This is a genomic window from Actinacidiphila sp. bgisy144 (assembly GCF_057708105.1).
In genome coordinates this window covers 56613-171955 of the sequence record NZ_JBYIRM010000017.1, presented here as the reverse complement: position 1 = coordinate 171955, position 115343 = coordinate 56613, and the positions used below count along the sequence as shown (strand labels likewise).

General features: G+C 72.2%; 92 protein-coding genes and 2 pseudogenes (2 of these 94 cut by a window edge). 44 read left to right on the top strand and 50 right to left on the bottom strand.

All coding sequences use genetic code 11. The annotated features are described in order from the left end of the window. Positions 1 to 48 carry the start of a helix-turn-helix transcriptional regulator gene (locus AC3EVP_RS20850; RefSeq protein ID WP_435131706.1) on the bottom strand. The gene continues 843 nt to the left of window position 1, outside the view, so only the first 48 of its 891 coding nucleotides appear in the window; the start codon lies at positions 46 to 48; its stop codon lies off the left edge, out of view. Positions 49 to 366: 318 nt separating this feature from the next. Between AC3EVP_RS20850 and AC3EVP_RS20845 the strand changes: the two genes are divergently transcribed. The 8 genes from AC3EVP_RS20845 to AC3EVP_RS20810 all read left to right on the top strand — a co-directional run bounded on the left by AC3EVP_RS20845 (position 367) and on the right by AC3EVP_RS20810 (position 12986). Continuing rightward, a complete protein-coding gene (locus tag AC3EVP_RS20845) occupies positions 367 to 1254 on the top strand; it encodes an aldo/keto reductase (protein WP_435131704.1) in 888 nt (295 codons plus the stop codon). A 140-nt stretch (positions 1255 to 1394) separates the two neighbouring features. Continuing rightward, positions 1395 to 2063 carry a pyridoxamine 5'-phosphate oxidase family protein gene (locus AC3EVP_RS20840; RefSeq protein WP_435131703.1) on the top strand — a complete coding sequence of 223 codons (669 nt, stop codon included), beginning with the start codon at positions 1395 to 1397 and terminating at the stop codon, positions 2061 to 2063. Continuing rightward, entirely contained in the window at positions 2060 to 4471 is a 2412-nt protein-coding gene (locus AC3EVP_RS20835; protein WP_435131701.1) for a glycoside hydrolase family 65 protein, read from the top strand. The genes AC3EVP_RS20840 and AC3EVP_RS20835 overlap by 4 nt, the downstream gene beginning before the upstream one ends. 379 nt (positions 4472 to 4850) lie before the next feature. Further along, on the top strand, positions 4851 to 7436 hold the full coding sequence (locus tag AC3EVP_RS20830; RefSeq protein ID WP_435131700.1) for a beta-glucosidase family protein: 2586 nt from the start codon (positions 4851 to 4853) through the stop codon (positions 7434 to 7436). A gap of 228 nt (positions 7437 to 7664) precedes the next feature. Beyond that, entirely contained in the window at positions 7665 to 8873 is a 1209-nt protein-coding gene (locus AC3EVP_RS20825) for an ROK family transcriptional regulator (RefSeq protein ID WP_435131698.1), read from the top strand. Positions 8874 to 9212: 339 nt separating this feature from the next. Next, complete coding sequence (locus AC3EVP_RS20820) at positions 9213 to 11864, top strand: PA14 domain-containing protein (RefSeq protein ID WP_435131696.1); 2652 nt, start codon at positions 9213 to 9215, stop codon at positions 11862 to 11864. 166 nt (positions 11865 to 12030) lie between these two features. After that, a complete protein-coding gene (locus tag AC3EVP_RS20815; protein ID WP_435131695.1) occupies positions 12031 to 12321 on the top strand; it encodes a hypothetical protein in 291 nt (96 codons plus the stop codon). A 71-nt stretch (positions 12322 to 12392) separates the two neighbouring features. Further along, complete coding sequence (locus tag AC3EVP_RS20810; RefSeq protein ID WP_435131693.1) at positions 12393 to 12986, top strand: isochorismatase family protein; 594 nt, start codon at positions 12393 to 12395, stop codon at positions 12984 to 12986. A gap of 56 nt (positions 12987 to 13042) precedes the next feature. On the opposite strand, the gene AC3EVP_RS20805 is transcribed toward AC3EVP_RS20810, so the two are convergent. Further along, positions 13043 to 16081, bottom strand: coding sequence for a tetratricopeptide repeat protein (locus tag AC3EVP_RS20805; protein ID WP_435131691.1), 3039 nt, complete (start codon positions 16079 to 16081; stop codon positions 13043 to 13045). Further along, on the bottom strand, positions 16078 to 16497 hold the full coding sequence (locus AC3EVP_RS20800; protein WP_435131690.1) for a hypothetical protein: 420 nt from the start codon (positions 16495 to 16497) through the stop codon (positions 16078 to 16080). The genes AC3EVP_RS20805 and AC3EVP_RS20800 overlap by 4 nt, the downstream gene beginning before the upstream one ends. Positions 16498 to 16674: 177 nt before the next feature. Between AC3EVP_RS20800 and AC3EVP_RS20795 the strand changes: the two genes are divergently transcribed. Next, a complete protein-coding gene (locus AC3EVP_RS20795) occupies positions 16675 to 17232 on the top strand; it encodes a GNAT family N-acetyltransferase (protein WP_435131688.1) in 558 nt (185 codons plus the stop codon). A 115-nt stretch (positions 17233 to 17347) separates the two neighbouring features. Here AC3EVP_RS20795 and AC3EVP_RS20790 read toward each other — a convergent pair whose 3' ends face one another. Continuing rightward, entirely contained in the window at positions 17348 to 19732 is a 2385-nt protein-coding gene (locus AC3EVP_RS20790; protein WP_435131687.1) for a ricin-type beta-trefoil lectin domain protein, read from the bottom strand. A gap of 386 nt (positions 19733 to 20118) precedes the next feature. Here AC3EVP_RS20790 and AC3EVP_RS20785 point away from each other — a divergent pair, with 386 nt between their 5' ends. After that, the gene (locus AC3EVP_RS20785) at positions 20119 to 21894 is read left to right on the top strand and encodes a glycoside hydrolase family 27 protein (RefSeq protein WP_435131686.1); all 1776 of its coding nucleotides are present in this window, start codon (positions 20119 to 20121) and stop codon (positions 21892 to 21894) included. A 64-nt stretch (positions 21895 to 21958) separates the two neighbouring features. Here AC3EVP_RS20785 and AC3EVP_RS20780 read toward each other — a convergent pair whose 3' ends face one another. The 5 genes from AC3EVP_RS20780 to AC3EVP_RS20760 all read right to left on the bottom strand — a co-directional run bounded on the left by AC3EVP_RS20780 (position 21959) and on the right by AC3EVP_RS20760 (position 29554). After that, on the bottom strand, positions 21959 to 25096 hold the full coding sequence (locus AC3EVP_RS20780; RefSeq protein ID WP_435131685.1) for a glycoside hydrolase family 38 N-terminal domain-containing protein: 3138 nt from the start codon (positions 25094 to 25096) through the stop codon (positions 21959 to 21961). Between the two features lie 121 nt (positions 25097 to 25217). Continuing rightward, on the bottom strand, positions 25218 to 26441 hold the full coding sequence (locus tag AC3EVP_RS20775; RefSeq protein WP_435131683.1) for a glycoside hydrolase family 76 protein: 1224 nt from the start codon (positions 26439 to 26441) through the stop codon (positions 25218 to 25220). 14 nt (positions 26442 to 26455) lie between these two features. Beyond that, entirely contained in the window at positions 26456 to 27265 is an 810-nt protein-coding gene (locus AC3EVP_RS20770) for a carbohydrate ABC transporter permease (RefSeq protein WP_435131682.1), read from the bottom strand. A gap of 1 nt (position 27266) precedes the next feature. After that, positions 27267 to 28220 (bottom strand): carbohydrate ABC transporter permease, encoded by a 954-nt coding sequence (locus tag AC3EVP_RS20765; RefSeq protein WP_335983731.1) that lies wholly within the window; start codon positions 28218 to 28220, stop codon positions 27267 to 27269. After that, positions 28217 to 29554, bottom strand: coding sequence for an ABC transporter substrate-binding protein (locus AC3EVP_RS20760; RefSeq protein WP_435131681.1), 1338 nt, complete (start codon positions 29552 to 29554; stop codon positions 28217 to 28219). Before AC3EVP_RS20760 ends, AC3EVP_RS20765 begins: the two co-directional genes overlap by 4 nt. Before the next feature lie 248 nt (positions 29555 to 29802). Between AC3EVP_RS20760 and AC3EVP_RS20755 the strand changes: the two genes are divergently transcribed. The 3 genes from AC3EVP_RS20755 (at position 29803) to AC3EVP_RS20745 (ending at position 33754) form a co-directional block, all read left to right on the top strand. Then, entirely contained in the window at positions 29803 to 31599 is a 1797-nt protein-coding gene (locus AC3EVP_RS20755; RefSeq protein WP_488179814.1) for a class I mannose-6-phosphate isomerase, read from the top strand. After that, on the top strand, positions 31596 to 32678 hold the full coding sequence (locus AC3EVP_RS20750) for an ROK family protein (protein ID WP_435131678.1): 1083 nt from the start codon (positions 31596 to 31598) through the stop codon (positions 32676 to 32678). Before AC3EVP_RS20755 ends, AC3EVP_RS20750 begins: the two co-directional genes overlap by 4 nt. Before the next feature lie 74 nt (positions 32679 to 32752). After that, a complete protein-coding gene (locus AC3EVP_RS20745) occupies positions 32753 to 33754 on the top strand; it encodes a LacI family DNA-binding transcriptional regulator (protein ID WP_435131758.1) in 1002 nt (333 codons plus the stop codon). A gap of 61 nt (positions 33755 to 33815) precedes the next feature. Here the strand turns inward: AC3EVP_RS20745 and AC3EVP_RS20740 are convergent, their stop codons facing one another. The 3 genes from AC3EVP_RS20740 to ligD form a co-directional block, all read right to left on the bottom strand. Then, the gene (locus AC3EVP_RS20740) at positions 33816 to 34289 is read right to left on the bottom strand and encodes a DUF5709 domain-containing protein (protein WP_435131677.1); all 474 of its coding nucleotides are present in this window, start codon (positions 34287 to 34289) and stop codon (positions 33816 to 33818) included. Positions 34290 to 34320: 31 nt separating this feature from the next. Then, positions 34321 to 35313 (bottom strand): TIGR03557 family F420-dependent LLM class oxidoreductase, encoded by a 993-nt coding sequence (locus AC3EVP_RS20735; RefSeq protein WP_435131676.1) that lies wholly within the window; start codon positions 35311 to 35313, stop codon positions 34321 to 34323. Positions 35314 to 35395: 82 nt separating this feature from the next. Further along, positions 35396 to 36310 (bottom strand): non-homologous end-joining DNA ligase, encoded by a 915-nt coding sequence (ligD, locus tag AC3EVP_RS20730; RefSeq protein ID WP_435131675.1) that lies wholly within the window; start codon positions 36308 to 36310, stop codon positions 35396 to 35398. 269 nt (positions 36311 to 36579) lie between these two features. Between ligD and AC3EVP_RS20725 the strand changes: the two genes are divergently transcribed. Further along, entirely contained in the window at positions 36580 to 37017 is a 438-nt protein-coding gene (locus AC3EVP_RS20725) for a VOC family protein (protein WP_435131673.1), read from the top strand. Beyond that, positions 37014 to 38117, top strand: coding sequence for a hypothetical protein (locus AC3EVP_RS20720; protein ID WP_435131672.1), 1104 nt, complete (start codon positions 37014 to 37016; stop codon positions 38115 to 38117). The genes AC3EVP_RS20725 and AC3EVP_RS20720 overlap by 4 nt, the downstream gene beginning before the upstream one ends. Before the next feature lie 75 nt (positions 38118 to 38192). Here the strand turns inward: AC3EVP_RS20720 and AC3EVP_RS20715 are convergent, their stop codons facing one another. After that, on the bottom strand, positions 38193 to 38789 hold the full coding sequence (locus tag AC3EVP_RS20715) for a TetR/AcrR family transcriptional regulator (RefSeq protein ID WP_435131671.1): 597 nt from the start codon (positions 38787 to 38789) through the stop codon (positions 38193 to 38195). A 148-nt stretch (positions 38790 to 38937) separates the two neighbouring features. On the opposite strand from AC3EVP_RS20715, the gene AC3EVP_RS20710 reads away from it, so the two are divergent. Next, positions 38938 to 39723: an SDR family NAD(P)-dependent oxidoreductase gene (locus AC3EVP_RS20710; protein ID WP_435131669.1), complete on the top strand. Its 786-nt coding sequence runs from the start codon at positions 38938 to 38940 to the stop codon at positions 39721 to 39723. A 235-nt stretch (positions 39724 to 39958) separates the two neighbouring features. Then, positions 39959 to 40486 carry a GNAT family N-acetyltransferase gene (locus AC3EVP_RS20705; RefSeq protein WP_435131667.1) on the top strand — a complete coding sequence of 176 codons (528 nt, stop codon included), beginning with the start codon at positions 39959 to 39961 and terminating at the stop codon, positions 40484 to 40486. A gap of 254 nt (positions 40487 to 40740) precedes the next feature. Here AC3EVP_RS20705 and AC3EVP_RS20700 read toward each other — a convergent pair whose 3' ends face one another. From AC3EVP_RS20700 to AC3EVP_RS20690, 3 genes are all read right to left on the bottom strand, one after another. Continuing rightward, positions 40741 to 41631, bottom strand: coding sequence for a phosphotransferase (locus tag AC3EVP_RS20700; RefSeq protein ID WP_435131666.1), 891 nt, complete (start codon positions 41629 to 41631; stop codon positions 40741 to 40743). Between the two features lie 151 nt (positions 41632 to 41782). Continuing rightward, complete coding sequence (locus AC3EVP_RS20695) at positions 41783 to 42460, bottom strand: YdcF family protein (RefSeq protein ID WP_435131664.1); 678 nt, start codon at positions 42458 to 42460, stop codon at positions 41783 to 41785. A gap of 26 nt (positions 42461 to 42486) precedes the next feature. After that, the gene (locus tag AC3EVP_RS20690) at positions 42487 to 43848 is read right to left on the bottom strand and encodes an NsdA family TPR-like regulatory protein (protein ID WP_435131663.1); all 1362 of its coding nucleotides are present in this window, start codon (positions 43846 to 43848) and stop codon (positions 42487 to 42489) included. A 679-nt stretch (positions 43849 to 44527) separates the two neighbouring features. On the opposite strand from AC3EVP_RS20690, the gene AC3EVP_RS20685 reads away from it, so the two are divergent. The 3 genes from AC3EVP_RS20685 to AC3EVP_RS20675 are packed head-to-tail and all read left to right on the top strand — an operon-like array spanning position 44528 to position 46259. Next, complete coding sequence (locus AC3EVP_RS20685; protein WP_435131662.1) at positions 44528 to 44920, top strand: DUF6907 domain-containing protein; 393 nt, start codon at positions 44528 to 44530, stop codon at positions 44918 to 44920. Further along, positions 44917 to 45762, top strand: coding sequence for a helix-turn-helix domain-containing protein (locus AC3EVP_RS20680; RefSeq protein WP_435131661.1), 846 nt, complete (start codon positions 44917 to 44919; stop codon positions 45760 to 45762). Before AC3EVP_RS20685 ends, AC3EVP_RS20680 begins: the two co-directional genes overlap by 4 nt. Next, on the top strand, positions 45759 to 46259 hold the full coding sequence (locus AC3EVP_RS20675) for a DUF6907 domain-containing protein (RefSeq protein ID WP_435131659.1): 501 nt from the start codon (positions 45759 to 45761) through the stop codon (positions 46257 to 46259). The genes AC3EVP_RS20680 and AC3EVP_RS20675 overlap by 4 nt, the downstream gene beginning before the upstream one ends. 123 nt (positions 46260 to 46382) lie before the next feature. Here AC3EVP_RS20675 and AC3EVP_RS20670 read toward each other — a convergent pair. Then, positions 46383 to 46547, bottom strand: a pseudogene (locus tag AC3EVP_RS20670) (pirin family protein); the annotation flags it as partial. Positions 46548 to 46641: 94 nt separating this feature from the next. Between AC3EVP_RS20670 and AC3EVP_RS20665 the strand changes: the two are divergent. Continuing rightward, positions 46642 to 47682 (top strand): tyrosine-type recombinase/integrase, encoded by a 1041-nt coding sequence (locus AC3EVP_RS20665; RefSeq protein WP_435131658.1) that lies wholly within the window; start codon positions 46642 to 46644, stop codon positions 47680 to 47682. A 57-nt stretch (positions 47683 to 47739) separates the two neighbouring features. On the opposite strand, the gene AC3EVP_RS20660 is transcribed toward AC3EVP_RS20665, so the two are convergent. Next, on the bottom strand, positions 47740 to 47928 hold the full coding sequence (locus tag AC3EVP_RS20660) for a helix-turn-helix domain-containing protein (protein ID WP_435131656.1): 189 nt from the start codon (positions 47926 to 47928) through the stop codon (positions 47740 to 47742). 136 nt (positions 47929 to 48064) lie between these two features. Here AC3EVP_RS20660 and AC3EVP_RS20655 point away from each other — a divergent pair, with 136 nt between their 5' ends. Then, complete coding sequence (locus tag AC3EVP_RS20655) at positions 48065 to 48469, top strand: hypothetical protein (protein WP_435131654.1); 405 nt, start codon at positions 48065 to 48067, stop codon at positions 48467 to 48469. 454 nt (positions 48470 to 48923) lie between these two features. On the opposite strand, the gene AC3EVP_RS20650 is transcribed toward AC3EVP_RS20655, so the two are convergent. Next, a complete protein-coding gene (locus tag AC3EVP_RS20650; protein WP_435131652.1) occupies positions 48924 to 49379 on the bottom strand; it encodes a VOC family protein in 456 nt (151 codons plus the stop codon). A gap of 61 nt (positions 49380 to 49440) precedes the next feature. Between AC3EVP_RS20650 and AC3EVP_RS20645 the strand changes: the two genes are divergently transcribed. Beyond that, the gene (locus AC3EVP_RS20645; protein ID WP_435131650.1) at positions 49441 to 50454 is read left to right on the top strand and encodes a helix-turn-helix transcriptional regulator; all 1014 of its coding nucleotides are present in this window, start codon (positions 49441 to 49443) and stop codon (positions 50452 to 50454) included. Positions 50455 to 50786: 332 nt separating this feature from the next. On the opposite strand, the gene AC3EVP_RS20640 is transcribed toward AC3EVP_RS20645, so the two are convergent. From AC3EVP_RS20640 to AC3EVP_RS20620, 5 genes are all read right to left on the bottom strand, one after another. Further along, positions 50787 to 51467, bottom strand: coding sequence for a response regulator (locus AC3EVP_RS20640; RefSeq protein WP_335983701.1), 681 nt, complete (start codon positions 51465 to 51467; stop codon positions 50787 to 50789). Then, positions 51464 to 52789 (bottom strand): sensor histidine kinase, encoded by a 1326-nt coding sequence (locus tag AC3EVP_RS20635; RefSeq protein ID WP_435131648.1) that lies wholly within the window; start codon positions 52787 to 52789, stop codon positions 51464 to 51466. Before AC3EVP_RS20635 ends, AC3EVP_RS20640 begins: the two co-directional genes overlap by 4 nt. Continuing rightward, on the bottom strand, positions 52786 to 53628 hold the full coding sequence (locus AC3EVP_RS20630; protein WP_435131647.1) for a CPBP family intramembrane glutamic endopeptidase: 843 nt from the start codon (positions 53626 to 53628) through the stop codon (positions 52786 to 52788). Before AC3EVP_RS20630 ends, AC3EVP_RS20635 begins: the two co-directional genes overlap by 4 nt. A gap of 889 nt (positions 53629 to 54517) precedes the next feature. Continuing rightward, the gene (locus tag AC3EVP_RS20625) at positions 54518 to 55192 is read right to left on the bottom strand and encodes a response regulator (protein WP_435131645.1); all 675 of its coding nucleotides are present in this window, start codon (positions 55190 to 55192) and stop codon (positions 54518 to 54520) included. After that, positions 55189 to 56439, bottom strand: a complete 1251-nt coding sequence (locus AC3EVP_RS20620) for a sensor histidine kinase (RefSeq protein WP_435131643.1) — start codon at positions 56437 to 56439, stop codon at positions 55189 to 55191. The genes AC3EVP_RS20625 and AC3EVP_RS20620 overlap by 4 nt, the downstream gene beginning before the upstream one ends. 468 nt (positions 56440 to 56907) lie before the next feature. Here AC3EVP_RS20620 and AC3EVP_RS20615 point away from each other — a divergent pair, with 468 nt between their 5' ends. Next, complete coding sequence (locus AC3EVP_RS20615) at positions 56908 to 57549, top strand: TetR/AcrR family transcriptional regulator (protein ID WP_435131641.1); 642 nt, start codon at positions 56908 to 56910, stop codon at positions 57547 to 57549. A gap of 693 nt (positions 57550 to 58242) precedes the next feature. Here AC3EVP_RS20615 and AC3EVP_RS20610 read toward each other — a convergent pair. Next, entirely contained in the window at positions 58243 to 58440 is a 198-nt protein-coding gene (locus AC3EVP_RS20610; protein ID WP_335983685.1) for a hypothetical protein, read from the bottom strand. Between the two features lie 358 nt (positions 58441 to 58798). Here AC3EVP_RS20610 and AC3EVP_RS20605 point away from each other — a divergent pair, with 358 nt between their 5' ends. The 6 genes from AC3EVP_RS20605 (at position 58799) to AC3EVP_RS20580 (ending at position 67396) form a co-directional block, all read left to right on the top strand. Then, entirely contained in the window at positions 58799 to 59617 is an 819-nt protein-coding gene (locus AC3EVP_RS20605; protein WP_435131640.1) for an ABC transporter ATP-binding protein, read from the top strand. Then, positions 59614 to 62133 carry an FtsX-like permease family protein gene (locus AC3EVP_RS20600; protein ID WP_435131639.1) on the top strand — a complete coding sequence of 840 codons (2520 nt, stop codon included), beginning with the start codon at positions 59614 to 59616 and terminating at the stop codon, positions 62131 to 62133. The genes AC3EVP_RS20605 and AC3EVP_RS20600 overlap by 4 nt, the downstream gene beginning before the upstream one ends. A 253-nt stretch (positions 62134 to 62386) precedes the next feature. Further along, entirely contained in the window at positions 62387 to 63784 is a 1398-nt protein-coding gene (locus AC3EVP_RS20595) for an MFS transporter (protein ID WP_435131756.1), read from the top strand. Then, entirely contained in the window at positions 63781 to 64998 is a 1218-nt protein-coding gene (locus AC3EVP_RS20590) for an FAD-dependent monooxygenase (protein ID WP_435131637.1), read from the top strand. Before AC3EVP_RS20595 ends, AC3EVP_RS20590 begins: the two co-directional genes overlap by 4 nt. Positions 64999 to 65133: 135 nt before the next feature. Then, the gene (locus AC3EVP_RS20585; protein ID WP_435131635.1) at positions 65134 to 66096 is read left to right on the top strand and encodes an RNA polymerase sigma factor; all 963 of its coding nucleotides are present in this window, start codon (positions 65134 to 65136) and stop codon (positions 66094 to 66096) included. A 139-nt stretch (positions 66097 to 66235) separates the two neighbouring features. Beyond that, positions 66236 to 67396 (top strand): acyl-CoA dehydrogenase family protein, encoded by a 1161-nt coding sequence (locus AC3EVP_RS20580; RefSeq protein WP_435131633.1) that lies wholly within the window; start codon positions 66236 to 66238, stop codon positions 67394 to 67396. 296 nt (positions 67397 to 67692) lie between these two features. Here the strand turns inward: AC3EVP_RS20580 and AC3EVP_RS20575 are convergent, their stop codons facing one another. Then, a complete protein-coding gene (locus AC3EVP_RS20575) occupies positions 67693 to 68868 on the bottom strand; it encodes an FAD-dependent oxidoreductase (RefSeq protein ID WP_435131632.1) in 1176 nt (391 codons plus the stop codon). A gap of 92 nt (positions 68869 to 68960) precedes the next feature. On the opposite strand from AC3EVP_RS20575, the gene AC3EVP_RS20570 reads away from it, so the two are divergent. Beyond that, complete coding sequence (locus tag AC3EVP_RS20570; RefSeq protein WP_335983668.1) at positions 68961 to 69599, top strand: TetR/AcrR family transcriptional regulator; 639 nt, start codon at positions 68961 to 68963, stop codon at positions 69597 to 69599. Positions 69600 to 70102: 503 nt separating this feature from the next. On the opposite strand, the gene AC3EVP_RS20565 is transcribed toward AC3EVP_RS20570, so the two are convergent. From AC3EVP_RS20565 to AC3EVP_RS20550, 4 genes and pseudogenes are all read right to left on the bottom strand, one after another. Beyond that, complete coding sequence (locus tag AC3EVP_RS20565) at positions 70103 to 70993, bottom strand: NmrA family NAD(P)-binding protein (RefSeq protein ID WP_435131630.1); 891 nt, start codon at positions 70991 to 70993, stop codon at positions 70103 to 70105. Between the two features lie 476 nt (positions 70994 to 71469). Continuing rightward, positions 71470 to 71590, bottom strand: a pseudogene (locus AC3EVP_RS20560) (IS5/IS1182 family transposase); the annotation flags it as partial. 317 nt (positions 71591 to 71907) lie between these two features. Then, positions 71908 to 72873, bottom strand: coding sequence for a pirin family protein (locus AC3EVP_RS20555; protein WP_335982315.1), 966 nt, complete (start codon positions 72871 to 72873; stop codon positions 71908 to 71910). A gap of 18 nt (positions 72874 to 72891) precedes the next feature. Then, positions 72892 to 74772 (bottom strand): acyclic terpene utilization AtuA family protein, encoded by a 1881-nt coding sequence (locus AC3EVP_RS20550; RefSeq protein WP_435131754.1) that lies wholly within the window; start codon positions 74770 to 74772, stop codon positions 72892 to 72894. Positions 74773 to 74928: 156 nt separating this feature from the next. On the opposite strand from AC3EVP_RS20550, the gene AC3EVP_RS20545 reads away from it, so the two are divergent. Further along, positions 74929 to 75516, top strand: coding sequence for an NUDIX hydrolase (locus AC3EVP_RS20545; protein ID WP_435131628.1), 588 nt, complete (start codon positions 74929 to 74931; stop codon positions 75514 to 75516). Positions 75517 to 75575: 59 nt separating this feature from the next. On the opposite strand, the gene AC3EVP_RS20540 is transcribed toward AC3EVP_RS20545, so the two are convergent. The 4 genes from AC3EVP_RS20540 to AC3EVP_RS20525 form a co-directional block, all read right to left on the bottom strand. Further along, the gene (locus tag AC3EVP_RS20540; protein ID WP_435131626.1) at positions 75576 to 76604 is read right to left on the bottom strand and encodes an alpha/beta hydrolase; all 1029 of its coding nucleotides are present in this window, start codon (positions 76602 to 76604) and stop codon (positions 75576 to 75578) included. 8 nt (positions 76605 to 76612) lie between these two features. After that, a complete protein-coding gene (locus AC3EVP_RS20535) occupies positions 76613 to 81283 on the bottom strand; it encodes a beta-ketoacyl synthase N-terminal-like domain-containing protein (RefSeq protein WP_435131624.1) in 4671 nt (1556 codons plus the stop codon). After that, positions 81276 to 83105: a fatty acyl-AMP ligase gene (locus AC3EVP_RS20530; protein WP_435131623.1), complete on the bottom strand. Its 1830-nt coding sequence runs from the start codon at positions 83103 to 83105 to the stop codon at positions 81276 to 81278. The genes AC3EVP_RS20535 and AC3EVP_RS20530 overlap by 8 nt, the downstream gene beginning before the upstream one ends. 114 nt (positions 83106 to 83219) lie before the next feature. Next, positions 83220 to 84797, bottom strand: coding sequence for an acyl-CoA carboxylase subunit beta (locus AC3EVP_RS20525; RefSeq protein ID WP_435131753.1), 1578 nt, complete (start codon positions 84795 to 84797; stop codon positions 83220 to 83222). Positions 84798 to 85108: 311 nt separating this feature from the next. Between AC3EVP_RS20525 and AC3EVP_RS20520 the strand changes: the two genes are divergently transcribed. Next, on the top strand, positions 85109 to 86317 hold the full coding sequence (locus tag AC3EVP_RS20520; RefSeq protein WP_435131622.1) for a PucR family transcriptional regulator: 1209 nt from the start codon (positions 85109 to 85111) through the stop codon (positions 86315 to 86317). A gap of 174 nt (positions 86318 to 86491) precedes the next feature. Further along, positions 86492 to 87448 (top strand): acyl-CoA desaturase, encoded by a 957-nt coding sequence (locus tag AC3EVP_RS20515; RefSeq protein WP_435131620.1) that lies wholly within the window; start codon positions 86492 to 86494, stop codon positions 87446 to 87448. 81 nt (positions 87449 to 87529) lie between these two features. Here AC3EVP_RS20515 and AC3EVP_RS20510 read toward each other — a convergent pair whose 3' ends face one another. Next, on the bottom strand, positions 87530 to 88849 hold the full coding sequence (locus AC3EVP_RS20510) for a glucarate dehydratase family protein (protein WP_435131751.1): 1320 nt from the start codon (positions 88847 to 88849) through the stop codon (positions 87530 to 87532). A gap of 152 nt (positions 88850 to 89001) precedes the next feature. Here AC3EVP_RS20510 and AC3EVP_RS20505 point away from each other — a divergent pair, with 152 nt between their 5' ends. Continuing rightward, a complete protein-coding gene (locus AC3EVP_RS20505; protein WP_435131619.1) occupies positions 89002 to 90099 on the top strand; it encodes a phosphotransferase family protein in 1098 nt (365 codons plus the stop codon). Positions 90100 to 90105: 6 nt separating this feature from the next. Continuing rightward, a complete protein-coding gene (locus AC3EVP_RS20500) occupies positions 90106 to 91320 on the top strand; it encodes an acyl-CoA dehydrogenase family protein (RefSeq protein ID WP_435131618.1) in 1215 nt (404 codons plus the stop codon). 139 nt (positions 91321 to 91459) lie between these two features. On the opposite strand, the gene AC3EVP_RS20495 is transcribed toward AC3EVP_RS20500, so the two are convergent. From AC3EVP_RS20495 to AC3EVP_RS20465, 7 genes are all read right to left on the bottom strand, one after another. Next, the gene (locus tag AC3EVP_RS20495) at positions 91460 to 92443 is read right to left on the bottom strand and encodes an NADPH:quinone oxidoreductase family protein (RefSeq protein WP_435131616.1); all 984 of its coding nucleotides are present in this window, start codon (positions 92441 to 92443) and stop codon (positions 91460 to 91462) included. Further along, positions 92440 to 93090, bottom strand: a complete 651-nt coding sequence (locus tag AC3EVP_RS20490) for a TetR/AcrR family transcriptional regulator (RefSeq protein WP_335982294.1) — start codon at positions 93088 to 93090, stop codon at positions 92440 to 92442. Before AC3EVP_RS20490 ends, AC3EVP_RS20495 begins: the two co-directional genes overlap by 4 nt. A 64-nt stretch (positions 93091 to 93154) precedes the next feature. After that, positions 93155 to 94870 carry an AMP-binding protein gene (locus tag AC3EVP_RS20485; protein WP_435131614.1) on the bottom strand — a complete coding sequence of 572 codons (1716 nt, stop codon included), beginning with the start codon at positions 94868 to 94870 and terminating at the stop codon, positions 93155 to 93157. Next, positions 94867 to 95745 carry an SDR family oxidoreductase gene (locus AC3EVP_RS20480; RefSeq protein ID WP_435131750.1) on the bottom strand — a complete coding sequence of 293 codons (879 nt, stop codon included), beginning with the start codon at positions 95743 to 95745 and terminating at the stop codon, positions 94867 to 94869. Before AC3EVP_RS20480 ends, AC3EVP_RS20485 begins: the two co-directional genes overlap by 4 nt. 193 nt (positions 95746 to 95938) lie before the next feature. Further along, positions 95939 to 98713: a penicillin acylase family protein gene (locus tag AC3EVP_RS20475; RefSeq protein WP_435131613.1), complete on the bottom strand. Its 2775-nt coding sequence runs from the start codon at positions 98711 to 98713 to the stop codon at positions 95939 to 95941. A gap of 214 nt (positions 98714 to 98927) precedes the next feature. Further along, positions 98928 to 99671, bottom strand: a complete 744-nt coding sequence (locus AC3EVP_RS20470) for a methyltransferase domain-containing protein (protein WP_335982288.1) — start codon at positions 99669 to 99671, stop codon at positions 98928 to 98930. A gap of 244 nt (positions 99672 to 99915) precedes the next feature. Further along, on the bottom strand, positions 99916 to 100920 hold the full coding sequence (locus AC3EVP_RS20465) for an NAD-dependent epimerase/dehydratase family protein (RefSeq protein ID WP_435131611.1): 1005 nt from the start codon (positions 100918 to 100920) through the stop codon (positions 99916 to 99918). Between the two features lie 151 nt (positions 100921 to 101071). Here AC3EVP_RS20465 and AC3EVP_RS20460 point away from each other — a divergent pair, with 151 nt between their 5' ends. Further along, positions 101072 to 101890 (top strand): helix-turn-helix domain-containing protein, encoded by an 819-nt coding sequence (locus AC3EVP_RS20460; protein WP_435131609.1) that lies wholly within the window; start codon positions 101072 to 101074, stop codon positions 101888 to 101890. 110 nt (positions 101891 to 102000) lie between these two features. Next, entirely contained in the window at positions 102001 to 102462 is a 462-nt protein-coding gene (locus tag AC3EVP_RS20455) for a MaoC family dehydratase (RefSeq protein WP_435131608.1), read from the top strand. Between the two features lie 64 nt (positions 102463 to 102526). Here AC3EVP_RS20455 and AC3EVP_RS20450 read toward each other — a convergent pair whose 3' ends face one another. Together AC3EVP_RS20450 and AC3EVP_RS20445 are read right to left on the bottom strand one after the other, a co-directional pair. Then, a complete protein-coding gene (locus tag AC3EVP_RS20450; protein ID WP_335982280.1) occupies positions 102527 to 103144 on the bottom strand; it encodes a TetR/AcrR family transcriptional regulator in 618 nt (205 codons plus the stop codon). 119 nt (positions 103145 to 103263) lie between these two features. After that, complete coding sequence (locus tag AC3EVP_RS20445; RefSeq protein WP_335982338.1) at positions 103264 to 104412, bottom strand: acyl-CoA dehydrogenase family protein; 1149 nt, start codon at positions 104410 to 104412, stop codon at positions 103264 to 103266. Between the two features lie 76 nt (positions 104413 to 104488). Here AC3EVP_RS20445 and AC3EVP_RS20440 point away from each other — a divergent pair, with 76 nt between their 5' ends. Together AC3EVP_RS20440 and AC3EVP_RS20435 are read left to right on the top strand one after the other, a co-directional pair. After that, a complete protein-coding gene (locus AC3EVP_RS20440) occupies positions 104489 to 105124 on the top strand; it encodes a TetR/AcrR family transcriptional regulator (RefSeq protein ID WP_335982278.1) in 636 nt (211 codons plus the stop codon). Positions 105125 to 105157: 33 nt separating this feature from the next. Continuing rightward, complete coding sequence (locus AC3EVP_RS20435; RefSeq protein WP_335982276.1) at positions 105158 to 105697, top strand: DUF402 domain-containing protein; 540 nt, start codon at positions 105158 to 105160, stop codon at positions 105695 to 105697. Positions 105698 to 105721: 24 nt separating this feature from the next. Here AC3EVP_RS20435 and AC3EVP_RS20430 read toward each other — a convergent pair whose 3' ends face one another. From AC3EVP_RS20430 to AC3EVP_RS20420, 3 genes are all read right to left on the bottom strand, one after another. Then, on the bottom strand, positions 105722 to 106804 hold the full coding sequence (locus tag AC3EVP_RS20430; RefSeq protein ID WP_435131605.1) for a zinc-binding dehydrogenase: 1083 nt from the start codon (positions 106802 to 106804) through the stop codon (positions 105722 to 105724). A 104-nt stretch (positions 106805 to 106908) separates the two neighbouring features. Next, complete coding sequence (locus AC3EVP_RS20425; RefSeq protein ID WP_435131749.1) at positions 106909 to 108261, bottom strand: aldehyde dehydrogenase family protein; 1353 nt, start codon at positions 108259 to 108261, stop codon at positions 106909 to 106911. Between the two features lie 308 nt (positions 108262 to 108569). Beyond that, the gene (locus tag AC3EVP_RS20420) at positions 108570 to 109175 is read right to left on the bottom strand and encodes a TetR/AcrR family transcriptional regulator (RefSeq protein ID WP_435131604.1); all 606 of its coding nucleotides are present in this window, start codon (positions 109173 to 109175) and stop codon (positions 108570 to 108572) included. Positions 109176 to 109568: 393 nt separating this feature from the next. Here AC3EVP_RS20420 and hmgA point away from each other — a divergent pair, with 393 nt between their 5' ends. From hmgA to AC3EVP_RS20405, 3 genes are read left to right on the top strand one after another with little or no spacing between them, the layout of a single operon-like run. Then, a complete protein-coding gene (gene hmgA / locus AC3EVP_RS20415) occupies positions 109569 to 110891 on the top strand; it encodes a homogentisate 1,2-dioxygenase (RefSeq protein WP_435131602.1) in 1323 nt (440 codons plus the stop codon). Then, positions 110888 to 111643: a GntR family transcriptional regulator gene (locus AC3EVP_RS20410; RefSeq protein ID WP_435131600.1), complete on the top strand. Its 756-nt coding sequence runs from the start codon at positions 110888 to 110890 to the stop codon at positions 111641 to 111643. The genes hmgA and AC3EVP_RS20410 overlap by 4 nt, the downstream gene beginning before the upstream one ends. A gap of 14 nt (positions 111644 to 111657) precedes the next feature. Then, a complete protein-coding gene (locus AC3EVP_RS20405; RefSeq protein WP_435131598.1) occupies positions 111658 to 112914 on the top strand; it encodes a type ISP restriction/modification enzyme in 1257 nt (418 codons plus the stop codon). A gap of 93 nt (positions 112915 to 113007) precedes the next feature. On the opposite strand, the gene AC3EVP_RS20400 is transcribed toward AC3EVP_RS20405, so the two are convergent. Beyond that, complete coding sequence (locus AC3EVP_RS20400; RefSeq protein WP_335982264.1) at positions 113008 to 113271, bottom strand: hypothetical protein; 264 nt, start codon at positions 113269 to 113271, stop codon at positions 113008 to 113010. Between the two features lie 302 nt (positions 113272 to 113573). On the opposite strand from AC3EVP_RS20400, the gene AC3EVP_RS20395 reads away from it, so the two are divergent. Continuing rightward, on the top strand, positions 113574 to 114731 hold the full coding sequence (locus AC3EVP_RS20395) for a DUF5925 domain-containing protein (RefSeq protein ID WP_435131596.1): 1158 nt from the start codon (positions 113574 to 113576) through the stop codon (positions 114729 to 114731). A 52-nt stretch (positions 114732 to 114783) separates the two neighbouring features. Here AC3EVP_RS20395 and AC3EVP_RS20390 read toward each other — a convergent pair whose 3' ends face one another. After that, positions 114784 to 115155: a GntR family transcriptional regulator gene (locus tag AC3EVP_RS20390; RefSeq protein WP_335982261.1), complete on the bottom strand. Its 372-nt coding sequence runs from the start codon at positions 115153 to 115155 to the stop codon at positions 114784 to 114786. After that, positions 115152 to 115343, bottom strand: the final stretch of a protein-coding gene (locus AC3EVP_RS20385) for a methyltransferase domain-containing protein (RefSeq protein ID WP_435131594.1). 945 nt of this gene lie beyond the right edge of the window; 192 of the gene's 1137 nt are visible here — the last part of the coding sequence; its start codon lies off the right edge, out of view; the stop codon is at positions 115152 to 115154. Before AC3EVP_RS20385 ends, AC3EVP_RS20390 begins: the two co-directional genes overlap by 4 nt.

Below are 115343 nucleotides of genomic sequence, written 5' to 3'. Positions count from 1 at the left end.
GGTGCTGAGGAACTCGCGGACCTCGGCGGCCAGGTTCTCCTTGGGCACGGGGCTCCTCGTGGTGGGCGGGTTCGGCGGTACCTGGCGGCCTCGACGGTACGGTCGGTTTCTGCGGGTATCAGCCGGTTCGACGGGTTCGGCCGGCTCCTCCACCGTAGATCCGGCGCCCGGGCCCTGCGAGGTACTGCCGTTACCTGGAAGAGCAGTGACTCCCACCCCGGGGCCGGTGCGCGGTTGGCTGGAGGAGTCCGGGGCACCCGCACGGCGCGAGCACCACGCAGGCACCACCGAGCCCGCCCCGAGACCGCCCCGCCGTGCCCTGCCTCCCACCCGGACCCTGGGCGCCCGCGACGAAAGGACCGCGTGATGGAGTACCTCACCCTCAACAACGGCGTCCGGATGCCCGCCCTCGGGCTCGGCGTCTTCCAGACCCCGCCCGAGGAGACCCGGGCCGCGGTCGCCGCCGCGCTCGACCTCGGCTACCGCCACATCGACACCGCCGCCGCCTACGGCAACGAGCACGAGGTCGGGCAGGCCCTCCGCAACTCCGGTGTGCCGCGCGAGGAGCTGTTCGTCGAGACGAAGATCTGGATCAGCGACTACGGCTACGACGAGACGCTGCACGGCTTCGACAAGAGCGCCGCCAAGCTCGGGCTGGACCGGATCGACCTGCTGATCCTGCACCAGGCCCTGCCGTCGGACTTCGAGCGGACCACGGCCGCCTACCGCGCCCTGGAGACGCTGCTGGCCGACGGCCGGGTCCGGGCGATCGGCGTCAGCAACTTCATGGTCGAGCACCTGACCGCGCTGCTCGAGGCGACCTCGGTGGTCCCCGCGGTGAACCAGTTGGAGATCCACCCGTACTTCCAGCAGCGCGCCGTGCTGGACTTCGACGACGCGCACGGCATCGTCAACCAGGCATGGTCGCCCATCGGCGGGATCACGTTCTACCCCGGCTACGGCGAGGACCGCCGCAGTGTCCTCCAGGACCCGGTGGTGACGCGCATCGCCGCGGAGCACGGCCGGAGCCCGGCCCAGGTGCTGCTGCGCTGGGGGCTCCAGCAGGGCCGCTCGGTCATCCCGAAGTCCACCCGGCGGGAGCGGATCGCGGAGAACATCGACGTCTTCGGCTTCTCCCTCGACGCCGGGCAGCTCGCCGCCCTCGACGGGCTCGAGACCGGCCGGCGCGGCGGCCCCGAGCCGGCGGACGTCACGCTCGCCACGTACGGGCGCGCCATCCCCGAGGCGGCCTGAGCCGCCGCCCCCGCCCCGGAGGGCCGACCGGCCCTGCGGAGGGGGCCGACCGGCCCCCCGGGGCGGCACCACCGGGCCGCTGCGCCGGTGGCGGCAGGCGAGTTCGATGGGCCGCAGGGGCGGTGAGAGGAGGAAGGCTCGTGGCAGCACACAGCGCTTCCGGCGCGCACGGCCCTGCTCCGGACCGGCTCCGGCGCCGCATCGCCGAACGCCAGCGCCAACTGGGCGTCAGCGACGAGGTACTGGCGAAGCGGGCCCGGATGTCGCCGCACTACCTGCGCCAACTGGCCGCGGTCGGCTTGGACTTCGACCCGGACGGGCTGCGCCGGGTCGCCGCCGCGCTGGGCATGACCTTCCAGGACCTGATCGACGACCGCACCGACATCCCGCCCGGGCAGCCAGGCCCCGGGGAGCGCCCTGTGCTCATCCGCCTGACCGGCACCGAGTGCTGGGACCGGGTGGGCCCGCACGGCGTGGGCCGTGTGGTGCTGCCCGCCGAACCGGCGCCCGTCGCCTATCCGGTGAACTACGCCGTCGACGCGGAGACCGTCGTCTACCGGACCGCGCGGGAGGGCGAGGCCGCGCCCGGGGAGGGCACAGTCGTCTCGTTCGAGGTGGACCGGATCGACGAGGAGACCAGCCAGGGCTGGAGCGTCCTGCTCACCGGCCGGGCCGAACGCGTCGGCGCCGCCGAGTCCCGCCATCTCGCCGAGGAGGAGCTGATCCGGCCCTGGGCCGGCGGCGACCGCCCGCAGTGGGTGCGTATCCACCCCGACCGCGTCACGGGGCGCCGCATCGGGGCGCTGTGAGCCGGTCGCGCCGCGGCGGCCCGCCCTCCCGCCCGCCGGCCGGGTGGACCTGGGCCTACGAAGGCTACGATCCGGCGCGGGAGCGGCTGCGTGAGGCGCTGTGCACGCTCGGCAACGGCTACTTCGCGACCCGTGGCGCGGCCGCGGAGTCGGCCGCGGACGACGTCCACTACCCAGGCACGTATGCGGCGGGCTGTTACAACCGCCTCTCGTCGCAGGTGGCGGGCCGCGAGGTCGACAACGAGGACATGGTCAACCTGCCGAACTGGCTGCCGCTGCGGGTCCGTGTGCCGGGTGGGCCGTGGTTCGGCCCCGACACGTGCGCGGTGGCGGCGTACACGCAGGTGGTGGACATGCGCCGGGCCACCATGACCCGCCGGATGCGGCTGCGCGGCCCGGACGGCCGGGAGGTCGCGGTGACCGAGACGCGCATCGTCCACATGCACGACCCGCATCTGGCCGCCCAGCGCGTGCAGGTCACCGCGGACTGGGCGGGCGAGGTCGAGATCGAGGCGGGCCTGGACGGACACGTCGCCAATGACGGCGTCGAGCGGTACCGCGCGCTGGCGGGCCGGCATCTTGTCGACCTGCGGGCGGGCGTTCCCGGGCCGGACACGGTGACGCTGAGCTGCCGGACGTCCTCCTCGGGCATCGGCGTCGCCATGGCCTGCCGCGTCCGTGTGGAGGGCGCACCGGCGGGTGCGGCGGACCGGGCCGCCGGCGAGGGGCGTGCGATGCTGCGGCTGACCGTGCCGGTCCGCGCCGGGCGGCCGGTCACCGTGGAGAAGACGGTGGCCCTGCACACCACGCGGGACCCGGCGATCGGCAACCCGGCGGACGCGGCGCTCGCCCGCGCCGGGCAGGCCCCGGACTTCGCGGCACTCCTCGACTCCCACACCACCGCGTGGAAGCGGCTGTGGGAGCGGGCAGCGCTGGAGGCGCCGGGCCGGGCCGGTCACGTGCTGCGGCTGCACCTCTTCCACATCCTCCAGACGCTGTCCCCGCACACCGCGGTCCTGGACGTCGGTGTGCCCGCCCGCGGGCTGCACGGGGAGGCGTACCGGGGGCACATCTTCTGGGACGAGCTGTTCGTCCTGCCCTTCCTGAGCCTGCACCTGCCGGAGGTCGCCCGCGCGCTCCTGCTCTACCGGTACCGCCGGCTGGGAGCGGCCTGCCGCAGCGCGGCGGACGCCGGGCGGAAAGGCGCCATGTATCCGTGGCAGAGCGGGAGCGACGGACGCGAGGAGACCCAGCGCCTGCACCTCAACCCCCGGTCCGGACGCTGGCTGCCGGACAACTCCCGGCTCCAGCACCATGTCGACTCCGCGGTGGCGTACAACATATGGCAGTACTACCGGGCCACCGGCGACGCGGCGTTCCTGCACGGGCAGGGCGCCGAGATGCTCTTCGAGATCGCCCGGTTCTGGGCGGACACCGCGCGCTTCGACCCGTCGTACGGCCGCTACCGCATCGAGCGGATCGTCGGCCCGGACGAGTACCACGACGCCTATCCGGGCGCGGTCGAGCCCGGGGTGGACGACAACGCGTACACGAACGTCACGGCCGCGTGGGTGCTGTGCCGGGCCCTGGAGACGGCCGACCTGCTGCCCACGCCGCGCCGCGACGAGTTGTTCGAGCGCATCGGGCTGGACCGGGCGGAGCTGGAGCGCTGGGAGGACGTCTCCCGGCGGTTGCGGGTGCCCTTCCACCAGGGCGTGGTCAGTCAGTTCGACGGCTACGGCGAGCTGGCCGAGCTGGACTGGGCCGACTACCGGGACCGCTACGGGGACATCCGCCGCCTCGACCGCATCTTGGAGGCCGAGGGGGACAGCGTCAACCGCTACCAGGCGTCCAAACAGGCCGACGTGCTGATGCTCGGCTACCTGTTCCCGATGGACGAACTGTCCGAGCTGTTCCGGCGGTTGGGCCACCGGCTCGATCAGGAGACGTGGACCGCGACCGTGGACCACTACCTGGCCAGGACGAGCCACGGCTCGACGCTGAGCGAACTGGTCCACGGGTGGGTGCTGGCGCGATCCGGCCGGCGCGAGGCATGGAGCCATGTGCAGCAGTCGCTGCTGGGCGATGTCGCCGACCTCCAGGGCGGCACCACCGGCGAGGGCATCCACCTCGGTGCGATGGGCGGCACCCTCGATCTCGTCCAGCGTTGCCTGACCGGGCTCGAACCACGCGGCGGGGCGCTGCACGTCGACCCGGTGCCGCTGCCGGGGCTGTCCCGGTTCCGTGTCTGCGTGCACTACCACGGCCACTGGGGCGTGGGGCTGACCCTCCACTCCGGCCGGCTGCACGTGACCGTCCCGGACTCCGACCGGGCACCGGTGCGGATCGTGGTGGGCGGGCAACTGCACATGGTGGCCCCCGGGACCGGTCTGACCGTCGAAATATAAATCGGATCAAAGGAGTCCGCGCCCCGAGGCGGCACGCCGGACCCCGGCGCTGCACGTCGTCGGCCCGGCCGGCTCCGGGCTCCGAATCCGCCCACGCCCCGCGCGGGCGCAGCGAATTGAAGCTCTGACGGGACAGCCGAAAGCCGCCCGGGATTTTCGTCCTGTCAGGACGAAAAGAATGACCTGTGAATGCGTATTGACCGGCCATTTCCCGGCTCTGTAGCTTGCAGATGCCCAAGTGGGGCCGGTCGGGCAGGAGTCCGCCGGCCCGCTCGACTTCATTTGTCGAACACACGTGGAAGGGCGCCGCGCGAGGGCGCCCATTCCTTTCGGAGGAGACTCGATGACGAGTTCCGCTTTTTCCCGCAGAAGGCTGACGATGAGTGCCGCGGCCGTCGCGGCGGCCGTCGTGGCCGCCACCGCGGGAACCGGCACGGTGGCCGCCGCCTCTCAGCCGCCCCGGGTGACCGGCGACGCGCGGGTGGACCGGCTGCTGTCGCAGATGACGCTCGACGAGAAGCTCACCATGATCGAGGGCAGCGCCGAGGCCGCCTCGACCAACCAGTACGAGGCCGGCTACCTCACCGGCGTACCGCGCCTGGGCATCCCCTCGCTGCGCCTGAGCGACGGCCCGCCCGGTGTCATCACCCGGCAGGACTCCACCGGCATGACCTCCACCATGGGCGTGGCCGCGACGTTCAGCAGCGCCGACGCCCGGGCCAACGGCAAGGTGATCGGCTCCGACGCGAAGGCGCTGGGCCAGGACGCGGTGCTGGAGCCGTTCGTCAACATGGACCGCGACACCAGTTCCAGCCGCGGCTACAACACCTTCGGCGAGGACCCCCTGCTGACGGCGAACACCGGCGCGTCGGAGATCACCGGCATCCAGAGCCAGGGCGAGATGGCCCAGGTCAAGCACTACATCGCCTACGACGGCGGCAACAACGTCGAGGTCGACTCGCAAACCCTCCACGAGATCTACCTCGCGCCCTTCGACGCCGCCGTCAAAGCGGGCGTGTCGTCGGTGATGTGCTCCTACAACACCCTCAACGGCCCCCAGTCCTGCGACAACGCCGACACCCTCACCACGGTCCTGCGCGACGAGCTGGGCTTCAAGGGCTTCGTCACCTCCGACTGGGGCGCCAACCACTCCACCGACTCCCTCAACTCCGGCCTGGACATGGAGATGCCCGGCAACGGCGGCCCGGCCGGCGCCCAGATAGCCGCCTACTTCACCCCCGCCAAGATCAAGGCCGCCATCGCCGCCGGCCAGATCAAGGAGTCCCGGGTCACCCAGGCCGCGGGCCGCGTCCTGTACGAGATGGACCGCTTCGGCCTCCTGACCGGCGCCTCCAAGCACAACGTCACCCCCGAGCACACCGAGGCCGACGAGCAGACCGTGCTGCGGACCGCCCAGGACTCGGCGACGCTGCTCAAGAACACCGGCTCCGCGCTGCCCCTGGACGGCAAGGACCTCTCCTCGCTCGCCCTCATCGGCCCCGGCGCCGGGCAGACCATCGCCACCAACAGCGGCGGCGAGGCGGCGGGCGGCCTGGTCGACCAGCAGACCAGCGCCCTGTCCGAGCTGAAGAGCGAGACCGCCGGGCGCGCGAACATCTCCTACCAGGCGGCCGACGACCTCACCGGCACACCCGTGCCCGCCTCCGCGCTGTCCAGCGGCGGAAAGCCCGGCCTGACCCGCACGCAGAACGGCGCCACCAGCACCGACGCCACCGTCGACTTCACCACCAAGGGCGGGAACGCGCTCCCGGCCGGCACCACCGCCACCTGGTCCGGCACCCTCACCGCCCCCACCGCGGGCGGCTACTGGCTGAACATCCAGTCCCTCGGCGGCACCGGCACCCTCGTGGTCGACGGCAAGACCCTCACCACCGTCGGCGGCGGCTTCAGCACCGCACCGCGCTACGGCGTCGTGCACGCCACCGACGGCAACGCCCCCACCGCCACCACCGACGGCCTCGCCAACGGCCGCACCCTGGTCCAACTGACCGCCGGCGCCCACACCCTCAGCATCGCCGCCGCCCCCGACGTCTCCGGCAAACCCGTCCAGCTGCGGCTGAACTGGGTCACCCCCCAGCAGCAGCAGGCGAACCACGACGCCGCCGTGGCAGCGGCGAAGAAGGCCGGGACCGCGGTCGTCTTCGTCTGGGACACCAGCTCCGGCGACCTGTCGACCGCCCTGCCCGACGGCCAGGACCAGCTCGTCGAGGACATCGCCGCCGTCAACCCGAACACCGTCGTCGTCCTCCAGGCCAACCAGCCCGTCGCCATGCCCTGGGAGAACAAGGTCAAGGCCGTCCTGGACACCTACTACGGCGGCGACCAGGCCGGCGTCGCGGCGGCACAACTGCTCACCGGCGAAGTGAATCCCAGCGGCAAGCTCCCCTTCACCTGGCCGAAGTCCCTCGACCAGGAAGTCGCCCACGACGCGTCCCACCCGGAGCGCTCCAGCGCCGGGGTGAACGGCACGACCACCTACTCCGAAGGCGTCGACATCGGCTACCGCCACTTCGACGCCACCGGCGAGACGCCGCTGTACCCCTTCGGCTACGGCCTGAGCTACACCGACTTCCGCTACTCCGCGCTGCGCACCACAGGCGCCGCCGACGGCGGGGTGAACGCCGCCTTCACCGTCACCAACACCGGCCGGACCGCCGGCACCGAAGCCGCGCAGGTCTACCTCGGCGCACCCGACCACGGCCCCCAGGGCGTCCAGTTCGCCCCCAAGGCGCTGGCCGGCTACGACCGGGTCACCCTCAAGGCCGGGCAGTCCAGGACCGTGACCGTCCACATCCCGCTGCGGCAGTTGCAGTACTGGAGCGACACCACCGGCTGGACCCTGGCCACCGGCACCCGCCAGGTCACCGTCGGCGGCGACGAGCGCACCACCGCACTGGCCCGCACGATCCGCGTCACGGCCGCCCCCGGCCACGCGGCGCACTGACCGCGGCAGGGTCCGGGGGCTCGGCCCCCGGACCCATCGGCGGTCGGGGTGTCCCGGACCCGGCCAGGGGGTTCGGGACGCCTCGCCCCCGGGGCGGGCCGGGCCACGCGCTCGGCCGTACGGTGGGGGTCCGCCCGGCGCACCGGGCCGGCCACACCGCGGGGGCGCGAGCACACCACGACCCCCGCGGCGCACCCGGAGCACACCGCACCAGCACAGGGACATGCCATGACAGCGGCCCGCGGCCCCCGAAGCACCGCCCCCGTCCTGGGACGCGCCCTCCTCGCCGCCTTCGAAGGGCACGACCGCCTCCGCCGTGTCGACCTCATGGCGGCCACCGGCCTGTCCCGTCCCGTCGTCACCGCACTGCTCGGCAAGCTCGTCGCCGACGGACTGCTGACCCCCGTACCCCCCGAGGACGGCCCCGCCCCGGTGCGCGGCCGCCCCTCCCCCGCCTACCGCCTCGCCCGCGCCGCCACCTGCGTCGCGCTGCTGCGCCTGTTCCGCGGACCCACCGCCTTCACCCTCGTCACCGCTGACGGACCCACCGCCCACCGCACCCTCGACGTCCCCTGGACCGGTCCCTGGCCGGATTGGTGCGCGGCGGTCCGCGACGTCCTCGGTGCAGCCGAGGCCGCCACGGGCCTGCACGCCCGGCACGTGGTCCTGGCGCTGCCGCTGCCCGTCGACGCCGCGGGAGACGGCCCGGCCCGGATCGGCCGGCCCTTCGGTCGGCAACTTCCGCCCGGGGCACCGGCCCCGCTCGCCGCCCTGCTGCGCCGCTGGCGGCAGGAGGACCCCCGCGACCAGCTCAGCCGCACCCTCGGCCGGACCGTCCACCTGGTCAACGACGCCAACCTCGCCGCCCTCGGCGAAGCACACCACGGCGCCGCGGTGTGCGCCTCCTCCAGCCTCCACCTGTCCGTACGCGACGGCCTCGGCGCGGGCATCGTCATCGGCGGCCGCATCCACCACGGGGCCCTGGGCACCGCCGGGGAGATCGCCCACATCCCCGTCGTCGAGGACGGGCCCTACTGCCTGTGCGGCAAACGCGGCTGCCTGGCCACGCAGACCCTCGGCGCCGACCTCACCACCGCCTTCAGCGCCCTCTACCGCCGCGCCCTCACCCGGACCGACGTCGACGCCATGCTCCGCGCCCCGGACGCCACCGCGAACCGCTACCTCGACGACCTCGGGCGCCTCCTCGCCCGCCCCCTGGCCAGCACGATCACCATGCTCAACCCGGACGTCCTGGTCATCGACCCGGAACTGCGCGCCGGCCACGAGGCGTTCACCCGCGGACTGGCCACCCGCATCGCCCCCTTCACCGACCCCGACCCCGCCGGCACCCTCCGCATCGTCCCCGGCGCCCTCCCCGAAGCCCACGCCTACGGCGCCCTGTCCCTCCCCCGCACCACCCCCGCCTCCCCACTCTGACCACAGCCCCCTCCGCCGCCGGGTCCGGGCGGCGGCCGCCGTGCGCAAAACCCCGCCTTCGCCGACCTTCCCCCCGCCGACGGACAAAACACCGCCACGTTCGGCAAGGCCGACAACTGCCCCGAATTCGTGCCGCGTTCTCCCGCGACGAGCGGTGGAGCACCGCAGCAAAACGGCACCAATACGACTTTGCACAGCCATTGCACAGGGGTAGACGCCGTTCCCACCGCCCTGCTTTCATTCTTCTCGGCCTTCTTTCCAACGTTGGAAAGAAGGCGAGCGCAAATCCCTCCGGCGTTCTCCGAGCGCCGACTTCTCCCACGGAGAGGTGTATCCGCAGTGAGATCAGGCAGATTCCGCTCACCGAACCGACGCCGACTTGCCGCCCTGGTGCCGCTCCTGCTCGGCGCGGCACTGCTCGTCCCGACCGCCGCCGGCGCCACCGCCGCCGGCGCCGCCACCGGCAGCGCGAGCCCGTCGTCCGCCGCAGACACCCCCCAGGGCCTGCGCGCGGACTACTACCTCAGCTCCGACGCCACGTCGCTGGACTTCGCGCAGTACAGCAGCACCGGCGTCGAGAACTCCCTCAACGTCCCCGACCTGCTGCCCACCCTGCGCGACTACGCGGGCTCCACCCTGAACGTCGCCGCGCACTGGACGGGCCAGCTCGACGTCCCGGCCGGCGGCTCGTACACCTTCTACATCAAGGGCGACAACGGCTTCCGGATGTCGCTCGACGGCGCGAGCGTCATCGACCACTGGACCACCGACTGGGACGTCCAGACCCAGTCCGAGCCGATCACGCTCACCGCCGGCCTGCACACCCTGGCCTTCGACTACAACCAGGGCAACGGCGGCGCCTACATCACCACCGAGTGGTCCGGCCCCGGCATCAGCCGCCAGGCGATCCCGGACTCCGCGCTGCGCCTGCCGGAGGGCTTCACCGCGCCCACCGTCGACGCCGCGGTCACCTCCTCGGGGAAGTCCGCGACCGTGCAGCTGCCGGGCGCGGTCACCTCGCTGCCGACGGACATCGGCAAGCACCTGGCGGTCATCGCCGGCAGCAGTCGGTGGACGCCCGACATCGTTGTCAACCCCGCTGACCGGACGCAGCTGCTGCTCACCGCGGGCACGTCCGACATCCCCGCCTCGCTGAAGTCGGACGTGCGGATCAGCTATGACGGGCAGGGCGGCCTGACCACCGCCGCCGGCCCCGTCCCGCTCTTCTCGGGCCTGGCGACCAACAACTCCACCTGGTACTTCGCCACCAAGTGGGCCAAGGACGTCAGCCCGAAGAACGCGCTGCCGGACTACCCCCGGCCGCAGCTGACCCGGGACAAGTGGCAGAACCTCAACGGGACCTGGCAGTTCCAGGGCACCGCCGAGGACGCCGCGCTGCCCCACGGCAAGCTGAGCGGGTCGATCCTGGTGCCGTATCCGATGGAGGCGCCGCTGTCCGGCGTCGCCGAGCACCACGACTGGTCGCTGTACCAGCGCACGTTCACCGTTCCGCAGAACTGGCGGGTCGGCTCGGGCAACCGGCTGAACCTCAACTTCGGCGCGGTGGACTACGAGGCGTGGGTCTACGTCAACGGCAAGCAGGTCGCCCACCACGTCGGCGGCTACGAGGCGTTCACCGCCGACGTCACCGACGCGCTGGCCGGCCGCGGGACGCAGACCCTGACGTTGAAGGTCAAGGACACCATCGACCCGAACACGCCGACCGGCAAGCAGTCGAGCGACCCCAGCGGCATCTGGTACACCCCGTCGTCCGGCATCTGGCAGACCGTCTGGATGGAGCCGGTGGCCCAGGCGAGCATCGACTCGCTGGTGCTGACGCCGAACCTGTCGGACGACACGCTGTCCGTCACCGTGCGCCCGTCGGCGACCACGCCGGCCTGGTCCCTGGTGAACGCCACCGCGTTCGCGGGCAGCAAGCCGGTGGGCACGGTCACCGGCGTGGTGGGCCGGAAACTGACGCTGCACGTGCCGCACCCGGAGCTGTGGAGCCCGGACCACCCGTACCTGTACAACCTCAAGGTCTCGCTGACCGACGGCCGCTCGTCGGACTCGGTGGGCTCGTACTTCGGGATGCGGTCGGTGTCCGTGGCGAAGGTCGGCGGGGTGAACAAGGTCGAGCTGAACGGCAAGCCGACCTACCTGCTGGCCAACCTGGACCAGGGCTTCTGGCCCGACGGCATCTACACCGCGCCGACCGACGAGGCCCTGAAGTCCGACCTGCTGCTGGACAAGCAGCTCGGCTTCAACACAGTGCGCAAGCACATCAAGGTCGAGCCGGCGCGCTGGTACTACTGGGCGGACAAGCTCGGCCTGATGGTCTGGCAGGACATGCCCAGCCGCAACGTGGGGCCCGGCGCGAGCCAGGCCAGTGACCAGGCGTTCAACGACCAGGCCCACGAGATCGTGGACCAGCACCTCAACGACCCGTCGATCGTGGTCTGGACGATGATCAACGAGGGGTGGGGCGAGCAGTCCAGCCAGGCCACCGGCGATCTGGCCGACTCGATCAAGCAGCAGGACCCGAGTCGGCTGGTCGACGCCGCGTCCGGCGTCAACTGCTGCGCCTCGCAGGGCGACTCGGGCAAGGGCGACCTGATCGACTACCACGTCTACCACGGTCCGGCGTTCCCGTCCCCGGACGCGACCCGGGCCGCCGTCGACGGCGAGCACGGCGGGTACTCGCTCAACATCCCCGGCCACATCCTGGGCGTCGCCGGCGGCCAGAACTACGGAGGCGACGCCTCCACCATCGCGGAGCTGACGCAGGACTACGTCGACAACACCAGCCAGCTGCTGTCGGCCGCCGCCGGCAACCTCTCCGGTTCGGTGTTCACGCAACTCAGCGATGTCGAGGGCGAGTTGAACGGGCTGATCACCTACGACCGCGCGGTCGTCAAGGTCGAGCCAGGACCGGTGCGGGACATCAACCGCAAGCTCATCGCGGCCGGCGCCGCGGCGGGCACCTCCTGAGCGGTCCGATGATCTGACTCCCCACCCGGGCCCGGCGCGTATGGCGGTCAACGCGGTACAACGTCAGCCCCATCACGGTGAATTGGTGCGCGTTGCGCCGTGGGTGGGCGAAGTGCGCGGCGATGATGCATATGACCTCGGTACGTGATCTGTGACAGGAGGAGTCATGCGTCGTTCCCTCGCGCTGCTGGGTGCCGCCCTCGGCACCGGGCTGGCGGTTCTGGCCGGTGCCGGGACCGCGGCGGCCGCCGCCGTACCCGGCTCGGTCCCCGCGGTCCAGCAGGCCCAGTCCGGCTGCGTCAACGCCAAGACCTGGCCCTTCATCGTCAAGAACGACACGGCCGCGCCCGCGTTCGTGTTCGCCGAGCGCGACTGCAGCGGGCCCGTGGTGTCCCTGGTGGCGCCGGGCCAGACGGAGGTCTCCGAGTTCGGCCAGAGCGCCTTGTTCCCGTCCTGACCCCGGGCCGGCGCCCACGACAGGCCGCCGGCCGCCACACTCCGCCCGCCCCCGAGAGATGAGGAGAGCCCGTGTCCAGGGCGCTGGTCGTCGTCGATGTACAGAAGGACTTCTGCGAGGGAGGGTCCGTGCCGGTCGCGGGCGGGGCCGACCGGGCCCGCGCGATCGGGGAGCTGGTGAGCGGCCCGGCCCGCGAGGAGTACGCGCACGTGGTGGCCACGCGGGACCACCACGTCGATCCCGGCGGCCACTTCTCCGACCACCCCGACTTCCGGGACTCCTTTCCGGTCCACTGCGTGGTCGGGAGCGAGGGCGGGGAGTTCCACCCGGACTTCGCTCCGGCCGCGGCCTCGCCGGCCGTCAGCGAGGTCTTCTACAAGGGCGCCCACTCCGCCTCGAAGAGCGGTTTCGAGGGCGCGACCGCGGACGGGGAGGCGCTGGCGGACTGGCTGCGCCGGCGCGGGGTCTCGGACCTGGACGTCGTGGGCATCGCCACCGACCACTGCGTGCGCGCGACAGCGCTCGACGGCGCCCGGGAGGGCTTCGCCGTACGGGTCCTGCTCGACTACACCGCGGGTGTGGCCGCCGACACCACCCGCCAGGCGCTGGCCGAACTGCGCGCGGCGGGCGTGGAGTTGTCCGGGACGCCCGTCGTCCGTCCCTGATCCCCGCCGGCGCGCCCCGCGGCCGCGGGGCGCGCAATCGTGTCGCCCGGGGGGCGTCAGGGGCGGAAGGGCAGGCGCCACCTGCGGCGACCGGGCCCTGCGGCGTCCTTGCGGGCGGCCGCGAGGTTGCGGCGGCTGTGCTCGGTGTCGGGGTGCCCGCGCCCGAGGACGCGTTCGAGATGGGCGAGGTTGGCCTCGTGGAGCGCGACCGACAGGTCGTGGTGGCCGGCCGCACCGCTGGCGACCGCGAAGTTGTTGCGGCAGGTCATGGTCGCCTCGTGGTCCGCCCCGAACGCCGACTGGTAGCCGGACAGGGTGGCCTCGTACAGGTCGAGGGCCTCCTGGTGGCGGCCGGCCGCGGAGTACGCGCCGGCGAGGTGGCTTTGGCACTTGAGGGTCTCGGGGTGCTCCGCCCCCAGGACCTTGACGTGCTGGACCGCGGCGACCTGGTACAGCGGGACCGCGCGGTCGAGATCGCCCATCTCGGCGTAGGCGTAGGCGAGGAGATGGCGTCCCAGCACGGTGTCGGGATGCTCGTCCCCGAGCATGGTCCGTCGCTGGTCGACACAGACCTCGAGGAGCCCGGCCGCGGCCTCGACGTCGCCCGCGGCCACCAGGGCGGAGGCCAGGTTGCCGCGGATGCTGAGCGTGCCGCGGTGCTCCGCGCCCAGGGTCCGTTCGGCGCTGACGAGAGCGTCCCGGTGCAGTGCGACGGCCCGCTCGACGTCACCCGCGTCGTCGACCGCGAGGGCGAGGTTGCTGCGACAGGTGAGCGTGTCGGGGTGGTCCTTTCCGCGGACCCGTTCCAGCCGGTCGACGACTTCCTCCCAGAGCTGGACCGACCGGCCCAGGTCACCGGTCTTCCGCGCCACGTCGGCCAGTTGGGCACGGCATCTGATCGTCTCCGGGTGCTCGGCGCCCAGCAGCCGCCGGTACTGCTCGAGGGCGGTCTCGAGCATGGGGACCGCCCGGTCGGCGTCGCCCGCCTCGGCATACGCGCCGGCCAGGTTGCTGCGGGACTTGACGGTCTCCGGGTGCTCGGCGCCGAGCACCCGCAGGTTCTGCTCGAGGGCGGTCTCGAAGAGCGCGACCGCCTGACCGATCCGCCCGGCCTGGAGGTAGGAAGCCGCGAGGTTGTTGCGGCTCGCGTTGGTGTCGGGGTGCTCGGCGCCGAGTACGCGTCTGCGTCGGCCCAGCGTGGCCCGGTGGATCGGGAGCGCGCGATCGGGCGCGTCCATCGCGTCGAGAGCGCAGGCGAGGTTGCTGCGGGAGGTGAGGGTGAACGGATGGTCCGCTCCGAGGGCGGCCTTGCAGAGCGCGAGGTTGGCCTCGTGCAGGGCGACCGCCCGGCTCGGCTCTCCGGCCGCGGAGTAGGCGTCCGCGAGGTTGTTCCGGCACATCAGGGTGAGTTCGTCGTCCCTGCCGAGTGCCCGTTCCATGGCGGCCAGGGCCTCCTCGTAGGCGGGGACCGCCTGCCGGAGGTCTCCCGCCTCCGCCCGGGCGAGCGCCAGGTTCATGTGGCTCGCCATGGTGTCCGCGTGGTCGGGGCCGAGGACCCGCAGGCGCAGCGCCAGCGTCTCCTCCAGCAGCGGAAGCGCGCGCCGGAGGTCCCCGGCGTCCATGAAGGACAGCGCGAGCAGGTTGCGCAGGGTCAGGGTGTCCGGCTCCTCGGGGCCGTCCTCCCGTTCGCTCTGGTCGGCCATCGCCTCGAGCAGCGGGAGTGCCCGGGCCCGTTGGCCCTCGTCCAGGAGGTGGGCCGAGGTGGCGAGGGCCGCTCCCCAGAAGTCGTCCGAGACCGGGCCGAGCCGGGCGGTGGCGGTGAGGGCCAGGACCTGCGGTACGAGGGCTGCCAACCTGTCCTTGTCGACGGTCTCCTGGTGCCGCCCTTCGGGGAAGACCGCGTGCGCGACGGCCTGCTCGGCGTCCGCTCGTCCTGGCAGCGGGCGATCGGCGGGGTGGCCCGGTGGGGGCGTACGCAGGACGGCTTGGACCAGGCGGTGGACGCCGACCGCCTCCGCGCTCAGCGTGACCATGCTGTAGGCGTGGAGCCGTCCCAGGGCCCGGTCCACCTCGGTGACGCGCGGTGCGAGGTGGTGGAAGAGGGCGCGGGGGCATCCGTCGGGGTCCAGCCAGGCCAGGGCTGCCAGGATTCTGACGGCGAGGGGGTCCCGCTCGGTGAGGGTGTCGAGCGTGACGGCCCAGATCCGGCCGACCGTCCGCTGCGGAGCGATGTCCTCGGCCGGTTCGGCCAGCAGGTCACCGAGGTACTGGCGGTAGGTCGCGATGTCGGCCCGGGTCTCGGCCAGATACGCACCCGCCTGTTCCAGGGCCAGCGGCAGGAACCCGAGGGTGCCGGCGAGCGCCACCGCCTGCTCGCGGTCCGACGGCGTGGGCGCCGGCCCGTCCCACGCACGCCGGCACAGGAGGTCGACGGCCGCCTGCTCGGACAGCACCTCCACCGGGACGGTGCGCGCGAGGTGGCGCCAGCCCGTGGCACGGCGGCTGGTGGCCAGATGGTGGCCGTCGGGCAGAGCGCCGAGGTGGCGGCGCAGGTCTGCCGGGTTCTCGACGTTGTCGTGGACCAGCAGCCACCCCGGATGGCGCTGGAGCCAGGAGGTCGCCCAGGCGGTGCGCTGCGCGGCGGACGCGGTCCCGGCCCAGTACGGCACCAGGAACCCGGCGAGGTCGGCGAGCGCGGCGTCGATGCGTTCGGGTGAGGACGCGTCGATCCACCAGACGAGGCGGTAGGAGGTCCGGTGGGTGTGGGCGTAGTGGAGCGCCAGCGCGCTCTTGCCGACGCCGCCCAGCCCGTGGACGGCCACCGCCGGCGGCCCCATGGGCCCCGCGGCTTCCCACTCGTGCCGCAGCCGCAGGAGTTCGGCCTCCCGGCCCAGGAACAGGTCGGAGGACGGTGCCGGAAGGTTCCCCGAGCCGGGCGGCGGCAGGACGGTGGCGGCGGAGTTCAGCGCCTCGGGGGTCAGGACCACGTTTCCGTCGCCCGTGATCGCCATGCCGAGGTCGCCGCCGACCGCGATGGACCGTTCGCCCGAGGCGATCACCGACCGCAGCCCTCTGGACGGGCGCGGGTCGCTCACCGGCCCACCGTGTTGTTGTCGCCGGTGACCGCCGTTCCGATGTCACCGCCTGCTGCGACCGCGCGCGCACCCGAGGCATCGACACGGTTCGGCCCGGCGGGCGTCGCCGGCAGGAGCGCGGCCAGTTCTTCGAGCAACTCGGCATCCCCGGCCAGGGCCCGCCGGATCTGCGCTCGCAGCACCTGCGCCGCGTCGTCGTCGGACGGGTGCTCCGCCGCGTTCTGCACGGCGTCCTCCAGCACCACCTGGGCCCGGGGCGCGCCACGCCGCCAGATCCGGGCGAGCACCCGCCGCCCCAGGTTCGCGGTGGCACCGACCGCCGCCTCCTCGGCGCGGGTCAGCACCGCCGTGCCGTACGCGGCCAACGCGGCGTCGATCGCCGGGCCGACCTGATCGGTGAACTCAGTGATCTCCACGCGCCCAACCCCCAAGAACGCCGGCCCACATGAAAGGTCCCCCGCCAGCCTACGCGGAGCCGGACAGCCGCCGAAGCCGTTCCGCCTCGGTCGGTACCGCACGTCGGCACGTCCCGGACCGCGGTGATCGCCGCCCCCGCGGTCCGGGGCGTCCGCACGGACATCTACCATGGCGCCATGATCGATATGCCGTCTCTTGCCATTGATGATGTCGTTATGCGTCCTCTTGAGGCAGGGGATGCGCGCGCACTGTGCCGGGCGTATGTGCGCAATCGCGATCACCTGCGTCCGTGGGAGCCTCGTCGGAGCGACGGCTTCTTCACCGAGCAGGGGCAGGCGGAACGCGTGAGCGGCCAGTTGGAGGAGCGGGAGGCGGGGCGCTTCGTCGCATGGGTACTGGCGGACGGGGACGAGGTGGTCGGGTGGACGGCGTTGTCCAACGTGTCGCTCGGGCCCTTCCGCAGTGCGAATCTCGGGTACTGGGTGGATGCCGGGCGCGCGGGGCGCGGACTGGCGACGGCGGTGGTGCGGGAGGCATGCCGCGCGGCCGACGAACTCCTGGGCCTGCACCGGGTCGAGGCGGGCACGCTGGTGGACAATGTCGCCTCGCAGCGCGTGCTGGCGAAGTGCGGCTTCACCCGGATCGGTACGGCGCCTGAGTTCCTGCACATCAACGGCGAGTGGCGCGACCACGTGATCTTCCAGAAGATCCTCAACGACCGCGCCCCCCAGTAGACCGCGGGCTCTTCGGCCTGCCGAGGGGCCGGGGTGGTCCGCGTCGACCACCCCGGCCTCGGGGCACCTCGCGGCCTCGGCCCGGAGGATCTGCCGGGGGCCGCTCACATCGGCGTCAGGATGCGGTGGGGAGGTTCCACTTCTGGTTGGCGCCGCCGTTGCAGTCCCAGATCTCCAGTTGGGTGCCGTTGGCGGTGTTGGCGGCGGGTATCTCCAGGCAGCGGCCGGAGGCGGGGTTGACCAGGGCTCCGTTGCTGACGGTCCACTGCTGGTTGCCCTGGCCGTTGCAGTTCCACAGGTCCACCAGGGAGCCGTTGGCGGTGCCGGCACCGACCACGTCGAGGCACAGGCCGTTGATGGTGACCGCGCTGTTGCCCACGGTCCACTGCTGGGCGGACGAGCCGTTGCAGTCCCAGACATCCGCGATCGCACCCGCGGTGCTGGATGCCTGGTAGTCGTCCAGGCACTTGGAGGTGTTCGCCGCGGAGCTGACCTGACCGGTCGCGGTGCCGCCCGCGCTGCCGGAACCCGGGGTGATGGACAGGTTGTCGAACTGGTCGGTGCGGTAGCTCTGGATTCCGAGGCCGGCCTGCCCGGACTGGAACGAGGTGTCGGTGACCGAGCCGACCTGCCTGCCGTCGACCTCGGCGCTGATGGTCGAGCCCTGGAAGGTGAAGGCCAGGTGGTGCCAGGTGCCGGTGCCCAGCGCGGTGGTGGTGCCGGTGGCCAGGGTGTGGTTGGAGCCGTCGGTGTACATCTTCTCGATCCACCACTGCCCGGTGTCCCTGATCCGGAAGTAGTAGGCGTTCATGTGCGACTGCGGGCGCAGTTGGGTGTTGGCGCGGCCGAGCAGTTCGGTGGTGCCGGCGCTGCGCAGCAGCACGTCGGAGCTGACCGTGTAGTTCGACCAGCCGGTGTCACCGATCAGCGCGTAGGAGTCGGAGTCGTCCTGCCACTCGATCGGCTTGACCGGCGCCATCTGCTGCACGCACTGCCCCGACCGGCCGGTGCAGGGCTGGACCTCGAAGGAACCCTGCATGTCGGACAGGTACTTCGCCTCGGTGCCGCTGGCATCGGCGTCGAAGTTGTCGCTGTAGGGCAGGGCGAGGGCGTGGGCGGCGGGCGCGGTCGCGGTTCCCTTGCCCGCGGTGTTCAGTGTGCTGACGGTGTAGACGTAGCCGGGCTGCATCGTCAGCGAGTACGTCCCGTTGCTGGGGGTGATGTCCTGGGTGTGGAGGAACGACGTGGCGTCGCTGGGCGAGTCGACCTTGGTGGCCCACACGTGGACGGTGCCGGTGGACAGGCCGCCCTTGACGGTGAAGTTCGCGGTCTGGGTGGAGTTGGAGGTCGTCGTCTCCAGGATGGTGGAGTAGTCCGAGGAGGTGTTGGACCTGATCGTGACGTAGCTGCCGTTGGACTCCGAGCCGCCGAGGTAGCCGGACGCGGAGTCGATGAACTTCCAGCCGGGCTGGGTGAACTGGGTGACCTGGGCGGTGGCCCAGGTGTTGGCGCCGATCGTGTAGTTCCCCGACCACGGGGAGCTCGCCGTGGCCAGACCGACGGTGTCGAAGGGAAGGTTCGGGTAGACCGAGGCGATCAGCGGCCAGTTGAAGAAGCTGGTGAACCTCGCGTCGGTGTAGCCGCGGACGATGGCGCGGATCAGTGCCGGAGCCCCGCCGTTCATGTCCTGCGAGCCGTTCTCGCTGTCCCACAGCGGCTTGCCGAGGTTCCGGCCGTTCTGGGTGCTCTGGCAGGACGTCGCGTCGCCGCCGTCACCGCCGTTGCAGGAGTAGTGCACGCCGACCACGGACACCGCGTTGTCGAACGCCGAGTTGGTCGTCATGTCGTCCGCGACGCTCCAGCCGGAGTCGTCGCCGACGATCTGCACGCCGCCGTAGCCGGCGGTGTTCAGCGCGGAGCGCAGCTGGACGTACCAGTCGGCGTCGTGGCCGCGTTCGTTCCACCCACCGAGGTAGCTGACCGTCAGCCCGTGCTGCTTGGCACAACCGAGCCACGAGATCAGGTAGTTGATGGTGTCGGTCGACCAGAACCCGCCGTTGATCCAACCGGGTGCCGCCCAGGCCAGCCCGTAGAACTTGATGGCGGGGTTGCGGGCCTTGGCCTGCTCCGCCAGCCAGAACTCGTACCCGGCGTCGCAGTTGACGGTGCCCCGGGCGTGCTCGATCGACGGCTCCGAGCCGTCCGTGGAGTTGGCGTCGCCACCGATCTCCAGCTTCAGCATCTGAAGGTCGGCCCCGTAACCGGGCTTGAACATGTAGTCCAGGATCTGCGACTGCTGGGTGGCCGGATAGTCCCGCAGCAGCCGCGAGTTGCCGCCACCGCCGCTGATCGCGCCGATGCCGTCGAACGTCCGCCCGCTCTGCGTGCCGTCCACCGCGATGGACGTGGTCGCGGCCTGCGCCGGAGCGGCGCCCACCGCCAGCAACGCGGCGAGCAGCGCCAGTATCCATAAGGGGGTGAGTCGTGCGATTCCGCGCATAAAGCCTCATCCTTCGCCGTGGGGGGAGGCGGCAGGGCGCGCTCGATCCGTAGAGCACATCGGGTGCCACCGGGGAGAGTGGTGCACAGTGTGCTGTCGTGTTTCTTTTGCGGTCAACCCTCGCGACAAGCCAACAACTTCGCACAGAACCCCGACGGGTGCCGCCGCGCAGGTCACCGCCACACCGCCGGCCAAGGCCGGGCAGGCGCGCCCCGCGAACCCGCGGATCGTCCTGACGCGGGGATCATGTTGGAAATATTCCGATCATGGCTTTTTGCTTGACGCACTCACTCAAAGTCCATCACGATGCGACACGAACTCCCGCGGGCACCGGTAGGAAACACCTCCTGCCCTCCCCCACAGACCGCGCAAGGAGCCGCATCACCATGACCTCCCCCACGCGACAACAGCCCCGCCGGCCGAGAGCTTTCACGCGTCGCCGCGGCTGGGCCGGCCTGCTCGGCGCGGCCGCCCTGCTGGGCTCGTTCCTCTACGGTACGGACGCGGCCACCACCGCACCCGCCGCGCACGCCGAAGGCAACGGGGCCGCGCTGGCCCCGCAGTCCGGCTGGAGCAGCTGGAGCTTCATCCGCAAGAACCCCACCGAGGCGAACATCGAGGCCCAGGCAGCCGCGATGGCCTCCACCGGCCTGGTAGGCCATGGTTTCGACTACATCAACATCGACGACTTCTACTACCTCAACCCGAGCCAGACCGTCGACAGTTACGGCCGCTGGGTGGTCGACACCGGCAAGTTCCCCGACGGCATGGCGTCGGTGGCGAACTACGTGCACGGCAAGGGCGAGAAGTTCGGCATGTACCTCACACCGGGCATACCCGTCGCCGCGTACAACCAGAACACCCCGATCCAGGGCACCTCGTACCACGCCCGGGACATCGTCTCGAACACCTCCAGCTACGAGAAGAACTACAACTTCGGCGACGGCTCGATGTACTTCATCGACTACGACAAGAACCCCGCCGCCGCCCAGGCGTACCTCAACTCGTGGGCCGACCTGCTGGCCTCCTACGGCGTGGACTACCTGAAGATGGACGGGGTCGGCCCGGACGACACCGCCGACGTCCAGCACTGGTCCACCGCCCTGAACCAGTCCGGCCGCACCATCCACTTCCAGCTGTCCAACTCCCTGGACGTCAAGAACGCGGCCGTGTGGAAGAACAACTCCAACGGCTGGCGCATCGACGGCGACGTCGAGTGCTACTGCAGCACCCTGACCAACTGGAACAACGTCTCCCAGCGCTTCAACGACCTGCCCGCCTGGGTCGCCTACGACAGCCCCGGCGGTTGGGGCGACCCGGACTCCGTGGACATCGGCAACGGCTCCAGCGACGGCCTGACCGTGGACGAACGCCGCACCGAGATGACCTTGTGGTCCATCTCCGCGGCCCCCCTGGTCCTGGGCACCGACCTGACCCACATGGACTCCACCGACCTGTCCCTGCTCACCAACGACGAGGTCCTCGCCGTCGACCGCGCCGGCCGCCCCGCCCACCCCGTCGTCCAAGGCGCGCAGCAGCAGACCTGGTGGGCCTACAACGGCGACGGCACCTACACCGTCGGCCTGTTCAACCTGTCCGGCGCCACCGCCGACGTCACGGCCAACTGGTCCGACCTCGGCTTCACCGGCAGCGCCACCGTCCACGACGACTGGAGCCACACCGACCTCGGCTCCTCCACCAACTCCTTCACCGCCTCCCTGCCCAGCCACGGCTCCCGCCTGCTGAAGGTCACCCCGGCCGCCGGCCACGGCACCATCGGCGCGAAGATGGTCAGCAAGCTCTCCGGCCGCTGCGTCGACACCCCCCAGGGCACCACCTACAACACCACCCAGCTCGCGGTCTGGGACTGCAACGGCGCCCCCAACCAGAACGTCGTCTACACCACGTCGTCCAGGACGCTGGTCCTGGAAGGCAAGTGCTTCGACGCCTACGACAACCAGACCGCCGCCGGCACCCCGGTGGAGTTGTACGACTGCAACGGGCAGACCAACCAGCAGTGGAACAAGAACAGCGACGGCACCTTCACCGGCGTCCAGTCCGGCCTGTGCCTCGACGTCACCGGCGCCAGCAACCCCAACGGCTCCGGCCTCGAACTGTGGACCTGCAACGGCGGCGACAACCAGCAGTGGACCCTCGGCTGACCTGGGCGCCGCACGGAACCCCGCGGCGCCGGGCCGCAGTGCCCGGCGCCTGCGGAGGGCGGGGTCAGCGGGCGGTACGGATCAGCAGGGCCGCCGTTCCGCGGGCCGGGATCGTGACGCGCAGGCTTCCGGCCGGCCCGGAGGACAGCGGAGTCGGGTCCGCCCCGAGGTAGGAGCAGGCGAACGCCTCGGTGAACGGCACATGGAGACGGATCTCCGCCGCGACCTCCTCGTCGGCGAACGACTGCAAGCGGACCGTGAAGGCCCCCTCCTCCTGGGGCAGCAGGCCGACGACACGCACCTCGGGCTGCTCCACCGTGAGGACGGAGCTTCGCGGTCCGCCGCCGGACCCGGCGCCCTGCGCCCTGATCGCGTGCAGGGGGTGGCCGGGGTCGGCGGCGCGCGTGCCGAGCGCCGCCGGCGGTTCCTCAGGAGCACCGCCGCGTACGGAGACGCTGTAGCGGAAGGTCTGCTCGAACGCCTGGCTGCTGGGGAAGTTGGTGTCCCAGATGTTGTTGTGCACCCAGGAGTACAGGGTGCCGGGCTCCTGGCCGGGCACCGACGGCGGGTAGGGCACGTAGGGGATGGCGATGTTGCCGTGCTGCACCAGGGGCGCGTCGTGGGTGGCCCAGCCGACGGCGGTCCCGCCCTGGGCCAGGGACACCCAGCGGCGGATCGCCCGCATGTGCCGCGCCGACCCGGGGACCAGCGGCAGGTCCGTTCCCACGGTGCCGCCGCTGCTCTCCATCCGGACCACCGGGTCGGTCAGGGCGAAGGGGAACGCGAAGAAGGCGCTCTCCTTGGTCATGGTGGCCGGCTTGGCCAGGTGGTTGGCGATGTCGAGCCGGGGCACGCCGTGGGCCAGGGTCAGCGTCGTGCGGAGTTTCGCCCCGCCCGGCGGGACGCACTCGTAGACCAGGGTCTCGGCCACCGCTGAGGAAGTCCGTTCCACCAGCACCGCGGGCGGGGCTACGTCGCGTCCGGCCAGGAGGTGCATGGAGTCGTCGGCGACCGTCTTGCTCGACTGGTGGTTGAAGCCCCCGGCCGTCGCGTACCGGTCGTAGACGTACCCGTTGAAGCCGAAGGCCGCGTCGGGGTCGACGAGTTCGGCGCCCGTGGACTTGTCCGTGATCGACGCGATGCGGTTGCCGCGCAGGTCGACGCGGACGGTCAGGAACTCGTTCTCGAGCACGGTGTCCGGCTCCGGCACAGCGGCCCGCGCCCCGTCCGCCGACTCCGCCGGTTCCCCTACGGCGCCCGCGGCGTGGACGTCGAGCCGCACCGTCCCCAGCGACGGGACGTCCGTGACGGTCACATGGAGGAAGCGGCCGGCCGACCGGTGCAGCGGGTTGGTCTGCGCCTCCTCGGCGACCGGCAGCGCCGATCCGGTCCGGCCGTCGGTCACTTCGGCGGGCACGTCCAGCGGCAGCACGCTCTCGGGGAGGAAGAAGCGCACGACGTCGGTACGTATCCGGCTGCGGGTGTTGACGACATGGAAGCTCGCCCGCGCGCCCGGCTGCTGGGGCAGCGTGTCCGCCAGCCGGTGCGCGGCCCGCTCCAGCAGCGCCAGCGCGCCGTCGTGAGCCCGTACCGCCTGGCCGTACTTCCAGTGCCACTGCTGCTCACCGGAGCCGTGGCCCTGACAGCCGTACGTCCACGGGTCGCCGGCTCCCCAGGTGTGCTCGTTGAAGAGGGACACGGCGCGGTAGACCGTGCCGGTGTCCCGGGTCCCGGCCGCGGTGCCCGCCGCCCCGCGCAGGTCGGCGAGGGCGTCCAGGGTCCGGGCGTCGGCGAGCGCGGACTGGGCGGCGCGGTTCATCGCCAGCGGTGCGGCGCCCGCGCCGACTCCGTCCACCCACCAGTCCGACCAGTCGCCCTCGAAGGTCTCCAGCCGGTCGCCGAGGCGCTGTTCGGCGTCGTCGAAGAAGTCCTCGTGCCGGGAGATCCGCAAGATCGGGTAGGCCCAGTCCTCGTTCCAGCGGCGCACGGTCTCGGCGGCCACCAGGCGCGGCGGGCCGTTGTCGGCGAAGGTGCCCAGCACCCGCAGGTGCAGGATGTCCCACGGGTAGGGGTCGGCCTCGTAGGCGGCGTCGAGGATCGGGTAGCCGGGGACGCCCTTGCCCTGGTGCGGCACCGCGTGGCCGGCCAGCGCGGTCAGATAGGCCGGGAGCAGGTCGTCGACGGCGGCGTGCGACTCGTCGAAGCCGATGATCGACCCCTCCATGTACGCCAGGCCGTGCGGGGTGTCGGTCCGCCACACCAGGACCGATTCCCCGTCCGCGGTGCGCCAGCGGAACAGCCGCGGCAGCCGGGCCCCGCCCACCAGGTGCGGCGCGGCCCGGCCCGCCCAGTTGTGCGCGACGGACAGCCGCCGCACGCCGTGCGCGGCCAGCGCGTCCTGGAGCCCGACCACCTGGCCGGGCACATCGGTCTGCATGGCGGTGGTCAGCGGCACGCCGTAGGTGTCGCGGACCTCGACGGCGTCGCGGAGGAGCTCGTGCAGTTCGTCCACCGAGCAGGTCTCGCTGTGCAGGTTGAACGGCAGGGCGGTCAGCTCGATCCGGCCCTCGCGGACCCGGCGGACGAACTCCTCGACGCGCGCGGCCGGCCGGTGCGCCACCCAGTCGGTGAAGGTGCTGAGCCCCTCCACCGACCAGCGGTAGCGCGCCTCCGGCGGCCAGTCGTCGGTGGCCCGGATCAGCTCCAGGCAGGTGTCCAGGGCCGCGCGGCCCTCCGCCAGCACTGTGCCCTGCGGATCGGTGTAGCCGATGTCCAGGTGGGCGTGCTGCACCAGGTGGACGGTCCAGTGCCGCTGCGGTTCCAGCCGGAGGGCGAGCGGGCCGGGCAGGCCGAGTTCCGGCAGGTCGAGTGCGACGTCGGTTTCCTGTGCGACCTCGGGCACGAGCACCCGCACCGAGCCGGCCGGACCCGCGATCACCTCGCAGTCGGTCGCGGCGCCCCCGGCGGTCCGGACGGACGCGGAGCTGATCGGCCGCGGCAGGGCCGGCTCGACGTCGACACGCACCGACTGCCTCAGCCCCTCCCCGGGGCCGCGGCGCAGCAGGGGCTCCGGGGAGAGCCGGACGGTCATGGCGCCGTGCTGGTGCTCCTGCCGGTGTTCGTGGGCGACGGCACGCTCCCGCAGCAGGTCGCGGGCGATCGTGGAGTCCCACCAGGAGGGGCGGGTGTGGCGGTCGGTCATCGGTGAGTGCTTTCTGCGGCGGCGGGGCGTGATCGGGGGGCGGGGCGGTGGAGCGGTGCGGCGGGTCCGACGGGGGCCCGGCCGGCAACGGGTCAGCGACGGGCCGGCCGGGCGCGGTCGTTCAGCTGGTGCGGTCGTAGTCCTTCGGGCTCCACGCCAGCAGGGAGAAGAGCTGCACCGCCGCGGCCTGGTTGAGCGTGCCGACCGGCTGGGCCGGGTCGGGTGCGCCGCCGTTGCCGGCCTGGAAGCGGAACAGGCCGGTGGCCGGGTCGCGGTTGTCGGCCCACAGCCGGTCGGCGTACGCGCTCAGGACCGCCCGGTAGCGCGGGTCGTGGTGCTGGGAGTCCAGCAGCAGCAGGTCCTGGAAGAGGAAGGAGTTGAAGACGGCCGGCTGCTGGTAGAGGCGGTCGTCCGCGGTCCAGTAGGCCAGCGCGCCGTCGGCGTCCTGGACCGCCTGGTCGAGGTAGGCGCGCTCGCCGGTGGCCCGGTACAGCTCGGTGGCGGTGCCGATCATCGCGCCGGAGTTGTAGCTCCACAGCGTGGTGTCGACGCTGCCGTCGTCGGCCCGGTCGTTCTGGTAGAGGCCGGCGGACTGCCGCAGGCACTCGCGGTTCCAGTCGTACGCGCGCCGCGCCCAGTCGAGATAGGCCGGCTGGTGGGTGATCTGGTAGAGCCCGGCGGCGAGTTGGGCGGCCAGGCCCGTGACGTTGGCGGCGCGGATGGTGTTGGCGTCGGTCTCCACCCAGTGCATGCCGCCGGGGCACGCCTTGGTGGTGTCCTCGTCCCAGGCCCGGGTGTCGGTGGCGAAGGCGGCGCGGGCCCCGGCCAGCATGGCGGGGTCGCCCTTCGCGCGGTACTGCGTGAGGAACGACAGGGCGACGACAGCGTTGTCGTCGAAGAAGAGGTCGCCGCCGGTGCCGAGGGGGGCGGGCAGGTAGGAGTCGTAGCCGGGGTGGGCGGGGTCGGTGGAGGCGTACTGGGCGAGCGCGGCGAACCGGTCGGCCACGTCGGCTTCGGAGGCGCCGGACGGGTGCGGGATGTTCGCCACGTAGAGGGTCGCCTGCGTGGCCTCGCGGAACTCCCAGAGGTAGGAGTACGGGTTGGCGCCCGCCGCCGCGGGGGTGGACTCGCGGTAGAGGCCGTGGCCCGCGGGGCCGAGGTAAAGGTCGCGTTGGAGGGCGGTGTAGCTCGCCTGCGCGCGGGCGGCCCAGTCGGTCTGCGGCCGGCCGGTGCCGTGGTCGGCGGCGGTGGCTGCGGTGGCGGGGGCGGCGAGGAACCCGGTCGCCGTGGTGGCCAGCACCGTCAGCAGCAGGCCGGTACGACGGATGGCACGTGGACTTCCCATGGGAGTACCCCTTGTCAGACGTTCAGCTTGAGGCTGGAGACGAAGAACCGCTGGGAGGCGAAGAAGAGGACCACCGTCGGCAGCGACACCACCAGGGCGCCGGCCAGTACCACCGGCGGGCCCACGTTGGAGTAGTTGCCCTGGAGGTCGGCGAGAGCGGCCATCACCGGCCGGATGTTGCGGCTGGTGGCCAGGGTGATGCCGAAGAGCAGGTCGTTCCAGACCGCGACGAACTGGAAGACGAACGCGGCGACCATCGCGGACCTCGACAGCGGCAGGTAGATGCTCCGGAACAGCCGCCACCACGAGGCGCCGTCCAGGCGGGCCGCCTCGATCACCTCGGGCGGCAGGCCGGCGGCGAAGTTGCGCAGCACGAAGAAGGCGAACGGGATCGCGATGGCGACGTAGATGACGACCATGCCGATCTGGGTGTCGTACAGGCCGGTGTTCGCGTAGGCGAGGAACAGGGGCCGCAGGAAGACCTGGAGGGGCAGCAGGGTGCCGGTGTAGATGAGCCAGAACCACAGCGTGCGCCGCCGTACCGGCATGACCGCCGCGGCGAACGCGGCGAGTGAGGCCAGCAGGACCGCGGCGGCCGAGCTGACCGCCGCGTAGTACAGGCTGTTGGCCATCGCGGGGCCGAGGCCGGCGAGTTTCCAGGCGGAGCGGACGTTGGCGAACAGGCCGAAGCTGTTGGGGAACCAGCGCGGGCTGCCGGTGTAGTGCGACACGGACGTCAGGCCGTTGACCAGGAGCAGGTAGGTGGGCACGAACCACAACAGGGCCACCAGCACGACGACACAGTTACGGACGATTCTGCTCATGTCACACCTTGCTCGAAGAGGGCAACTGGCGACGCAGGTAGGTCCACGACGCGATCAGCACGACGACGGTCAGCAGCACCGCGATGGCCGCACCGGCGCCGGGCCGCAGGAACAGGAAGGTCTCCTGGTACATGGACACCGCGAGCGTCTCGGTGGCCCGGCCGGGGCCGCCCTGGGTGAGGACGAAGATCAGGTCGAACGCCTTCAGACCGTTGACCAGGCTCATGCCGATCACGATGATCGTGACCGGCCGCAGCTGCGGCAGGACGACATGGCGGAACCGCGCCCAGGGACCCGCGCCGTCCAGTGCCGCGGCCTCCACCGTCTCCGGCGGGATGCCCTGGAGGCCGACCATGAAGAGGATCACCGCGACCCCGGTGGCCTGCCAGGAACTGGCGATGATCATCACCACGGTGTTGCCGGGCCATTCCAGCAGCCAGTTGCCCGCGAGACCGCCGAGGTGCAGCCCGCGCAGCGCGCTGTTCACCGCTCCGTCGCTGGTGAGCATGAAGTTCCACACCACGGCCACGGCCGAGCCGGAGATCGCGTACGGGATGGTCACGGCCAGCCGCGCGGCGCGGCTCCACCGGGTGGCGTCGGTGAGCAGCGCGATCACCAGGCCCATGCCGGTGGGCAGCACGATCGCGCCGCCCACCCACATCAGCGTGTTCTCCAGCGACCGCAGCAGGTTGGGGTCGGAGAGGAAGTCGCCGTAGTTGGCGAACCCGATGAAGGTGGAGTGGGTGTAGTCGCTGAAGAAGCTCCGGTAGAGCGTGTAGCAGAAGGGCGCCAGCAGCACCACCACGACCAGCAGGGCGGCCGGCAGCAGGAACGCTCCTGCTGTGAGCCGCTCGCCCCATGGCGCGCCGGCCCGCTTCCCGCGGCCGGGCGGCGCGTCCGGGGCGCCGGACCGCGGGCCGGGCCCGGTCCGGATCGAATCGGTCGTCACACTCATGAGCCGCCCTTCCGCCAGATGTCCCACTCGGAGTCCGCGCGCTTGCGCATCGAGGCGAGCGTGGAGCGGACCGCTGTGGGATGGATCATGAAATTGCCCAGGTCGAGGATGTTCCCCTGGATGAGGTTGGGCGGGCTGGCCTCGTTGTAACGGGTCAGCAGCGTCCGCCGGTTGCGCGCGATGTCCTGCTGCACCTTCTCGATCACGGGGTTGGCCGCGCGCACCGTCGGGTTCGCCGAACTGTCCTGGAGGAAGTCCGACCACACCCGCTGCACCCGCGGATCGAGCCAGTGGGAGACAGCGGCGACGGCGCCCGCGTGGTCCGCGGCCCGCTTGGGCACCGCGAACACACCCGACTCGGCGATGACCGACGGCCGGGTGCCCGCGTGCACCGTGGGCATGATGAAGGCGCCGTAGTCGACGCCCGGTTTCAGGCCGGCCGCCGCGATCGCGGCCGACTCCCAGCTGCCGTGCAGGAACATCCCCAGCTTGCCGGCCTTCATCTGCGCGGGGCCGTTGGCGCCGTCGAAGTCCGGGGCGGTCATCCACCCCTTCGCGTAGAAGTCCCGCCAGATCGTCATCGCCTCCACGGCGACGTCGTCGGTGTACGCGGCCCGGCCGTTGATCAGCCGGGTGTAGAAGTCCGGGTCCAGCTTGCTGACGAGTTCCTCGAACCACTCGAAGGCCGGCCAGACCCCGTTCTGCGTGGCGAGGAAGGGCGTCACACCGTTCTTCTTCAGCACCTCGGCGTTGTGCGTGAACTCCGCCCAGGTGGACGGCTCGTTCAGGCCGTACCGGGTGAACACCTTCTTGGCGTAGAAGAAGACGTAGGAGGACTGGTACAGCGGGATGCCGTACACCTTGCCCTCGTAGCTGACCGCCTGCTCCAGCTCGGACGAGACCCAGCCGCGGCGCACGGTGTCCCGCCACAGACCGCTGAGATCGCTGAGGCCGCCGGAGCGGGCCAGGGAGTACAGCGGGTAGCCGGAGGCCCACTTGACCACGTCCGCGGCCCGGTTGGTCTGCACCGAGGTCTGGACCACCTCCTGGTAGGAGGTGGTGGAGGCGTTCGAGAGCGGACGCAGGTCGAAGCCGCACAGCCGCTTGAGCACCGCCCCGGCCTTCTCGTACCCGCCGGACCAGGTGGCGTTGTCGTTGTAGAGGTTCACCGCCCCGGGCACGCTCGTGGTGGAGCTCCCCCGGGCGCACGCGGTGAGCGTCGCGGCGAGGGTGAGTCCGCCGAGCCCGGCGAGCAGCCGGCGGCGCGTAGGACCGTCTGAGGGGTGCGGCGAGCCGACGGGCGGCGTCCGGTGATCAGCGCGGCCAGGTTGCATCGACCTGTCCTTCCGTCGTGTGCGCCCTGGCCGGAGGCCGGCTGCCGGGTGCACGGTCGCTCCGAAGGTAACGGTAACAAAATGGTGAGGCAAGGGTTCATCGGCGAGAAATCAAACTGTGCCTGATGAGAGGCGGTTCACCTTGCGCCCCCTGTCGGGGCATCATGGGGAAGCGCTATGGTACCGATACCGAAGCGGTGGCCCGCGGCGGCGAGCCGCCGCCGAACAGCCACCCGTCATGAGGAAAGGTGTCCTTCGTGCATCAGGACGGCAGTGCTCTGCCCTACCAGCCGAACCCCCGCTATGGCGCCGTGGGCGCGCCGGTCCGGCGCGGCTGGGCGGCGGCCCTGGCCGCGGTGCCGGCGGCGGCCGGAGTGCTCGCCGTGGACGGACCCTGGGCCGTGGACTGGGACGCGGTGCGCCGCGCGCTCGCGGCAGCCCGCCCCGGCCTGGCCTTCGTGGACATCCGCGACCACCTGGCCCCCTGGGAGGAGATCCGGGCGGACACGGAGGCCGGTGTCCTCGCGGACGACCCGCACTTCGCCGCCCTGTCGCAGGCGTCGCTCGCCGACTTCTTCGCCGAACTGCCCACCGTCGGCGGCGGCTCGGGCCTCACGGTCGTCTACGGCACGGGCGCCGCGCTGGTCGCGCACGACGCCCTCTGGTACGCGGATCTGCCCAAGCGCTACACCGAGGCGGCCGTCGCGGCCGGTACCGTTACCAACCTCGGGCAGCGGTCGGCCGGCAGCCCGGCGGAAACCCGCCGCCTGTTCTACGTCGACTGGCCGGTCCTGGACCGGCACCGCGACGGGCTGGCCGACCGGATCGACCGCTGGCTCGACCTCCAGGACCTGGACGCGCCCGCCTCCCTCGACGGCGAGACGCTGCGGGCGACGGCCGCGCACCTGGTCCGCCGCCCGTTCCGGACCCGGCCGACCTTCAACACCACGCCGTGGGGCGGCCAGTGGGCCCGCCGCGGACTCGGGTTCAACCCCGAGGGGCCGAACACCGCGCTGGGCTACGAGCTGATCGCGCCCGAGTCCGGCATCCTCATCGGTGACGCGGACGGTGCGGGGGCGGACGGTGCGGGGGGCGGCGCGGACGCCGGCACGGAGCTCGGCACGGATGCCGGCACAGCAGCGGGCACCCCCGCCGCCGAAGTCGAGCTGCCCTTCCAGCTCCTGGTGGCACTCCACCCCGAACTCCTCCTGGGGCAGCGGGTGCACGACATGTTCGGCACGTCCTTCCCGATCCGCTTCGACTACCTCGACACGGTCGACGGCGGGAACCTCTCGGTCCACTGTCACCCGCAACCGCAGTACATGAAGGACGTGTTCGGCTGGCCCTACACCCAGCACGAGACGTACTACCTCATGGTGGGCAGCGAGCAGAACACCGTCTTCCTCGGCCTGCGCGGCGACGCGGACGTGGCCGAGTTCCACCGCCGGGCGCACGACGCCGACGCCCACGGCACCGCGTTCCCGATCGAGCAGTTCGTCCAGACCTTCCCGGCCACCCCGCACCAGCTCTTCCTCATCCCGGGCGGCACCCCGCACGGCAGCGGCGCGGGCAACGTCGTCCTGGAGGTCAGCGCCACGCCCTACCTGTACTCCCTGCGGTTCTACGACTGGCTGCGCCGGGACGCACGGGACCGGCAGCGGGCCGTGCACGTGGAACACGCCTTCCGCAACCTCGACACCGACCGCACCGGCGAGGCCGTCGCCCGCGACCTCGTCCAGTCGCCGCGGGCGCTGCGCAAGGGCGAAGGCTGGACCGAGGAGGTCCTGGGGGAGCTTCCGGAGATGTTCTTCGTGGTGCACCGCCTCGCCGTGCGGGCCGGAGCCACCGCCCCCGACACCACCGACGGGCGCTTCCACGTGGTCAACGTGGTCGAGGGGGACGGCGTGCTGGTGCGGACCGGGACAGGCGACGAGCACCGCGTCGGCTACGCCGAGACGCTGGTCATACCGGCAGCGGTCGGGGACTACACCGTGACCGGTCTCGGGTCGGCGGACAGCCGCGTCGTGAAGGCGTTCGTCAAGTGAGCGCGGAGCCGGGGGCAGCCTGCGGCGGGCCGCCGAGCGGGCAGGCGCAGCCGGGGGCGTGCCTGACCGTACCGCTGCTGGAGATCGGCGGCACCCATGTGACGGCGGCGCTGGTGCGCGTGGGCGGCGCCGGTCCCGCGCAGGTGGTCGCGACCCGGCGGGCGCCGCTGGACGCGCACGGCACCGCCGAGGCCGTCGTCGCGGCCCTGCTGCGGGCCGGTCGCGAGCTGGGGCCGGTGGACCCAGCGCGCTGGGCGGTCGCGCTCCCGGGGCCCTTCGACTACGCCCGGGGGATCGCCCGCTACCACGGCGTCGGAAAGTTCGAAGCGCTCGACGGGCTGGACCTCGGCGCCGCGCTGCGGGCGGGCCTGCCGTCCTGCACGGACGTGGCCTTCCTCAACGACGCCTGGGCCTTCGCCTACGGGGAGCGGGCCGAGGGCGCCGCGCGCGGCCATGACCGGGTCGTCGGCATCACCCTCGGCACCGGGGTCGGCTCCGCCTTCCTCGCGGACGGCGCCGCCGTCACCGAAGGGCCCGGGGTGCCGCCGCAGGGGCGGGTCGACCTGCTGGTGCACGACGGCCGCCCGCTGGAGGACACCGTCTCCCGCCGTGCTCTGACCGCCGCCTACGCCGGCGCGACGGGGCGCCGGTCGGACGTCCGGGAGATCGCCGCGGCGGCGAGGGGCGGCGAGGTCGCCGCCCTGCGGGTGCTCACGGACGCCTTCGGCGCGCTCGGGCGGGTGCTGGCGGTCTGGGTGCGCCGCTTCGAGGCGGGCGCGCTCGTCGTCGGCGGTTCGATGACCGGTTCGTGGGACCTGATCGGACCGGCGCTGACGGCGGGCCTGCTCGCCGGGGGCGCGGAATCGCCGCGGCCGGTGCGGGCGGAGCACGTGCAGGAGGCGGCTTTGGTGGGTGCGGCCTGGTACGTCGCCGGGCCGCGCGCGGACGCCGACCGCGGTGCCGGGCCGCGCGCGGACGCCGACCGCGGTGCCGGGCCGCGCGCGGACGCCGACCGCGGTGCCGGGCCGCGCGCGGACACATGCAGGTCCGTGCGCGGATCGGAAGACCACGAGCGTTGACACTATTCTCAGTTGAACGATCAGGGAGGGAGACAGACGTGCCACGCGCGCCGCTCACCGCCGCACAGCCCACCATGAAGCAGGTCGCCACACTGGCCGACGTCAGCGCGATGACCGTGTCACGGGTGCTGCGCGGCGACACCGGGGTGTCGGAGGACAAACGGGCCCGGGTCGAGGCCGCGGTCCGCGAACTCGGCTACCGTCCCAACGCGCTGGCCCGCAACTTCCGCCACGGCCGGCGCACCGGCACCATCGGGCTGATCGTCACCAACCTGGCGAACCCGTTCTACGCCCACCTCGCCCTCGGCATCGAGGCGGCCGTCGCCGGCGACGGCCTGCGGGTGATGATCACCAACACCGACGGCGACGCGGCGCGCGAACGCGAGGCCGTCCGCGACCTGTCCGCACGCAGGGTCGACGGCATCATCCTCGTGCCGGCCGGCGTGGACCAGTCCTACCTGGCCGAGGAACTCCCATCGGGCCTGCCCGTGGTGACGGTCGCCCGGCCGCCCACCGGCTTCGAGGCCGACTGCGTCCTGGTCGACGACTTCGGCGGCGCCTACGCGGCGACCAGCCGGCTGCTGGCCGCCGGCCACCGCAGGATCGGGTTCCTCGGCAACCCGCCCTCGGTGTACACCGGCTCCGAGCGCTACCGGGGCTATTGCGCCGCGCTGCTGGAGGCCGGTGTGGACCCGGACACCGCGCTGGCCAAGCGCGACCAGGACGACCTGGCCTCCGCGGAACAGGCCGCGACCGAACTGCTCGCGCTGCCGGCACCGCCCACCGCGATGTTCTGCACGAACAACCGCAACACCATCGGCGCGTACCGGGCGCTGCGCGTCCACGGGATGCGCGCGACGCTGGCCGGCTTCGACAACTTCGACCTGGCCGACCTGCTCAGCGTGCCGGTCCTGGTGGTCGACTACGACCCGAACGAGATCGGCCGGCGCGCCGCCCATCTGCTCGCCGAACGCCTCGCGTCCGACGCGTCCGCGACCCTGCCGCCCCGCCGCGTCGTCATCCCCACCACGGTCACGGCCCACGACGCCGAACAGGCCCCGGCACCGGGCCGCTGACCACTCGGCGCCGCGCCGACTCGGCTGCCGACCGGGACACCGCGCCCCGGCTGACCCCCGGTCACATCCGGTCGGTGCCGGGGTCGTCCACCCGGTGCACGGCGGCCTCCTCCGCGCTGGCGGCGCCGCCGTCGATACCGACGTCCTCGGCGACGGTGTCGTCGTCGACGGGCCGCTCGGCGCCCTGACCCGGTGACCGCAGGCGTCCGGCGCGCTCCGCGCCCGCCTGCGGATCGACCGGTTCACCGGCGCCGTCCGGGCTGTCGCCCAAGCCGCCGCCGGGGTCCCCGGCCGTGTCGGGCACCTCCTCGGCGAGCCGCTCGTCGAGGCTCTCCCCCTCGCGCTGCTCCCGGGCGGTCGTCCCGGCACCCTCCACCGCGAGCGGGCGTTCCGGCGGCGACCAGCCCTTGTCGAGCACCTCGTCGTAGTCGTCCTCGCCGACGGCGTCCTCCATGTCCAGCGGCGCCGCGTCCTGCTGCTCCTCGTTGTCGTCGGTGGGCTGGTAGACGTCGTCTCCGCGTGCTTCGTCGCTCATGTCCGTCCCTCCTGGTCGGTGGGCGATCGGGTCAGGCGGGGGTGCCCGCGGGGCCGCGGCCGGAGCCGCCCTCGCGCAGGCGGGGCAGCACCTCGGTGCGGTAGAAGTCGAAGAACTGCCGCTGGTCGGGGCCGATCTGGTTGACGTAGACCTCGTCGAACCCGGCGTCGGCGTAGGACCGGGCGGTGGCGGCGTGGGCGTCGGCATCGTCGCCGCAGGTCACCGCGTCGGCGATCATGTCCTCGGTGACCAGCGTGCTCGCCTGCCGGAAGTGCTCCGGGGTGGGCAGGATCTGCGGCAGCTCGCCGGGCAGCTGCTCGTTCGGCCACAGCCGGTGCACGGTGCGCACGGCGCGCTCGCGGTCGGTGTCCCAGCAGACCTTCACCCCTCCGACGACGGGCTTGGACCCGCCCCCGGCCCGGCGGAACTGCTCCACCAGGTCCGCGTCGGGCGCCATCGTGACGAAGCCGTCCCCGATCCGCCCGGCCAGCGCCGCGGCCTGCGGGCCGAACCCCGACACGTACAGCGGCGCGGGCTGCTCGGGCACCGTGTAGAGCCGTGCGTTCTGCACCGTGTAGTGGGTGCCGTGATGGGTGACCCGCTCCCCGGCCGACAGCCTCCTGATGACCTGTACGGCTTCCTCGAGCATCTCCAGCCGCTCGGCGGCCTCGGGCCAGGTGTCGCCGAGGATGTGCTCGTTGAGCGCCTCGCCGCTGCCGATCCCGAACCGGAAGCGCCCCCCGGTCAGGACGGCCGCCGTGGCCGCGGCCTGCGCGTTGATCGCGGGGTGCAGCCGGACGGTCGGGCAGGTCACGAGGGTGGTGATCGGCAGGGAGGTGACCTGGGACAGGGCGCCGATCACCGACCAGACGAAGGAGCCCTGGCCCTGCTCGTCGTTCCACGGGTGGAAGTGGTCGGAGATCGCCAGCGCCTCGAACCCGGCCTGTTCGGCCATCCGCGCCTGCTCCAGCAGGTCGTGGGGCGCGAACTCCTCCGAGGAGAGGAAGTATCCGTACGCGGTCATGACAGTCCTCTCTGTTGGTGTCCTTCCGCTCTGTTGGTGTCCTTCCGCGCCGACTCGCCTGAACGGGAAGGGCGGGGGGCGCTCAGTCGCGCAGGCGGTCGAGTCTTCGCCGGGCGGCGGCGAGGGAGCGGCCGCGGGTCAGCGCCGGGTCCTTCCAGGGGTCGGGCTGCGCCAGGCGCTCGTCGATGCCGTCGAGGGTCCAGCGCCTCGCCGTGGTGGCCGGGTCGTCCACCTCGCTCCAGGTCAGCGGCATGGCGAGCGGGGCACCGGCAAGGGCGCGCACGGCGTACGGGGCCACGGCGGTCTGGGCGTAGCCGTTGCGCTGGACGTCGAGGTAGAGCCGGCCGCGCCGGGCCTGCTTCCTCGGCTGGGTGGTGAGTTCGCCGGGATGGCGGTCCGCGAGCACGTCGGCCGTGTCGCGGGCGAAGGCGAGTACGTCGTCGGCGTGGGCGCGGCGGTCCAGGGGCACCAGGACGTGCAGGCCCCGCGAGCCGGTGGTCATCACGGCGCACGGGAGCCGCAGCTCGTCCAGCAGGCCTCGCAGCAGGCGCGCGGCTTCCCGTACGGGGACGAAGTCGTCCTCGGGCGGATCGAGGTCGAAGACGAGGCGGTCGGGGCAGTACGGGCGGTCGGCCCGGCTCAGCCAGCGGTGCGGGGTGATGGTGGCCTGGCCGGCCAGGTACAGCAGGGTCGCGGTGTCGTCGCAGACCGCGTGGGTGACGGTGCCGCCCTCCTTGGGCACGGTCGTGCGGTGCACCCAGTCGGGGAAGTACTGCGGCACGTCCTTCTGCATGAAGGACCCGCTGCCGATGCCGTCGGGGTGCCGTTCGAGCATCAGCGGGCGGCCGCGGACGTGGGGCAGCAGCCGCGGGGCGACGGCGTGGTAGTAGCGGGCGAGGTCGGCCTTGGTCAGCCCGTCGTCGGGGAAGAGCGGTTTGTCGGCGCGGCCGATGCGCACGGTGCGCCCGCCGGCGCGCAGCACCGTCTCGGAACTCATCGCTCGTGCCACCTCCGTCGGCGCTTTCGGCGAAACCGGGCAACGTGCTGCGGCTACCCGCAGCACACCGGATGACACCCGAGGCTCCTGGGACGCAGGGGGCGCACGGGCCGCAGATCCGCGCCGGTGCGCTGTGACCAGCGGGTACGCCCGTCTCCGCACCCCGGCGCCGGTTTCTCGCCCCCGGCAGGACCCTGAAGGTGGTAGCGGCTGTCCCACCGAACCGCTCTCCCTGGTTGGCGGACCTGCGACCGAGCACTCTTGCGGACATGACCTTCACGTTCGCCCACGACCACGTGGGCATCACCGTCACGCCCGAGGACCTCGACGCCACCATCGCGTGGTACTCGCGCACCCTCGGTTTCGCCGTCGAGCAGCGGTTCGAGGCACATGGCACGACGTTCGTCTTCCTCACCGCCGGTGACGTCAAGATCGAGCTTCTCGCGGGCGCGGCGGACCGGACCACGCCTCCGACCACCATCCTCACGAGCATGCACACCTCGCGCCTGCACCACTTCTGCCTCGCTGTGGCGGATCTCGACGCGGCGGTCTCGCGGCTGCACGAACTCGATGTGCCGCTGATCGGCGGCCCGATGGAGATACCGGCGACCGGTCAGCGCATCGCCTTCGTGACCGACAACGTCGGCACCATCATCGAACTCAGCGACCCCGGCACCTGGATGTCCGGCCGGAAGGCACGGGCATGACGCCGGACCGCGTGGATGTCGCCGCCTCCCAGGACATCAGGCAGGCCCGCTGGCAGCCCGCCGAGGTGGCGAGCCCGCACCTCGACCGCCCTGTCCCGGTCGTCGCCGCCAAGGACGTCGCCTACCTCCCCCACGCCAACCGGCTCCAGAACCTCAGCATCTACCTGCCGCGGACCCCGCGAACCGCCGCGCTCATCGGCACCCCCGTCACGTCCCTGCCCGGCGCCGACGCCGCGGTGCGGCACCCGCGGTACCTCGTACACCTCCACGGCGGCGCCTGGCGCGACCCGCGGCTCACCTCCGCCTCGATCGAACCGGCCGTCGCCCACGCGTTCCGCGCCGACGCGCTCACCGGCGAGGCGGCGCCGCCGGTCACCGCCATCGCGTCCCTCAACTACACCGTCTCCCAGATCGACTACCCCGTTCCTCCCGTCATGAAGGACCCTCCCGTTCCTTACGACGCGATCAAGGACAACCACACCGACCCGGCGCGCGAGGCCGTCCATCCGCAGCACGTCAGCGACGTACTGCACGGCTTGGCCCTGCTCGGCTCCCTCGGCCTCGCCGACGGCTCCTACGTCCTGTCCGGCCACAGCTGCGGCGCCTGCCTGGCGTTGCAGTCCGTCCTCCAGCCGCCGCGGCACCACGGTCTCGGCCACCTGCCCGAGCCGCCCCGCCCTGCCGCGCTGCTCGGCCTCAACGGCCTGTACGACCTGCCCGCCCTCGCGACGGCCGAGGGCCTGGGCACCTCCCACGCCCACCTCCGCGACGACTACGAAGCGTTCCTGTCCAGGGCGTTCGGGGCGGACAAGGGCGCCTGGGCGGACGCCAGCCCGGCCGGCTTCGACCCGGTGTCCATCGCCGCACGGGTCCGCGAGGGCACCGCGCCGCCTCTGGTCGTCCTGGACCACAGCGCCGAGGACCAGCTCGTACCGGAGAACCAGCACAAGCGGATGACCGCCACCCTGGCCGAGGCCGTCGGGCTCCGCCTCGCCCGGGGGCACCGGCTCACCGGCCCCCATGCGGCGCCCTGGGAGGAAGGCGTCATGATCTACCAGAGCCTCCTCGACACCCTTCGGCTCCTGCGGGAGGCCCCATGACCGCGGGCCCGCATCCCGCACCGGGAAGCCGATCCCAGGAGGGCTCACCGGGGAGGACTCACCGGCGGCGAGGGCTCACCTTCCGTGCCGAAGTGCGAGCCGCTCGGCCGCGAGCACGACCGAGCTGCGCCGGCGGCTGATCTCGTCCTCGCTCTGCGCCGGCCGGCCGCTGAGGAAGGTCGCCAGTTGGGGAACGCTCGACCACCAGGCGGCCAGCCCGATGAGCATGAACAACAGGTGGTCGGCCGGGATGTCGTCGCTGATGTGGCCCTCGCGCTGAGCCGCCTCGATCACCTCGACCTTCGCGCGGTACTTGGCGCCGCGGACCGCGGCGTCACCGGCCCGGCCGGTGAATCCCTCCTGGAGGAGGAGCCGCACCAGATGCGGGTGCTCCGTATGGTAATCGAACAGACGTCCGGCGTATGCGCCGATGTGCTGGAACTCCTGGCCGCCCGGCCAGTCGACGGCGTCGGCCAGCCTGTTCATCTCGCCGGCCAGGACCGTGTCGAACAAGGAGTCCTTGTCGCCGAAGTACCGGTAGAGCCGCTCCTTGTTGATGCCCGCGCGCTCGGCGATGGCCGCCATGCTCGCCCCTTCGAGGCCCCGCTCCGCGAACTCAACGACGGCGGCTTCGAGCAGTAGCCGCTTGGTGCGCTCCGTGTCCCACGCCATGGGGACAGCGTAGCTCATTACAACCCCAACGTTGGAGTTTGTCCAACTCCAACGTTGGGGTTGGACATTTCCCCGAGCCGGGACTACGTTCGCTTCCGGCGCCGGCCGCTGGTCGGCGTACTGGGACAAAGAGAGCGCGGAGAGTGACATGAGTGCTGTTCTGAACGGAAAGATCGCTGTGGTGACCGGAGCGTCCCAGGGCATCGGGAAGTCGGTGGCCCGCCGCTTCGCGGAGGAAGGCGCCAAGCTGGTGATGTCGGAACTGCACGACGGCGTGCACGCTGCGGCCGACGAGATCGCCGCTGCGTTCCCCCAGTCGGACGTGATCGCCGTCGTCACGGACGTGACGGACCCGTCCGCCTGCGCCGAGCTGATGGCCACGGCCTCCGAGCGGCACGGCGGCCTCGACATCCTCGCCCACGCGACGGCGGTGATGCCGGCTCAGAGCCCGACGGCCGAGACGAGCGTGGCGGACTGGGACCGCACGCTGGCCGTGAACGCGAAGGGCGCCTTCCTGCTGGCGCGCAGCGCGATCCCGGTCCTGCGCAGGCCCGGCGGCACCATCGTGTTCACCGGTTCCTACGCGGGAGAGGTGGGCCTGGTCGGCCGTGCCATCTACTGCGCCTCCAAGGGCGCGCTCCGCACGTTCTCCCAGAGCCTGGCCCTTGAACTGGCAGGCGAGGGCATCCGTGTGAACGCGGTCGCGCCCGCCCACCTCCAGGCGGAACTCAACAGCCAGATGCTGGAGATCACGTCCGCGCAGGAAGGCATCTCCGTCGAGGAGGCGCAGGCCCGGCGGAACGCGAGCATCCCGATGGGACGCGAAGCGACCGCCGACGAAGTGGCCGAGGGCTTCGTCTACCTCGCGAGCGGTGCGGCCTCCTACGTCACGGGGGCATGGCTGGACGTGAACGGCGGAGCGGTCATGCGGTGAGAGGCGGACGGAGCGCCTGCTCCGGCCCGGGGCAGCATCGCGGAAGGCGTCTCCCTCGCCGCTCTGCCATGCATGCTATGGACCAGGCAGCCGCTCCCGGCTGGTCCCTCGGCCCCCGGAGACGGCGGCCGCCGGGCCGGCCACAGACCTGGGACGGCCGACTCGACATCCTCGTCTCTTGCGGCTGCTCTAGGCTGGCCGGTCTCATCCGACGCACCGCGACGAGGATCAGCTCATGTGCGCCAGCACCAGAATCCGCCTGATAGAGCCCGCCGATGCCGGCCCGATCGCGGCACACAGAGCGCGGGACATCGAGGCTTTCCAGCCGTGGGAGCCGGCCCAGCCGGCCGACTTCTTCACCCCGGAGGGCCAGGCCGAGCGGATCGACAGGCTACTGGCCGGACACCGGGCCGGCACGGTCTGGCCGGGCGTGGTGCTCGCCGACGACCGGGTGATCGGACAGGTCACCGTCGGAGGCATCCTGCGGCAGCCGCACCTGCGCCGCGGTTCCGTCGGTTACTGGATCGCCACGGTCGCCCAGAACCAAGGGCATGCCGGGCGTGCCGTCGGGCTCGCGCTCCAGGTGATGACGGATGAACTCGGGTTGCACCGGGCTGAGGCGTCCACCCGTCCGGAGAACCTGCCCTCGCAGCGGGTGCTGCGCCGCAACGGGTTCAGCACGTACGGCGTCGCGCACTCCTCGATCTTCCTCGACGGGAGCTGGCGGGACGGGCTGCTGTGGGAGCGGCTCCTGGGCGACTGACCGATCGCTTCACAACGAGGCCCACTCAGGCACGCGCGCGGCAAAGGCGGGCGCTGACCGGCTCACTACGAAGAACGGCAACGCGCGGGCCGGCTCCCGCTGTCGGGGCCGACCCGTTGCCGCGCGCGGTCAGGACGACGTCACAGGCTCCCGGTAGCGCCAGGCTCCGAGCACTCCGAGACACTGGCCCGGTAGACCCCGAGCAGCACCTCGATGACCGGGCTGACCGTCCACAGAGCCCCAAGGCGACCGGCTCACGCTGCGGCGGTCCAACGCCACGGGCGGGGGCCGTGCTCGCCGCGGACGCACGCGATGCGGTAGCGCGCCTGCTCAAGGGCGCGCGGGTCGTGGTCCGCGGCCTGGACCGCGAAGGTGATCATGCGCAGTTCGCGGATGGACCGGAGGACCGGGTAGCCGGGCCACTGGCGGACGTCGTCACCGTAGGCGGTGCAGAAGGCGTCGTACGCCTCGGTGGTGAGGGTGCCGGTGGTGTCGAGGGCGATGGCGGTGGAGGTGAGGTCCCACTCCGGGCGGCCGAGGGAGGTGCGTTCGAAGTCCAGCAGGGTGACCTGCCCGTCGCGGGTGACGGCGCAGTTGCCGCCCCAGGCGTCACCGTGGATGACGGAGTCGGGCCGCCCTGGCGGCTGTTCCGCGTAGGCGCCGCGGAGGTCGTCGAGCCGGGCGAGGAGGAAGTCGCGGTCGGCCGGGGCGAGGGTACGGGCAGCGGTGAGGCGCCGGTCGAGGCGTACGAACGGGTCGGCCCGGCCGAGGGGCAACTCCGGGGGCACGGGCAGGTGGTGGAGCCGGCGCAGCAGCGGGGCGAGGTCGGCCGCCGTACCGGGGCGGTGGGGCGGGAGTTCCTGCCAGTAGGTGGCCGGGCGGCCGTCGGCAAGGAGCGGTTGGGCGATCGGCAACGGGCGGACGGCCGGGAAGCCGTAGCGTGCGAGCCAGCGGGTGACCGCCACCTCGCGGGCCGCTGCCGTGTCCTGCCCGGCGCGGGAGATCCGCACGACGGTCCCACCGGCAAGGCGCCACAGGTCGTTCTCCGCGAGCCGGATGATCTCCGCGCCGACCGGTGACAGGCCGGCCGCGGCAGCAGCGGCATGCAGGTAACGCCGGGCCGATTCTGTGCGGTCGTCCGTCATGCGTTCACTATCGCCGTGATCCGTGTCCATGGAGGCGTTGACGACGGCACGAACTGGGCGTGGCCGGTGCCGTTGTGACGCACGTTCGTCGCGCAACCATTGGTGGACAGGTCGGCGAGACCGCGAACACGCGGTTCGTGCTGCCAAGCGGTCAACGCACGCCTCCCCTACGCTCTCTCGTCCCGGGCCAGGCGTGCGGTGAAGCCGTGATCGCACAACCGGGCGTAGGCGAGGCGCACTTCCTGGGCACGGGCTGCTCGACGGTGAGCCCTCGCTCCGGGTAGAGCATGATCCGCTGCGTGGCGCCGACCATCATCGCAACGACCATGTCCTCGTCGCCGATGGCGGATACGTAGTCGGCGTACGGGACGCGCGCCGACGCGCAGACGGCGTCGACCGACGGCCACAGCTTGCGCAACGTCGCGTACGCCCGCCGCTCCTCGTAGGGCTTGCTGACCAGGAGGACCGACGTCACCTCGATGCCGTTCGCCGCAAGGAGTTCCCGGGACTTCGTGATGTTCTCGCCGGTGTTCCGCGCTTCCGGCTCCAGCAGGACCGCCGAGGCCGGTACGCCCAGTTCCAGGGCGCGTTCGCGGTAGTGCACGGCTTCGCCGCGCGGCATGCGGGCAGCGGACGTCGGACTGGTCGCACCGGTCATCACCACCAGCGGGGCCATACCGCGCGCAAGGAGACCCGCCGCGGTGTCGGCCACGGAGAGGTCATGACTGCCCAGGGCGATGGCGACCGAGCACGGGCGCGGCGCGTGGCCCATCCGCAGGTAGTCCCACAGCAGCAGGACGTCCGCACGCGCCGACGGTGAAAGTGCCACGCCCGCACCTGCCCACTGTCCCACGCTTACGATCCCGTCGTCTCGTCCAGGAAATCGGCCACGACGGGCAGTCGGCGGTGACGGTCGAGGCCCGAATGCAGCCCGGCGAGCGCGCTGGACGCCCGCGCGGAGCTGACACCACCCATCAGTTCGATGGCGATCCGGGCAGTCTCCACTGCGCCGTCGACGTCGCCGAGCGCGAGGTACGCCTCGGCGCGGCGGGCTTCGTAGATCGCTGCTCCGCGGGGTTCGTGGACCGTGTTGTAAGGGACATCGGTGTGGGCCGCCGCGGCCGAGTAGTAGCTCAACGCTCGCGCCGGTTCGCCTAGCTGCTGGGCGGCGGAGCCAGCGGACTGGAGGATCTCGCCGGCGGTGATCCAGTAGACCGTCGGCACGTCCTTGTCAGCTGGGATACCCGTTTCGTACGCGGCAAGCGCCTTGTCGATCGCCCGATACGCCGCTGCTGCGTGCCCGGCGACGGAGTACGCGCGGGCCTGCCGGATCAGCAGCAGCACGGTCACGCGCGGGGACTCGACACAGCCGTGGGTGAGTGCCTGGTCGACGAGGTCGATCGCACTGCCGGGGTCGGGGCTTGCCGCGCCGTACCGCACGTTCGCCCAGAAGCCGGCGGCGATCGCGCCAGCGACGTGATCGCCGGCTTCGGCCGCGGCCCGCGTCGAGGCGGCGAGGTGCTTCTCGGCCGCTCCGGTGTCGCCGTTGTCGTAGGCGCACCATCCGGCGAGTCGGGACGCCTCAGCCGCCGCCGACCACAGGCGCCTGCCGGTCTCCTGACTGTACGACCGCTCGATCAGCAACCGGCGGATGAGCCGAATCTCCGCACGTGCCGCGTCGTAGACGTGCCCTGCGCCCAGGTCGTCATCGAGTCGCCGGAGCGCTGCCAGGCGGGTGTCGACGTGGTCGACGGTCTCGGCCCCGATGCGGCGGCCGGTCCCCTGTGCCGGTGCGGGCAGAGCGGTAGCCCACTGGGCGATGATCGCCGAAACCGTTCCGGTCGTGGCGATGAGCAGTCGGCGTCGGTCCACGGGTCCTCCATCATCCAGAGCCGCGAGGGCGCCCTCAGGAGTCCACGCCGCGGTCCACGCCGCGTGGTCGTCGCGCAATGCCGCCAACAGCCAGTGGGGCCAGCCTCGCGTCAGTACTTCATGGGTGGGGATATCCACCACAGCGGCCATTGCCAGTTGGGTGAGTTCGCTGGGGACTTGAGGCCGCTCCGCCCGGGTCCACCTCGACACCTTCTCCTTGCGGGTGGCGAAGTCGCGCCCGTAACCGCGCCGTACGTACTCCGCTTGCACCCGCCGTAAGTAGGACTGCGCTGTCCACCCGCGAAGGGCCAACAGTTGGGCGAGCGGATGGCGGTCATCGTGCACGTCGGTCTCCCACCGTCTGAGCTCCTCTCAGTGTGGACGAGGTTCGGCCCTGTGGGGAGGAGCGGAGCAACCGGAGCAACCGGAGCAAGGGGGCCAACCGGAGCAGAGCAACCGGAGCAACGAGAGGCAACCGGAGGCAACCGCCTTCTCCTTCCGTGCGACGTGCACGACCCGTTGTGATGGGTGCGGGCCGACCACGGCCCCAGCCACCTTTCGGAACGGGAGGTACAGCCATGCTGGAGATCCGGGAGAGTACCGCTCCGAGTGAAGTACCGGACGGCTGACCGGTCCGGCGGCGAGCCAGCCACCTCAAACACCGCTCCAGCGGCATACCCACGGGCGTCGTCCACGTCGCCGTACGTGCTCCCGTCCGCGGGCGTGCGGCAACGGACACCGCGCCGCTGCTGGAGCGGACCTTACCCCGCTCCGGCCACGCCGAGTCAAGCACGTATCCACGCCCCGCCGTTCCCCGCGGGGTGTGACGGACTCACGGCGCACCTGCCCGTGGCCGGAGCGGGCCGACCCTCCCCCGTACGAAGCGATCGACGGCGGGGCCCCGACGTCCAGCCGCAGTCCGCGCCGCCCCTTCACCCGCGGCGGGCGGGCCGGTCTGCACCGCGCGGGCTCGGCCGCCCGACGGCCGATTCCACCGACGAACCACGAACAGGAACCCCGCACGATGAAACCCGCGGCCCCCGCGCCCACCGCCTTACCCGCCAACGAGCCCGACGCCACGACCACCGGCTACCCCGTCGCCGAGTTCCCCGGGCAGGTCCTGCACGCGTACTCGCCCGGCAACACCCCCGACACGCCACAGGGGTTCGAGATCCTGCGCTCCAGCATCACCTGCACGCCCTACGCCGCCGCGCCCGAGGCGGCCATCCCGGTTGCCACGGTGTGGATCGCCGACGCGTACCAGATCGCCGACCTCGACCCGACGGGCCTGGCCGAGATCGTTGAGGGCCTGCGCTCCGTCGCCGACCGGCTCGACCACGTCGTCATCCCCCACCTCAACGACATCCGCGCCGCATGGACCACCCACCACACCTCCCGGACGGGGGCCCGCCAGTGAGTACCGACACCGCGCAACTTGCCCGAACCGCCAGCTCGTTGTTCGCGGCAGGTCAGGTCAGCGCTCGGGCCCTGTACGCCCACCACCTCGCGTTCCTCCGCGAGAAAGCCGGCCTCTCCCTCCAGGGACTGGCCGACCAGTGCCACTACGAACAGTCCTACCTCCACCGCCTGGAAACCGGCGGCCGCCTCGGCACCCTCACCGTCGCCCAAGCCCTCGACCGCTACTACGCAACCGGCACCCTCCTCGCCGCACTGTGGCGCCTGGCCAAACGCGAAGCCAAACACGCCGCAAACGGACTCACCGACCTCGAAGCCGCCGCGACGAGCATCCAGGAATACGCCCTCACCACCATCCCGGCTCTGCTCCAGACGCCCTCCTACGCCGAAGAGCAGTTCGCCACCACCAGCCCGCAGTCGGCGGAGGTCCTGGCGGCACAGATCGACGCACTCCTCCAACGCCAAGCCCGCCTCACCGAGCCCACACCCCACCCCCTCCGCTACCGCGCCGTCCTCGACGAACTCGTCCTCCACCGCGCCGCCCGCAACCCCGCCACCTGGGACGGCCAACTCGACCACCTCATCGCCACCGCCCAGACCCCCACGGTCACCCTTCAACTCCTCCCCCTCCACGCAGGCCCCCACGACCTCCGCGGCCCCCTCCACCTCCTCACCTTCCGCGCCCGCAACCCCCTCGCCTACGCACACGGCACCCTCACCGACCACACCACCGACGACCCCGACGACATCGAGGAACTCACCCGCCAATACGACCAACTCCGCGACCTCGCCCTCACCCCCGCCCAGACCATCGAACACCTCCACACCCTCCGCACCACATGAGCCCCACCACCCCGACGACACAGACCACACCCCCCACCTGGACGATCACCACCACCGAAGGCATCACCCTCACCGGCCACCAACCCGACTGGTCCCAGGACAACCCCAGCCACACCGACATCACCCTGGACCAGGCCATCAACCACCTGCGCGACCACGCCCACTACACCATGCTCCCCATCGACCCGGTCCTGCCGCCCGCCACCCTCGACATCACCATCAACGGCACCCACTACCGCGAATCCACCAGCCTGATGTTCGCCACCCAGATCGCCTGCCACCCCTACTCCACCCAGCCGCACCAGCAGGTCCCCACCGCCAGCCTCACCATCGTCGAGGAATGGGACTTCGAGGGCCTCACCCCTGCCGACCTCGCCCACATCGCCACCCAAATCCGCACCCAGGCCGACTACTTCGAAAACACCGTCCTCCCTGCCCTCGTCACCGCCCGCGAAAACTGGGCCGCCCACCACCAGACCAAGGCCGACCTCCCGTAATCGGCCCGGCCATCGCCGACCAACCCGCCCCCTGAAAACTTCGCCGGCCCGCTGCCTCAGGTCACTCCGGTCCGCTCGGGCATGCCGCGCCGAGCGGGCCGGGGAAGCCAGACAACCCACAGGTCAGCGCTCGCGGCCGCGCGGCTTCAAGGGGGTCGGGGGGAGCGCAGGGGCCACGAGGCGGGCGCCGTCGTAACCGTGGACCTCGCCGAAGCGGGTGCCGGTGTGCCAGTCGTCGCGGGCCTGGGAGATCTCCTCCGCGGTGCGGGCCACGAAGTTCCAGAACATACCACGCTGCCGTGGACTCTCCCCAGGTCAGAGAGGTTACGGACCATCGCGGGTCAGCAAAGAGCCAGCATTGATCCGCGGAGGAGCACGAACGATGGCAAGCAGGACCCTCGCACGAGGAATGGGCACGTACCTCAAGAGCTGCGACCACCCGGAGGCGCGCTGGTCGAAGTGCCCGCACCCCTACACCATCAGGTACCGCGACACGAGCGGTAAGCAGACGGAGGAGTCCGGCTTCACGACCCAGGACGCCGCCGTCGAACGGCTGGCGGACGTCTACAAGGCCAAGAAGACCCAACGCCACGACCGGAGCAGGGCCGAGCGGATCAAGAAGTACAGCGCCATGACGTTCGCCGACTACCGCGCGGAGTGGCGATCGGGCCAACGGCACCTCGCGAAGTCGTCGCTGCGCCACCTCGACTCGCTTCTCGTCCATCACCTCCTCCCCGCATTCGGCAGTCGGAGGATGGGCAGCTTCGACCACAAGGTGGTCGACCACTTCATCCAGACCATGGAACGCAGCAACGTCGGGCTGGCGACCCAGGCGAACACGTTCGACAAGCTCAAGTCGATCCTCCTGGACGCGCACCGCCTCGGCCTGTATGCCGACAATCCCGTGCTCGGGATCAAGCCGCCCCAGTACGACCCGGATCGCGCTGTCATTCCTTCCCCGCAGCAGCTCCAGCGCCTGCGTACCTCCGGCGACGACGCCTTTCGCCTCATCGTCGACCTCATGAGCGGATGCGGGCTGCGCAACGGCGAAGCCGCAGCCATCAACCTCGCCAACATCGTCGCCGACGACGTCTGCCGCGTCCACGAACAGGTCAACCAGACCACGAACACCTACGCACGCCTCAAGCACCGCAAGCCCGGCGAGTACTGGGACGTACCCCTACCGGGCCGCGTGAAAGAGACCATCGAGCAGTACGCCGCCACCCACGGCACCATCGACGGTTACCTCCTGCGTAACCCCCGCAAGCCCGACCTGCCTTACCCTCACCACCGCCTGTCGAACCAGTGGCGCAACATCAAGAAGGCCGAGGACGCCGACATCACCTTCCGCGTATACCGTCACCTGATGCCCGGGGCGATCAGCAAGGCCGCGAAGATCCTCGACCTCGGCCTCGCCGCGTAGCGCACGACGGCCCGAGCGCACCCGCGCGCTCGGGCCCCGTCCTCGTCGCGCCGACTCCTACCTGCTGTCGCTCCGCTGACGGACCCACGCCTGCACGTCCGCGATCCTGAACTGGATCTTGGAGTTCGGCCCCCTGCCGAAGCGGTACGGCATCAAACCCACCCGCGGCCCTTCCCGATACACCCACTGCACCGACATGTTGAGGTACTCAGCCGTCTCCTTGACGTCCATGAACTGCTTCGCCATGCTCACCCGCCTTCGCTCCCGGCTCACGGCGCCGGCCTCCGGAAGGATTCAGGGTGCCCACGGCCCGCGGCTTGGCCCACTGGAGTTCGCTGTTAGGGCTGTCCGGCGGATCCATGGGTGATGCCATGGTGGTCGCGTGAGTTACAGCCTCTACCTGATCCGGTTCGAGCACGGCGATGCAGCCGCCATGGATGGCGAGCTGTTCGACGAGGTGATCGGACCGCACGTCGTGAAGCGGGAACCGGAACACGGCTTCGTGCAGATCCGGACGGAGGATGGAGGCGAGGCTGACCTCTACGCGACCGCCAATGCCGGACCGGCCCTGATGAGCATCATGGTCAGCTGTTTCAGCTCCGGGCCGGTACTCGACGTGGTCGCAGGTCTGGCGAACCGGCTCGATGCGGCGATCGTGCTCCAGGAGGGAGTCGCTCTCGTTTCCGAGACCGATCGATGGAACGACCTGCCGGAGGTTCTGCGGCAGGACGCGAAGGTCGTCGGTCTCTGCGGTGACGCGATCCAGGCGGCGATCAACGGCATCTGAGCCGGGCCTCGGTCAGTTCCTGAGCCACAGGCGGATCGAGGCCAGGGTGACGGTACCCGTGAAGACGTAGGCGCACTTGTCATAGCGGGTGGCCACGGCCCTGGAGCGAGCCGGCCGGCAACGGCCGCACGACAGCGCCCCGTTTCCGGCATCCGAACTGCCGGGAACAGGGCGTTGTTCATCGTAGGCGGGGCGGCCCGATGGCTTCGGACGGCAGACGGGGGCCGGTCCGCCCTCCGGATGGCCAATGGATGGATGGGGAGGGGACATGGGGCAGGTCTGGGTTCAGGGCGCACTTGCTCACAGCAGCCAGCCCCAAGGCGACTACCCGCTGCTGGTGCGCGCCGACACCACCACCCAGCCGACCCGGACCGATCAGCAGGCCGCGCTCGCCCGACCACTCTCCATCAAGCCCGCCGCGCCGCCGGTACCGTCGCCGGCTGCACCGCTCGCTTTACATGCCTGCGTGCGGTGGCTTCGGCGTCCGGTTGCGCTGAAGCTGCCATGCCTCGGGGGTGGCTGGCGTGTAGAGGTTGACAAGGGATCCGTCGGGGTCGCGGACAAGAGCGGACAGATTACCCCACGGCATCATGGTCGGAGGCTGAACGACATCAAGATCGTCGCCGAAATCGGTCGCAAGCCTCTCGTAGACGGCGTTGGCGTCATCGACGAGGAACTCGATGATCGCGCTGTTGTTTGCGCCCCCACGAGGCGTGTTGGGGGTGATGAAAGCGACGCGGGCGGAGCCGCTGACAGCGACGGTGGCCGAGGGTGTCACCAGTTCGACGAAATCCTCGGTGAGGTACTGCGGGGTCGCACCGGTGAGCACCTTGTAGAAGCGGACGAGCCGCGGAATGTCATCGGTGACGAGACGGACGGAGGCGAGCTGCACTGCTGCTGAGGCGGTCATGTGGTCACCTTAGAAGGAATACAGGTCATATTCCGTCCGTAAATCCTTCATCATCGCAGGTATGACCCGACCGACCGCACGCGTTCTCGCCTTGCTGGAGTTGCTGCAGACAGGGGGAACCCGCACTGTTGCCGACCTCGCCGAGCGCCTCGGAGTCGATCAGCGCACCGTGCGTCGCTATGTCGAGCAGCTGCGCGAAATGGACATTCCGGTGGACGGGGTTCGCGGTCGGTACGGCGGCTACCGTCTGGCCCGCCACTACCGCATGCCGCCGCTGATGCTGAACGACGAGGAAGGCCTTGCCGTGGTGTGGGCGTTGCTGGTCAACCAACATGCGCCCAGTGGTCCGGTAACCCCGCTGGCGGTGGAGACGGCCACGGCGAAGGTGCGCCGAGTACTGCCTGCCGCGCTCGCCCGCCGCATCGACGCGGTACTCCGGGCAGTGGACTTCACCGGTGAGCGACGCCCGGGCGCAGAAGACGAAAACGCCGAAGCTCATCCTGGTGCTGACGAAGGCGCTCAGACGCTGCTCGGTCTGGCTGAGGCAGCACGGGACCAGCGCCCGGTGGCGTTCGCGTACCGGACGCGTCAGGGCCATGCGGCTACCCGGCACGTACAGCCGCACGGCATCGTGGCGTACCAAAACCTGCTCTACCTCACGGGCTTCGACACCGACCGCCAGGCGCAGCGTACCTACCGCCTGGACAGGATGGCCGATCTGCGACTGCTGCCAGGCACCTTTGAAGCGCCCGCGAACATCGACCCAGTGGCCCAGGTGCTGGGACCACTGTCGGCGGCACCTTCGCGATACGACGTCTCCGTGCTCATCCGCGCTGATCCGGCCCATGTGCGGCGCTGGATTCCGGAAACGCTCGGGTCAGTCGCGCCGGCGTCTCCTCCCGATGCTGCGGACGGTCATGACTGGCTGCAGGTGTTTCTGCGGGCTGAACGCCTCGAGTGGGTCGCCGGCACACTCGCCATGCTGGACCGGCCCTTCATCATCCAACAGCCGGAAGCCCTCAAAGCGGTGGTTCTCGCACTCGGACGCCGACTGGCTGAACGCTCCGCCGAGTAACGCGAAGTCACCGACGACGAGGAACGACTCGATGCCCCCGCGGCCAGGACGACCTGATCGCGGGCTGCCTGCCCCAGACTCCGCCAGCGATCGACACCCAACGGCTCCAGGCAGTCGGTGCCCTTGGGTGCACCGGCCATGGCGCGCACGGTGGCAGGCGGGTCTGGAGCAGGCGGTGGGCGGTATGCCAACGGGCTTGTGACATGCAGGCGAGCCGTCCCGGTCGCGGGGCACTTGCGATGCACGGCACCAGACTCCGCTCCCTGATCCGGCCTGATCCGGCCTGATCCGGACGAAAGATCCTGGCCCCCGGCCGTCCAGGCCCGTGGGGCTCAGCTCGCCAGGCCGTGACGGAACGCGTAGACGACCGCCTGGACGCGGTCGCGCAGGTTCAGCTTGGTGAGTATGCGGGAGACGAACGTCTTCACCGTCTCCTGGCTGATGACGAGGGCGGCGGCGATCTCGCTGTTGGACAGGCCGTCCGCGATCAGCCGCAGCACCTGCAGCTCGCGGGGGGTGAGCGGAATGTCCTCGGGGGCGCCGTCGGTGGGGCGGATGCGGGTCGCGTACCGGCCGACGAGCTGGCGGGTGACCTCGGGGTCGAGGAGCGCCGCGCCCATGGCGACCGTGCGGATGCCGTGCAGCAGGTGGTCGGGCGGGGCGTCCTTGAGGAGGAAGCCGCTCGCTCCGGCGCGCAGCGCATCGTAGACGTACTCGTCGAGGTTGAACGTGGTGACCACGAGGACCTTGACGGGGTGGGCGACCCCGGCCCCCGCCAGCAGGCGGGTGGCTTGGAGGCCGTCGAGGACCGGCATGCGGATGTCCATGACCACGACGCCCGGGTCGAGCTCGCGGGCGAGGTCGACTCCTTTCCGGCCGTCACCGCACTCGCCCACCACCTCCATGTCGGGCTGGGCGTCGATGATGGTGACCAGGCCCATGCGGATCAGCGCCTGGTCGTCGCAGACGAGCACCCGGGTCGGCGCGGACCCGGACGGCGGAGGTGTGTTCACGAGCGGCCCCCGGCCGGTATCCGCACCCGGACGACGAAGCCGCCGCCCGCGACGGCGCCCGCGCTGAAGTCCCCGCCGAGCACGTCGACCCGTTCGCGCAGACCGGCCAGCCCCCGTCCGCTGCCACCGACGGCGGCGGCCCGTGAGCCGGTGCCGTCCGTGCTGACCTCCACGGTGATCTCTCTCTCGCCGTGCCGCATGGTGACCGAAGTGCGGCTGCCGTGAGCGTACTTGAGGGCGTTGGTGAGTGCTTCTTGCACCACCCGGTAGGCCACGAGGTCGGAACTGCCGGTGGACTCCGGCGGGGTGCCCTCCTCGGTGAACTCCACCGGCTGGCCCGCCCGGCGGGTCTGCTCCACGAGGGTCAGGACGCGGCCGACGGCCGGTGTCCTCGGCTCGGCCGCGGCATCGCTGCCGTTCCCGGTGCCGTGATCGGGGTTGAGAAGGTTCAGCAGGTGCCGCAGATCGGTGATCGCCCGGCGCCCGGTGTCGGAGACGGCGCTCAGGGACTGCTCCAGCCGCTCGGGCGCGGCGGTCAGATAGCGGGCAGCCTCCGCCTGCACCACCATCGCCGTCACGTGGTGGGTCACGACGTCGTGCAACTCCCTCGCTATCCGGGTGCGTTCGGCGTTCCGTATCTCCACCGCGACCCGCTTGTGACGTTCGGCCTCCGCCTGCCGGGTGGTGCGCAGCCAGCTTCCGGCGCCCCAGGCCAGGCCCAGCGCCATGTAGAAGGTCGTGAACTCCGTGGCGCTCTCGCCCGTGCCGAGGTGGGAGAGGCCCACCGACAGCGCCACGTACGCCACGGTGAGGCCGGCCACGAAGCTCCGGCGGTGCCCTTCCAGGTGCGAGCCGGTGCTCAGCAGCACAACGCCCATCGCGGTGGCCGCGAAGGTGTGGTAGCCGAGGAGCTGGTCGACGGCGAACCCGCCGGACACCAGGGCCAGGGAGAGGGCCGGCCACCGTCGGCGCACCGCCAGGGGCAGGGTCTCGAGGAGGATCACCACGACGGCCACCGCGTCGTGCGGGCGATCGGGGACGCCCCCGATGACCGTTCCGTGGCTGCGGAGCGCCGGGAGGAAGGAACCGATCAGGAGGAGGAGCCCGAAGGGAAGGTCCCGGACGACGACGTCCAGCCGGTACCAGACTCCACCGAGCCGCTTCCGGGTGCTGTCCAGACGGTGTCGGATGCCGTCCAGGCGGGCCCGGTTCACCAACGGCCGGAGCCGGAGCCCGGTCGGCCGGTGCCCGGCACCGCTCTCGCGGTGTCCGGCTCCGTCCGTCCAGTGCTCCGGCGAACCGGCGGATCGCTGTTCCGTCATCGGGCGAGCGCCGCGAGGGTGCCGACGCGCTCGGCACGGCGCCGGGGGACGATGTTGCCGCGGCGGTGGGCCACGACCAGGAAGCAGACCGTCAGCAGCGTGCCGAAGACCACCGAGTAGATGCTCGCCTCGGGACCGAACTCGCCACCCGTGATCAGATGGTTGCCCGACAGGGTGGCGTCCAGCAGACCGTGGGTGTCGCCGTTGCCCGAGACCTGGGTGCTGAAGACGCCGGACTCCATGAAGTTCCAGGCGAAGTGCACGCCCATCGGCAGCCACAGGTTGCGGGTGGCGGCGTAACCGGCGGCGAGCATGGCGCCGGCCTCGATGGCGATGGCCAGGGCGCCGGCAACGGTGGCGTCGTCGTTGAGGAGGTGCATGGCGCCGAACACGAGGCCGGACAGTACCAGGGCGACGTACGTGCCCGTGCCGCGTTCCAGCAGCCGGAAAAGCAGTCCGCGGAAGATGATCTCCTCCGTCGAAGCGGCGGCCGCCATGAAGCCGATCAGCCCGATGGCCCCGCTCACCGAGTCGATACCGTGGACCTTGTAGTCACCGAGGAAGTAAATGTTGCCGATGACGCAGAGGAACATCAGTGTGCCGAAGACCAGGCCCCAGCTGGTCGCGCTCGTCGCTTCCTTCCCCCGCAGTTCGGTCACCTCGCGGTTCTCGGTGCGCCGCACGGCCCACCGGTAGACGAAGGTCATCACGACCACGGTGAGGGCGCCCACCAGGAGCGAGAGCCAGAGGTTGTCCTTCACCCCGTTGGTGAGGCCGCCGCACGCCGCGTAGACCGCGAAGACGACAACTACCTGCAGGGCTACCTTCCAGGCTTTCATGACGTGGACTCCCCTTGCCGGTTCCGACTCCGGTTCCTTCTCCGGTCCGCGGCCCGGCGTTCCGCGGTGATTCGAACACTACGGATTCGATGTTGGGGAATCGTCACCGTGCAGTGGACACTCGCTTGTAGCTCGTACGGGGGACAGGGGGCGGGACGTCACCCAGAATTGGCACCTGCCCGTAGCTTCGGGAGTATCGGGCCTAGTACTCCAGCAGGTCAGACACCGAAATCCTGCTGGAGTACTAAGCCGCCAGGCACAGCGGTGGTACCTGGAGAAGCTGCTCGCTTCGGGGGGCCGACGTGGGCCGACCCGGATCGCGGTGTGGGCATGCCAACCCTTCAACCCCGGTCACCTCAAGTCCCACGTGGACCTCCTCCTGGACGGACTTGCCGAGGCGGCCCTGGCCGCGGTCTGCCGGTGGCGCGGAGACAGCGCCGCTCGGATCGCCCGGCTCATCACCGACCGCGCCACCTCCGGCCCGAGGGCCGACGACTCCACCCACCGCCACCCGGGGGCGCTATCGCGCCGCCACGGTCGGGGCAAGGTGACCGCCGCCATGAAGCGCATCCCCTCCGTCGTCCTCGGTCTGTGCTCGTACACCCACGATTTGTCGGCCGCCCTCCTCGTGGACGGTGAACTCGTCGGCTTCACCACCGAGCCCACCAGCTCACAGCCTTCGCCGCCTCCGGTTGAGAGGAATCCGCCGTACTCGTGGTCGACAGCCTCGGCGAGCGGCAGACCACCACCATCGCCCACGGCTACGGCATCCAGCGCCCCCGCCTGCAGCCCATGGAAGCGATCAACGACCCGGCCTCCCTTGGGTACGTGTACGGCGCCGTCACCGAGCACCTGGGCTGGAGGCGTGGCGACGAGGACGGTGGTCGGCCTACTCCCCCGGAGCGACGAGCCCTGACTCGTATGCGAAGACGACCGCCTGGGCGCGGTCGCGCAGGTCGAGCTTGGTGAGGACGCGGCTCACGTGGGTCTTGACCGTCTGCTCGGCCAGCACCAGCGCTCGGGCTATCTCCGTGTTGGACCGGCCGCGGGCCACGAGAGTGAGGACCTCGGTTTCGCGTTCCGTCAGGCCGTTGAGCCGGAGGTCGGGTTTGCCCCGGGACACAGGACGCCGCCTGGCGAAGTCCTCGATGAGGCGGCGCGTCACGGAGGGGGCGAGCAGAGCCTCGCCCGAGGCCACCACCCGTACGGCGGCGACGAGGTCGGCGGGGGGCGCGTCCTTCAGGAGGAAGCCGCTCGCGCCCGCTCGCAGCGCCTCGTAGACGTAGTCGTCGACATCGAAGGTGGTGAGCATCAGGACCCGCGGCCGGTGGGTGACCCCCGGCGGTGGCGCCAGCAGCCGGCGCGCGGCCTCCAGGCCGTCCATCTCGGGCATCCGCACGTCCATCAGTACGACGTCTGGATGCGTACTCCGGCTCAGCTCGACGCCCTGCGCGCCGTCGGAAGCCTCGCCCACCACGTCGATGTCGCTCTGCGCAGCCAGCAGTGCAGCGAATCCGGCTCGCACCATGGCTTGATCGTCGACGATGATGACGCGCGTGATCATGTGAAGTCCTCTTGAATGAGGGGAAGATGTGCGGCGACGCGGAAGCCGCCGTCTGACAGCGGCCCTACGTCAAGAGTGCCGGAGACAAGCCGCACCCGCTCACGCATGCCGACGAGTCCGTGCCCGGTGCCGCCCGTTTCGAGCGGCCGGGCGGGCGGCTCGGGCGGCGGGTCGTTGACTACCAGGACGGTGAGCCTGGGCCCGCCCTCGCCGTCGGCGGGCGGCGGCACCGACAGCGACACGTGGGTCACGGCTCCCGGCGCGTGCCGTACGACGTTCGCGAGGGCCTCCTGGACGATCCGATACGCGGAGAGCCCCACCGCCTCGGGCACCTCGGCGTAGCGGGAGGTGTCGCAGCGGGTGAAGTCCACCGGTGCGCCGGTCCTCGCCGTCGCCTTCACCAACTGCCCGATCTCTGCCAGGCCCGGCTGCGGCACGAGCTCGCCCTGGGCCTCCTCGTTGCGCAGGACACCGAGGAGCCGCCGCATTTCGGCGAGGGAGTCCCGGGCGGTCGCCGCGATGGACGTGAACTCCTCCCGTACCGGGGGCGACAGCGACGCGAGGCGGTATTCCGCGGTGTCGGCCTGAACCGTGATGACGGACATGTGGTGGGCCACCACGTCGTGCAGCTCGCGTGCGATGCGGGCGCGTTCCTCCAGCAGCGTCCTGCGGCCCCGCTCGGCCTCGCTGATGGTCTCCTGCTCGGCAAGCCTGCGCTTCACCTCTTGTCGCTCACGAATCACTCCCCCGAGCAGGAGCGCGACGCCGCTGAGGATAGTGAGCAGCGTGCCGTCGCCGCTCATGCCGTCAGGCACCACGAACTCCATGCCGACGTTGGCGGCCACCGTCGCCAGCCATACCAGCAGCAACGTCCTGCGCTGTTCACGCAGGCCCAGAGCGAGGCACAGGCCGATGTACCCGACGATCTGCATGGGCGGGAACGGCCACAGCAGCCGCTCGTCGAAGTGGACAGTGAGCAGTGCGAGTGCTCCGACCACATCCGCTACGAAGATCACATACCAAGCGGCCAACGGCCGGACGACGGCGAGCAGTAATGGTGCCGCCTGAGCGACGGCCAGCGTGCTCGCGACGGCGCCGTTCAGGCCGTAGTCAGCGGTGAGGACCACGACGGTGGTGGGCAGCAGCGCGACACTCAGCACGAACGCCACCGCCCACGGCAGCAGTCGCACCCACCAACGGGTGGCCCCCGCGAACAGGGCGGGCGGACGTTCTCTCACTGAGGTCATGAGCCCCATCTTCTTACCTGCGACAAGAGTCCGTCACGGAACGCGTGGCCACCAGGCGGACCCGCACAACAGTACTGTGGCCACCGCGCCCCCTTGCCGCGAGCCAACCCAGACGCCGGGACAAACCCCCGGATCAGGTCCAACCCGCTACACCGCTTCCAAGGACGCAACCTCCCGCCCGGAGAACTTTTCGCCACTGCGGCCCGGCTGTGCGCCCCGTCTCCTCCCACCCGCGGATTTCGTCGAACGAACTTCGCGATGCCGCAGCGGCCGAAGGATTGGTCGGCGCCCTCCCGGAATCCGAGGATCGCCTCAAGGTCGCCTCCGGAAACGCCGAGAGGCTGTTCCACCTGCCCGGACCTGGAGCGCCCCGTGAGCTTGGCCGGGGGGACGACGATCACGGAGATTCCTCCGTGCGGTTGGAGCACGTAAACTTTACTCTGCCGTCTACTTTGAGAAGGGGCCACCATGGGGGCACGACGAGGCGAGAAGCTCCGCGAGCACATCCTCATGGCAGCGAAAGACGTGTTCCTTGAGGCCGGCTTCGAGCGCACCTCGATGGATGTCGTAGCCCAGCGGGCTAAGACCTCCAAGCGCTCGCTCTACGCGCACTTCCCCAGCAAAGATGTCCTCTTCGCCGGGGTGGTCGACCTGGTGCGCGAGCTCTACCTCGACCGTCTGGGCTCGCCGGAGCGCTACGTCACCACGGAGCGGGCCGATCCGGCCGAGGCCCTGGTGCGCTACTGCGAGCGGCTGCTGCAGCTGCTGCTGTGGTCCTCGTCCCTGCGTACGCTCCGGATGGGGATCGCCGAGGCCGAGAGGGTGCCCGAGATCGCGTCTGGCTACTACGAGGCGGTCTTCGAAGCTCCCACGGTGCGCATCGGCGCATACGTCTCCCGGACGTGGGGCCTGACGCAGGAGGGGGCACGGGAGACGGCCGAGATCCTCGTTGGCGTGACGGTCTACCCAGAACTGGTACAGGGCCTGCTCGGCACCCGGAAACCGATCGCCGAACACCCCGATGAGGCCGCCCTCGCCACCGATATCGACCTCGACCGCATCGCCGCAAGCGTCCGGCTGCTTCTCCCGGGGACACCAGCGCGCTCCTGACATTCCGAGGCCGGCGCGGGCGAGTCTGGAAGGCATCCGAACTCCAACGCAGCCTGGCCGAGCACGGGTTGGTGATCTCGGCGGGGAAGATGTCCGGTCCATGCTGCGATTCCCGGGCGGAGAGGCAGGGCATCGCGCAACCCAATGTAGTGCTCCCGCACTTGGGCGGTGAGGGCGGCCGGGGCGTCGAGTGGTCTTCCCAGCCGGGCCGCGAGGGCGTCCGTGAACGGTGGCTTGGGATCGGCGGTGGGCCCGCGTCCTTGGGCCCAGTGTCGGGCCCAGACGTCGGTGGCAAGCCGCAGGCCGTACTCGCCGAATATCTCACGCCACGCGAGGTAGTGGGCGTACTCGGAGTCGATGATGACACCGTCGAAGTCCATGAGGAGCGCGGAGAGACCGGCCCAGGGGCCTTCGTCCTGTCCCGCGAGGATGGCCATGCGTCGGCGTAGGCGGCAAGCTCCTCCGCGTATCCCTTCCTCGCCCAGCCCCGGTAGAACTGGCCGACCTCCCAGCCGGGCGTCGCACGGTCGCGCAGTGAGCCTTCGGTACCGGACCAGGTGGGTGCGGTGGTCACGCGGAGACAGTCCTTGGTGTCTACCTCGATGAGGTCTCCGGTGTTGGTGTGGAGCCAAGCGGAGACCTGGTAGGCGTGTGATCCGGTAGCCGCGTTAATGGTCGCGGCGGCATCGCTGGTCACGGCTGGCTGGTGGCAATGCGAGATTGAGCGACGAGCCGGGTCTCGATGTTCCGCAGAGCCGCGATCAACGTGTCGACCTCCTCGGCGTCGGTAACCGTTCCATCGAGCAGGCGGGTCCAAGTGTCACGTAGCCGCCGAAGGTTCTCGGCTGCCGCGCCCACCGTGGTGCCCGGGCGGCGGTCGATGTACCGCATCACGGCCCCTTCCGGTGGTGTCCCCAACTCGGGCGTCAGTCTCCTTGGCTGCGTTGATATGGCGGCCCACCGCCAGGATCGGGTGTGCCTCTACCGGGGTCGTCGAAGGTGCGGGGACCCGGCTCTGACGCGGATGCCGGACGTAAAGACCGGGACACGTTCGAGCGCGGCATCGTGGTTGCCACCGATGGCGAGGGCCGCAGATCCTTTCCGGGGCTGCCCCGGCACGGCCGCTGCCCTGTGGTGTCACCCCCTACCGCGGTAGCACATCCAGATGGCTCCGCAGTATGACGCGTTGCGCGCGGGCAAGGACCCATTCTCACCTCACCACCACAAGGAGACTGCGAAAGGGCAGAACGTGAGGCTACGCAACGGCAAACGGCGCAAGCGGGATGATCGGCCGGAGGCTCCGGCGGGAACGCCCGGCCTCGCCGTGGAACTGCGCGGGGTCCGTCGGCAGTACGGCCGCGGCGCGAACACCGTGCACGCGCTCGCAGGGGTCGACCTCGCCCTCCCGCGCGGCACCTTCACCGCGGTCATGGGCCCGTCCGGGTCCGGCAAGTCGACCTTCCTGCAGTGTGCCGCCGGGCTCGACCGGCCGTCGGCGGGATCGGTGCGCCTGGGCGGCACGGAGATCACCGGCATGAAGGAGAACGAACTGACGGAGCTGCGGCGCAGCAGGCTCGGCTTCGTCTTCCAGGCGTTCAACCTGCTGCCGTCGCTGACGGTGGAGCAGAACGTGCTGCTGCCGATGCGTCTGGCGGGGAAGCGTCAGGACCGGCGCCAGGCAATGGCGGTACTTGGCCAGGTGGGACTGGCCGACAAGGCGCGGCGCCGGCCCAGCGAGTTGTCCGGTGGCCAGCAGCAGCGCGTGGCTGTCGCCCGCGCCCTGGTCACCAGTCCCGACGTGGTGTTCGCCGACGAGCCCACCGGTGCTCTCGACACGGGTACCGCCGCCGAGGTTCTCGGTCTGCTCAGGCAGGCGGTGGACGGCATGGGTGCCACGGTCGTCATGGTCACCCATGACCCGACCGCGGCCGCCTGGGCCGACCGCGTGCTCTTCCTCGCCGACGGCACCTTCGCCGACCACCTCGAACGCGGTTCGGCGGACCAGATCGCCCGGCAGATGACCCTGCTCACCGCCCGTCCGAGCAGGCTGACGGGGGTGCCCGCATGATGCGCCCCAACGGGCTCGCCCGCGCCGCCGTCCGCTTCAAGCCCGCCTCCTTCGCGGGCACGTTCGTCGCACTGCTGATGTCCGCACTGATCGTCACGGCCTGCGGCATCCTGCTCGAGACCAGCTTGCGCGGTTCCGTGCCCCCGGAGCGCTACGCGGGGGCTCCGGTCATCGCGGCGGCTGATCAGTACAAGTATGTCGTGACGGGGAGCGGGGAGGACCGCGAGAAGGAGGCGGTGCCGCTTCCGGACACGGCACGGCTGGACGCGGGTCTCGCGGACAGGGTCGTCGCGGCGCCGGGCGTGAAAGCGGCGGTGCCCGATTTCACGTTCCCTGTGCGGGCACTGGACGGCGTGGCCATCGAGGACGGTGTGCTGACGGCGCACGGCTGGGGCTCCCACGCCTTCACCGGCAGCGCGCTGGCCAGCGGCAGCGCTCCCGGCAACGGCGAGGTGGTCCTTGACCCTGGTACGGCGCGCGCCGCGAAAGTCTCCGTCGGAGACACCATCGCGCTGCGGACCGCCGCCGGGCAACAGGACTTCGGCGTTGCCGGGATCGCCAGGGCCACAGCCGCGGACACTGCCCGGGACTTCGGCCCAGGGGACGCCACTGTCTGGTTCTCTGACGCTCAGGCGCCCGTACTCGCGGGCCACCCGGGCAAAGCGGACGCCATCGCCGTGCTCGCGAAGGGCGGGACCGATACCGGCGCCCTCGCGGACTCCGTGAAGAAGGCCCTTGCCGGCTCGGGTGCCCAGGTGCACACGGGTGACGACCGCGGGGCCGTCGAAGATCCGGGCCTGGCCTACGCCAAGGACACCCTCTTCGGCATCGGTGGCCCCTTCGGGGGTATCGCCACCATCGTCGCGATCTTCACCGCGGCCGGCACCGTGGCGCTGTCCGTGTCCCAGCGAGCCAGGGAGTACGCACTGCTGCGTGCCATCGGGGCCACGCCGCGTCAGATCCGCCGCGCGGTCGCGTCCGAAGCACTCCTCGTCGCCCCGCTCGCCGGAATACTGGGCACCCTGCCCGGTATCGGACTCGCACACTGGTGGTTCGGACAGCTGAAGGACCGCGGCGCGATCCCTGACGCCGTCCAGATACACGTCTCCGCCATCCCGCTTCTCATCGCTGTCGGTGCCGGGCTGCTCACCGCGCTCGGTGCTGGATGGATCGCCGGACGCCGACCCGCGAAGATCAAGCCCGGGCAAGCGCTGTCGGAAGCCTCGGTCGAGCGACTGCGACCCGGTGTGATCCGTACTGTCCTGGGCCTGGCCACCTTGGTCGGAGGCGCGGTCCTCGCGGGCGTCGCCGCCGGTTCGACCGGGGACGGCGCGGCAGGTGCCTCTCTGGGTGTCGTCATGTGTTTCATGCTCGCCGTCGGTCTGCTCGGCCCACTGGTGGCCAGGCTGTGCGCGGTCCTGTTCGGCCTGCCGCTGCGTGGCGCCGGCCCCGCCGCCTCCCTCGCGGACGCCAACTCCCGGGCCAACTCCCGCCGCCTCGCATCCGCGATCACCCCGATCGTGCTTGCCATGGCCTTCGCCTCAACGCTGGTCTTCATGAATACAAGCGAACGCCACGTCGCTGATTCCCAGTTGCGGGCCGGCATCACCGCGGACCACGTGGTCACCGACCCCGCCGGGCTCCCCGTCGACTCCGTGCGGCGCGCGGCCCATGAACCCGGCGTCGAGACAGCCGTCGGCATACTGAACACGCAGGTTCTCGTGCCGACCGGCTCCGGCGAATTCAAGGCGCTCCAGGGCACCGCGGTCCAAGGCGTCACCGGTTCCGGCTCCGAACTCGCCAAGGTTCAGGATCTGGGTGTGACGGAAGGCAGTCTCAACCGGATCGGTGCGGGGCATATCGCTGTCGACAAGAGCCTGGCGTCCACGGCACACGTAGGCGTCGGTGACAAGCTTCCGCTGTACCTCCCCGACGGCACCGAGGCCAGTCCCGAGATCACCGCGATCTACAGCCGCGGCCTCGGCCTCGCCGCGATAACCATGGATCGCGCGTCTCTGGCCGAGCACGTCACGTCCGGCTTCGACAGTACGCTGCTGGTGAACGGCGGCTCGCAGCATTCGTTGTCCGCCCTGGGCCGGGTCACCGACGCTTCCGGCTACGCCGCCGAGCAGAGCCTCGATGCCAAGACCGGCGCCTGGATGAACAACACCATGGCCGCGGTCCTCGGCGGGTTCGCCGCCGTTGCCGCAGTGAACACCCTGGTGATGACCATCCTCGACCGCCGTCGCGAGCTGGTCACCCTTCGCCTCGTCGGTTCCACGCGACGCCAGGTCCTGGCCATGCTCCGGTGGGAGAGCCTGCTGGTCGCCGGCATCGGTATCGTCCTCGGCTCCGCCATTGCCGCGGCCACGCTGATCCCGATGATGCACGGCATGACCGGCACCATGCCCTACGCCCCCCCTCTGATGTACGGCGCTTTCGCGGGTGCCGCCGCCAGCCTGGCGCTGCTCGCGGTCATGCTGCCCGGCCGGGGTGCGCTACGTCGTCAGTCCTAGGCCGTGCCCAGGCCGGCATCGTGCCGACTCGCGTCAACGCGATGCCGACCTGTGCGGGCTCGCACCTTCCTGGGGGAGCGAGCCGCGGCCACCGGGGCAGGGCTGTGCCGGGTGCACGAGAGCGTCGCGGTGGCGATGGCTGCCTGCGTCGCGCTCGCCGTGGCGGTCCCCGGCAACGACCGGTCCCGCGACCTCAAGGCCGTCCCCTCATTCCGCGATGGCGGAGAAGACCACCCGTGAAGGCAGGATGCTCGTGACTCAAACCCTGGCTCCCCCGGTCCCCATCGGGAAGGCCGCCGTCGGGGCCCTCGGCTTACTGGCGCTGTCCACCGGCGCCCTGGAATCGGTGGTTTCACCGACGATCCCGCTCCTGGAACGCGAACTGGACATGAGCCAGTCCGAAGGGGCACTGCTCAGCATCGTCCTGCTCATCACCGGCGCGCTCATCACACCGCTGGCGGGCAAGTTCGGTGACCGCTACGGCGGGAAGAAGGTGCTGATCCGCCTGATGGCGGTGGTCTCGGTCGGTGGCACGGTGTCCGCCCTGGCCCCGAGCCTGCCCGTGCTGCTGCTCGGTCAGGTGCTGCAAGGGGCGATGGTCGGCGCGCTGCCCCTGTCGTTCATCGTCGTGCGCAAACACCTGCCGCCCGCACAGTCCAAGGTGGCCATCGGAGTGGTCAGCGGGCTCTTCGTCGGGGGCGGGATGGCCGGCATGCTTTCGGCCGGTCCGGTGGCGGAACAGCTCTCCCGGCACTGGATGTTCGCGCTCCCAACGATCGCGGTGATCGGAGCCACGCTGCTGGTGGACAGGCTGATGCCGGCCGATCCACCGGGCTCTTCCCACGATGTCGGTACCGACTGGCCGGGCCTGCTGCTCCTGAGCGGGATGCTGACCACCCTCATGCTCGTCCTCGCGCTGGCACCCGAAGCCGGCTCGGCACCACTCATGCTCGTCGCTCTCGTCGCACTGCTGGCCGTCTTCGTCACCGGATGGGTGCGAGTCGAACGACGCGCGGCCTCACCCATGATCGACCTGCGCATGCTGGCTCGCCCCGCGATGTGGAAGGCATGTGTGCTCACGTTCATCATCTGCCTCGGCACTTCGATGGCGGTGTTCTTGGTTCCGCAGCTTCTTGACGAACGTGGTGAAGGATACGGATTCGGAGCCAGTGCCACCGAGATCGGCATCTACCTGCTGCCCGGTGCCATTGCCGCGACACTGGCAGGACCGCTTGGCGGGCTCGGGGAACGGCGTTTCGGCTCGCGTGCCGTGGTCAACACCGGTGTCGTCATGATGGCCTTCGCTCTTCTCGCCCTCGCGGCCGTGCACACCGAGATCTGGCACCTCGTCGTCGCCAAGGCGCTCATCGCGCTCGCCAACGGCCTGTGCGTCACGGCGATGATGACCAGCACCGCCACCTCCGTCGACCAGAACGACACCGGCATCGCCACCAGTCTGATCCTGGTCAGCCGCGTGCTCGGATACGCGGTCGGCGGCCAACTCGGTGGCGCGCTCCTGACCGCCGCGACGCCCTCGGGCTCCGAGACCGCGGCGGAGTCGGCCTACGTCACCGGATTCGTCATAGCCGGCGTTGTCACCTCGCTTGCCCTGTTCGTCCCTCGCACCATGCACAAAGGAGCAAAGGCATGACCCGCACCGATCAGCCAGTCCGCAGGCGCACCACCCCGAAGGGCAAGGTCCTGATCTCCGGGGCCAGCATCGCCGGCCCCGCCCTGGCCTACTGGCTCAACCGCCACGGATACGCGGTCACGGTCGTTGAAAAGGCCGGCACCATCCGCAGCGGCGGCTACCCCATTGACATACGGGGCACGGCGTTGGACGTCGTGGAAAGGATGGGGCTCCTGCCACAACTGCGCGACGCACACATCGACCTGCACCGCATCACCTTCCTCGAAGGCGATGGCAGCGAGGTGACCTCCCTGCATCCGCATGCCGTCACCGGTGGTGTCGCGGGACATGACCTGGAGGTACGGCGAGGGGATCTGACGGACGCCCTGTACACGGCGGTCCGGGACGACGTGGAGTTCCTGTTCAACGACTCCGTCGACAGCCTTGAGCAAACCACGGACGGAATCGACGTCACCTTTCGCGGAGGCGGTAGCCGCAGGTTCGACATGGTGTTCGGCGCGGATGGCATGCACTCGCGCACCAGGGAGATGGTGTTCGGCCCTGAGGACCAGTTCCATCGCCACCTCGGCTACTGCTTCGCCATTTTCACCATGCGCAACGCACTGGGCCTCTCCCACGAGACAGTGATGTGGAACGCCCCGGGCAGGGCGGCGGCCGTTTACGCCGTGAGCGACGACGACGAAGTGCACGCCTTCCTGAACTTCGCCCAGCGCGACCTGCCATCCGGCATGTTCGGCGACCGGGAAGCCCAACAGAGGCTGCTCACCGAGACCTTCGCCGATGCCGGATGGGAGATCCCAAGCATCCTGGCAGCCCTGCGTGAAGCGGATGACGTCTTCTTCGACGCAGTCGGCCAGATCCGCATGCCGCAGTGGTCCAGGGCCAGGGTGGCCCTTGTGGGTGATGCCGCGTACGCGCCCTCGTTCCTCACCGGCCAGGGAACCAGTCTCGCTCTCGTCGGCGCCTACATGCTCGCCGGTTCCCTTGCCGAACGGGACCACGCCGCAGGCTTCGCCGCATACGAACACGCTACCCGTGCTTTCGTGACCCTGAACCAGAACCTGGTCGGCAAGGGCGGTGCGACTCTGTTCCCGACCACCGCCCAGGCCCTGGAAGAGCGAAACGACCGGCTGCGCAAACTCAGTGCGTTGCCCTCCCCGGAACCACGCCCGGCCCACTCGGCCCTTGCCCTGCCCGACTTCGACGATCTCTGACTTCGCTCGGTATCCACGGCGCCGTTGCCCGAGCGGACACCCCGGTCGCCTCACAAGTGCGGTCGGGGCCCCATCTGCCCCCGCGACGTACGCACCCCCATACGAACCTGACCAAGCCCGATTAGCCTTTCGTCCATGAGGTTTTCTCGTTCCGATGCCGCCACCGACGCAGAGTTGGTGCATGCCGCACAGGCGGGCGATGTGAGCGCCCTCGGCAGTCTGCTGGGCCGCCATCGCCCGGCGCTTCTGGCCGTCGCCATCAGCCTGGTCGGTTACGGCCCCGACGCCGAGGACGCCGTGCAGGAGGCGAGCATGACCGCCTTGCGCCGGATCGGCGATGTGCGTGATCCCGGCGCGGTGGGCGCCTGGCTGCGTGCCGTGGTCCGTAATGCCTGCCGCATGCAGTACCGGGCGCCGGCCCGTGTTCCTCTGGACGCCGGCGTCACAGAGGTGCTTCGTTCGGCAGAACCGGACCCCGTGGAAGTACTGGGACAGCATGCCACCCGGGACTGGATCTGGCAGGCCCTGGAGAAGTTGTCGCCCCCGCTGCGCCTGGTGCTGATGCTGCGCTACTTCAGTGGTGTGACGGCGTATCAGGACATCGCCGATGCCTGCGGAGTGCCGGTGGGCACCGTACGCAGTCGGCTGAGCGACGCCCGTGGCAAGCTGACACGAGCCCTGCTGGCCACCGCCGACACGACGCACGGCGACATCCGGGCCGTCACCGCGGAACGACGTTCCCAGGCCGAGGAGTTGCTGAGCGCCGCGCGGCGCGGTGCGCCCGTGCCCGCTCTGGCCACCTCCTGGCTGCCGACGGTCGCGGTGTCCGGGCCCGGTGGCATGAGAGCCGAGGGGTACGACCTGCTTGCCCACGGGTTCCGGCAGGATCTGACCGCCGGTGTGGGCTATCGCCTGGCCAACGTGGTCGCCAGCAGTGATCTTGCCATCTGGGAGGTCGCGCTGCAGAGCCCGCCGGAGGACCCGTTCCATTGCCCGCCCAGCGCGGTCTGGGTCCTGCATCTGCGCGCTGACTGGGTGGAGCGGGCCCGGCTCTTCCACACCCGCCGGGAGCCTCCGGCGCACACCCATACGGCGTGACCCGCATCACAAGCGGATCTTCGAACTTTCGCTCCACCCCTCGCATCTGGTGGAGGCGACAACGCGCCCGGTGGCTGTGCCTCTCCCCCCAGGGGGCGGCGCCGCAGGTACCCGGTTCCTTCCTTCGTTCGGAGATGACATGCTTTCCTATCCCCAGCCTGCTCAGGCAGCCGAGGACTTGCCCGAGCTGCTGCGCCCCATCATCGAGGAGTACCGGGGCCAGGCCCAGGAAATGCGCAGGCTGCCGGACGGACTCCTGGACCACCTGCGCGCCTGCGGGGCGTTTCGCCTCAACACCCCGCGGGAGCTGGGCGGGTACGAGCTGCCGCTGGCCAGGACGGCGGCCGTGATCGAGCGCCTCGCCCGCATCGACGGCTCGACCGCCTGGGTCGTGTGGAACCTCAATACCGGCTTCACCGCCGCGCTCCTCACCGAGGCGAGCGTGGAGCGGGTCTGGGCAGACGGCCCGGACCCGATGATCGCGCACTCCAGCCAGCCGGGTCGTCTGACACCTGGCGACAACGGCTTCCGGCTCTCCGGTGAGTGGAAGCTCGTCAGCGGGGTCGACACGGCCCGGTGGTTGGGACTGCTCGCACTCGTCCTGGACGATGGGCAGCCGCGCATGACCGAAACCGGCCCGGAGTGGCGCTTCTGCCTGGTTCCCCGCGCCTCGGTGACCGTGCGCGACACCTGGCACTCGACCGGAATGCGAGCCACGAACAGCAACACGGTCATGGCTGAGGACGTGCCGGTAGCCGCCGACATGACGGTGTCACCCAACGCGGTCAGCCGCATCGACCGCCCGCTCTATCGTGTACCGGTGATCAACCAGATCCCCTCCGGTAGCGCGGCGATCGTACTGGGCTTGGCCCGCGGGGCGATCGACGAGATGGCAGCATTGTCGCGTGCCAAGACCGGACCGGACGGTGCGCGGCTCGCACAGCAGCCCGGGATCCAGGCCGCCTTCGGCCGGGCCGCTGCGCGGGCCGACGCCGCACGGGAGTTGCTGCTGGCCGCCCTGCGAGGACTGGATGCCGCCGCGGCGGCGGGCCGCCCAGCCACGGAGGTGGAACGCGGTGCCGTGAGGGGTGCGTTGTCTCACGCGGGAGAGACCGCACGCGAAGTGCTCACGTCGATGTACGAGCTGGGCGGTTCAAGCGTCCTGTACGAATCGAGCCGACTGGGCCAGCTCTTCCGCGACGGCCACACCGCCGCCCAGCACATCGCCCTTTCCGCGGCCCACTACGAACTGGCCGGTCGCACGGTCCTCGGCATCCCCGCCGCCGACCCCACCCTGTGAATTGACGACGACCGACGAGCACTGCCCGGTCGAAGGTGCTGCCTTCGGGCGGGTCGGCCAGGAAGGTCAGCACGTGCACCGCGACGGCGAACTGCCGCTGCAGGCCATCGGCCACTGAGCCAGCGCCAACCTGAGTTATCAGTTCAAGGGCCGGTGCGGTCGGCCCTCGGAATGCTTCTACTGAGCCTTTTCCAACCTCACGCCTCAACGTGAGGTTGGGAAAGGCACCGCCGCCACACCGCACTGGGCGGGCAGCCACCCATCACCCGCGTTAATAATGTTCCGGGTCAATACACCTAGCCCATGGCGGACTGTGATCCGTCTGCGACGGGCAGGGAAGGCGGCTCGTAGTCGTAGAGGTATCCCTGCGCCCGTTCGAAGAACGGGAGGAGTACGCGCATCTTCGCCGCATCGATCTGTCGCTTCACAGCACCGGGCCGCTTGCTCTCACGGGCGTTGTGCCCGTGCTTGAGCAGCTTGTCGATGCGCGGGCGGCGCGCCTTGTCATAGGCCGCGAGTGCCGCTGGGACGGTCGGGGCGCTGCTCAGCGCCGCTGCGAGTTCCAGTGCGTCCTCGGCGCACATCGAGGCACCGTGCCCGACGCCGACTGGGTGAGCGGCGTCGCCGACCAGGACCATGCGGGCGCTGTGCCACTTCGCGACCGGGTCGCAGACGTTCAGACAGCCGGACGCGACGATCGATGTCGCGGCTTGGACCATCGCCCTCGGCGTCGCCTCCGGGAACAGCTCGCGGACGCGCCGCAGCCACTGCTCGTCGTCGACGCCTCGGAGATCGGGCCTGACGGGGGCCCCGATCTGCGCCGTCCACCACTGAGTCCGTTCGTCGATGCTGGTGTACACGAAGGCGCCGTTGCGCGTGTAGGTGAGGTCCCAGACGCCGGGCTCGACACCTGCCATGGTGGACATTCCGGCGACTCCATAGAGCCCCGCGTACTCCGCGCGCGGCGCGGACGAGTCGATCAGTCCGCGCACGGTTGACCAGATGCCGTCGGCACCCACGAGCAGTTCCGCGGTGTCGCGCCGGCCGGAGGCGAATTCAGCCACCACGCCGTCCGCCGACTCCGTCGAGCCCACCAGGCGTTCGCCGGTGACGATCCGCGCGCCCGCGTCGAGTGCGGCGCGCCTCAGGAGCGCCACGAGCCGTCCGCGCTGGAGCGCGACGCTGCGCATCGAATCGGTGCCGCGCCGAAGGCGCGGCACGTCCCCCAAGAGGCGGCCGCCCCCCGTGTGGAACCGCATCCGATCAATGGGGAATCCGGCTGCCCGCACGTCGTCCAGGCAGCCCAGCTTCTCCAGCGCGCGCAGGCCGTTGACCGCGAGGCTGAAGTGGGCGCCGACCTCCTCGGGTGGAACCTCGTACGCCTCGTAGACGGTCACCTCGTGACCGATCTGTCGCAGTGCAAGGGCGGTGGCGGGGCCAGCTACCCCGCCACCGATCACGATCGTCTGCACAGGCTTCTCCCTGAATCAAATTTCACCGAATAATGATTCGGTGAAATTCTGTTCCGATACGCTGGCATCTGTCAACAGGCGAGGAGGACGACATGCCTCAGGCGAGTTCCGCCAGCCGGAAAGTCCGGGCGGCCCAGACCCGTGCCGCGCTGCTGGACGCGGCGCGGGGGCTCTTCAACGAGCGCGGCTACCTCAATACGAAGATCGTTGACATCACGGCCGCGGCCGGACGCTCGACCGGGTCGTTCTACGAACACTTCGCCAGCAAGGACGAGCTGCTCCAGGCGCTCCTCGCCGAGATGGAGGGTGCGATCGACGAGCGCATGATCGGTCTGGAGCACCCCCGCGATCACGACCTGACCGACCGGGACCAGCTGCGCGACCATGTCGGCGTCGCGTGGACGGTGATGCGACAGAACCGCCCCGTCGCACTCGCACTGTTTCAGGCGATGGTGGCCGACGCCCCCGCTACGGGCCGGGCCTGGCGCGACCTGCGCGCACAGACAGTAACCATTCGGGAGCACCTCGAGTACCTGGTTGAGCGCGGACACCAGCTGCCCGGCGACCCCGAGTTCATCGCGGCGGCGATAGGCGCGATGCTTGTCACCCTCAACTACGCCGTGCTCACGCCCCCCGGCAGCGAAGACGACCAGCACGTCATCGGCAGCCTCACGGATTTGCTGTTGTACGGGCTGTCCGGACCGGCGTCACGATCAGCGGATGAAACCTAGAAACCCGCTTCCGGCCGCCCTCCTGGGTGTTGCCGAACTCGGCAGGACGAGCCGGACTGCGGGGACGGCTCCAGCGGCGCCCCCGAGCCCTCGGCGAGCCCGTCTCCTCGACCCGCCGCGGTCACCGGTCAGAGTCCGAACAGCCGCTCCGCGTTGCGGTGGGTGGGCGCGGCCCGTTCCTCGGCCGTCAGGTCGAGCCCGTCGATGAAGTCAGGCACCTTCCCAAGTCGGTACGGCGGGCACCATCTTGACCGGGCTCGTCCAGGACACGACCTGTACGTCGATGCGTGCTCGCCGAGATCGGTGCCGAGCCGGTACGCGATCGCCTGGTCCAGTGCCGGGGACCGCCCGAGTCCCGGCCGGACGGGCGTCGGGCTGGTGCTCCGGAAGCGCAGATAGGGTGCCTCACGGGCGAGCACCGATCCGGCGCCCTCCATGATCGCCGGATCGATCGCGTGTTCCTCGACTCAGATGAGAGTCATTTCGCACTCGCGTGGCAGGGGTCAGGAACGGGCAGCGTCGACGGCGGGCCGGAGGACCTCTGTGCACCACTGACGGAAGGTGGTCGGCGTGCTGTTCGCGGCGGTGCGGACGACGCCCTCGTCGAGGCCGTCGATCTTGGCCTGCGCCATGTCGGCCATCGCCCGGGCCATGCCGGGCGACGCGCCGAAGGAGAGCATCGCGGTCTCCAGTGACGCGGCCTCGATCCGCTCGTAGCGCACCGGGATGCCCAGCACGTCGGTGATGACAGCGGCCATGTCGTTGCCCGACAGGTCCTCCGGGCCGAGCAGCGGTACTTCGGCGAACCCGGTCCAGCCGCGGTCGAGCAGCAGGCGAGCGGCGGTGTCGCCGATGTCCCGGGTGGCCACCATCGGCACCTTGCGCTCGGGCGCGAGGGGTCCGTAGACCGCGCCCCGGCCCAGGATCGTGCCGATGTCGCGCAGCGTGTTGTCCATGAAGGTCGGGTTGGCGAGCGCGCGGTAGTTCGTGACCGTGGCGAACAGGTCGTCCATGGCCAGCGAGGCCGTACCGTTGCCGGCCCGGTCGGCCGCGGCGGTCCCCCTGCCCAGCGCCGAGACCCCGACGACGTGGCGGACGCCGTGCGCGGCGACGGCCTCGACGCCCGGCCTGCTGGCCTCGACGTAGGAGGTCATCACGTCGGGGGCGCGGAGGTCGCTGGGCATCAGCCAGTACACCGCGTCGGCACCGGCGAACGCTTTGTCCACCACCGCGGCGTCGCGGTGGGAGCCCTCCACGACCTCGACGCGGTCACGGACGCCGGGAGAGAGCCGCTGCGGATCGCGGACGACAACCCGGACGGACTCGCCGGCATCGAGCAACCGCTCGACGACGCGGCGGCCACTCTTGGCGGTGGGGGCGGTAACGACGATCACGAGAATTCCTCCGTACGACGGGTGCGTGTAAACTCGACCGTACCGTTTACTTCTGGAAAGGGCCACCATGGCAGCGCGACGACGCGACAAAGTCCGCAACGGCCAGACACCCCAGGAAGCCGCCCGGAACGCACTACTCGGTCCCGATAGCGCGGAGCATGCACTTCTGCCCGTGCTGGTCGACAGGTGGCAGATGTCGCGGCGCCTCCTCACCGTCCACACGTTCGTCAGCGCTGCCCCGCTCTCACGAGCGGCCGCACAGGCCCTGCGACCCGCGGACGGCCGCTCGCACCCGGCGATCGTCTCCCGAAACCGGGCGTGGGAGCTGCTGCCGGCCAAGGCGCGGGCGCGGGCGCAATTCGCTGTCGCGGCGCAGGAGTTCCAGCAGACCGCGTACTTGGAATGGCGGGCCTGGCCGCGGTCACACGCCTCGCTCGGGCTCCCAACCGACTCCCGTCCGGCCGAACCCGCGCAGCCACATCGCGGTCGGGCACCGGCCTGCGGCCCGGATACCGGAACGGCCGCCCCTTGCTCGGCAGCAGCGGCTCGGGCAGTTCCCACCGGCCATCCGGACCCGATCCATGGCGAAGTCCCCATGGAGGGCACCAAGGTCTACGGCGGTCCGCATGGTGCGGAGTCGCGTCGTAACCGGTAGGGCTCATCTCGCGAAACCGGTGGCACTTGGCCAGGAGCAACCACGACGAGCACCTGACCACTGGTCAGTAAAGTCAGCATTGGGTCAGCATCAGTCCTGGCGCACCCTGTCACACCTGTACGCACATGTGAATCCGCCGCCGCGCCGCGCGTGCTTTCCGAGCCAGGAGAGCGCACGCGGGGGCCAGCGCGGCGGTCCACTCGGGATCAGGTCGGGCATGCCGCGCCGAGCGGGCCGGGAGAATCGAAATACGTGCTGGTCAGCGCTCGCGGCCGCGCGGCTTCAAGGGGGTCGGGGGGAGCGCAGGGGCCAGGAGGCGGGCGCCGTCGTAACCGTGGACCTCGCCGAAGCGGGTGCCGGTGTGCCAGTCGTCGCGGGCCTGGGAGATCTCCTCCGCGGTGCGGGCCACGAAGTTCCAGAACATGATCAACTTCTCGGCGAAGGGCTCGCCGCCCAGGAGCATGAGGGAGGAGGCGGTGTCGGCGAGGAGGGGGAGGTCGCGGCGGCCGGCGCCGAGGTAGAGGAGCGACCCGGGGGTGAGGGGGACGCCGTCGACGTCGACGCGGCCGGACATGGCCAGGGCGGCGTACTCGAAGTCGGGTTGGAGGGGCAGGCGGGCGGCGGCGCCCTCGGCGAGGGTGAGGTCGGCGCCGACGAGCGGGGTGTGGACGGTGCCGGGTGAGGCACTTCCGTCGAGTTCGCCGAGGATGACGGTGGCGTGCAGCCCGGGGGCGGTGACCTCGGGGAGTTCGGCGTGGTGCTCGAAGGCGGGGGCGATGTGACGCTGGGCGTCGGGCAGCGCGACCCACAGTTGGGCGCCGTGCAGGTAGCGGGCGTGGTCGCGCGGCGACTCCTCGGAGTGCGAGATGCCCCGCCCGGAGGTCATCAGCCCCAACTCCCGCGGCCGGACGGTCTGTTTGCTGCCGAGGCTGTCGCGGTGCAGCACCTCGCCCTCGTGCAGCCAGCTCACCGTCTGGAGTCCCGTGTGCGGGTGCGGCGGCACCTGCATGCCGGGCTCGCGGGCGATGTCGTCGGGGCCGTAGTGGTCGACGAAGCACCACGCGCCGATCATGCGGCGGCCGAGGTTGGGGAGCAGCCGGCGCACCTCGGTGCTCTCGCCGAGCGGCGTGAGGCGGCCGGCGAGCAGTTCGCGGACCGGGGCGGCGGACACGTCCTCGCGGCCGCCGCAGACGCTGGCGGACGGTTTCACATCGAGATTGCTCATGCCCCGATCATGCACCGCTCAGGCGCCGGGGTCCGGGTGCGGCGCCCGCGACGGCTCCACGAGGTGCTCGGGGATGTCCGCCAACCGGGCGCGCAGCCGCTCGCCGAGCGCCTTCGCCTGCGGGTCGGCGCCGGTGGAGGCCGCGACGCCGTCGCCGAGCAGGTCGTGGACGACGAAGTTGAGCGCGCGCAGGCCGGGCAGTTCGTAGCGGCTGACCGGCAGCCGGGCGGTCTCGGGCAGCAGCGCGCGCAGTCGGGGCACGTCGAGGTAGTCGCGCAGCCAGGTGTACGTGTCGTCGTCGCGGGCCCACAGTCCGACGTTGGCGTCGCCGCCCTTGTCCCCGGAGCGCGCGCCGACGAGCGTGCCGAGCGGCAGGCGCACGGTCCGGCCGGGTGTGGCGGTGCCGCGACCGCCGTACGGTTCCGCGCGCTCGGGCCGGGGCGCTCCGTCGACGGGGGGCGGCGGCGGGGGTACGGCGTCGGGCCGCAGCCCGGGGGCCGCGCGTCCCGGCAGCGGGCGTCCGGGCGAGGCGGACGGCGCGGGTGACGCGGGCGGGCCGGGCACCGGCAGCCGGGTGCCGTCCGCGAGCACCGTGACCGCGGCCACCTCCGCCGCGGGCACCAACGCGGGCCAGTACACGCCGAATTCGCTGGGCCGGGCGCTCGCGTGCTCCAGGTAGAGCCCGGGGTAGCCGGCCAGCGCGGTGCCGGCGACGGCCGTGAAGAAGCCGCGGCCGACCTTCGCCGGGTCGGGGTCCTTCACGGTGAGGGTGAGGCGGTCCACCTCGTGGCCGTGCTCGCGCCGCAGGTCGTACCCGGCGAACGCGGCCGGGCCGCCGGTGGCGTCGCGCAGTGCCGCCTCGGCGTAGTCGGCCTTGGCGTCGAGGTCGAGGCCGGTGAGGACGAACACCGCGGAGTTGCGGTGGCCGCCGACGTGGTTGACGCACACCTTGAGGGTGTCGGGCGCCGGTTCCCCGGCGACCGGGCCGACCGCGACCCGGTCGGGGCCCTGCTGGGTGAGGCGCACGGTGTCGAAGCGGGCCACCACGTCGGCGTTGAGGTAGGCGGGGTGCCCGGTCTCGTACAGGAGTTGGGCGGTGACGGTGCCGACGGTGACGGCGCCGCCGGTGCCGGGGTGCTTGGTGATGACGCTGGAGCCGTCGGGGTGGATCTCGGCGAGGGGGAAGCCGGGGTGGACGGGGTCGGGGATCTCGGTGAAGAAGGAGTAGTTGCCGCCGGTGGCCTGGGTGCCGCACTCGATGATGTGGCCCGCGGTGACCGCGCCGGCCAGCGCGTCCCAGTCGTCGGCGGCCCAGCCGAACGCCCATGCGGCGGGTCCGACCACGAGCGAGGCGTCGGTGACGCGGCCGCAGACCACGACGTCGGCGCCGGCCCGCAGCGCCTGGGTGATGCCCCAGCCGCCGAGGTAGGCGTGGGCGGTGACCGGTTCGACGCCGGCCGCGGCCAGCGGGCGGCCGGTGGCGAGGTGGGCGAAGTCGTGGCCGCGGGCGGTGAGTTCGGGCAGCCGGTCGAGCAGGTCGTCGCCCTCGACATGGGCGACGGAGGGGTGCAGCCCGGCGGCCGCGGCGAGTTCGCGGAGTTTCGCGGCGAGCCCGGCGGGGTTGAGGCCGCCGGCGTTGACCACGACCTTGATGCCGCGGTCCAGGCAGGTGCCGAGCACGTCGTGCATCTGGGCGAGGAAGGACAGCGCGTAGCCGCCCTCGGGGTCGCGCCGCCGGGCCTTCCACAGCAGCAGCATGGTGAGTTCGGCGAGGTAGTCGCCGGTGAGGACGTCGATCGGGCCGCCCTCGACCATCTCGCGGGCGGCGGCGAGCCGGTCGCCGTAGTAGCCCGAGCAGTTGGCGATCCGCAGCGGTGCGGTGCGGCCCCGGCCGTACACCGGCGCACCGGCCGCAGCGGTCGTGCCCACCGGACCGTTCGCCGCATCCGTCACCGTACTCTCCCGTCACTTCGCCCCAGGGTCACCGGCCCCGCGATCCTCGTGCCGATGCCCGCACCGCGCAAGACCCCCGGCGGGCGGTGGTTGAATCGCGGTATGAGCGAACCACCCGCGCACTCCGGCCCTGCCGCTGCCGAGGACGACGGCACCACCGAGGACGGCGGCCTGCTCTCCGTCCACGAGGTGATCGACATCGTGGACGAGGACGACAACGTCATCGGCACCTCCCCCCGCGGCGAGGCGTACGCGCGCGGGCTGCGGCACCGTTGCGCGTTCATCCTGGCCCGCGACCCGGCCGGCCGGATCTTCGTGCACCGCCGCACCGCCCGCAAGCTCGTCTTCCCCGCCCTGTACGACATGTTCGTCGGCGGTGTGGTCGGCGCGGGCGAGTCCTACGACGCGACGGCGCTGCGCGAGGCCGAGGAGGAACTCGGGGTGAGCGGACTGCCGCAGCCCACGCACCTGTTCACCTTCCGCTACGACCGGCAGGACCAGCCCGGCGGCTGGTTCTCGGCGGTGTACGAGGTGCGGGTGGACGGCCCGGTCCGGCCGCAGCCGGAGGAGGTCGCATGGCACGGCTTCGTGACCGAGGAGGAGTTGCGGCAGCGGCTGGCGGAGTGGGAGTTCGTGCCGGACGGGCTGGAGGCGTACCGCCGGCTCGTGCGGTGGCGGGCCGAACGGTAGCCGTACGCCGCCCTGTTCGGCCAGCCGGCCGGTTCAGCGGTGCAACTCCTTTCGGCCGCTCAGCTGTTCAGCCCGAGCGCCTGGGAGATCAGCGGCCAGGACGTCTTGTACTCCTCCTTCCAGTACGTCCAGCTGTGCGTGCCGCCGGTGTAGAAGTGCGTCTGGACCGGGATGCCGAGCAGCGCCAGCCGCAGGGCGAACGCCTGCGATCCTGGCCACAGCGCGGTCTCCAGCGCCTCGGCGCTCAACTCGCCGTTGCCTCCGGCGACTCCGGTGCCGGAGGAGAGGTAGAGCTTGGTGCCCCGGAGTCCCGAGGCGACGTCGAAGGGGTTCTCGGCGCTCCACAGCGCGTAGTTGAGGACGGGCGAGCCCCACAGCGACAGCGGGTCGAGGCTCTCCCGGGCGACGATCGCCTCCACCACGGTGGGCATGCCGGGCATCGTGGTGTCGAGCACGCCGCTGTACGAGGCCGCGGCGGCGAACGTGCCGGGGTGCCGCGCGGCGAAGGCCATCGCCGCCCAGCCGCCGGTGGACACCCCGCCGATCGCCCGGGTGGTGCCGGCCCGGTAGTCCTGCTGGAGCAGCTGCATCAGCTCCGTGACCTGGAAGGTCTCGTAGTCGGGGTGGTCGCTGCCGTAGTTCCACCAGGTGCTGGGGATGCCGGTCGGGCCGGACGACGGCATGGCGACGATCACCTCCTGGCCCGCGGTGAACTGCTCGATGTCGGTCTCGCGGGTCCACGAGGTGTAGTCGTCGTGGGCGCCCTGGAGCAGGTAGAGCACCGGCCAGGTGCGGCCGGCCTGGGCGGACCAGTCGGCGGGCAGCAGCAGCCGGGTGGCCGCGGTGCCGCCGACCGCGGGCGAGGAGATCTGGAGGTCGACGGTGCGGGCGTCGAGCCAGGTCTCGGAGACGACGTGCGCGCCGTCCGCGGCAGTGCCGGCGGGTACGGCGGCCGCTGCGCCGCGGGCAGTGGCGGCCGACGCGGGGCCGGCCGGGCCGAGGACGAGCGCCGAGGCGGCGGTGAGCGCGACGGCCAGTGCGACGGCCGGTGCGGCGGCGGCCCCGGTGAGACGGCGGTGCGTGGGCATGGGACACCTCATGTCGTAGGCGGTACGGGGGCGGCGGCGGGGGCGACGGGAGCGGCCAGGTCGCGGGCGAGCAGCGCGGCGAGTTCGTCCACCACGGGCGGGTCGAGGAGCGCGAGGTGGTGGCCGGGCAGCGGGCGGACCGTCAGGTCCGGGCAGTGGGCGTCCCAGCCGAGCGCCGGGTCCGCGCGGTCGTACCGGGGGTCGTACACCGTGTGCGGGGCGGGCTCGGTGGCACGGTAGAGCAGGGTGCGGCCGGCGTAGGGGCGCGGGGTGTGCCGTTCGGCGCTGCGCAGGTCGAGGTAGGACTCGCGCTGGTGTTCCAGTACGGCCGCGGGCAGGTCGGCGGTGCGGGCGAGCGCGCCGACGACGAGGTCCACCTGGCCGGCGTCGTCGAGTGCGGCGAGGTGGTCGTACGGCAGGTCGAGGCGGGTGCCGTAGGTCTCCTCGACGTAGCGGGCGAAGCCGGCGAAGCGCCGCAGGGCCTCGTCGTGCGGGGTGAGCCGTTCGGCGGGCAGCGGCAGCACGCTGTCCACGAGCACCAGCGCGGCGACCGTCCCGGCGAGCGGCTCGGCGTCCGGGTCCGGGTCCGGGTCCGGGCCTGCCTCGGGTTCCGCGAGCAGCCGGGCGGTCTCCTGCGCGACCAGCCCGCCGTACGACCAACCGCCCAGCACCCAGGGGCCGTTGGGGCGGGTGGCGCGGATCAGCCGGGCGTAGGCGCGGGCGCGGTCGCCGACGTCGGCGAGGTCGGGCAGCCGGTCCAGGCCGTAGCAGGGGCGGTCCGGGCCGAGCCGCTGGGCGAGGGCGGCGTAGACCGCGGACGAGCCGCCCGCCGGGTGCAGCAGGAACAGCGGCGCCCGGGTGCCTTCGGCGCGCAGGGTGCGTACGGGGCCGCCGGACGCCGATTCCAGGCGCGGGCGCAGGAGTTGGGCGATCGCGGCCACGGTGGGCGGCCGGGCCGCCGCCAACTCCCCCGGCGTGACCGGGTGTCCGCTGCGGGCGGCCAACTCCTCGGCGAGCCGGATCACCTGGCCGGTCGCTCGGGAGGGCAGCCCGAGGTCGTCCTCGGCACCGGGCGGCGGCCCGCCCGTGACGGCGGCCCAGGCGTGGGCGACCAGCCGCTCGGCGGCGTCGCGCGGCTGGACCCGGCGGCGAGGGCGCCGGTCGGCCAACGGCCCTGTCACCGGGGCGGGTTCGGCAGCCGGTCCGCTGCCCGCTGCTTCCAGCCAGGCCGCCAGTGCCTCGACGGTGCCGTGCCGCAGTAGCACGCGCGGCTCGACGGCGACCCCGAAGTCCCGGCCGACGGCGGCGAGGATACGGGCCGCCATCAGGGAGTCGAGGCCGAGGTCGGTCAGCGGGGCGCGCGGGTCGATGTCGGCCGGGGTGTATCCCATGACCTGGGCGACGTGGCCGAGCAGGCGGTCGAGGACGGTCGGGGCGGCGGGAGGGGCAGTGGAAGGGGCAGCCGCGGTCGTGGAAGCGGTCGACGACACCGACTCGCCCTCCTCGCAGGCCTGTTCAGCCGGTACGCGGTGCACCGCCGCGGCCGCCGCCCAGTACCTGCGGTGCCGCCACCCGGCCACGGGCACGTCCGCGAGCCGGGCCCCCGGGTGCAGCAGGTCCCGCGCGACCGGGATGCCGTGCAGCAGGTGCGCGGCCAGCCCCGCGCGGAAGCCGCGGGCGTCGTCGGTGTTCCGGCGCAGCGTCGGCAGCAGCACCGCCCCCTCGATGCCGTCGGCGGCCAACGTCTCGGCGAGCGGGTGGAGTTGGGTGGGGTGCGCGGAGATCTCGACATACGTGCGGTGGCCGTCGGCGGCCGCGGCGGCGACCGCCTGCGCGAACCGCACCGGGCGGCGCAGCCCGGCGGCCCAGTAGCCGGCGTCGAAGGCGGGCGCCTCGCGCGGGTCGTCCAGCACGGTGCCGTAGAAGGCGCAGCCGGGCGCGGTGTGCGGCACCTCGCCGAGCTGCCGGGTGAGCGGTGTGAGCAGCGGGTCCACCTGCGGGGAGTGCCCGGCGGCGACCACCCTCAGCGGGCGGGCCATTCCGCCCAGCCGGCGCACCACGGCGACCAGGTTCGCGATGTCGCCGGCGGTGCCGGTCACCACGCTCTGCGCGGGCGAGGAGTGCACGGCGACCCGTACGCTCGGGCAGGTGGCGGCGTGGCGGCGCACCTCGGCCGCGGACAGCTCCACCACGGCCATCGCGCCGCCGGACAGCCCGTCGAGCAGCCGCGCCCGGGTGCCGATGATCCGCGCGCCGCTCTCCTCGTCGATCGCGCCGGCCACGACCGCGGCGGCCACCTCGCCCATGGAGTGCCCGATGACGGCGGCCGGCTGGAGGCCGTAGGAGCGCCACAGCGCGGCCAGCGCGACCTGGAGCCCGAAGAGCACGGGCTGCACCACGGACGGGGTCGCCAACTCCGCGTCGGGCCGCAGGTGCGCGCGAAGGGACAGGCCTGCTTGGCGTGCCAGCAGCGGTTCCAGCCGGTCCACGGCGGCCGCGAACGCCGGTTCCGCCGCGAGCAGCCGGCTGCCCATGCCGGGCCACTGCGAGCCGTAGCCGGAGAAGACCCACACCGGGCGGGCGCTGTCCGACGGGCGGGGCGGGTAGGCGGGCCGGGGTCCGTCGGGCAGCGGCGGCGGGGCCGGGCGCACCAGGGCGGGGTGGGGCCGGCCGGCGGCTAGCGCCGTGAGGGCGTCGGCGGCCTCGGCGTGGTCCGCGGCCACGACGGCGGCGCGGTGGCGGCCGCGGCCGGTACGGCCGTGGAGGGTGCGGGCGGTGTCGCGCAACGGCGCGGCGCGGCCGTCCCGGGTGGTGAGCCAGCGGCCGAGGTCCTCCGCGGCGGCGCGCAGCCGGGCGTCCGTCGCCGCGTCGAGCACGAGCACGGCGGGCGGCGGCTCGGTGACGGCGGGCCGGGGGCGGGACCGGGGCGCGTCGGCCGGGTGGTACTCGGCGAGCGCGACATGGGCGTTGGTGCCGCCGAAGCCGAACGCGGAGACGCCCGCGGTCGCGGTGCCGGAGTAGCGCGGCCAGGGTTCGGGGCCGGTCACGACGCGCAGCCCGAGCGCGTCGAAGTCGATCAGCGGGTTCGGCCGGTCGAGGTGGAGGTGGGCCGGCAGCACGCCGTGGTGCAGCGCGAGCACCGTCTTGGCCAGGCCGACCAGGCCCGCGGCGGCCTCCAGGTGGCCGAAGTTGGTCTTCGCCGAGCCGAGCAGCAGCGGCTGGTCGGGGTCCCGGCCCGCGCCGAGCACCGCGCCCAGCGCGTGTGCCTCGATCGGGTCGCCGAGTGCGGTGCCGGTGCCGTGCGCCTCGACGTAGTCCAGCAGCGTGCCCTGGTCGCCGTGGACCTGGCGCAGCAGGGCGCGCTGTGCGGCGGGGTTGGGGGCGAGCAGCCCGTTGGAGCGGCCGTCGGAGTTCACGGCGGTGCCGCGGATCACCGCGAGCACCCGGTCGCCGTCCCGTTCGGCGTCGGCCAGCCGCTTGAGCACGGCCACCACGCAGCCCTCGCCGCGCACCATGCCGTCGGCCTTCGCGTCGAACGTCTTGCAGCGGCCGTCCGGTGCGAGGGCGCCCGCGCGCTGGAACGCCAGCGTCAGCGCGGGTGACAGCAGCAGGTTGACGCCCGCGGCCAGCGCGGTGTCCGTCTCGCCGCCGGCGAGGCTGCGCACGGCGTGGTGCACCGCGACGAGCGACGACGAGCAGGCGGTGTCCACGGCCATGCTCGGGCCGCGCAGGTCCAGCGCGTACGAGAGCCGGTTCGCGGCGATGCTCAGCGCGGCGCCCGGCGGGGTCCAGGCGTCGACCGCGCCGAGGTCGGCGGTGGTCAGCGACGCGTACTCGTTGCCGCTGATGCCCACGAAGACGCCGGTGGCGGTGCCGGCGAGTTCGGGGGCGGGGATCGCCGCGTGGTCCAGGCCCTCACGGGCGACCTCCAGCAGCAGCCGCTGCTGCGGGTCCATCCGGACGGCCTCGTGGGGGGAGATGCCGAAGAACTCCGCGTCGAAGCCGGCGATGTCCGGCAGGAAGGCGCCGTGCCGGCTCACCCCGCCCGGCGCCGCGGGGTCCGCAGCCGGGCTGCCCGGCGGGAGGAAGGGCGTCCAGCGGTCGTCCGGCACCGTGCCCACCGCGTCCCGCTCCGCGCACAGCAGTTCCCACAGGGCCGCGGGCGAGGTGGCGCCGCCGGGCAGCCGGCACCCGAGCCCAACGACGGCCACGGGTACGGATGTCGGTACGGGCGCCGGTGCGGGTGCGGGTGCCGGTGCGGCGGAGGGGCCCGGGCCGGTGGCCGCCGCCTGCGGGCGCGGGGGCGCCACCGCGCCGCCGACCGTGCCGGGACCGCCGACCGTGACCGTGCCGCCGGTACCGCCCGTGCCGTCGGTGCCGTCGGTGCCGTCGGTGCCGTCGGTGCCGCCCGCGGCGATCACGTCGAGCAGCCGGCCGAGCGTCGTGGCGTCCCACAGCGCGGTGGGCGCCAATGCCACCCCGGTCAGCTCGCGCACGTCCCCGGCCAGCGCGACCGCGTCCCGCGAGGTGAGCCCCAACTCGGCGAACGGCCGGTCGTCGTCGATGGTTGCGGGGTCGATGCCGTACCACTCCCCCAGCCGGGCCACGACCGCCTCCCGCACCCCGCGCCGCCGGTCCGCCGGGGCGGCTGTCGCGGTCGGGGCGGCGACGCTACGCACCGGAGCCGCCCTTCGGCGCGAAGGCACCGGCGAGGTACCGCTCGCGGCAGGCGGACCGCGCGACCTTCCCGCTGGACGTGCGGGGCACGGCGCCCGGGGGCACCAGCACGAGCCGGGCCAGGCGGATGCCGTGGCGCGCGGAGACGGCCGCGCGGGCGGCGCCCTCGGCTGCGGCACCTTCGTCGGCGGTGGGTTCCGCGCCGCGGCGGTACTCGGCGACGGCCACGATCGCGGTGGCCGCGATGGCGGCGGCCGCGTCGTCACCGCCGGGTCCGCTCCCCGGTCCGGCGGGTGCCGTGAAGACGGCGAGCCGGTCCCGCCGGACCAGGGGCACCGCCGCCTGCACGGTCTCCTCGACGTCCTGCGGGTAGTGGTTCCGGCCGTCCACGACGAGCAGGTCCTTCAGCCGCCCGGTGACGTACAACTGGCCGTCGTACAGGGCGCCGAGGTCGCCGGTGCGCAGCCAGTCGCCGTACTCGCCGGTGATGCGGGCGGCGAAGGACTCCGCGGAGCGGTCGGCCCGCTTCCAGTAGCCGAGGCCGATGTTGGGGCCGCGCAGCCGGATCTCGCCGACGTGGCCGGCCGGCAGCGGGCGGCCGGTGCGCGGGTCGGTGATGCGCAGCACCTGGCCGACCGGGGTGCCGCAGCCGACGAGCGTCACCGGCGCCGGGCCGTCCGCCGCTGCCGCGGGCTCCGAACCCGCCGCTGTGGCCGTGTCGTTGACCGGCTCCACCCGGCCCTGCGCGAGCGCGTCCGGGTCGCAGGTCAGGGTGCGGGGCGCCGCGGTCGGCGGGTCGGTGGTGGCGAAGACGGTCGCCTCGGCCAGCCCGTAGGAGGGGCAGTGTGCTTCGGGGCGCAGCCCGGCCGGCGCGAAGGCAGCGCGGAAGCGCTCCACGGTGCCGGCGCGGACCGGTTCGCTGCCGTTGATCAGCGCCCGTACCCCGTCCAGCCGCAGGCCCGCGGCCTCTTCCGGGTCGATCCGGGCGGCGCAGTAGTCGTAGGCGAAGTTCGGCGCGGCGCTGATGGCGCCCGGGTAAGCGGCGAGCAACCGCAGCCAGCGGACGGGCTGTTCGAGGAAGGCGACGGGGTCGGTGAGGACCGAGGGGAAGCCGCCGACGACGGGCGCGGCGACGCTGAGCACCAGGCCCATGTCGTGGAAGAGCGGCAGCCAGCCGACGGTCGTGGTGCCCTCGGCGGTGGCGGTGAACGCGTCGATCGCCTGCTGGGCGTTGGCGACGACGTTGCCGTGGCTGATCATCACCCCGGCGGGGACGCGGGTGGAGCCGGAGGTGTACTGGAGGTAGGCGATGTCCTCCGGGTCGGCGGCCGGCCACGGTATCCGCGGCGGCGGCTCGGCGCCCGCGGCGCGCTCGACGTGCAGCACCGGCACCGCCGGGATGCCGTGCGCGGCGGTGAACGCGGCCACCGCGGGCGCGGTCGCGGCGTCGGTGAGCACACAGCGCGGCTCGCAGTCGCCGAGGACCGCGGCGAGCCGGTCGGCGTGCCCGGGAAGGTCGGGCCCGAACAGCGGCACCGCGATCACCCCGGCGTACAGGCAGCCGAGGAAACCCGCGACGTAGCCGAGCCCTTGGGGCAGCATCAGGGCGGCGCGCTCCCCGGGGCCGACCCGGCCGCGCAGCCGCAGCGCGATGTCGCGGGCGTGCTCGTCCAGCCGCCGCCAGGTCAGCGAGCGGGCCCGGCCGGGCGAGTCGGGGGTCGGGTGGTCGACGAAGGTGAACGCCCGCTGCCCGCCGCGCTCGGCGGACCAGCGGCGCAGGGACTCGGTCAGCGGGACGGGCCGCGTGGGGGGCGGTGTCGGCACAGGCACTCCTGAGGGGACGTACGAAGGGGGCGTACGGAACGGGGCGTACGGAACGGGGCGGTGGGCTCGGCGTTCGCAGGGCGGTACGGCGGGGCGGCGGAAGGACGTGCGAGGTCAGAGCGGGATGTTGCCGTGGCGGCGCTGCGGCACCGCCAGTTCCTTCGTCCGCAGCGCGCGCAGCCCGCGGACGATCTGCCCGCGGGTCTCGTGCGGCATGATCACGGCGTCGACGTAGCCGTGCTGGGCGGCCTGGAACGGCGTGGCGAAGTCGTTCTCGTACTCCTCGACGAGCTGTTTGCGCAGCAGTTCGGGGTCCTCGGCCGCGGCCAGCGCCCGCCGGTGCAGGATCGCGACGGCGCCCTGGGCGCCCATGACGGCGATCCGCGCGGTGGGCCAGGCGAGGTTGAGGTCGGCGCCCAGGTGCTTGGAGCCCATGACGGCGTACCCGCCGCCGTACGCCTTGCGGACCACGACGGTGACGGTGGGCACGCTGGCCTCGGCGTACGCGTACAGGAGTTTCGCGCCGCGCCGCACGATGCCCTCGTGTTCGAGCCGGACCCCGGACAGGTAGCCGGGCACGTCCACGAAGGACAGGATCGGGATGCCGAACGCGTCGCAGAACCGGACGAAGCGGGCCGCCTTCTCGGACGCGTCGATGTCCAGCGCGCCGGCGAAGTGCAGCGGCTGGTTGGCGACGACGCCGACCGAGGAGCCCTCGACGCGGGCGAAGGCGCAGATGATGTTCGGCGCGAACAGCTCCTGCACCTCCAGCAGTTCGGCGTCGTCCACGACGCGGCGCAGGATGTCCCGCATGTCGTAGGCGCGGCCGGGCTCTTCGGGCACGACGGTGTCGAGCAGCAGGTCCTGCGCGGTGACGCCGGGGTCGGCGGACCGGCCGTACTGCGGTGGCGCGGCACGGTTGTTGGCGGGCAGGTAGGACAGCAGGACGCGGACGAAGTCGAAGGCGTCCGCCTCGTCGTCGGCGACGTAGTGGGCGGTGCCGCTGACCGCGCCGCTGGTGTGGGCGCCGCCCAACTCCTCGGCGGTGGTGGTCTCCCCGGTCACCGAGCGGATGACGTCGGGCCCGGTGACGAACATGTGCGAGATGCCGCGGACCATCACGGTGAAGTCGGTGAGCGCGGGCGAGTACGCGGCGCCGCCCGCGCACGGGCCGAGGACGAGGGAGAGTTGGGGGATGACACCGGAGGCCCGTACGTTGCGGCGCACCAGTTCGGCGTAGTGCGCGAGCGCGACGACGCCTTCCTGGATACGGGCGCCGCCGCCGTCGTTGAGGCCGATGACGGGGCAGCCGACCTTGACGGCGTGGTCCATCACCTTGGCGACCTTCTGCCCGAACGCCTCCCCCATGCTGCCGCCGAAGACGGTGGGGTCCTGCGCGAACACCGCGACCTGGCGGCCGTCCACGGTGCCGTGGCCGGTGACGACGCCGTCGCCGTCCGGCCGCCGGTCGGCCGTCCCGGACCCGGTCGCGCGGGATCGCACGAACGCGTCGAACTCGGTGAACGACCCGGCGTCCAGCAGCGCGTCGACGCGTTCCCGGGCGGTCAGCCGGCCGCGGGCGCGCAGCCGGGCCACGGCCTCGGGCGGGCCGCCCCGCAGCAGGCGGGCCCGGCGGGCCTCGAACTCGGCGGTACGCGTCATGCCAGGTCCTCCTCCGGCCAGGGGCGTCATGGACACCAGCAGGCTCCGCCGGGTGGGGCGGGCGGAGTAGTGCGGGACCTGACAGCGGTCCGCGCGGGCCCTGTCACTTCGGTGACAACCGCCCCCCGGCGCCGCGCGGCGCTCGCCCGGCGGACGCGGCATCGCCGCAGGCGGCGCTGAGGCCGGTGAGCGGACCGCGGCAGCGCACTGTCATCCAGGTGACAGGGAAATCAACCGCGGGCAGCTGCCGGCGGCCGTGTCCGGTTCACTACTGGTGCACGTGTTGCTACCGGAGAGTAAGGTCACGGCACTCCACCTGATCGAGCGGAAGGGGCCGCGCCGTGCTGAGCCATGCCGTGGCGGGACATCGGGCCGAACTCGCGGAGGAGCCGTTCAACCGGTTCCCCGCCGGCCTCGCCGAGCACCTGCGCCCGCTGACCGAGGACATCCGGCGGGAGGTGGTGAGCGCGATCGTCACCGGCATCCCCGAATACGCCCGCCCCACCAACGCCGCCTACACCACCACCATCAGCACCGGCGTCGAACTCGGCCTGAACCTCCTGCTGGACCGGCTCACCGCGCCCGGCGTCAGCGCCCGCGAGATCTTCGACATCTACCACGCCATCGGGCGCGGCGAGGCCCGCGAGGGCCGCTCGCTGGACTCCTTCCAGGGCGCGCTGCGGATCGCCGCCCGCATCACCTGGCGGACCGTCAGCGCCCTGGCGGGCCGCGACGCGCTGCCCCGCCAGGAGTTGGCGCTGCTCGGCGAGGCCGCGCTGGTGCACCTGGACGAGATCGCCGCCGCCACCTCGGCGGGCTTCGCCGAGGCCCAGTCCCGGCTGGCCGACGAGCCGCGGCGGCGCCGGCTGCGCCTGCTGGACATGCTCACCGACGAGCAGCCGCCCACCGCGCAGGCGATCGCGGCGCTGGCCGGCGCCGCCCGCTGGCCGGTGCCCTCGCGGATCGCGGTCGCCGTGGTCGACCAACAGTGGGAGCAGGAGGAGTCGCGGCCGATCCTGCCGCCGGACCTGCTGGTGCGCTTCGACCGCAAGCCGACCCGTGTGGTGGTGCCGGACCCGGACGGCCCCGGCCGGTCCCGCGCCGTCGAGGCGGCGCTGCGCGGCCACCGCGCGGCGCTGGGGCCCGCGGTGCCGCTCACCGAGGGCGCCCGGTCGCTGCGGTGGGCGCTGGACGCGCTGGCGCTGGCCCGGCGCGGTGTGCTGCCCGGACGCGGGCTGGTGCGGTGCGCCGACCACCTCACCACGCTGCTGCTCTTCCAGGACGAGGCCCTGGTGGACGCGCTCGGCGCGCGCCATCTGGGCCCGCTGGAGCGGATGCCGCGGCCGTACCGGGACCGGCTGGCGGAGACGCTGCTGTCGTGGTTGCAGTGCAGCCGCAACGCCAGTGAGGTGGCGGTGCGGCTGGGCATCCATCCGCAGACCGTCCGCTACCGCTTACGCCGCCTCGACGAGCTGTTCGGCGCGCGGCTCCAGCAGCCGGACGCGTGCTTCGAGATGGAACTCGCCCTGCGGTTGCGCCAGTTGCGGTGAAGCGGGGCGGGGCGGCTGGACGGCGCGGCGGCGCGGTTGTCAGCCGGGTGATGACCGGGCGCGGCCAGGTGCGCGCACGGCGCGTAGCCGGTGCGGCGGACCGTTCGTAGGCTGCGGGTCTTCCCCCACTGCCGCGACCGCGCGCAGGCCCCGAGCGCGCCCAGGAGGCGTCCGATGGCGACGAGTTCCGCAGATGCCCCGTGGGGCGAGCCGATGGGCACCTCCGACCGGGTGGTGGTCGGCCTGTTCGTCGGGGTGCCGTTCGCCGCGGTGATCGCGTCCGTCGCGGTGCTGTGGGGCTGGGGCATCGGCTGGCACGAGGTGGTGATCGGCGCGGTGGCGTACGCGGTGGCCGTGCACGGTGTGACGGTCGGCTACCACCGGCTGTTCACGCACCGGTCGTTCCGCGCGGCCCGCCCGCTGAAGATCGCCCTCGCGGTGGCGGGCACGCTGGCGGTGGAGGGCGACGTGATCACCTGGTGCGCCGACCACCGCCGGCACCACCAGTTCGCGGACCGGCCGGGCGACCCGCACTCGCCGTGGCGGTTCGGCACGTCCGCGGCCGCGGTCGCCAAGGGCATGGTGTGGGCGCACATCGGCTGGACGTTCACCAACGAGAAGACCAACCAGGCCCGTTACGTACCCGACCTGCTGGCCGACCGCGACCTGGTGCGGGTGGCGCGCTGGCAACCCCTCGTCGTGGCCGCCTCGTTCGGGCTGCCCGCGGTGGCGGGCGGGCTGTGGGGGCCGCACCCCTGGAACGGCACGGCCGCGCTGTCGGCGTTCTTCTGGGCCGGGCTGGTCCGGATCGGGCTGCTGCACCACGTCACCTGGTCGATCAACTCGATCTGCCACGTGGCCGGTTCGCGCCCCTTCCGGTCCCGCGACCGCTCCGGCAACGTCTGGTGGCTGGCGCCGCTGTCCGGCGGCGAGTCCTGGCACAACCTGCACCACGCCGACCCGACCTCCGCCCGGCACGGCGTGCTGCCCGGGCAGCTCGACTCCAGCGCCCGGCTGATCCGGATCTTCGAACTGCTCGGCTGGGCCCGCTCGGTGCGCTGGCCCGACCGCCGCCGCCTGGCGGCGCGGACGGCGGCCGCCCGCGAGGACCGCGACCGCGCCGACGCGTGACGGCCCCGGGCGCCGCCGCACCGCTCCCCCTGAGGGCCCGTACGGCACCGGGGTTCCCCGGCCCCGTACGGTCCGCCCTGCCTACCAGCGGGGCACCGTCGGGGTCTGCCAGTCCGGGTCGGCCTTGCGCATCGCGGCCACGTCGTCGCGGTCGCGCATCGTGCCGTCGTCGTCCAGCCAGCGCTGGTGCAGCCGGGCGAGGGCGTCGCGGTCGAGTTCGACGCCGAGCCCGGGGCGGTCGGAGACGGCGAGCCGCCCGTCGGTGAAGACGTGCCGCTCGGTGATGACGTCGTCGGTCTGCCAGGGGTAGTGCGTGTCGCAGGCGTAGTCGAGGTTGGGCACGGTCGCGGCCACGTGCGTCATCGCGGCGAGACTGATGCCCAGGTGGGTGTTGGAGTGCATGGACAGGCCCACCCCGAAGGTGCGGCAGATCGCCGCGAGGTGCTGGGTGTTGCGCAGCCCGCCCCAGTAGTGGTGGTCGGAGAGCACCACCTGCACGGCGCCGCGGGTGAACGCCTCCTGGATCTCCGGGAAGGTCGTCACGCACATGTTCGTCGCCAGCGGCACGTCCGTCCGCGCGGCCACGCGCGCCATCCGGTCGGTGGTGCTCGCCGGGTCCTCCAGGTACTCCAGCACGTCGCCGATCTCGCGGGCGACCTCGAGCGAGGTCTCCACCGACCAGGCGCCGTTGGGGTCCAGCCGCAGCGGCTTGCCCGGGAACGCCTCGGCCAGCGCCCGTACGGCGGCGATCTCCTGCGCGGGCGGGAAGACGCCGCCCTTGAGCTTGAAGGAGCCGAAGCCGTAGGTGTCGGCGAAGCGGCGGGCCTGGGCGACGACGCCTGCCGGGTCCAGGGCGGCGCCCCAGTCGTCGGGCTCCCCGGCGCCCTGCGGGTGCTCGGCGAAGCGGTAGAAGAGGTAGGCGCTGTAGTCGACGGCGTCGCGGACCTTCCCGCCGAGCAGCGCGTGCACCGGCAGGCCCAGGGACTTGCCGAGCGCGTCGAGGCAGGCCACCTCGAACCCGGAGATGACCGACAGCCGCAGCTTGTCCGCGGTCTGCACCCCGCGCAGCCCGCCGGTGCTGACGGAGTCGGAGACGCCGCCGGGTTCGCCGCACACCCGCTCGGCGAGGGTGAACAGCCCGTTCAGGTCGCTGACCTGGTGGCCGGGCAGCGCTTCGGCGAGCGGCGCGACCAGGTCGAGGTAGCCGCGGTCGCCGTAGGTCTCGCCGACACCGCTGGTGCCGTCGGCGGTGACCACCTCGATGATCAGGCGCGGGGTGTAGGGCTGGTGCACCCCCTGGGTGTTGAGCAGCGGCGGATCGGCGATCAGGATGGGCGTCAGCCGCACCTCGGTGATGGTCTGCCCGGAGGTGGGGGCCGCCGCCGAACCCGCCGTCTGCATATATGAATCGCGTTCACCCATGGGATTGAGCCTAGGCGGGCGGCCCGGCCACCGTCAATGCGGCCGCCGCCGGCCGGCGGGGCACCGCGCGAGCACGGCCGCCGCCACAGGCGCACTGGACCCCATACCAACCAGTCGGTACGATCCCCGGCATGAGTGCATCCGCCAACCCGCCGGGCCTGGACCTCGACCGCCTCCGCCACCACCTGGACCGGGAGCACCCGGGCCTGGTCCGCGGCGAGCTGCGGGCCGACCTGCTGGAGGGCGGCCGCTCCAACCTCACCTACCGCGTCACCGACGGCACCGGCACCTGGGTGGTGCGCCGCCCGCCGCTGGGCCACGTACTGGCCACCGCGCACGACATGGGCCGCGAGCACCGCGTGATCACCGCCCTCGCCGACACCGCCGTGCCGGTGCCGCGCACCCTGCTGCGCTGCGACGACCCGGAGGTGATCGGCGCGCCCTTCTACGTCATGGAGTTCGTCGCCGGCACGCCCTACCGCAGCGAGCACCAGCTGCGGGAGATCGGCCCGGAGCGCACCCGGGCGGCCGTGCACACCCTGGTCGACACGCTGGTGGACCTGCACGCGGTGGACCCGGCGGCCGTGGGCCTGGCCGACTTCGGGCGGCCCGAAGGCTTCCTCGACCGCCAGCTGCGCCGCTGGGGCAAGCAGCTCGACGCCTCCCGCAGCCGCAAGCTGCCCGGTGTCGACGAACTGCACGCCGCCCTCGGCCGCAGCCTGCCGCACTCCCCCGCACCCGCGATCGTGCACGGCGACTACCGCCTGGACAACGTGCTGATCGACACCGACGGCCGGCTCACCGCCGTACTGGACTGGGAGATGTCCACCCTCGGCGACCCGCTCACCGACCTCGGGCTGCTGGTGATGTACACCGAGCAGCGCAGCGCCGACCTGCTCGCGGCACCCACCACCGGCGGCGCGCCCGGCCACCCCGACTCCCGCGAGATCGTCGCGCGCTACGCCGAGCGGTCCGGCCGCGACGTGTCCTTCGTCGACTGGTACACCGCGTTCGCCTACTTCAAGCTCGCCGTGATCCTGGAGGGCATCCACTACCGGTGGACCCTCGGGCAGACCGTCGGCGCCGGGTTCGACCGGATCGGCACCGTCGTACCGGTCTTCATCGACCGCGGGCTGCACACCCTGCGCACCGCCGGCACCGCGCGGACCTCCGGCGCCGGGCAGCCTGCCGGCACCGCACCGCACTCCACCACCCGAGACGAGGACTGAGGGCCCATGGACTTCGGCTACGACACCAGGACCGAGGAGCTGCGCGCCAGGCTCTCGGCGTTCCTCGACGAGCACGTCTACCCGGCCGAGCCGGTCTTCGCCGCGCAGCGCGAGCAGGCGGTCGGCGACGAGCGCTGGACGGCGCCGCCGGTGGTCGAGCAGCTCAAGGCGACCGCCCGCGCGCAGGGCCTGTGGAACCTCTTCCTGCCCGGCGAGCACGGCGCGGGCCTGACCAACCTCCAGTACGCGCCGCTCGCCGAACTCACCGGCCGCAGCCCGCACCTGGCCCCGCCCGCGCTCAACTGCGCGGCGCCCGACACCGGCAACATGGAGGTGCTCGCCGAGTTCGGCACCCCCGAGCAGCGCAAGGAGTGGCTGGAACCGCTGCTCGCCGGGGAGATCCGCTCGGCGTTCGCGATGACCGAGCCCGACGTCGCCTCCTCCGACGCCACCAACATCGAGACCCGGATCGAGCGCGACGGGGACTCGTACGTCATCAACGGCCGCAAGTGGTACATCTCCGGGGCGATGAACCCCAAGTGCGCCGTGCTCATCGTGATGGGCAAGACCGACCCGGCCGCCGACCGGCACCGCCAGCAGAGCCAGGTGCTGGTCCCCCGCGACACCCCGGGCGTCGAAGTCCGCCGCGGCATGCGCGTGTTCGGCTACGACGACGGCGACCACGGCGGGCACGCCGAGGTGGTCTTCCACGACGTGCGGGTGCCCGTCACCAACCTCGTCGGCGAGGAGGGCGGCGGGTTCGCCATCGCCCAGGCGCGGTTGGGGCCCGGCCGCATCCACCACTGCATGCGGCTGATCGGCATGGCCGAGCGGGCCGTGGAGTTGATGTGCCGGCGCGCCAACACCCGTACCGCGTTCGGGAAGCCGCTCGCCGCGCAGGGCGTGATCCAGGAGTGGATCGCCGAAGCCCGGGTCCAGATCGAGCAGTTGCGGCTGCTGGTGCTCAAGACCGCCTGGCTGATGGACACCGTCGGCAACCAGGGCGCCCACACCGAGATCCAGGCGATCAAGATCGCGACGCCGGCCGCCGTCCAGCAGATCGTCGACCGCGCCATCCAGGTGCACGGCGCCGGCGGAGTCTCCCAGGACTTCCCGCTGGCCGAACTGTGGGCAGGCGTGCGCACCCTGCGCCTCGCCGACGGCCCGGACGAGGTCCACAAGCGGTCGCTCGCTCGGCGCGAGCTCCGCAAGTACGTGTGACGCGACCCTCCGGGGTGGTGCGCTGCGCCGGTTCAGGGACCACCTGCCGGTGGTGGGCTGGTCGCGCAGTTCCCCGCGCCCCTGGGTTTGCTCGGCTTCTTCCGCGGAAAGAGCGTCACCTGCCCAGGGGCACGGCAGGTCAGGGGAGGACGACGAGCCGTCCGACCGTCGTGCCGTCAGCGACGCGCTGAACCGCTTCCGCGGCGGCGGTGAAGGGAAGGCGTTCGCTGACGAGCGGCTTGACAGAGCCTTCCGCGGCAAGCCGGGTGAGGTCGTCGTGGGCGCGGCGCACCGCCGCGGGGTCGTGCGTGTTGTACAGCCCCCAGTGCAGCCCGAGGATCGTGTAGTTCTTCACGAGCGCGTGGTTGAGCCCGGGCGCGGGAATCGTCCCGCTGGTGAACCCGACCACCAGGATGCGGCCCTCGAAGGCGATGCACTTGGTGGAGCGGGCGTACGCGTCGCCGCCCACGGGGTCGTAGACGACGTCGGCGCCGCGCCCGCCGGTGGCCTCCTTGACGACGGCGACGAAGTCCTCGGTGCGCCGGTCGACCACGATGTCGGCGCCCGCCTCGCGGGCGGCCTTGGCCTTCTCGGCCCCGCCGACGACCCCGATGACGGTGGCGCCCGCCGCCTTCCCGAGCTGGACGGCGGCGCTGCCGACCCCGCCCGCGGCCGCGTGCACGAGCAGCGTCTCGCCGGGCTGGAGCGCCGCCCTGCGGTGCAGCCCGAACCAGCCGGTCTGGTAGCCGACGTGGAGCGCCGCGGCCTCGGCGTCGTCGAGCGCGGCGGGCGCGGGCAGCACACCGGCCGCGGGCACCACCACGTACTCGGCGAACGCCCCCGCCGGCAGGGCCGCCGGGCTGATGACGCGGTCGCCGGCGGCGAGTCCGGTGACGCCGGCGCCGGGCTCCACGACGTCCCCGCACAGCTCGACCCCGGGGGTGAAGGGCAGCGGCGGGCGGACCTGGTACTGGCCGCGGCACAGCAGCGCGTCGGGGAAGTTGACGCCGGCGGCCCGCACCCGCAGCAGCACCTCGCCCGCGCCGGGCGCCGGGGTGGCTATGTCGTCGAGCCGCATCGCCTCGCGCGGTTCGCCGTTGTGGTGGACACGCCATGCCTTCACGTGGGATCTCCCGGGTTCGTAGGCGGCCGCAGCGAGTGCAGCAGCAGGTCGGAGAACTCGGCGGCGACCTGCTCGGCGGTGAGCGGGCCGTCCGCGTGGTACCAGGTGCCGAGGTGGTGCACGGAGCCGAAGAAGTAGTCCACGACCAGGTCCGGCCGCGGCTCGGGCCGCAGCAGGCCGTCGCGCTGGCCCTCCTCGATCAGTGCGCGGAACGTCTCGTGGTAGCGGCGGCGCTCGGCGCGCACCGCCTTCTGCTTCTCCGGCCCGAGCTGGTGGATCGAGCGGAAGAAGATCTTGGTGTCGTCGAGGTTCTGGATGCTGGTCACCACGACGTCCGCGGCGGCCTCGGCGATCCGCTCGGTGACCGGGACGGGCCGGGCGGCGATCGCGTCGAGCCGCTCGGTCTGGAGCCGCAGCACGCGCCCGTAGATCTCGTGGAGCAGGTCGTCCTTGGAGCCGAAGTAGTGGTAGAGGGCGCCCTTGGTGACGCCGGCCGCCTCGACGATCTCCTGCACGGAGGTGCGGTCGTAGCCGCGCTCGGCGAAGAGCCGGGTGGCCTCGGCGAGCAGCCGTTCGGGCACGCCTCCGGTGGCGCCGGGGGCCGTGCCGCCACCACCGCTGCTGCCGCTCGTCGCTCTGCGTGCCATGACTGCCCTCTCCTCGTGCCGTCCGCGGCCGGCCGGCGTTCCGACCTTCCGACCGGTACGGACCCTATCCGGCCGCCGTCCGCAGCTCCCGGCGCAGGATCTTCCCGCTGGCGGTCTTGGGCAGCTCGACCAGCACCTCGACCTGCCGCGGGTACTTGAACGCCGCCAGCCGCTGCCGGCAGTACGCGACCAGGTCCGCTGGCTCGACCGCGGCGCCGGGCCGCAGGCTGACGTACGCCTTGACGCTCTCGCCGCGGTAGGGGTCCGGCACGCCCACCACGGCGGCCTCGCGCACGGCCGGGTGGGTGTAGAGGACGTCCTCGACCTCGCGCGGCCAGACCTTGAAGCCGGACGCGTTGATCATGTCCTTCTTGCGGTCGACGACGTACAGCCAGCCGTCCTCGTCCATGAAGCCGATGTCGCCGGTGCGCAGCTCGCCGCCGGGCAGGCCCGCCGCGGTCGCCTCGGGCTTGTTCCAGTACCCCGGTACGACCATCGGCCCGCTGACCGCGATCTCGCCGTGCTGCCCGAACGGCACCTCGGCGCCGTCGTCGTCGAGGATGCGGACCATGGTGCCGGGGCCGGGCACGCCGACCGCGAGGGTCCCGGAGTCCGGGTCGACGGGCGCCTCCAGGCCCGGGGGCACGCTCGCGCACGGCGCGGTGCACTCCGTCAGGCCGTAGCCGTTGGCGAGGTAGTGGCCGCCGGAGCGGGCCCGGAAGTCCTCGACCACGGCGGGCGGCAGCGGCGCGCCGCCGGAGGAGATCAGCCGGAAGGAGGCGAAGTCGCCGGGCGCGGCGTCGGGGCGGGCCAGCAGCGCCATGAAGGCGGTGGAGGGGCCGACGGTGTAGGCGGGGCGGTGCTCGCGGAACGCGTCGAGCACCACACCGGGCTCGAAGCGGTAGGCGAGCGCCACGGTGTGGCCGCCGGCGAGGGCGGCGGCGAACTGGCAGACCATGCCGGTGATGTGGAACAGCGGCGCCAGGACGAACAGCACGGCGTCGTCCGGGAGTTGCTGGATGCGGACCTGGCGGTGGGCGTTGAAGGAGATGTTGCCGTGGGTGTTGAGGGCGCCCTTGGGGCGGCCGCTGGTGCCGGAGGTGTAGCTGACCAGCGCGGTGTCGCCGGCGGCGGGCAGGTCGGCGGCGGTGCGCACCGGGCGCGGCCCAAGGTGGGCGCGGGCGGCGGCGAGGACGTCCTGCGGCGTGAGGGCGCCGTCGGGCGCTTCCCCGGCGGGCGAGCCCTCGGTGGCCGGTTCGTGTGCGGGCGGCCGCCGTTCGCCGAGCACCCGGGGGTCGTCGCGGGTCTGGAGGTCGTGTTCGTCGGCGGTCAGCGCGATCCGGACGGGCGAGCCGGCGACGGTCTGCCGGACGTACTCGTCCCAGGCGGTGCGCGAGCACAGGATCGCGGCGGCGCCCGCGTCGTGGAGGATGTGGGACAGCTCCTGCTGCTTGTACATCGGGTTGACCGGGATCACCGCCCCGCCCGCCTTCCATGCGGCGAGCACTCCGATGGCGAACTGCGGCACGTTCTGGAGCATGACCGCGAGCCGGTCGCCGGGGGCGAAGCCGCGGGCGGCGAGGTGGCGGGCCAGGCCGTCGGAGAGCGCGTCGAGTTCGCCGTAGCCGAGGGTGCCGTCGAAGTAGCGCAGCGCCGGGTGGTCGGGGGCGCGTTCGGCGACGGCGAGGAAGGTGTGCAGCACGGACGGCGGGTGCTCGGTCTCGGCGCGCTGCTCCGGGGTGAAGTGCCGCAGCCACGGCTGGTCCGCGGAGGTCGTCATGCCCGGCCGCCCTTCCCGTCCCGGGACCCGTCCGCGGGTCCGCCCGCGGGTCCGCCCGCGGGCCCGCCCGCCGGGCTGCTCGCCGGACCGTTCGCGAAGCCGCCGTCCTGGGCGGCGAGTTGCTGCTCGTACTGGCGCTGAAGCTTGTTCATGCCGCGCAGCCACCGCTCGGGTTCGGCAGCTCGGGCGGCGGAGTAGCCCGCCACCTCGGGGTGCGGCAGGATCAGGAAGCGGTCGGCCGCTATCCCGGCCAGCACCGCGTCGGCGACGTCCTCGGGTTCGATCGCGGTCGGTGCGAGCACCAGGTCGCCGGCGGGGCCGGTGGTGGCGAGCATCGCGGTGCGCACCCCCTGCGGGCACACCGCGTGCACGCGGATGCCGCGGTGCCGGTAGGTGAGCGACAGCCACTCGGCGAAGGCGAGCGCGCCGTGCTTGGTCACGGAGTACGGCGCCGCGCCGATCATCGTCAGCAGCCCGGCGGCGGAGACGGTGGACACGAAGCGGCCGGAACCGCGCTCCAGCCACTCCGGGAGCAGGGCGCGGGCGGCGCGGACGTGGCTCATCACGTTGACGTCCCAGGCCAGTTCCCAGGCGGCGTCGTCCGCCTCGGGGCCGCCGCCGGTGCCGACGCCGGCGTTGGCGCAGAACACGTCGATGCCGCCGCCGAGCGCGGTCCGCGCGGCCGGCACCACATCGGAGGCGTCGCCGGGGACCACGGCCGCGCCGATCTCGTCGGCGGTCTTCCGGGCGGCGTCGGCGTCGATGTCGTTGACCGCGACCCGGGCACCCTCGGCCGCGAACCGCCGGGCCAGCGCGGCCCCGATCCCGCCCCCGGCCCCGGTGACGACCACCCGGGCGTCGCGCAGCGCTTCCACGACCACGACGTGTCTCCTTCGACTCGACGGCATGACCTTCGCATACTAAGCGGTCGGTCACCATCGCGGAAGGGCCTGCCCCGGCCGCCCGGCGGCCCGCCGCCGCGCGGGGGACGCGGCAGGGGCCGGGCCCCACTCGGGACCCGGCCCCCAGGGCCGTACGGTGCCGCGGCGCGCGGTGGCGCCTTCCCGCTCAGCGGTGCGCGGGGAACTCCACCACCTGCTGGTAGGTGGGGCGGTTCTGCCAGCTGATCCGGTCGTCGGTGATGCCGCCGAGCGGCCGCTGCACGATCGAGTCGGCGCACCACTGGTCGCCGGCCGAGCAGCCGCCGTCGTCACCGGGGTAGACGGTGGTCGCCGGGGTGGCCGCCGCCTGCTTCAGCGTGGACAGCAGCACGTCCCGGCAGGCCGAGAGCTGCCCGCCGCCGCAGTAGGTCTGCGCCAGCGGCCCCTTCACGTTCTGCCCGAGCACCTGCCGCAGGTCCTTGTCGACATAGGACCACCAGCCGTACTGGAAGGAGCTGCCCGCGTGCGAGCCGGTCGGGCCGTGCCCGGCCGAGGGCGACTCGTCGATGCTCAGGTCCGTGGCCAGCGCGGTGTACAGGTCGGTGCCGAGCCCGGGGGCGAACTCGCCCTTGACCAGCAGCGGCCACCACGCGTCCATGGTCCGCACCGCGTCCGCGTCGGCGTAGGTGTGCGAGCCGGCGGAGGTCTCGGTGCGCTTGGCGCCGTGCCCGAGCCAGGTGGTCAACTGCTGGACGGCGGTGGCCTCCTGGCTGTCGGTGACCGGCTGGCTGTTGATCACCTGGAGCAGGTCGGGCAGCACGTCCTCACCGCGCAGGTCGGTCAGCGAGGCGTCCGACATCGCCTTGACCAGCGACGACCGGGTCACGCCGCCCGCCTGGACCAGCGCCTTGACCCGGTCCTCCAGCAGGTCGGCCCGGTGCACCGAGCCGTTGCCGAAGGTCGCCGAGGTGTAGCCGGGCGCCTGTTTGTTGTTCCAACTGATGTAGTAGTCCTGGTCGATGGACTGCGGGTGCTGCGAAGCGGGCGTGTAGGTGGCCGTGTTGTGGGTCGGGTCCCAGCCCTGCCAGTCGTAGGCGCCGGTCCCCCACACCGGGAAGGACGCGTCCACCCCGCTCGCGCGCACCGGGTTGGTGCCGCTGTTGTAGTACGCGGTCTGCCGGGAGTCGGCGTAGAACCAGTTGAAGATGTAGTTGATGTCCTGCGCCGCCTTCTGGAACGACGCCGCGTCATGCACGAACCCCGGGTCGTTCAGCTCCTGGAACCCGATGATCGAGTCGGCCTCGTGCATGTACGAACTGCGCAACTGCGTGTAGGCCACGGGTTTCCCGCCGATCGTGGCCCGGTAGATCACCGGCCCGTACGCGGTGCGGTACACCTGCATCCGGTAGGACCCGGCGGGCGTGGAGTCCGCGAGCGTCGGCGACCAGGAGTTGGTCCGCTCCAGCTTCTCCATCGCCACGCAGCTGCCGTGCAGGATGTAGTGGGTGTCGTCCTGGCACAGCTGCACCGCGTAGGTGTCGGTCACGTCCTGCGAGGCGGAGGTGGCGCTCCAGGCGTAGTCCTGGCCGCGGCCGAGCTCGACGTACATGCCGAGCCCCGCGAACGACGCGCCGCGCGCGCTGATCCCCGGGCCCTGGAGCTCCTGGAGCATCAGCAGCTGCGGGGCGAAGTAGCCGGTCTGCGGGCCGAACACGGCGACCGGGTGGCCGCTGGCGGTGTGCGCGCCGCTGACCACCAGCGCGTTGGACATGCCCTTGCGCGGGGTGGAGAAGAGGTTCGCGGGCAGCACGCCCGGGCTCTTCGTGGTGCTCTGCGTCGCGCCGCCGGTCTCGTCGTAGACCAGTGGCTCCGGCACCACCGAGCCCGGATCGGGCAGCGCCTCGCCCTGCGCGTTCGCCGGCTTGCCCGCGTACGGGAACGAAGTGCCGTCGTGCACGGTCGAGGTGGCCTCGGGGTCGTCCCGCTCCCGGAACGACTCCCACACGTTCGTGCCCTGCTGCACGCCGTACTTCTGCTGCGCGGCCAGCAGCGACAGCGCCGACTGGACCTCTCCGCCGCCGCCGGTGCCGAACAGCGCGCCGACCACGGAGGCGAGCGCGATCAGGTCGGTGAGCTTGAACGGCTCGATGTCCCCTTCGTTGGTGATCGCGTTCACGTGCCCGGTCAGGTCGTACTCCCCGGGGAAGTACCGGCCGCTCTTCGCCGCGGTGATGTAGGCGTTGATGCCGTCGATGTAGTCCTGCGCGTCGGCCAGCGCCTGCTTGCCGCGGTCGCCGCTGTGGGTGCTCAGCCAGTCGACCTGGGCCTGGAGGTCGTCCTCGGTGTAGGGGGCCTGCTGCCAGAACTCCTGCTCCAGGCCGCGGTTGGCGGCGGCGCCGCCGGCGAAGGACGACAGCTCCCCCCGGCCGACGTGCCGGAAGAGGTCCATCAGCCACAACCGGTCCTGCGCGGCGGCGTATCCCGCGCCGAACTCGGTGCCGTCCCGGGTGGTGCCCTTGATGTGCGGCACCCCGGTGGCCTTGTCCCTGGTGATGGTGACATCGGAGCGCGGGCTGATCACCGAGGCGACCTGGGCCGAAGGCACCCCGAAGGACGAGGAGTTGAAGAAGCTGCTCAACGTCGAGTCCGTCAGGTTCTGGTACCCGGTCGCGAGCGAGGAGTAGGGCCCGAGCTGGTCCGTGGTGTGGGCGGGGCGGGTGCCGAACGCCTTGTTGGCGAGGATGTCGGCGAGGGTGGCGTTGCCGTTCTCGCCGGGCGGCAGGATGTCCGAGCACTGCCCGCCGCAGTAGTCGGTAGTGGAGTCCGCGGCGTGGGCGGCCATCGCGCCCGGCGCCATGAGGGTGGCGCCGAGGGCGAGCAGCGCGGCGGCTGCCGCGGTTCTCAGGGTACCGATCCGTCTGCCGACGCGCGTGCCGATCCGTCGTGGGGTCCGTAGCGGCATAACTGCTCCTTCCGGATACCGGTGCGCGGAGGTTACCGCCGGTACGGGGTCGCCGGAAGATGAACATACGTCAGCTTTTGGATTCGGCCGGAGCCGGTTGTGGCGTGAACACGGTGATATGGGGCGGATCACCCGGGCGCGGGGACCGCGCGCAAGGCGGGGCCGCACACGAGGTGGGGCCGCGGCCCGTCCCGCGGTCGGGGCGTCATCTCTTTCAGGCCGCCCGCAGCACGAACACGCCCCACCCGAGGTACCGGCGCTGGTACTCCAGGTGCGTACGGCGGCTGTGCGCCAGGAACTCCCGCATGTCCGCCGCGTCCCGGTGGTCCGGCGGCACCGCGCGCAGCCAGTCCGAGATCGCGAACCACTGCTCCGCGACGTAGCGGTCCCAGCTGTCGCCGTCCGCCAGCACCATCTCCACCAGTTCCGTCCCGGCGGCCTCGAACCGCTCCGAGGTGCCCACCAGCGAGGTGAACTCCTCCGGGCCGAACCCCATCGCCTCCAGCGCCTCCTCCGGCGCCGGCTCCGTCAGGTACGGCTCGCCGATGAGCATCAGCCCGCCCGGGCGCAGCGCCGGCCGCAGCAGCTCGATGGTGCCGCCGAGCCCGCCGCCGATCCACGTCGCCCCGATGCAGGACACGACGTCGTACGCCGCCGGCTCCGCCTCGTACGCCCCCGCGTCGCCGCGGACGAAGTCCAGCCGCTCGGCCACCCCCAGCTCCGCCGCGCGCAGCCGGGCCGCGGTCAGGAACACCTCGCTCAGGTCGACCCCGACGCCCCCGGTGCCGTACCGCTCCGCCCAGCGGGCGAGCATCTCCCCCTTCCCGCACGCCAGGTCGAGCTGCCGCTGCCCCTCCCGGAGGCGGCAGATCTCGCCGAGGAGCATCAGCTTCTCCTCGGTGATCGGGTTCAGGATGCGGTGCCCGGACTCGGCGATCTCGTGGTGGCGCAGGCTCATGCGGTTCTCGGGCTCCTCGGGTACGGCGGCCCCGGCGGGGGCGGAACTCGCGCATCGTGCCCGATCCGGGAGGCGGACGCCACTCGATATCGCCTGGTGGCGGGTCGACTTGTCGCTTTGCCGCGGGTGAGGGGGCCGGGGGCCGGGGCACGGTGGGAGCGGGCGGCGGGGCCGGGCGGCCGGGGGCGGGGGGCCGTTTGGCGGGGCGGCCGGGGGCCGGGCGGCCTGGCGCCGGGGCCCGGGGCTAGCGCCGGTCGAGCCGCAGCAGGCTCTCCGCCGTCGCGAGCACCGCCTCCGCACCCGTCCGGGGCGCCCACCCCAGCAGCCGCCGGGCCTTCGCGCTGCTGGTGTGCCGTACCGCCACCGGTCCGGCGCCGGCCGCCTCCGCCGTCGGCACCTTCGCCGCCGCCGCGCCCAACCGCTCCTTCAGCAGCACCGCGACCTCGTGCAGGGACATCACGCCGTCGGCCGCCGCCACGAACCGCTCCCCCGCAGCGGCCGGGTCGGTCATCGCGCGCAGGTGCAGGTCGGCGACGTCGCGCACGTCCACCGCCGCGAAGTGCAGCCGCGGCACCTCGGCCATCGCGCCGTCGAGCAGGTGGCGGACCAGGGCGACGGAGGCGGAGTAGTCGGGGCCGAGCACCGGGCCGAAGACACCCACCGGGTTGACCACCGCGAGTTCGGTCCCCGCGCCCTCCGCCGCCGCGAACCGCCAGGCGGCGCGCTCGGCCAGCGTCTTGGACCTGACGTAGGCGCTGACGCCCGGGCCCGCGAGGTCGGTCCAGCTCTCCTCGGTGAAGGGCGCCTCGGTCTGCGGGTGGCCGTAGCCGACCGCGCCGAACGACGAGGTGAGCACCACCCGCCGCACCCCCGCCGCGCGCGCCGCCCGCAACACGCGCAGGGCGCCGTCGCGGGCCGGCACGATCAGGTCGTCCTCGTGCGCGGGCTCGCCCGGCGGGAAGGGCGAGGCGACGTGCAGGACGTACGCGCACCCGTCGACGGCCTCGGCCCAGCCCTCGTCCCCGGCCAGGTCGGCGACGGCGAAGGTGACATCGGCGGCGGCGCCTGCGGGGCCGCCCGGGCCGCCCGGTCGCGCGAGGCCCTCCGTCACCATGGCGCGCACCTGCGCCTCCCGCGCCGCGGAACGCACCGTGGCCCGTACCCGGTATCCCGCCTCCAGCAGTCGTACGACGCAGTGCGCGCCCACGAATCCCGAACCGCCCGTGACCAGTACCCGTTCGCCGCTCATACCGCTTGCTCCCGCTCTCTCCGCCGTGCCGCCGGTCCGCCCGGTCGGCTCTCTCGATGGTGCGGCCGACCGTCACGCAGAGTAAGACCCTGTGGACACTGGTAGCGGGAGGGACAGGATGAGCGGCGCGCCCGGCCGTACGCTGGGTGGCATGGCCACGGTGAGCGAGCTGGGCGGCTATCTGCGGCTGCGGCGGGAGCGGCTGCGGCCGCAGGACGTGGGGCTGCCCGCGGGAAGCAGGCGCCGGGTGCCGGGGCTGCGGCGGGAGGAGGTCGCGCTGCTGGCCGGGATCAGCGTCGAGTACTACCTGCGGCTGGAGCAGGGCCGCGACCAGCACCCTTCGGACCAGGTGCTCGACAGCCTGGCCCGCGCGCTGCGGCTGGACGCCGACGCGGAGACGTATCTGCGCGCGCTCGCCCGGCCGCGGCGCCCGGCGGCCCGGCACGGCGGCGGCGCGCTGCGGCCGGAGCGGGCCGCCGCGGGCGTACGGTCGCTGATCGACAGCTGGACCGCCACGCCCGCGACAGTGGTCGGCCGCTCCCTGACCACGCTTGCCGCGAACCCGCTCGCCGTCGCGCTCAACCCGTACTTCGCCCCCGGCACCAGCACGTTGCGCGCCGCCTTCCTCGAACCGGCGATGCGCGCGTACTACCGCGACTGGGACGCCATGACCGCGAAGACCGTGGCCCATCTGCGCTCGATGGCCGCGGGGGTGGACGACCCGCGGCTGCTGGCGCTGATCGGCGAGCTGACCCTGCGCAGCGAGCGGTTCCGCACGCTGTGGGCGCGGCAGGACGTGCGGATCAGGACCAGCGGGGTCACGCTGCTGCGGCACCCGCGGGCCGGCGACCTCGACCTGCACTACGAGAAGCTGGCGCTGCCGCAGGCACCCGGGCAGATGCTGATCACGTACCACGCGCGGCCTGGCACCGCGTCGTCCGCACGGCTCGAGCTGCTGGCCCGCGGCTGAACCGACCGCGGCGCGGCGGGCCGTACGGCGTCGGCACGTTGACACGACGGGTGGACCGAACCATGCTGAGCAAGCGCTTGGAAACCCGTCGTCCAGGAGGTCCCACCGCCATGTCGCAGCCCCGCGTCTTCGCCTCGCTCGACGAGCTGCGCGCCGCCGTCGGCGTGCAACTCGGCTGGACGGACTGGATCGAGGTCGACCAGACGCGGATCGACCGCTTCGCCGAGGCGACCGGGGACCACCAGTGGATTCACGTCGACCCCGAACGGGCGGCGCAGGGACCTTTCGGCACCACCATCGCGCACGGCTTCCTCACGCTCTCGCTGATCCCGTCGCTGACCCCGCTGCTGTTCAGCGTCGAGGGGGTGCGGATGGGCGTCAACTACGGCCTGAACAAGGTCCGCTTCCCCGCCCCCGTGCCGGTCGGCTCCCGGCTGCGGGCCACCGCGAAGATCGCGGAGGTGTCGGAGGCGGGCGGCGGCGTGCAACTCGTCTCCCAGGTGACCATCGAACGCGAGGGCGGCGAGAAGCCGGTGTGCGTGGCCGAGACCGTGGTGCGCTTCTACCTCTGAGCAGCTCTTCGCACGTCTTGGTACCTCCGAGCGCCGGCTCCGAGCAGGCCCGAGCGCCGCTCGGTCAGTCGATCCGGCGGACCATCCGCAGCACCAGCCCGGCGTAGAGCGCGCCCACCTCGTCGGGGGTGCGGCTGCCGTCGGGGCTGAACCACCGGGCCACGTCGATGCAGAGCGACAGCACCGCGAGGGTGGTCCCGGAGACGTCGGGCACGTCGAACTCCCCGGTCGCCACCCCGTCCTTGATGATCGTCCGGATCGCGTCCTCGCTCTGCCGGCGCAGTACGACGATCTCCCGGTAGTGCTCGGGGGCGAGGGCACCGAGTTCGTACTGCACGATGCGGCCGGTGGTGTGGTGCTCGGCGTGCCAGCGCACGAACACGCGGACCGCCCCCGCGAGCCGTTCGGCCGGGGTGCCCTCGGCGTCGCGCGCCTCCGCCAGCATCGCCAGCGACCGGTGGTGGCCGACCTTGCTGATCTGGTAGAGCAGCTCTTCCTTGGTCTTGTAGTGGATGTAGAGCGCGGCGGGGCTCATCCCGGCCCGCCCGGCGATGTCCCGGGTGGTGGTGGCGTGATAGCCGCGCTCCGCGAACGCCTCGACCGCGGCGATCACCAGCCGCCTCGCGGCGTCGGGGGTGATGTCACCCCACGCCTCGCCGGTCGCCTCCTCCGCAGCCGTCATCCCACGCTCCTCACACCTGTCCACCCACTTGGCCGACAGGGCCATACCCTACCGTCCCGGGTGAGCAAGCGCTTAGCCAACGGCGCGGAGCCAGGCGCGCGGGGCGTGCGGACGGCTCCCTAGAACGCGGACACACCGGTCAGCGCCCGCCCGATGAGCAGCTTGTGTATCTGGCTGGTGCCCTCGTACAGCGTCATCACCCGCGCGTCCCGCAGCAGCTTGCCCGCCGGATACTCGTCGATATAGCCATAGCCCCCGAACACCTGCACCGCGTTGTTGGCGCAGCGCACCGCGGCCTCGCTGGCGTAGAGCTTGGCGACCGACGACTCCGTGGCGAAGGGCTGCCCGCGGTCGATGAGGTCGGCGACGCGCCAGGTCAGCAGCCGTGCGGCGGCCACGTCGACGGCGATGTCGGCGATCATCTCCTGCACCAGCTGGTGCCGGGCGATCGGCACCCCGAACTGCTCGCGCTGCCCGGCGTATCCGGTGGCCGCCTCCAGGCACGCCTGCGCGATGCCGACACATCCCGCGGCCACCGACATCCGCCCCTTGGCCAGCGCGGACATCGCCACCGAGAAGCCCTTGCCCTCGGGCCCGAGCATCGCGTCCGCCGGGACCCGCACCGCGTCCAGCACCAGTTCGGCCGTGGCCTGCCCGCGCAGCCCCAGCTTGCCGTGCACCTCGCGGCGGGTGAGGCCGGGCGCGTCGGCCGGCACGAGGAAAGCGCTCACCCCCCGGTGCCCCTCCCCTCCGGTGCGCGCGAAGAGCAGGACGACATCCGCCCAGGTGCCGTTGGTGATGAACATCTTGCTGCCGGTGATCTCGTACGCGTCGCCGTCCCGCACTGCCCGCGTGGTGAGGTTGGCGGCGTCCGAACCGGTCCCGGGCTCGGTGAGGCCGAAGCAGCCGACCGCGTCACCGGCTGTCAGCCGCGGCAGCCACTCCCGCTTCTGGGCCGGGCTGCCCCAGTGCGCTATCGACTTGGCGACAAGGCCGAGCGAGACCGACACGATCCCGCGCACCGCGGAGTCCCCGCGCCCCAACTCCTCGGTGACCAGGCAGTACGCCAGGTGGTCGCCGCCCGAACCGCCGTACTCCTCGTCGATCGTCAGCCCCAGGAAGCCGAGCGCGCCGAGCTTCTTCACGATCCCGCGGTCCACGCTCTCCGCCCGGTCCCACCCGGCGGCGTACGGCGCGATCTCCCGGTCCGCGAAATCCCTCGCCAGCGCCTTCACGGCAGCCTGCTCCTCGGACAGCTCAAGGTCCACCGCGGTCACCCGGCCCTTCCACACCCATTAAACTAACGGCGCTAGTTTTCTGTCGGCAGCCTCTACTATGTGCCGCATGGCCCGCCCCCGCAAGCCCCTGCTCAGCCGCGACCGCATCGTGACGACGGCGCTCGCCCTCATCGACGAGGAGGGCCTCGACGCGCTGTCCACCCGCCGCCTCGCCGCCGAGCTCGGGGTCAGCGGGCCCTCCCTCTACAACCACTTCGCCACCAAGGACGCGATCCTCGACGCCGCCGCCGACACGGTCATCGCCCAGGTCGACCTGTCGATGTTCGCCCCCTCGCCCGACGGCCGGCCCGACTGGCGCGCCGCCCTCCTGGCCTGGGGCCGCTCCTACCGCGCCGCGCTGACCGAGCACCCGCACATCGTGCCCTTCCTCGCCGTCGGCCCCGGGCTGCGGCCGGCCGGCCTGCGGATGGCCGACGCCGTCTTCGGCGCCATGGTCGAGGCCGGCTGGCCCGCCGCCCAGGCGACGCACATCGGCGCCCTGATGCGCTACTTCGTCACCGGCTCGGCGCTCGGCTCCTTCGCCGCCGGCTTCGTCGGCGACCCCCAGGCGTACGACCCGGCCGACTACCCGCACCTCGGCCAGGCCCACCTGCTGGCCGAACGCCGCGAGCAGATCGACCAGGGAGCGTTCGAAACCGGCCTGCGTGCGCTCATCGACGGACTGGCACTCCAATTCCGCTGAGCGCACCGCCCATCCGGTGACAGCATGACGCACATGCCCGCTTTCGACGGAACCGCCGATGATCTCGTCCAGGTCAACTGGACCAAGTACGACGGCTCGTTGCACTGGAACCTGAAGATGCGCCGGCTCGGTGAGGACGAGCACGGAACGTGGCTCGGCCTCCCCGCCGGCAGCACCACGCGCAAGGGCTACGACCTGACCATGAACCTTCCCGAAGCCCACATCCTCCTCCTCCCCCTCGACTCCTGGTGGACCGCCACCTTCAACGCCGCCCCGCACCGCACCGAGATCTACTGCGACATCACCACCCCGCCGCAGTGGCCGTCCGCGACCGAGGTGACCATGGTCGACCTCGACCTCGACGTCCTGCGCCGCCGCGGCACCCGGCTCCCGGTCCTCGTCGACGAGGACGAGTTCGCCGAACACCAGGTGCGGTACGGCTATCCCGCCGACGTCATCCGCTCCGCCGTCCAGTCCGCGTCCTGGCTGATGCACGCGGTCACCGAGCGCTCCGGTCCCTTCGACGGCGCCCACGAACCCTGGCTGGCCCAGGTCGCCCAGCCCTCACCCTGATATTCGCCCACCCGCGGCGGCCGGTCAGAACACCACCAGGGCCCGGCCGCCGCGGCCGGCGGTCATCGCCTCGAAGGCATCCGGTATGCCGTCGAGGCCGATACGGTCGGTGACCAGTGCGGACAGGTCGAGCCGCCCTTCGCGTGCGTGCCCGGCGAGGACGGGGAGATCCTTCGCCGGGTCGCAGTTGCCGTACACGCACCCCGACAACGTGCGGCCGAAGTAGAAGAGTTCCAGCGCGCTGAAAGTGACCTGCTGGTCCTGCCCGCCGATACCGACGACCGCGGTCCGCCCGCCCCGCCGGGTGGACGACCACGCGGTGCGGATCGTCTCCGCACGGCCCACACACTCCACCGCGGCATCCGCGCCGTGACCGCCGGTCAGCTTCCGGACCCGCTTGGCGGTGTCCTCGCCCGCCACCACGAAGTCCGTGGCGCCCGCCGCCCTGGCCAACTCCTCCTTGCCCGGCGCCACGTCGACCGCGATGATCCGCTCCGCCCCGGCGATCCGGGCCGACTGGAGCACCGCCAGGCCGACCCCGCCCACTCCGTACACCGCGACCGACTCCCCGGGCCGTACCCCGGCCACATGGCGCACCGCGCCGTAGCCGGTCAGCACCGCGCAGCCGAGCAGCGCCGCGTCAGCCAGCGGCACCCCCGCGGGCAGCGGCAGCACCGCGTTCGCCGCCACCACGGTCTCCTCCGCGAACACCGCGGTGCCCAGCCCGGGATACAGTTCGCTGCCGTCCGCGGCCAGTCGCGCGTAGGGCGCTGCCGCCGCCGCGCCCGCGTCGGCGCACAGCCACGGCTCCGCCAGCCCGCAGAAGTGGCAGCTGCCGCAGGCCGGTGCCCAGTTGAGCACCACCTCGGCGCCGACCTCGACATGGGTGACACCCTCGCCCACCTCCACCACGGTGCCCGCGCCCTCGTGGCCGAGCACCGCCGGCACCGGCTGCCGCAGCGTGCCGTTGGACAGCGACAGGTCCGAGTGGCACACCCCCGCCGCCGCCAGCCGCACCCGCACCTGGCCGGGCCCGGGCGACGGCAACTCGATGTCGGTGACCAGCAGTGGAGCGTTCACTTCGGGCAGTACGGCAGCACGGACCACGGTATCTCCTGGACTTCTCGCGACGGACGTCGGCATCGGACGGTCGAACGGTGGGGCAGCGGGCGGTACGGCTTTCCCGGTGCGGCCTGCTCAGTGCGGCCTGCTCAGAACTGCAGGGACTTCGTCTGGAGGTACTCCGCCAGGCCGTGCGGACCCAGCTCCCGCCCGACACCCGACTGCTTGTACCCGCCGAAGGGCGCCCGCAGGTTGAACCGGCCGCCGTTGATATCGACCTGGCCGGTCTCCATCCGCCGGGCGAAGGCGACCGCCTCCGCCTCGTCGGCGCCCCATACGGCCCCGGCCAGCCCGTACACGGTGCCGTTGGCGATCCGCAGCGCGTCCTCCTCGTCCTCGTACCGTATGAGCACCACCACCGGGCCGAAGATCTCCTCCTGGGCGATCGTCATTTCCGGGGCGACGTCGGTGAAGACGGTGGGGCGCACGTAGTAGCCGGTGGTGAGGCCCTCGGGTGCGTCGGGGCCGCCGATCGCGACCTTGGCACCCTCCTCCATACCCTTGGTGATGTAGCCGCGGACCCGCTGCCGCTGCTTCGCGCTGACCACCGGGCCCAGCCGTTCGCCGGGGACGTACTTCGCGGCGGCGGTCGTGGCCAGTTCGACCGCCTCCTCGTAGCGGGCGGAGTCCACCAGCATCCGGGTCCAGGCGCTACAGGTCTGGCCGGAGTTGGCGAAGACGTTCGCCACCCCGACGTTGACCGCGCGGGCCAGGTCCGCGCCCGGCAGGATCACGTTGGCCGACTTGCCGCCGAGTTCGAGCGCGACCCGCTTGACCGCGCCGCCCGCCGCCGCGCCTATCTGCCGCCCCACCGCGGTCGAGCCGGTGAAGGACACCAGGTCGACCCCTGGGTGCTCAGCGAGCGCCTGGCCCGCGACCGGTCCGAGCCCGGTGACCAGGTTGAACACCCCGGCGGGCAGGCCCGCGGCGTGCAGGATCTCCGCCATCAACTGGGCCACGAGCGGGGTGTCCTCGGCCGGCTTGAGGACCACGGTGCACCCCGCGGCGAGGGCGGGCGCCACCTTCGCCACCACCTGGTGCAGCGGGTAGTTCCAGGGCGTGATGGCACCGACCACGCCGACGGGTTCGTGCAGCACCCGGGAGTTGCCGATGCGCTCCTCGAAGCGGTGCTCGGCGGCGAGTTCGGCGAACGACCTCATCACCGCGGTGGGCATGTCGGTGTGCACCGCCATCGCGAACTTCGGCGGCGCGCCCAGTTCGGCGGCGACCGTGGCGGCGATCTCGTCGCGCCGCTCGGCCATCAGATTCGCCGCGGCGGCCAGCACCACCGCCCGCTGCTCGGGCTCGGTCGCCGCCCATCCGGGCAGCGCCCGGCGGGCCGCCCGCACCGCCGTGTCCACGTCGCGGGCATCGCCGGCCGGGACGCGGGCGATCACCTGCTCGGTCGCGGGGGCGACCACGTCGATCCACGCGTCGGCCAGCGCCGGCTGCCAGCGCCCGTCGACATAGAGTTCGTCGCGCCCCTGGTGGACGCCCTCGCCACCGCCTGCCGTGCCTGTCCTGCTGTCCACGCTGCTGCCCTCCGCATCCTGTTTCCGCCCGCGACGCCAAACTAGCGCCGATAGTTTTGTGTGGCCAGTGCCCGCCCGATGCCCTCGGGCCCATGTATGCGATCGCCGGCCACTCGCGTCATACCGCCGGTCCTCGTCGATCCCGCCCGACCGGCGCCGAGTGGCTCCACCATCGATCTACCCCGACTACACAGAGTTACCCATCGAATGCGGGTTCGCTATTCGAGCACGGTTCCGAGATAGGCCCTGACCAGCACTTTCACCTCGTCGATCACGCGTGAATCACCCATTCGGCCGACACGGAACGCGAGCTGGAGCGCCGCGTCGGCGGCCTCGACCGCGACGGTCAGCGCCAGCCGCAGCCGCGGGTCCGCGGGGTCGGCGGTGAGCCGGTCGCCCAGCAGTTCCGGCAGCCGGTCGGCGAGGTCCTGGTTGCTCTCGTCGGGGGCACCGAACTCCACCAGCGCGAAGCCGGGCGCGGTCCGCTTCATCGCGGTGTACTCGTCGACCAGCACGTCGACAGCGGCCCGCCAGTCCGTTCCGGTGCCCGGCTCGGCCAGCCGCGCCGCCGTGCGGTCGAGGAACTCGTCGAGATTGCGGTGGGCCAGCGCGTCGGTCATGGCTCGTTTGTCGGAGAAGAAGCGGTAGACGGAGCCGATGGGCACTCCGGCACGCGCCGCCACCGCCCGAGTGCTGAGCCGCTCGTACCCGCCTTCGTCGAGTTCGCGGGCGCAGGCGTCGAGGATGCGGGCGAGGCGCTCGGCGCTGCGGCGCTGGACGGGGACGCGGCGCAGCGCGCCCCCCGCGGACTCCGTCCCCGGCATGGCGGGTTCAGCCCGCGGCCGCGGCATCGAGCGGACCGGACGGCCCGGACGGCCGCCTCACGCGTGCGATCCGCGGCTCGCGGGTCGCCGTCGGTTCCGTCCTGCCTGCGGCGCCGCGCGCCCGCCCGACGACGCGCCGCCCACTTCCGTACCCGCCCGGTCCCGCCACGGCGCGCCTCCCGCCCCTGCCCGCCGATCGAACCGGCGGCCTGCTGCCGCTCCACCCTAGCCAAGGCCGTTGCGCACCCCCAGGGCCCGCGCCCCCAAGCCCGCGCCCTCGGCACCCGCACCCCGCCCGGCACACCCGCCCCATCCGTGCGCGGCCGCGAGGCTTGCCGCCGCGATTCCTATGGCCCAGCATAGGAATGACGACGGCAGGACGGGGAGCGAAGCATGGAGCTGCAAGGCGCCGGGCCCGGCGACGAGGGCAAGGACCTGGACTACCAGCCGGGATTCGGCAACGAGCACAGCACGGAGGCCGTACCGGGCGCCCTCCCCGTGGGGCGCAACGCCCCGCAGCGCGCGCCTCTCGGGCTGTACGCCGAGCAGCTCAGCGGCACCGCCTTCACCGAGCCCCGGGCGCACAACCACCGCAGCTGGCTCTACCGCATCCGCCCGTCCGCCGCCCACCCCCCGTTCCACCGCGTGCCGAACGGGGCGCTGCGCAGCGCCCCCTTCCACGACGTGGAGCCGGACCCCAACCGCCTGCGCTGGGGCCCCCTTCCGTTCCCCGACGAACCCACGGACTTCGTCCAGGGCCTGGTCACCGTGGGGGGCAACGGTGATGTGCTGCGCCGCGAGGGCATCGGCATCCACTGGTACGCGGCGAACACCTCGATGGACCGCCGCGTGTTCTCCTGCGCCGACGGCGAGTTCCTGATCGTCCCCGAGCAGGGCGCCCTGCTGCTGCGCACCGAACTGGGCGTGCTGCGCGCCGAGCCCGGCCATGTCGCCCTGATCCCGCGCGGGGTCCGCTTCCGGGTGGAGCTGCTGGAGTCGACCGCCCGGGGCTATGTGTGCGAGAACTACGGCCGCCCGTTCCAGCTCCCCGACCTCGGCCCGATCGGCGCCAACGGCCTGGCGAACGCACGGGACTTCCTCGCCCCGGTCGCCGCCTACGAGGACCGCGAGGAGGACACCGAGGTCGTCAGCAAGTTCGGCGGCAACCTGTGGGCCGCCGTCTACGACCACTCCCCGCTCGACGTGGTGGCCTGGCACGGCAACCATGTGCCCTACCTCTACGACCTGCACCGCTTCAACGTCCTGGGCTCGATCAGCTACGACCACCCGGACCCGTCCATCTTCACCGTCCTCACCTCCCCGTCGGACACCCCCGGGCTCGCGGGCGCGGACTTCGTGGTGTTCGCCCCGCGCTGGCTGGTCGGCGAGGACACCTTCCGCCCGCCGTACTTCCACCGGAACGTGATGTCGGAGTTCATGGGGCTGGTCGAGGGCGCCTACGACGCGAAGGCCGAGGGGTTCGTCCCCGGCGGTGCCTCGCTGCACAACATGATGTCCGCGCACGGACCGGACCGCACGACGTACGACCGGGCCAGCACCGCGGAACTGCGCCCGCAGAAGGTCGACGACGGGCTGGCGTTCATGTTCGAGACGCGCTGGCCGGTGGTGCCGACCGGGTTCGCGATGGGCGCGGAGCACCGCCAGGCCGGGTACGACTCGGTCTGGGAGGGGCTTGAGCGAAACTTCCGGTCGTGACGACAGCGAACGCCTTCGCCCCCGACTCCTTGGTGCTCAACGGCAAACTGCCCCTGTGGTACCAGGTCTCGCAGTCCCTGCGCGCCTCGATACTGGGCCGCCCCGCGGACGCCCCGCTGCGGCTGCCCACCGAGGAGGAACTCGCCGCGCACTACGGGGTGAGCGTGCTCACCCTGCGCCAGGCGCTCAAGGAGTTGGAGGCGGAGGGGCTGATATCCCGTCACCGCAGGCGCGGCACCTTCATCGAGCCGGCCGCGCGGCGCGCAGTGCCGGTGAAGCTGCTCGGCTCGGTGGACGCCATCGTCGCCCAGCAGTCCGGCGGCCGCACCACGATCCTCTCCCACGGCCCGGCTCCCCTGCCGCCGGACGCGGCCGAGCACTTCCCCGGCCGCACCGAGGCCGTCTCCTTCCGGCGGCTGCGCCACGACGAGTCCGGCGAACCCTCCAACTGGGCGCAGAACTACGTCCGTCCCGAACTCGCCGCCGGCATCGACCTCGCCGACCTGGAACGCTGGCCGATGACGAAGGTCCTGCGCGACGTGCTGGGCGTGCGGATCAGCCGCATCACCGACACCGTGACGGCCCGCCTCGCCGACCCCGACACCGCCCGCCTGCTCGGCGTACCGCTGCTCAGCCCGATACTGCACTACACCGGCGTGACCTACGACGACACCGGCCAGGTGGTGGATGTGGCACACATCCACTACCGCGGCGACAGGTTCTCCTTCAGCGTGACGATGGAGGCACCCTGAGGGGCGTCAGTAGCATGCGTGTGGTGAGCGATGACGCGCCTTTGCTGCACGACCTGATGCCCTGGTCGGTCCGCCCGCTGCGCATCGGCCGCGGCTGGCCGATGGCATCCGACCCCGCCTGCCTGCGAGCCCGCTGGACGCTCCTCACCACCGCCCCGGACGACAGCGCCAAAGCCTCCCTGCTGCACCCCACCCGCGCCCGGGGCCTGCACACCCCGGTCGCCCAGCTCCCCGGCCACCAGACCCCCACCACCGCGATCTCCCGCGAGGCGGGCCGCTGCCCGGAGCCGGTCCGCATCCAGCACGGACCGTACGACCAGCAGTGGCTGATACCCGATCACCGGCTGATCGACGTGGCCCGGCCCGAGCTGTGGCGGATCGCCGACGACCGGCAGGTCTTCGCGGTCGAGCACACCCCGCTGCCGGACACCGAGGAAGCCGCGGTGACCTTCAGCGCCCTGCTTCCGGACGGGCGTTCCCCGGCCGGCAAGCCCGCGCTGATCCGGCCGTTGTACCGGCAGCCCGGCGGCCGCGACCCCAACCTCGCGCCGGGCCTGACCGCTTGGCTCGCCGGCCGCCTGGGCACCGGAGTCACCGCCGAGGACACCCTCGCCTGGATCGCGGCCGCGGCCCGGCCCGGCCACCGGGGCTGCGCGGTGCCGCTCCCCCGCGGCCTGGACCAGTGGCGGGAGGGAACCGCCCTGGGCCGCAGGTCCCTGTGGCTGCACACCCGCGGTGCCCGCTGCGCCGACCCCGGGCAGGGCCGCGACACCTCCCGGCTGCGACCGCCCGGCGGCAGCCGCCCCTACGTCCGGGCACCGCTGCCGGACCGGCCCCGGCCGGACGACCTGCGGTACGACCCGCAGGAGCGCGCCCTGTGGATCGGGACCGGCCAGGTCGCGCCGGTGGCGCCCGCGGCCTGGGAGGCCACCGCGGGCGGCGTACGGGTCCTGGAGGCGTGGTACGGGAGGCGGACCGCATCCGGGGAGCAGGGCTCGCTCGAAGCGCTGCGGCCGGCCTCCTGGAGCCGGGCCACGACCTCGGAACTACTGGAACTGATCGGCGTACTGACGCTGCTCGCCGAACTCCGGGAGGAGCTGGCGGACTTCGCGGCGCGGTCGGCCGCTACGGGCGTCGACAGGGCGGATACCACCGGCGCGGTGGCACTGCGAACCGCCGGAGTCCTTCCGGTGCCCCCGGCCAGGCGCAGGCCGGCCTCGGTACTGGAGCACCAGGAAGAAGGTCCCGACGGGCAGTTCGCCCTGCTGTGACGGCGGTGCGGTGGGTCGGCTGCGGCCGCTGGGGAGGACGGCCGCACACACCCCACCGCATGGACAGCAGGACGGACGCGAACTGCTCGTGGCTCAGCGGTGGTTGCCGAAGAGCGTCCTCCGCAGCCGACGCAGCGGCGCGAACAGCGACACCCGGGCGCTCCTGCTGGTCCTGACCCGCGTGGTGTCACGCGCCGTCAACTCCCGCAGCAGCACGGTGGCCTCCTCGGCCTCGCGCTGCGGAACGGCCGGGCCGGCCAGTATCGCAAGGTGCCGGTCCAGACGCGCACTGGACGCCGTAGTACCGCAGTTGATGGCAGGCACTCTGGACCTGCTGTGCATCGCTATCTGTTCCATGACTCTCCCCACCCTGTCGAGGGCACCCAGCACGGGCAGGGTAACCCTATCGCCCCGTCACGTCACGTGCGCATCCCCCGCCCGCCCCGGTCGCCCGATTCGCCCTCCACCCAAGGGGGTTGACGCGGTACGGGGCGCAAAGGAGGACGGCATCGCACGTCATCGCTCCGGCCTCACCGGAATCATTTCCGGACACACGTGCGGCAAATCAACCCTTTCGAGGGGTTTGGAAGTTCGCGTAACAGCCCGAGTCGAACCGAAAAGCGCTGGGCGATCGCGCCGCCGTGCCGGATCATGGCCTCATGTCCGCCACATCCCGTCCGCCGAGGAGGCACGTGCCGCCCACCTCTCCCGCCGCCGACACGAAGGCCGCCGCGGCCGCCGATCCGTTCCGCGCCCTGCCGGTCCACCTGCGGCTGGACGACAGCGACTCCCCGTCCGACGTCGTCGACGCCCTGTTCCTGGGGCGCTTCACCTCGGGGCAGCAGCCTTTCGCCCGCAGCAGCTCCCTGGAGAACGTCAAGGCCGGCCTCACTTTGCTGCCGCCGGACGCGACCGTGCTGCGGCAGGCCCGCGACAAGGACCGCAGTGCCCTCCTGGCCGAGGGGGAGGACTGGACGATCCTCGTCTCGCGCTGGAACCGGGGCGCCGACGTCACGGTGACGGCGACCTCCGACGAACTCGCCGAGCGGGTGCTGAAGTCGGCGGTCGAGGACGCGGAGGACGAACCGGAGCCGCAGCCGGAGACCGTCACCATGGGCTTCTGGTACGTCTCCCCCCGGCGCGGCCCGCACCGCACCACCCGGAAGATCTCCGCCGACACCTGGGACGGGCTGCGCGGCAACTACTCGGCACCGGTCGCCGACGCCATGGACGGCCTGATGAAGATGACCGCCGACGACGTCACCGGGCGGCTGCTCCTGCTCCACGGACCGCCCGGCACCGGCAAGACGTCCGCCCTGCGCACCCTGGCCCGCTCGTGGCGCGACTGGTGCCAGGTGGACTGCGTCCTGGACCCCGAACGCCTCTTCAACGACGTCGGCTACCTGATGGACATCGCCATCGGCGAGGACGAGAGCGAGGGCGGCCGCTGGCGGCTGCTCCTGCTGGAGGACTGCGACGAACTCATCCGCGGCCAGGCCAAGCACGAGACCGGCCAGGCGCTGTCCCGGCTGCTCAACCTCACCGACGGGCTGCTCGGCCAGGGCCGGAACGTCCTGGTCGGCATCACCACCAACGAAGCCCTGGAACGCCTGCACCCGGCTGTCGTCCGGCCCGGCCGCTGCCTCGCCCGCGTCGAGGTCGGCCCGCTGAACCGCGAGGAGGCGGTGCGGTGGCTCGGCACCAGCGAGGGCATCGGACGCGAGGGCGCCACCCTCGCCGAGCTGTACGCCCTGCGCCGCGGCACCTCCCCCACCCTCGCCGTGCCGCCCCAGGCGGAAGGCGGCCTCTACCTGTGACGGCCGGACCCCGCCACCGGTCCGTTCCGCCGCCGGCCCCGCCGGAGCCGGCCTACGCGCCATACTCCGCGCGCAGCGCCTCCTCCACGGCGGCACGTGCGGCGGCAGCGTCCAGACCCAGTCGGTGGACCCGCTGCGCGTAGCCGGTCGCGGCAGCGGCCACCTCGCGGGCCTGGGCGTCGCCCGCCGCGATGTACGTGCCGTGACGGCCCCGGGTCTCGATCACCCCGTCCGCCTCCAGCGCCCGGTACGCCTTCGCGACGGTGTTCGCCGCGAGTCCCAACTGCTCGGCCAGCCCGCGCACGGTGGGCAGCTTGTAGTGGACCGGGAGCTCCCCCGCGCGGGCCTTCTCCGCGATCTGGCCGCGCACCTGCTCGTACGGGGCAGCGGTCGCGTCCGGATCGATCGTGATCTCCAGGCTCATACGCCGGATACTGGCACAGCGGGCGCCGCCAGCGGCACCGCTCGGGCCGGACCGCCCGGGGCGTAGGCGATGGAGTCCCCGCTCTCGTGCAGATGGAGCAGGAAGCGGTGGCCGGCCAGGTGGCCCTCGATCGCCGCGCGGCAGTAGGCGACCATGTCGTCGGGCAGCGCGTCCAGCGGATACCAGCC

What these genes read in the sequence shown, in the direction of transcription:
- AC3EVP_RS20545 (WP_435131628.1), top strand. Translation starts at nt 74,929, where the DNA reads ATGAGCGAACCACCCGCGCACTCCGGCCCTGCCGCTGCCGAGGACGAC.
- AC3EVP_RS20815 (WP_435131695.1), top strand. Translation starts at nt 12,031, where the DNA reads ATGCGTCGTTCCCTCGCGCTGCTGGGTGCCGCCCTCGGCACCGGGCTG.
- AC3EVP_RS20735 (WP_435131676.1), bottom strand. Translation starts at nt 35,313, where the DNA reads ATGACCGCGTACGGATACTTCCTCTCCTCGGAGGAGTTCGCGCCCCAC.
- hmgA (WP_435131602.1), top strand. Translation starts at nt 109,569, where the DNA reads ATGGAGCTGCAAGGCGCCGGGCCCGGCGACGAGGGCAAGGACCTGGAC.
- AC3EVP_RS20720 (WP_435131672.1), top strand. Translation starts at nt 37,014, where the DNA reads ATGACGCCGGACCGCGTGGATGTCGCCGCCTCCCAGGACATCAGGCAG.
- AC3EVP_RS20475 (WP_435131613.1), bottom strand. Translation starts at nt 98,713, where the DNA reads ATGCCGCTACGGACCCCACGACGGATCGGCACGCGCGTCGGCAGACGG.
- AC3EVP_RS20460 (WP_435131609.1), top strand. Translation starts at nt 101,072, where the DNA reads ATGGCCACGGTGAGCGAGCTGGGCGGCTATCTGCGGCTGCGGCGGGAG.
- AC3EVP_RS20775 (WP_435131683.1), bottom strand. Translation starts at nt 26,441, where the DNA reads ATGGGAAGTCCACGTGCCATCCGTCGTACCGGCCTGCTGCTGACGGTG.
- AC3EVP_RS20525 (WP_435131753.1), bottom strand. Translation starts at nt 84,797, where the DNA reads ATGACGCCCCTGGCCGGAGGAGGACCTGGCATGACGCGTACCGCCGAG.
- AC3EVP_RS20660 (WP_435131656.1), bottom strand. Translation starts at nt 47,928, where the DNA reads ATGGCGAAGCAGTTCATGGACGTCAAGGAGACGGCTGAGTACCTCAAC.
- AC3EVP_RS20700 (WP_435131666.1), bottom strand. Translation starts at nt 41,631, where the DNA reads ATGACGGACGACCGCACAGAATCGGCCCGGCGTTACCTGCATGCCGCT.
- AC3EVP_RS20705 (WP_435131667.1), top strand. Translation starts at nt 39,959, where the DNA reads ATGTGCGCCAGCACCAGAATCCGCCTGATAGAGCCCGCCGATGCCGGC.
- AC3EVP_RS20570 (WP_335983668.1), top strand. Translation starts at nt 68,961, where the DNA reads ATGCCTCAGGCGAGTTCCGCCAGCCGGAAAGTCCGGGCGGCCCAGACC.
- AC3EVP_RS20780 (WP_435131685.1), bottom strand. Translation starts at nt 25,096, where the DNA reads ATGACCGACCGCCACACCCGCCCCTCCTGGTGGGACTCCACGATCGCC.
- AC3EVP_RS20435 (WP_335982276.1), top strand. Translation starts at nt 105,158, where the DNA reads ATGCCCGCTTTCGACGGAACCGCCGATGATCTCGTCCAGGTCAACTGG.
- AC3EVP_RS20555 (WP_335982315.1), bottom strand. Translation starts at nt 72,873, where the DNA reads ATGAGCAATCTCGATGTGAAACCGTCCGCCAGCGTCTGCGGCGGCCGC.
- AC3EVP_RS20625 (WP_435131645.1), bottom strand. Translation starts at nt 55,192, where the DNA reads ATGATCACGCGCGTCATCATCGTCGACGATCAAGCCATGGTGCGAGCC.
- AC3EVP_RS20540 (WP_435131626.1), bottom strand. Translation starts at nt 76,604, where the DNA reads ATGCCCACGCACCGCCGTCTCACCGGGGCCGCCGCCGCACCGGCCGTC.
- AC3EVP_RS20485 (WP_435131614.1), bottom strand. Translation starts at nt 94,870, where the DNA reads ATGACGACCTCCGCGGACCAGCCGTGGCTGCGGCACTTCACCCCGGAG.
- AC3EVP_RS20580 (WP_435131633.1), top strand. Translation starts at nt 66,236, where the DNA reads ATGCTTTCCTATCCCCAGCCTGCTCAGGCAGCCGAGGACTTGCCCGAG.
- AC3EVP_RS20515 (WP_435131620.1), top strand. Translation starts at nt 86,492, where the DNA reads ATGGCGACGAGTTCCGCAGATGCCCCGTGGGGCGAGCCGATGGGCACC.
- AC3EVP_RS20510 (WP_435131751.1), bottom strand. Translation starts at nt 88,849, where the DNA reads ATGCAGACGGCGGGTTCGGCGGCGGCCCCCACCTCCGGGCAGACCATC.
- AC3EVP_RS20725 (WP_435131673.1), top strand. Translation starts at nt 36,580, where the DNA reads ATGACCTTCACGTTCGCCCACGACCACGTGGGCATCACCGTCACGCCC.
- AC3EVP_RS20465 (WP_435131611.1), bottom strand. Translation starts at nt 100,920, where the DNA reads ATGAGCGGCGAACGGGTACTGGTCACGGGCGGTTCGGGATTCGTGGGC.
- AC3EVP_RS20830 (WP_435131700.1), top strand. Translation starts at nt 4,851, where the DNA reads ATGAGTGCCGCGGCCGTCGCGGCGGCCGTCGTGGCCGCCACCGCGGGA.
- AC3EVP_RS20845 (WP_435131704.1), top strand. Translation starts at nt 367, where the DNA reads ATGGAGTACCTCACCCTCAACAACGGCGTCCGGATGCCCGCCCTCGGG.
- AC3EVP_RS20395 (WP_435131596.1), top strand. Translation starts at nt 113,574, where the DNA reads ATGTCCGCCACATCCCGTCCGCCGAGGAGGCACGTGCCGCCCACCTCT.
- AC3EVP_RS20650 (WP_435131652.1), bottom strand. Translation starts at nt 49,379, where the DNA reads ATGACCGCCTCAGCAGCAGTGCAGCTCGCCTCCGTCCGTCTCGTCACC.
- AC3EVP_RS20440 (WP_335982278.1), top strand. Translation starts at nt 104,489, where the DNA reads ATGGCCCGCCCCCGCAAGCCCCTGCTCAGCCGCGACCGCATCGTGACG.
- AC3EVP_RS20490 (WP_335982294.1), bottom strand. Translation starts at nt 93,090, where the DNA reads ATGGCACGCAGAGCGACGAGCGGCAGCAGCGGTGGTGGCGGCACGGCC.
- AC3EVP_RS20770 (WP_435131682.1), bottom strand. Translation starts at nt 27,265, where the DNA reads ATGAGCAGAATCGTCCGTAACTGTGTCGTCGTGCTGGTGGCCCTGTTG.
- AC3EVP_RS20665 (WP_435131658.1), top strand. Translation starts at nt 46,642, where the DNA reads ATGGCAAGCAGGACCCTCGCACGAGGAATGGGCACGTACCTCAAGAGC.
- AC3EVP_RS20420 (WP_435131604.1), bottom strand. Translation starts at nt 109,175, where the DNA reads ATGCCGGGGACGGAGTCCGCGGGGGGCGCGCTGCGCCGCGTCCCCGTC.
- AC3EVP_RS20795 (WP_435131688.1), top strand. Translation starts at nt 16,675, where the DNA reads ATGATCGATATGCCGTCTCTTGCCATTGATGATGTCGTTATGCGTCCT.
- AC3EVP_RS20620 (WP_435131643.1), bottom strand. Translation starts at nt 56,439, where the DNA reads ATGACCTCAGTGAGAGAACGTCCGCCCGCCCTGTTCGCGGGGGCCACC.
- AC3EVP_RS20455 (WP_435131608.1), top strand. Translation starts at nt 102,001, where the DNA reads ATGTCGCAGCCCCGCGTCTTCGCCTCGCTCGACGAGCTGCGCGCCGCC.
- AC3EVP_RS20710 (WP_435131669.1), top strand. Translation starts at nt 38,938, where the DNA reads ATGAGTGCTGTTCTGAACGGAAAGATCGCTGTGGTGACCGGAGCGTCC.
- AC3EVP_RS20790 (WP_435131687.1), bottom strand. Translation starts at nt 19,732, where the DNA reads ATGCGCGGAATCGCACGACTCACCCCCTTATGGATACTGGCGCTGCTC.
- AC3EVP_RS20505 (WP_435131619.1), top strand. Translation starts at nt 89,002, where the DNA reads ATGAGTGCATCCGCCAACCCGCCGGGCCTGGACCTCGACCGCCTCCGC.
- AC3EVP_RS20740 (WP_435131677.1), bottom strand. Translation starts at nt 34,289, where the DNA reads ATGAGCGACGAAGCACGCGGAGACGACGTCTACCAGCCCACCGACGAC.
- AC3EVP_RS20825 (WP_435131698.1), top strand. Translation starts at nt 7,665, where the DNA reads ATGACAGCGGCCCGCGGCCCCCGAAGCACCGCCCCCGTCCTGGGACGC.
- AC3EVP_RS20635 (WP_435131648.1), bottom strand. Translation starts at nt 52,789, where the DNA reads ATGACGGAACAGCGATCCGCCGGTTCGCCGGAGCACTGGACGGACGGA.
- AC3EVP_RS20615 (WP_435131641.1), top strand. Translation starts at nt 56,908, where the DNA reads ATGGGGGCACGACGAGGCGAGAAGCTCCGCGAGCACATCCTCATGGCA.
- ligD (WP_435131675.1), bottom strand. Translation starts at nt 36,310, where the DNA reads ATGAGTTCCGAGACGGTGCTGCGCGCCGGCGGGCGCACCGTGCGCATC.
- AC3EVP_RS20450 (WP_335982280.1), bottom strand. Translation starts at nt 103,144, where the DNA reads ATGACGGCTGCGGAGGAGGCGACCGGCGAGGCGTGGGGTGACATCACC.
- AC3EVP_RS20745 (WP_435131758.1), top strand. Translation starts at nt 32,753, where the DNA reads ATGAAGCAGGTCGCCACACTGGCCGACGTCAGCGCGATGACCGTGTCA.
- AC3EVP_RS20630 (WP_435131647.1), bottom strand. Translation starts at nt 53,628, where the DNA reads ATGAAAGCCTGGAAGGTAGCCCTGCAGGTAGTTGTCGTCTTCGCGGTC.
- AC3EVP_RS20400 (WP_335982264.1), bottom strand. Translation starts at nt 113,271, where the DNA reads ATGGAACAGATAGCGATGCACAGCAGGTCCAGAGTGCCTGCCATCAAC.
- AC3EVP_RS20765 (WP_335983731.1), bottom strand. Translation starts at nt 28,220, where the DNA reads ATGAGTGTGACGACCGATTCGATCCGGACCGGGCCCGGCCCGCGGTCC.
- AC3EVP_RS20675 (WP_435131659.1), top strand. Translation starts at nt 45,759, where the DNA reads ATGAGCCCCACCACCCCGACGACACAGACCACACCCCCCACCTGGACG.
- AC3EVP_RS20470 (WP_335982288.1), bottom strand. Translation starts at nt 99,671, where the DNA reads ATGAGCCTGCGCCACCACGAGATCGCCGAGTCCGGGCACCGCATCCTG.
- AC3EVP_RS20715 (WP_435131671.1), bottom strand. Translation starts at nt 38,789, where the DNA reads ATGGCGTGGGACACGGAGCGCACCAAGCGGCTACTGCTCGAAGCCGCC.
- AC3EVP_RS20390 (WP_335982261.1), bottom strand. Translation starts at nt 115,155, where the DNA reads ATGAGCCTGGAGATCACGATCGATCCGGACGCGACCGCTGCCCCGTAC.
- AC3EVP_RS20610 (WP_335983685.1), bottom strand. Translation starts at nt 58,440, where the DNA reads ATGCGGTACATCGACCGCCGCCCGGGCACCACGGTGGGCGCGGCAGCC.
- AC3EVP_RS20405 (WP_435131598.1), top strand. Translation starts at nt 111,658, where the DNA reads ATGCGTGTGGTGAGCGATGACGCGCCTTTGCTGCACGACCTGATGCCC.
- AC3EVP_RS20685 (WP_435131662.1), top strand. Translation starts at nt 44,528, where the DNA reads ATGAAACCCGCGGCCCCCGCGCCCACCGCCTTACCCGCCAACGAGCCC.
- AC3EVP_RS20500 (WP_435131618.1), top strand. Translation starts at nt 90,106, where the DNA reads ATGGACTTCGGCTACGACACCAGGACCGAGGAGCTGCGCGCCAGGCTC.
- AC3EVP_RS20600 (WP_435131639.1), top strand. Translation starts at nt 59,614, where the DNA reads ATGATGCGCCCCAACGGGCTCGCCCGCGCCGCCGTCCGCTTCAAGCCC.
- AC3EVP_RS20760 (WP_435131681.1), bottom strand. Translation starts at nt 29,554, where the DNA reads ATGCAACCTGGCCGCGCTGATCACCGGACGCCGCCCGTCGGCTCGCCG.
- AC3EVP_RS20785 (WP_435131686.1), top strand. Translation starts at nt 20,119, where the DNA reads ATGACCTCCCCCACGCGACAACAGCCCCGCCGGCCGAGAGCTTTCACG.
- AC3EVP_RS20585 (WP_435131635.1), top strand. Translation starts at nt 65,134, where the DNA reads ATGAGGTTTTCTCGTTCCGATGCCGCCACCGACGCAGAGTTGGTGCAT.
- AC3EVP_RS20590 (WP_435131637.1), top strand. Translation starts at nt 63,781, where the DNA reads ATGACCCGCACCGATCAGCCAGTCCGCAGGCGCACCACCCCGAAGGGC.
- AC3EVP_RS20645 (WP_435131650.1), top strand. Translation starts at nt 49,441, where the DNA reads ATGACCCGACCGACCGCACGCGTTCTCGCCTTGCTGGAGTTGCTGCAG.